Annotated in this window: 103 protein-coding genes (1 of these 103 running past the window's edge); 53 read left to right on the top strand and 50 right to left on the bottom strand. The window is 62.0% G+C overall.

Going from position 1 to position 113,681, the window contains the following annotated elements:
• The 12 genes from PPN31114_RS14805 to PPN31114_RS14750 all read right to left on the bottom strand — a co-directional run.
• Positions 1-492, bottom strand: the 5' portion of a protein-coding gene (locus PPN31114_RS14805; RefSeq protein ID WP_150680207.1) for a DUF502 domain-containing protein. 153 nt of this gene lie to the left of the window's left edge; only the first 492 of its 645 coding nucleotides appear in the window; its start codon is at positions 490-492; the stop codon falls past the left edge of the window.
• Between the two features lie 149 nt (positions 493-641).
• Complete coding sequence (locus tag PPN31114_RS14800) at positions 642-995, bottom strand: FmdB family zinc ribbon protein (protein WP_150680206.1); 354 nt, start codon at positions 993-995, stop codon at positions 642-644.
• Positions 996-1,199: 204 nt separating this feature from the next.
• Complete coding sequence (locus PPN31114_RS14795; protein WP_150680205.1) at positions 1,200-2,645, bottom strand: high affinity choline transporter 1; 1,446 nt, start codon at positions 2,643-2,645, stop codon at positions 1,200-1,202.
• A gap of 292 nt (positions 2,646-2,937) precedes the next feature.
• On the bottom strand, positions 2,938-3,612 hold the full coding sequence (locus PPN31114_RS14790) for a methyltransferase domain-containing protein (RefSeq protein ID WP_150680204.1): 675 nt from the start codon (positions 3,610-3,612) through the stop codon (positions 2,938-2,940).
• Positions 3,602-5,164 carry a ubiquinone biosynthesis regulatory protein kinase UbiB gene (gene ubiB / locus PPN31114_RS14785; protein WP_150680203.1) on the bottom strand — a complete coding sequence of 521 codons (1,563 nt, stop codon included), beginning with the start codon at positions 5,162-5,164 and terminating at the stop codon, positions 3,602-3,604. The genes PPN31114_RS14790 and ubiB overlap by 11 nt, the downstream gene beginning before the upstream one ends.
• 3 nt (positions 5,165-5,167) lie before the next feature.
• Positions 5,168-5,779 carry a ubiquinone biosynthesis accessory factor UbiJ gene (locus PPN31114_RS14780; protein WP_150680202.1) on the bottom strand — a complete coding sequence of 204 codons (612 nt, stop codon included), beginning with the start codon at positions 5,777-5,779 and terminating at the stop codon, positions 5,168-5,170.
• 149 nt (positions 5,780-5,928) lie between these two features.
• Complete coding sequence (locus PPN31114_RS14775) at positions 5,929-6,921, bottom strand: Tim44 domain-containing protein (RefSeq protein ID WP_150680201.1); 993 nt, start codon at positions 6,919-6,921, stop codon at positions 5,929-5,931.
• A 259-nt stretch (positions 6,922-7,180) separates the two neighbouring features.
• Positions 7,181-7,915, bottom strand: a complete 735-nt coding sequence (gene ubiE / locus PPN31114_RS14770; RefSeq protein WP_150680200.1) for a bifunctional demethylmenaquinone methyltransferase/2-methoxy-6-polyprenyl-1,4-benzoquinol methylase UbiE — start codon at positions 7,913-7,915, stop codon at positions 7,181-7,183.
• Between the two features lie 72 nt (positions 7,916-7,987).
• Positions 7,988-8,404 (bottom strand): gamma-butyrobetaine hydroxylase family protein, encoded by a 417-nt coding sequence (locus tag PPN31114_RS14765; protein WP_150680199.1) that lies wholly within the window; start codon positions 8,402-8,404, stop codon positions 7,988-7,990.
• A 121-nt stretch (positions 8,405-8,525) separates the two neighbouring features.
• Complete coding sequence (locus PPN31114_RS14760; RefSeq protein ID WP_150680198.1) at positions 8,526-8,969, bottom strand: HIT family protein; 444 nt, start codon at positions 8,967-8,969, stop codon at positions 8,526-8,528.
• Between the two features lie 27 nt (positions 8,970-8,996).
• The gene (locus tag PPN31114_RS14755; protein WP_150680197.1) at positions 8,997-10,685 is read right to left on the bottom strand and encodes a Na+/H+ antiporter; all 1,689 of its coding nucleotides are present in this window, start codon (positions 10,683-10,685) and stop codon (positions 8,997-8,999) included.
• 52 nt (positions 10,686-10,737) lie between these two features.
• Positions 10,738-14,733 (bottom strand): DUF3683 domain-containing protein, encoded by a 3,996-nt coding sequence (locus PPN31114_RS14750; protein WP_150680196.1) that lies wholly within the window; start codon positions 14,731-14,733, stop codon positions 10,738-10,740.
• Positions 14,734-15,225: 492 nt separating this feature from the next.
• On the opposite strand from PPN31114_RS14750, the gene PPN31114_RS14745 reads away from it, so the two are divergent.
• Both PPN31114_RS14745 and PPN31114_RS14740 read left to right on the top strand, forming a co-directional pair.
• Positions 15,226-15,684 carry a (2Fe-2S)-binding protein gene (locus PPN31114_RS14745; protein ID WP_150680195.1) on the top strand — a complete coding sequence of 153 codons (459 nt, stop codon included), beginning with the start codon at positions 15,226-15,228 and terminating at the stop codon, positions 15,682-15,684.
• A gap of 140 nt (positions 15,685-15,824) precedes the next feature.
• A complete protein-coding gene (locus tag PPN31114_RS14740; RefSeq protein ID WP_246182582.1) occupies positions 15,825-17,939 on the top strand; it encodes a xanthine dehydrogenase family protein molybdopterin-binding subunit in 2,115 nt (704 codons plus the stop codon).
• Between the two features lie 25 nt (positions 17,940-17,964).
• Here PPN31114_RS14740 and PPN31114_RS14735 read toward each other — a convergent pair whose 3' ends face one another.
• Entirely contained in the window at positions 17,965-18,582 is a 618-nt protein-coding gene (locus PPN31114_RS14735) for a YqaA family protein (RefSeq protein ID WP_150680194.1), read from the bottom strand.
• Positions 18,583-18,721: 139 nt separating this feature from the next.
• On the opposite strand from PPN31114_RS14735, the gene PPN31114_RS14730 reads away from it, so the two are divergent.
• The 4 genes from PPN31114_RS14730 to queF all read left to right on the top strand — a co-directional run bounded on the left by PPN31114_RS14730 (position 18,722) and on the right by queF (position 22,793).
• Entirely contained in the window at positions 18,722-19,342 is a 621-nt protein-coding gene (locus tag PPN31114_RS14730) for a nucleotidyltransferase family protein (protein ID WP_150680193.1), read from the top strand.
• Between the two features lie 120 nt (positions 19,343-19,462).
• Entirely contained in the window at positions 19,463-20,992 is a 1,530-nt protein-coding gene (gene ilvA / locus PPN31114_RS14725) for a threonine ammonia-lyase, biosynthetic (protein ID WP_150680192.1), read from the top strand.
• A gap of 63 nt (positions 20,993-21,055) precedes the next feature.
• Positions 21,056-21,979, top strand: coding sequence for a 5'-nucleotidase (locus tag PPN31114_RS14720; RefSeq protein WP_150680191.1), 924 nt, complete (start codon positions 21,056-21,058; stop codon positions 21,977-21,979).
• Entirely contained in the window at positions 21,966-22,793 is an 828-nt protein-coding gene (queF, locus tag PPN31114_RS14715) for an NADPH-dependent 7-cyano-7-deazaguanine reductase QueF (protein ID WP_150680190.1), read from the top strand. The genes PPN31114_RS14720 and queF overlap by 14 nt, the downstream gene beginning before the upstream one ends.
• Positions 22,794-22,819: 26 nt before the next feature.
• Here the strand turns inward: queF and PPN31114_RS14710 are convergent, their stop codons facing one another.
• The 5 genes from PPN31114_RS14710 to PPN31114_RS14690 all read right to left on the bottom strand — a co-directional run bounded on the left by PPN31114_RS14710 (position 22,820) and on the right by PPN31114_RS14690 (position 26,815).
• Positions 22,820-23,341 carry a CDC27 family protein gene (locus tag PPN31114_RS14710; RefSeq protein ID WP_150680189.1) on the bottom strand — a complete coding sequence of 174 codons (522 nt, stop codon included), beginning with the start codon at positions 23,339-23,341 and terminating at the stop codon, positions 22,820-22,822.
• On the bottom strand, positions 23,328-23,798 hold the full coding sequence (locus PPN31114_RS14705) for a hypothetical protein (protein ID WP_150680188.1): 471 nt from the start codon (positions 23,796-23,798) through the stop codon (positions 23,328-23,330). The genes PPN31114_RS14710 and PPN31114_RS14705 overlap by 14 nt, the downstream gene beginning before the upstream one ends.
• Before the next feature lie 212 nt (positions 23,799-24,010).
• On the bottom strand, positions 24,011-24,397 hold the full coding sequence (locus PPN31114_RS14700) for a RidA family protein (protein WP_044457733.1): 387 nt from the start codon (positions 24,395-24,397) through the stop codon (positions 24,011-24,013).
• Positions 24,398-24,438: 41 nt separating this feature from the next.
• Positions 24,439-25,932 (bottom strand): N-acyl-D-amino-acid deacylase family protein, encoded by a 1,494-nt coding sequence (locus PPN31114_RS14695; RefSeq protein ID WP_150680187.1) that lies wholly within the window; start codon positions 25,930-25,932, stop codon positions 24,439-24,441.
• Between the two features lies 1 nt (position 25,933).
• Positions 25,934-26,815: a MurR/RpiR family transcriptional regulator gene (locus tag PPN31114_RS14690; RefSeq protein WP_150680186.1), complete on the bottom strand. Its 882-nt coding sequence runs from the start codon at positions 26,813-26,815 to the stop codon at positions 25,934-25,936.
• A gap of 164 nt (positions 26,816-26,979) precedes the next feature.
• Between PPN31114_RS14690 and PPN31114_RS14685 the strand changes: the two genes are divergently transcribed.
• Positions 26,980-28,251, top strand: a complete 1,272-nt coding sequence (locus tag PPN31114_RS14685; protein ID WP_150680185.1) for an amino acid deaminase — start codon at positions 26,980-26,982, stop codon at positions 28,249-28,251.
• A 97-nt stretch (positions 28,252-28,348) separates the two neighbouring features.
• Here PPN31114_RS14685 and PPN31114_RS26575 read toward each other — a convergent pair whose 3' ends face one another.
• On the bottom strand, positions 28,349-28,933 hold the full coding sequence (locus tag PPN31114_RS26575; RefSeq protein ID WP_150680184.1) for a MarR family winged helix-turn-helix transcriptional regulator: 585 nt from the start codon (positions 28,931-28,933) through the stop codon (positions 28,349-28,351).
• A 4-nt stretch (positions 28,934-28,937) separates the two neighbouring features.
• Complete coding sequence (locus tag PPN31114_RS14675) at positions 28,938-30,533, bottom strand: MDR family MFS transporter (RefSeq protein WP_150680183.1); 1,596 nt, start codon at positions 30,531-30,533, stop codon at positions 28,938-28,940.
• A 269-nt stretch (positions 30,534-30,802) separates the two neighbouring features.
• Between PPN31114_RS14675 and PPN31114_RS14670 the strand changes: the two genes are divergently transcribed.
• The 3 genes from PPN31114_RS14670 (at position 30,803) to PPN31114_RS14660 (ending at position 33,532) form a co-directional block, all read left to right on the top strand.
• The gene (locus tag PPN31114_RS14670; protein ID WP_150680182.1) at positions 30,803-31,162 is read left to right on the top strand and encodes a hypothetical protein; all 360 of its coding nucleotides are present in this window, start codon (positions 30,803-30,805) and stop codon (positions 31,160-31,162) included.
• Between the two features lie 1,079 nt (positions 31,163-32,241).
• Positions 32,242-32,937, top strand: coding sequence for a DUF6984 family protein (locus PPN31114_RS14665; protein WP_150680181.1), 696 nt, complete (start codon positions 32,242-32,244; stop codon positions 32,935-32,937).
• A gap of 157 nt (positions 32,938-33,094) precedes the next feature.
• Positions 33,095-33,532 (top strand): hypothetical protein, encoded by a 438-nt coding sequence (locus tag PPN31114_RS14660; RefSeq protein ID WP_150680180.1) that lies wholly within the window; start codon positions 33,095-33,097, stop codon positions 33,530-33,532.
• Between the two features lie 137 nt (positions 33,533-33,669).
• On the opposite strand, the gene PPN31114_RS14655 is transcribed toward PPN31114_RS14660, so the two are convergent.
• Positions 33,670-34,080 (bottom strand): hypothetical protein, encoded by a 411-nt coding sequence (locus PPN31114_RS14655; RefSeq protein WP_150680179.1) that lies wholly within the window; start codon positions 34,078-34,080, stop codon positions 33,670-33,672.
• Between the two features lie 591 nt (positions 34,081-34,671).
• Here PPN31114_RS14655 and PPN31114_RS14650 point away from each other — a divergent pair.
• On the top strand, positions 34,672-35,223 hold the full coding sequence (locus PPN31114_RS14650) for a hypothetical protein (protein ID WP_150680178.1): 552 nt from the start codon (positions 34,672-34,674) through the stop codon (positions 35,221-35,223).
• Between the two features lie 123 nt (positions 35,224-35,346).
• Here the strand turns inward: PPN31114_RS14650 and ftrA are convergent, their stop codons facing one another.
• A complete protein-coding gene (gene ftrA, locus PPN31114_RS14645) occupies positions 35,347-36,321 on the bottom strand; it encodes a transcriptional regulator FtrA (RefSeq protein WP_150680177.1) in 975 nt (324 codons plus the stop codon).
• 126 nt (positions 36,322-36,447) lie between these two features.
• Between ftrA and PPN31114_RS14640 the strand changes: the two genes are divergently transcribed.
• From PPN31114_RS14640 to PPN31114_RS14630, 3 genes are all read left to right on the top strand, one after another.
• Positions 36,448-36,867 (top strand): rhodanese-like domain-containing protein, encoded by a 420-nt coding sequence (locus PPN31114_RS14640; protein ID WP_150680176.1) that lies wholly within the window; start codon positions 36,448-36,450, stop codon positions 36,865-36,867.
• A 157-nt stretch (positions 36,868-37,024) separates the two neighbouring features.
• Positions 37,025-37,948 (top strand): LysR family transcriptional regulator, encoded by a 924-nt coding sequence (locus tag PPN31114_RS14635; RefSeq protein WP_246182548.1) that lies wholly within the window; start codon positions 37,025-37,027, stop codon positions 37,946-37,948.
• A 160-nt stretch (positions 37,949-38,108) separates the two neighbouring features.
• The gene (locus PPN31114_RS14630) at positions 38,109-38,522 is read left to right on the top strand and encodes a VOC family protein (protein WP_150680174.1); all 414 of its coding nucleotides are present in this window, start codon (positions 38,109-38,111) and stop codon (positions 38,520-38,522) included.
• A 180-nt stretch (positions 38,523-38,702) separates the two neighbouring features.
• On the opposite strand, the gene PPN31114_RS14625 is transcribed toward PPN31114_RS14630, so the two are convergent.
• The 4 genes from PPN31114_RS14625 to PPN31114_RS14610 all read right to left on the bottom strand — a co-directional run bounded on the left by PPN31114_RS14625 (position 38,703) and on the right by PPN31114_RS14610 (position 43,074).
• Positions 38,703-39,578 carry an MBL fold metallo-hydrolase gene (locus PPN31114_RS14625; RefSeq protein ID WP_150680173.1) on the bottom strand — a complete coding sequence of 292 codons (876 nt, stop codon included), beginning with the start codon at positions 39,576-39,578 and terminating at the stop codon, positions 38,703-38,705.
• 31 nt (positions 39,579-39,609) lie between these two features.
• Positions 39,610-40,923 (bottom strand): MFS transporter, encoded by a 1,314-nt coding sequence (locus PPN31114_RS14620; protein WP_150680441.1) that lies wholly within the window; start codon positions 40,921-40,923, stop codon positions 39,610-39,612.
• Between the two features lie 21 nt (positions 40,924-40,944).
• Positions 40,945-41,958 carry a succinylglutamate desuccinylase/aspartoacylase family protein gene (locus PPN31114_RS14615; protein ID WP_150680172.1) on the bottom strand — a complete coding sequence of 338 codons (1,014 nt, stop codon included), beginning with the start codon at positions 41,956-41,958 and terminating at the stop codon, positions 40,945-40,947.
• A gap of 132 nt (positions 41,959-42,090) precedes the next feature.
• Positions 42,091-43,074: a LysR family transcriptional regulator gene (locus PPN31114_RS14610; protein ID WP_306439722.1), complete on the bottom strand. Its 984-nt coding sequence runs from the start codon at positions 43,072-43,074 to the stop codon at positions 42,091-42,093.
• Between the two features lie 28 nt (positions 43,075-43,102).
• Here PPN31114_RS14610 and PPN31114_RS14605 point away from each other — a divergent pair, with 28 nt between their 5' ends.
• Complete coding sequence (locus tag PPN31114_RS14605; RefSeq protein WP_246182547.1) at positions 43,103-43,771, top strand: TetR/AcrR family transcriptional regulator; 669 nt, start codon at positions 43,103-43,105, stop codon at positions 43,769-43,771.
• Positions 43,772-43,827: 56 nt separating this feature from the next.
• Positions 43,828-44,754: an alpha/beta fold hydrolase gene (locus PPN31114_RS14600; protein ID WP_150680171.1), complete on the top strand. Its 927-nt coding sequence runs from the start codon at positions 43,828-43,830 to the stop codon at positions 44,752-44,754.
• Between the two features lie 65 nt (positions 44,755-44,819).
• Here the strand turns inward: PPN31114_RS14600 and PPN31114_RS14595 are convergent, their stop codons facing one another.
• The 3 genes from PPN31114_RS14595 to PPN31114_RS14585 all read right to left on the bottom strand — a co-directional run bounded on the left by PPN31114_RS14595 (position 44,820) and on the right by PPN31114_RS14585 (position 47,921).
• On the bottom strand, positions 44,820-45,848 hold the full coding sequence (locus tag PPN31114_RS14595) for a methionine synthase (RefSeq protein ID WP_174988057.1): 1,029 nt from the start codon (positions 45,846-45,848) through the stop codon (positions 44,820-44,822).
• 28 nt (positions 45,849-45,876) lie between these two features.
• Entirely contained in the window at positions 45,877-46,860 is a 984-nt protein-coding gene (locus tag PPN31114_RS14590; RefSeq protein ID WP_150680170.1) for a DUF1852 domain-containing protein, read from the bottom strand.
• A 170-nt stretch (positions 46,861-47,030) separates the two neighbouring features.
• Positions 47,031-47,921 carry a LysR family transcriptional regulator gene (locus PPN31114_RS14585; RefSeq protein ID WP_150680169.1) on the bottom strand — a complete coding sequence of 297 codons (891 nt, stop codon included), beginning with the start codon at positions 47,919-47,921 and terminating at the stop codon, positions 47,031-47,033.
• Positions 47,922-48,113: 192 nt separating this feature from the next.
• Between PPN31114_RS14585 and PPN31114_RS14580 the strand changes: the two genes are divergently transcribed.
• Together PPN31114_RS14580 and PPN31114_RS14575 are read left to right on the top strand one after the other, a co-directional pair.
• A complete protein-coding gene (locus PPN31114_RS14580) occupies positions 48,114-49,001 on the top strand; it encodes a LysR substrate-binding domain-containing protein (RefSeq protein WP_150680168.1) in 888 nt (295 codons plus the stop codon).
• Positions 49,002-49,256: 255 nt separating this feature from the next.
• Positions 49,257-49,565, top strand: a complete 309-nt coding sequence (locus PPN31114_RS14575; RefSeq protein WP_246182546.1) for a hypothetical protein — start codon at positions 49,257-49,259, stop codon at positions 49,563-49,565.
• Between the two features lie 61 nt (positions 49,566-49,626).
• Here the strand turns inward: PPN31114_RS14575 and PPN31114_RS14570 are convergent, their stop codons facing one another.
• The 4 genes from PPN31114_RS14570 to sauS all read right to left on the bottom strand — a co-directional run bounded on the left by PPN31114_RS14570 (position 49,627) and on the right by sauS (position 54,869).
• Positions 49,627-50,196, bottom strand: coding sequence for a YdeI/OmpD-associated family protein (locus PPN31114_RS14570; RefSeq protein WP_150680167.1), 570 nt, complete (start codon positions 50,194-50,196; stop codon positions 49,627-49,629).
• A gap of 41 nt (positions 50,197-50,237) precedes the next feature.
• A complete protein-coding gene (locus PPN31114_RS14565; protein ID WP_150680166.1) occupies positions 50,238-51,614 on the bottom strand; it encodes an MFS transporter in 1,377 nt (458 codons plus the stop codon).
• Positions 51,615-51,741: 127 nt separating this feature from the next.
• Entirely contained in the window at positions 51,742-53,400 is a 1,659-nt protein-coding gene (locus PPN31114_RS14560; protein ID WP_150680436.1) for an AMP-binding protein, read from the bottom strand.
• 8 nt (positions 53,401-53,408) lie between these two features.
• On the bottom strand, positions 53,409-54,869 hold the full coding sequence (gene sauS, locus PPN31114_RS14555; RefSeq protein ID WP_150680165.1) for an acylating sulfoacetaldehyde dehydrogenase: 1,461 nt from the start codon (positions 54,867-54,869) through the stop codon (positions 53,409-53,411).
• Positions 54,870-55,106: 237 nt separating this feature from the next.
• Here sauS and PPN31114_RS14550 point away from each other — a divergent pair, with 237 nt between their 5' ends.
• The gene (locus PPN31114_RS14550; protein WP_150680164.1) at positions 55,107-55,871 is read left to right on the top strand and encodes an IclR family transcriptional regulator; all 765 of its coding nucleotides are present in this window, start codon (positions 55,107-55,109) and stop codon (positions 55,869-55,871) included.
• On the opposite strand, the gene PPN31114_RS14545 is transcribed toward PPN31114_RS14550, so the two are convergent.
• Positions 55,861-56,730, bottom strand: coding sequence for a hypothetical protein (locus PPN31114_RS14545; protein WP_150680163.1), 870 nt, complete (start codon positions 56,728-56,730; stop codon positions 55,861-55,863). The genes PPN31114_RS14550 and PPN31114_RS14545 overlap by 11 nt on opposite strands.
• Positions 56,731-56,971: 241 nt before the next feature.
• Here PPN31114_RS14545 and PPN31114_RS14540 point away from each other — a divergent pair, with 241 nt between their 5' ends.
• The 5 genes from PPN31114_RS14540 (at position 56,972) to PPN31114_RS14520 (ending at position 61,386) form a co-directional block, all read left to right on the top strand.
• A complete protein-coding gene (locus PPN31114_RS14540; protein ID WP_150680162.1) occupies positions 56,972-58,705 on the top strand; it encodes a sensor histidine kinase in 1,734 nt (577 codons plus the stop codon).
• 51 nt (positions 58,706-58,756) lie between these two features.
• Positions 58,757-59,407, top strand: a complete 651-nt coding sequence (locus PPN31114_RS14535) for a response regulator (protein ID WP_150680161.1) — start codon at positions 58,757-58,759, stop codon at positions 59,405-59,407.
• 208 nt (positions 59,408-59,615) lie between these two features.
• Positions 59,616-60,242, top strand: coding sequence for an outer membrane beta-barrel protein (locus PPN31114_RS14530; protein ID WP_150680160.1), 627 nt, complete (start codon positions 59,616-59,618; stop codon positions 60,240-60,242).
• 33 nt (positions 60,243-60,275) lie between these two features.
• The gene (locus PPN31114_RS14525; protein WP_150680159.1) at positions 60,276-60,749 is read left to right on the top strand and encodes a DUF4755 domain-containing protein; all 474 of its coding nucleotides are present in this window, start codon (positions 60,276-60,278) and stop codon (positions 60,747-60,749) included.
• 172 nt (positions 60,750-60,921) lie between these two features.
• On the top strand, positions 60,922-61,386 hold the full coding sequence (locus tag PPN31114_RS14520; protein WP_150680158.1) for a CreA family protein: 465 nt from the start codon (positions 60,922-60,924) through the stop codon (positions 61,384-61,386).
• A gap of 8 nt (positions 61,387-61,394) precedes the next feature.
• On the opposite strand, the gene PPN31114_RS26195 is transcribed toward PPN31114_RS14520, so the two are convergent.
• Positions 61,395-61,547, bottom strand: a complete 153-nt coding sequence (locus tag PPN31114_RS26195) for a hypothetical protein (protein ID WP_174988054.1) — start codon at positions 61,545-61,547, stop codon at positions 61,395-61,397.
• A gap of 50 nt (positions 61,548-61,597) precedes the next feature.
• On the bottom strand, positions 61,598-62,497 hold the full coding sequence (locus PPN31114_RS14515; protein WP_150680157.1) for an NmrA family NAD(P)-binding protein: 900 nt from the start codon (positions 62,495-62,497) through the stop codon (positions 61,598-61,600).
• Between the two features lie 191 nt (positions 62,498-62,688).
• On the opposite strand from PPN31114_RS14515, the gene PPN31114_RS14510 reads away from it, so the two are divergent.
• Positions 62,689-63,618, top strand: coding sequence for a helix-turn-helix domain-containing protein (locus tag PPN31114_RS14510; RefSeq protein ID WP_150680156.1), 930 nt, complete (start codon positions 62,689-62,691; stop codon positions 63,616-63,618).
• Here PPN31114_RS14510 and PPN31114_RS14505 read toward each other — a convergent pair.
• A complete protein-coding gene (locus PPN31114_RS14505) occupies positions 63,574-64,878 on the bottom strand; it encodes an MFS transporter (protein ID WP_150680155.1) in 1,305 nt (434 codons plus the stop codon). The two genes, PPN31114_RS14510 and PPN31114_RS14505, sit on opposite strands and share 45 nt — an antisense overlap.
• 94 nt (positions 64,879-64,972) lie before the next feature.
• Here PPN31114_RS14505 and PPN31114_RS14500 point away from each other — a divergent pair, with 94 nt between their 5' ends.
• The 8 genes from PPN31114_RS14500 (at position 64,973) to PPN31114_RS14465 (ending at position 71,893) form a co-directional block, all read left to right on the top strand.
• Positions 64,973-65,899 carry a LysR family transcriptional regulator gene (locus PPN31114_RS14500; protein ID WP_150680154.1) on the top strand — a complete coding sequence of 309 codons (927 nt, stop codon included), beginning with the start codon at positions 64,973-64,975 and terminating at the stop codon, positions 65,897-65,899.
• The gene (locus PPN31114_RS14495) at positions 65,896-67,122 is read left to right on the top strand and encodes a glycosyltransferase (protein WP_150680153.1); all 1,227 of its coding nucleotides are present in this window, start codon (positions 65,896-65,898) and stop codon (positions 67,120-67,122) included. Before PPN31114_RS14500 ends, PPN31114_RS14495 begins: the two co-directional genes overlap by 4 nt.
• 110 nt (positions 67,123-67,232) lie before the next feature.
• Positions 67,233-67,547: a DMT family transporter gene (locus PPN31114_RS14490; protein ID WP_150680152.1), complete on the top strand. Its 315-nt coding sequence runs from the start codon at positions 67,233-67,235 to the stop codon at positions 67,545-67,547.
• 130 nt (positions 67,548-67,677) lie between these two features.
• Positions 67,678-68,037, top strand: a complete 360-nt coding sequence (gene ndhC, locus PPN31114_RS14485) for an NADH-quinone oxidoreductase subunit A (protein WP_212677131.1) — start codon at positions 67,678-67,680, stop codon at positions 68,035-68,037.
• 88 nt (positions 68,038-68,125) lie between these two features.
• Positions 68,126-69,997, top strand: coding sequence for a DUF3857 domain-containing protein (locus PPN31114_RS14480; protein WP_150680151.1), 1,872 nt, complete (start codon positions 68,126-68,128; stop codon positions 69,995-69,997).
• A 107-nt stretch (positions 69,998-70,104) separates the two neighbouring features.
• Entirely contained in the window at positions 70,105-70,617 is a 513-nt protein-coding gene (locus tag PPN31114_RS14475) for a cupin domain-containing protein (protein ID WP_150680150.1), read from the top strand.
• Between the two features lie 37 nt (positions 70,618-70,654).
• Positions 70,655-71,284, top strand: a complete 630-nt coding sequence (locus PPN31114_RS14470) for a glutathione S-transferase family protein (RefSeq protein WP_150680149.1) — start codon at positions 70,655-70,657, stop codon at positions 71,282-71,284.
• A 123-nt stretch (positions 71,285-71,407) separates the two neighbouring features.
• Complete coding sequence (locus PPN31114_RS14465; RefSeq protein ID WP_150680148.1) at positions 71,408-71,893, top strand: hypothetical protein; 486 nt, start codon at positions 71,408-71,410, stop codon at positions 71,891-71,893.
• Positions 71,894-71,941: 48 nt separating this feature from the next.
• On the opposite strand, the gene pdxR is transcribed toward PPN31114_RS14465, so the two are convergent.
• A complete protein-coding gene (pdxR, locus tag PPN31114_RS14460) occupies positions 71,942-73,516 on the bottom strand; it encodes a MocR-like pyridoxine biosynthesis transcription factor PdxR (protein WP_150680147.1) in 1,575 nt (524 codons plus the stop codon).
• A gap of 299 nt (positions 73,517-73,815) precedes the next feature.
• On the opposite strand from pdxR, the gene tauA reads away from it, so the two are divergent.
• From tauA to PPN31114_RS14440, 4 genes are all read left to right on the top strand, one after another.
• On the top strand, positions 73,816-74,874 hold the full coding sequence (gene tauA / locus PPN31114_RS14455) for a taurine ABC transporter substrate-binding protein (RefSeq protein WP_150680146.1): 1,059 nt from the start codon (positions 73,816-73,818) through the stop codon (positions 74,872-74,874).
• Between the two features lie 73 nt (positions 74,875-74,947).
• Entirely contained in the window at positions 74,948-75,769 is an 822-nt protein-coding gene (locus tag PPN31114_RS14450) for a taurine ABC transporter ATP-binding protein (protein ID WP_150680145.1), read from the top strand.
• A 138-nt stretch (positions 75,770-75,907) separates the two neighbouring features.
• The gene (locus tag PPN31114_RS14445) at positions 75,908-76,723 is read left to right on the top strand and encodes an ABC transporter permease subunit (RefSeq protein WP_150680435.1); all 816 of its coding nucleotides are present in this window, start codon (positions 75,908-75,910) and stop codon (positions 76,721-76,723) included.
• A gap of 244 nt (positions 76,724-76,967) precedes the next feature.
• A complete protein-coding gene (locus PPN31114_RS14440) occupies positions 76,968-78,371 on the top strand; it encodes an amino acid permease (protein WP_150680144.1) in 1,404 nt (467 codons plus the stop codon).
• 94 nt (positions 78,372-78,465) lie between these two features.
• On the opposite strand, the gene PPN31114_RS14435 is transcribed toward PPN31114_RS14440, so the two are convergent.
• From PPN31114_RS14435 to PPN31114_RS14420, 4 genes are all read right to left on the bottom strand, one after another.
• Complete coding sequence (locus PPN31114_RS14435; protein ID WP_246182545.1) at positions 78,466-79,416, bottom strand: CobW family GTP-binding protein; 951 nt, start codon at positions 79,414-79,416, stop codon at positions 78,466-78,468.
• Between the two features lie 11 nt (positions 79,417-79,427).
• Complete coding sequence (locus tag PPN31114_RS14430) at positions 79,428-81,095, bottom strand: amidohydrolase (protein ID WP_150680143.1); 1,668 nt, start codon at positions 81,093-81,095, stop codon at positions 79,428-79,430.
• Entirely contained in the window at positions 81,095-82,516 is a 1,422-nt protein-coding gene (locus PPN31114_RS14425; protein WP_150680142.1) for a sodium:solute symporter family protein, read from the bottom strand. The genes PPN31114_RS14430 and PPN31114_RS14425 overlap by 1 nt, the downstream gene beginning before the upstream one ends.
• 64 nt (positions 82,517-82,580) lie before the next feature.
• A complete protein-coding gene (locus PPN31114_RS14420) occupies positions 82,581-82,781 on the bottom strand; it encodes a DUF3311 domain-containing protein (RefSeq protein ID WP_150680141.1) in 201 nt (66 codons plus the stop codon).
• Positions 82,782-83,332: 551 nt separating this feature from the next.
• Between PPN31114_RS14420 and PPN31114_RS14415 the strand changes: the two genes are divergently transcribed.
• From PPN31114_RS14415 to PPN31114_RS14395, 5 genes are all read left to right on the top strand, one after another.
• Positions 83,333-84,793 carry an NAD(P)/FAD-dependent oxidoreductase gene (locus tag PPN31114_RS14415; protein ID WP_370865873.1) on the top strand — a complete coding sequence of 487 codons (1,461 nt, stop codon included), beginning with the start codon at positions 83,333-83,335 and terminating at the stop codon, positions 84,791-84,793.
• A gap of 58 nt (positions 84,794-84,851) precedes the next feature.
• On the top strand, positions 84,852-85,241 hold the full coding sequence (locus PPN31114_RS14410; protein WP_150680140.1) for a nuclear transport factor 2 family protein: 390 nt from the start codon (positions 84,852-84,854) through the stop codon (positions 85,239-85,241).
• A 230-nt stretch (positions 85,242-85,471) separates the two neighbouring features.
• Entirely contained in the window at positions 85,472-87,304 is a 1,833-nt protein-coding gene (gene xsc / locus PPN31114_RS14405; RefSeq protein WP_174988049.1) for a sulfoacetaldehyde acetyltransferase, read from the top strand.
• Between the two features lie 78 nt (positions 87,305-87,382).
• The gene (pta, locus tag PPN31114_RS14400; RefSeq protein WP_150680139.1) at positions 87,383-88,423 is read left to right on the top strand and encodes a phosphate acetyltransferase; all 1,041 of its coding nucleotides are present in this window, start codon (positions 87,383-87,385) and stop codon (positions 88,421-88,423) included.
• A 4-nt stretch (positions 88,424-88,427) separates the two neighbouring features.
• The gene (locus PPN31114_RS14395; protein ID WP_150680138.1) at positions 88,428-89,195 is read left to right on the top strand and encodes a sulfite exporter TauE/SafE family protein; all 768 of its coding nucleotides are present in this window, start codon (positions 88,428-88,430) and stop codon (positions 89,193-89,195) included.
• Here the strand turns inward: PPN31114_RS14395 and PPN31114_RS14390 are convergent, their stop codons facing one another.
• Together PPN31114_RS14390 and PPN31114_RS14385 are read right to left on the bottom strand one after the other, a co-directional pair.
• Positions 89,196-90,935, bottom strand: a complete 1,740-nt coding sequence (locus PPN31114_RS14390) for a cobaltochelatase CobT-related protein (protein ID WP_150680137.1) — start codon at positions 90,933-90,935, stop codon at positions 89,196-89,198.
• The gene (locus PPN31114_RS14385; RefSeq protein ID WP_150680431.1) at positions 90,932-91,909 is read right to left on the bottom strand and encodes an AAA family ATPase; all 978 of its coding nucleotides are present in this window, start codon (positions 91,907-91,909) and stop codon (positions 90,932-90,934) included. The genes PPN31114_RS14390 and PPN31114_RS14385 overlap by 4 nt, the downstream gene beginning before the upstream one ends.
• 252 nt (positions 91,910-92,161) lie before the next feature.
• Here PPN31114_RS14385 and PPN31114_RS14380 point away from each other — a divergent pair, with 252 nt between their 5' ends.
• Positions 92,162-92,950: an IclR family transcriptional regulator gene (locus PPN31114_RS14380; protein WP_150680136.1), complete on the top strand. Its 789-nt coding sequence runs from the start codon at positions 92,162-92,164 to the stop codon at positions 92,948-92,950.
• A 45-nt stretch (positions 92,951-92,995) separates the two neighbouring features.
• On the opposite strand, the gene PPN31114_RS14375 is transcribed toward PPN31114_RS14380, so the two are convergent.
• Positions 92,996-93,856: an IclR family transcriptional regulator gene (locus PPN31114_RS14375; RefSeq protein ID WP_150680135.1), complete on the bottom strand. Its 861-nt coding sequence runs from the start codon at positions 93,854-93,856 to the stop codon at positions 92,996-92,998.
• A 350-nt stretch (positions 93,857-94,206) separates the two neighbouring features.
• Between PPN31114_RS14375 and PPN31114_RS14370 the strand changes: the two genes are divergently transcribed.
• From PPN31114_RS14370 to PPN31114_RS14355, 4 genes are all read left to right on the top strand, one after another.
• Positions 94,207-95,880, top strand: a complete 1,674-nt coding sequence (locus tag PPN31114_RS14370; RefSeq protein WP_150680134.1) for a GMC family oxidoreductase — start codon at positions 94,207-94,209, stop codon at positions 95,878-95,880.
• Between the two features lie 43 nt (positions 95,881-95,923).
• Entirely contained in the window at positions 95,924-97,252 is a 1,329-nt protein-coding gene (locus PPN31114_RS14365) for an MFS transporter (RefSeq protein ID WP_150680133.1), read from the top strand.
• A gap of 153 nt (positions 97,253-97,405) precedes the next feature.
• On the top strand, positions 97,406-98,701 hold the full coding sequence (locus PPN31114_RS14360) for an MFS transporter (RefSeq protein WP_150680132.1): 1,296 nt from the start codon (positions 97,406-97,408) through the stop codon (positions 98,699-98,701).
• 196 nt (positions 98,702-98,897) lie between these two features.
• A complete protein-coding gene (locus PPN31114_RS14355) occupies positions 98,898-100,148 on the top strand; it encodes a sensor domain-containing phosphodiesterase (RefSeq protein WP_150680131.1) in 1,251 nt (416 codons plus the stop codon).
• 1 nt (position 100,149) lies between these two features.
• On the opposite strand, the gene PPN31114_RS14350 is transcribed toward PPN31114_RS14355, so the two are convergent.
• Positions 100,150-101,082: a LysR family transcriptional regulator gene (locus PPN31114_RS14350; protein WP_150680130.1), complete on the bottom strand. Its 933-nt coding sequence runs from the start codon at positions 101,080-101,082 to the stop codon at positions 100,150-100,152.
• Between the two features lie 158 nt (positions 101,083-101,240).
• Between PPN31114_RS14350 and PPN31114_RS14345 the strand changes: the two genes are divergently transcribed.
• From PPN31114_RS14345 to PPN31114_RS14335, 3 genes are read left to right on the top strand one after another with little or no spacing between them, the layout of a single operon-like run.
• Positions 101,241-102,617, top strand: a complete 1,377-nt coding sequence (locus PPN31114_RS14345) for an MFS transporter (RefSeq protein ID WP_150680129.1) — start codon at positions 101,241-101,243, stop codon at positions 102,615-102,617.
• Between the two features lie 37 nt (positions 102,618-102,654).
• A complete protein-coding gene (locus PPN31114_RS14340) occupies positions 102,655-103,830 on the top strand; it encodes a porin (protein ID WP_150680128.1) in 1,176 nt (391 codons plus the stop codon).
• Between the two features lie 33 nt (positions 103,831-103,863).
• The gene (locus PPN31114_RS14335) at positions 103,864-105,291 is read left to right on the top strand and encodes a M20 family metallopeptidase (protein WP_150680127.1); all 1,428 of its coding nucleotides are present in this window, start codon (positions 103,864-103,866) and stop codon (positions 105,289-105,291) included.
• Between the two features lie 117 nt (positions 105,292-105,408).
• Here PPN31114_RS14335 and PPN31114_RS14330 read toward each other — a convergent pair whose 3' ends face one another.
• Positions 105,409-106,515: an NADH:flavin oxidoreductase/NADH oxidase gene (locus tag PPN31114_RS14330; protein ID WP_150680126.1), complete on the bottom strand. Its 1,107-nt coding sequence runs from the start codon at positions 106,513-106,515 to the stop codon at positions 105,409-105,411.
• A gap of 123 nt (positions 106,516-106,638) precedes the next feature.
• Between PPN31114_RS14330 and PPN31114_RS14325 the strand changes: the two genes are divergently transcribed.
• Positions 106,639-107,565, top strand: a complete 927-nt coding sequence (locus PPN31114_RS14325) for a LysR family transcriptional regulator (protein ID WP_150680125.1) — start codon at positions 106,639-106,641, stop codon at positions 107,563-107,565.
• A gap of 88 nt (positions 107,566-107,653) precedes the next feature.
• Complete coding sequence (locus tag PPN31114_RS14320; protein ID WP_150680124.1) at positions 107,654-108,766, top strand: DJ-1/PfpI family protein; 1,113 nt, start codon at positions 107,654-107,656, stop codon at positions 108,764-108,766.
• A gap of 9 nt (positions 108,767-108,775) precedes the next feature.
• Here the strand turns inward: PPN31114_RS14320 and PPN31114_RS14315 are convergent, their stop codons facing one another.
• Complete coding sequence (locus tag PPN31114_RS14315) at positions 108,776-109,795, bottom strand: GlxA family transcriptional regulator (RefSeq protein WP_246182544.1); 1,020 nt, start codon at positions 109,793-109,795, stop codon at positions 108,776-108,778.
• Between the two features lie 98 nt (positions 109,796-109,893).
• Positions 109,894-110,823: an ABC transporter substrate-binding protein gene (locus tag PPN31114_RS14310; RefSeq protein ID WP_217426949.1), complete on the bottom strand. Its 930-nt coding sequence runs from the start codon at positions 110,821-110,823 to the stop codon at positions 109,894-109,896.
• Between the two features lie 329 nt (positions 110,824-111,152).
• On the opposite strand from PPN31114_RS14310, the gene PPN31114_RS14305 reads away from it, so the two are divergent.
• Entirely contained in the window at positions 111,153-112,556 is a 1,404-nt protein-coding gene (locus PPN31114_RS14305; RefSeq protein ID WP_150680121.1) for an LLM class flavin-dependent oxidoreductase, read from the top strand.
• Here PPN31114_RS14305 and PPN31114_RS14300 read toward each other — a convergent pair.
• A complete protein-coding gene (locus PPN31114_RS14300) occupies positions 112,523-113,623 on the bottom strand; it encodes a tartrate dehydrogenase (RefSeq protein WP_150680120.1) in 1,101 nt (366 codons plus the stop codon). The genes PPN31114_RS14305 and PPN31114_RS14300 overlap by 34 nt on opposite strands.
• Positions 113,624-113,681 lie beyond the last annotated feature (58 nt).

Raw genomic sequence — 113,681 nt, 5'->3', positions numbered from 1 at the left:
CGGCGTCGTCGGGACATAAACGCTCACATACTCGCCCTGCAAGTGGTTGACCACGTCGCCGCCCGGCGCGCCGGTCAGGAAGGCGATGGTCCAGGAGTCCGCGTGCGGATAGCGCACGAGCAACGCCTTGCGAAACGCGTTGCCATTGCTCGAGAGCAATGTATCGGACACCTGCTTGACGCTGCCGTACAGCGGCCCGACCACGGGAATGCGGGTCAACACCGCTTCCCACCAGCCGACCAGCTTCTGGCCGATGAAATTATGCGCCAGAAGGCCGACGACGAACACGAAAGCCAACGTGACCACCACGCCGAAGCCCGGCACGCGCATGCCAATCAGTCGCGACGGCTGCCATTCGTCGGGCAGCAGCAACAGCGTCTGATCCATCGTGCCGATAATCAGGCCCAGCACCCACAACGTGATGGCGAGCGGCACCAGCACCAGCAGGCCGGTGAGGAAAATCGTCTTCAACGCGGGTTTTTTGACGCTCATGGCAGGACTCGCGAATGTCGGCGGCTACTGGGTCAGCGGGGTCAATCACACGCCAGGCCGCCGGGCCGGACGTGTCGTTCTGCTCTTCTGGGTAACGCGGGTAATGCTAATTCGGCTAATTCGGGTAATGCGGTCAATTCTGGCAATGCTTAGTGACAAGCGCAGCCGCCGCCGCAACTTGCCGCCGGGGCGCTCGACGATTCACCGCCCGAAGACGACGAGGCCGATGCCGATTCCGTCGACGACGAAGCGCTCTCACCCGACGAGGCAGCCACCGCCGTCGACGATGCGCCCGCTGCCGGTGCGCTCGCGCCGCCCGAGCCACCGCGGAAATCCGTGACATACCAACCCGATCCCTTGAGCTGGAAGCCCGCCGCAGTCACCTGCTTGCGGAACGTGTCCTTGCCGCATTCCGGGCATTGGGAGAGCGGGTCATCGCTCATTTTTTGCAGCACATCTTTCGCGAAACCGCATGTTTCGCAACGATAGGCGTAGATAGGCATGATTCTTTCCGACGGGAAAAGGCGCGCAAAGCCTTGAATTATAACCGCTTCACAAGGCTTTCGGGATTTGTCCGGAGATATATGGGCACGCGGTGACGCAAGATCAAGGTCTGGCGTCACCGTATTCGACGTTTCTGGCCGATGGCACCGTGTGACGGCACCCGGCAAAAGAGCGAGCGCTCACATAGCCGCCCTGCCCGGCACTTAGATCGTCGACACCTCTTGCCCCGGCGGCTGACCGCGCTCGGAGGCCGGTTGCAGCAGCGAGCCCACGACCATGCCGCCAATCGAGGCCAGCAGACCAGCCAGTTGCGGAGGCACCAGCCCCTCGGGGGCCATCACTTCGCAGCCGATCCAGACGATCAGCCCGGCAAACACGGCCAGCGTGCCGCCCAGCGAGCTGGCGCGCTTCCAATACAGGCCGAAGGCCAGCGGCACGAAGCAGCACACCAGCGTGACCTTGTAGGCGCTCTCGACCATCTGGAAGATCGACGCCTTCGAATTCAGCGCATACACCAGCACCAGCGCGGTGAAGCACAGCACAACGATGCGCATCAGGCGCAGCAGATGCTTGTCGTCGATCTGGCCGCTCAGCATCGGGCGAATGATGTTCTCGGCAAACGTGACCGACGGGGCCAGCAGCGTGGCCGATGCACAGCTCTTGATAGCCGAGAGCAACGCGCCGAAGAACATCACCTGCGCCACGATCGGCACGCTGGTGAGCACCAACTGCGGCAGAATCTGTTGCGGATCGGTGCCGATGTACTTCTGCACCATCGACGGCGCGATCAGCAGCGCCGAGTAAGCCAGGAAGATCGGGATGAACGTGAAGAAGAAGTACAGCACGCCGCCCGTCACCGAACCTGCCACGGCGATGTTTTCGGTCTTCGACGACATCACCCGCTGGAACACGTCCTGCTGGGGGATCGAGCCGAACATCATGGTCACGCCCGCCGCGATAAACGCCAGCACATCGGCCGGATTCATCTCAGGCAGGAACACGAACTTGCCCGCTTCTGCGGCGTGAGCGATCACTGCCGTCGCGCCGCCCGGCACCATGCCGGAGACTTCCACGGCGATGTAGACCAGACCGACCACGATGATGATCATCTGGATAAAGTCCGTCACTGCCACCGAGATCATGCCGCCGAGCAGCGTGTAGGCGAGTACGGAGACGGCACCGATGATCATGCCTGTCGGCTCGGACATCGCCCCGCCCGACACCGTATGGAACACGAGGCCCAGCGCCTTGATCTGCGCGCCCACCCAGCCGAGGTACGAGATCACGATGGCGATACTCGTCACCACTTCGACGGTGCGGTTGTATTTGAGCTTGTAGAAGTCGCCGATCGTCATGAGGTTCATGCGATACAGCTTGCGGGCGAAGAACACCCCGACGAGCACCAGACACATCGACGAGCCGAACGGGTCGGCCACGATGCCGCGCAGGCCGTCGCCGATGAACGTGGCCGGGATGCCGAGCACGGCTTCCGAGCCGAACCACGTGGCAAACACCACGGCGATGACCATGCCATACGGCAGGCGGCGTCCGGCGACGGTGAAATCTTTGGTATTGCGGACCTTGAGGGCGGCCAGCAGCCCGATGGCCACCGAAATGACCCAATACAAAATGACAAACCAGATCAGCATAACGCGGCCCCAGCCAAGCCCCAGGGCGACGGTAACGGCGGCGGCGTCAGTGTCAGGGGCGTGATCCGGCGCTAGGAGGCCGCACACGCGAACTAACGAAACCGTGCCGCGGGCCGCAGCCTTCCGGGCAACAGAAATTCAGGTCGAGCATGACGGGGCTGATGCTGTTCAGCGCTCGGGGGCGCCCGTTTTGCCACCTGGCGAAAAAATTTGGGCCGATTATAGCGGCGCGGGACACGCGCGGGGAAAAAATCACAAATCCCGGTGGCAGGCGTTGCAGATTTCGGGAAAGTTAGCGCCGCCGCCACACCATCCAGTGCTCGGCCCCGGCGAACACGGGGACCGAATCGGCGGCATCGACCGGCTGATTCACTTCGCAAATGAAGTCTTGAGTGAGCAGTGCATCCAGCGCATCGGGGGCGATACCGAACGGCGGCCCCTTGGGTGTCTCGCGCAGGAAGAAGAACCCCGCCAGTCGCGCACCGCTAGGCAGCAATTGCGCGACGCGGCGGGCGTAGTCCTGCCAGAGCGTGCGCGGCAGCGCGCAAAGAAACGCCCGTTCGTAGATCAGGTCGATCGCGAACGGCGGCGTGTAGGCAAAGAAATCGGCCTCTTCCACCAGCGCGGCACGATCGCCCAACTGGGCCTTCGCCTGTGCCACGGCCACCGGCGAGAAGTCGATGGCGCGGACCGGCCATTGCTGCGCGTCGAGCCAAGCGGCTTCGTACGCCGCGCCACAGCCGGGAATCAGCGTGGCCTGCGGTTTGGCCTCGCTCGCGACGAACTCACGCAGTGCACGCGGCACGCCGGCGGCGTCCCAAGGCATGAAGGCGCTCGCGAAGCGCTCGTTCCAGAACTCGGCACGTGACGAGTCGCGATGAGAGAACGCCGGAGCGGCGGGCGCGGCAGGGGCGGCAGACGCCGGAGAATTCACAGCGCCCGCCTCCGGTTGAGGTTTATCCACCATAGAGCCAGATAAAAGCAGCGAGTACACCGATGGCGATACCGCCGACCAGACAGAACGCGCCGGTCAGCAGCCGGTTAGTGCGGCGCTGCTCCTGAAGCAGCGCGAGCAACAGCGTGTCGTCTTGCGGGCGGGCGTGGGCAGCGAGCGCCTGATGAATGAGACGCGGCAGTTGTGGCAGCGTCTTGCTCCATTGCGGCGCTTCGGTCTTGAGCCGTTCCAGCCAGCCGCGCGGGCCAATCTGTTCGGCCATCCAGCGCTCGAGGAACGGCTTGGCCGTCTTCCACAGATCGAGATCCGGGTCGAGCTGACGCCCCAGCCCTTCAATATTGAGCAACGTCTTTTGCAGCAAAACCAATTGCGGCTGAATCTCGACATTGAAGCGGCGCGACGTCTGAAACAGACGCATCAGCACCAGCCCCAGCGAAATTTCCTTGAGCGGCCGGTCGAAATACGGCTCGCAAACCGCGCGAATCGCCCCTTCCAACTCTTCGACGCGGGTATCCGACGGCACCCAGCCCGACTCCAGATGCAGCGATGCCACCCGGTGATAATCGCGGCGGAAAAACGCGAGAAAGTTCTGCGCCAGATAATTCTTGTCGAACTCGGAGAGCGCGCCGACGATGCCGCAATCGAGCGCGATATAGCGCCCAAACGTGGCCGGATCGAGACTCACGAGAATGTTGCCCGGGTGCATGTCGGCGTGGAAGAACCCGTCGCGCAAAAACTGCGTGAAGAAGATCTCGACACCCTCGCGCGCCAGCTTCTTCAGATCGACACCGGCCTCTCGCAGTACCTCGATCTGGCTAATCGGCACGCCACGCATGCGCTCCATCACGAGCACCGTGCTGGAGCTCAAGTCCCAATACATCTCGGGCACCATCAACATGCCCGAATCGATGAAATTGCGGCGCAGTTGCGCGGCATTGGCCGCTTCGCGCATCAGATCGAGCTCGTCATGCAGATACTTGTCGAACTCGGCCACGACCTCGCGCGGCTTCAAGCGCTTGCCGTCCGGCCACAAGCGCTCCACCCAACCGGCCAAATCGCGCATGAGCGCCAGATCGCTGTCGATCACGCTCAGCATGTTCGGACGCAGCACCTTGACGGCGACTTCCTTGCCCGCATGCTGCCCTTCGCGAATGCGCGCGAAGTGCACCTGCGCGATCGACGCGCTGGCCACCGGCGTGCGCTCGAACTCTACGAACACTTCTTCGAGTGGGCGGCCCAGCGACTTCTCGATCGCAGCGCGTGCCAATTCCGGATCGAACGGCGGCACCTGATCCTGCAAGCGCGCCAGTTCCTGCGCGATATCGGGCGGCATCAGGTCGCGGCGCGTCGAGAGCACCTGCCCGAACTTCACGAAAATGGGGCCGAGCGCTTCGAGCGCCAGACGCAGACGCTCGCCCCGCGGTGCCTTCAAGCCACCGCGCCCGAACGACAACACGCGCATGAGACCGCGCGCAAACGGATGCGGAATGCTCGAGAGCACCAGTTCGTCGAGGCCGTAGCGGTAGCAGACGAAGAGAATCTTGATGAGGCGCAGAAGTCGCATTGGTTAGCGGCCTCCGGTCGAGCGCGGCACGCCGGGCTGACGTTCGAGCTTTTCAAGACGCTTTTCGAGCCGTGCCAAGTCGTCGCGCAAGGTGCCGATGTCGGCACGCATGGCATCGAGCCGTGGCCGCGCCACGAGCAGCGGATTTTCTTCGACGAAGTAATCGGTCAGCGAACGAGCGAACGTGGCGCCAGTCCGGCGAGCACCCGCCACAGCGGCCTTACCGGTTTCGGTCACGCGATGGGCAGCCGCGTCGCCAATGACCTTGCTCAGGTCTTCAGCGGCCTCCCAGCGCAGGTGCTGGGCAAGATAGGACACCGTATTCGCAAACTCGGCATCGCCTTCGATTTTCACGTGACGCATGACAGCGGCCTGACCGCCGCCCGCAAAGTCGGCCAAGGCCGAAGGCGGTACGGCGATGCTGACGTCGCAGGGGGTGTCGGCCTCGAAGGCGGCGAGATAGCCGTCGTCGCCCACCTGCAAGCGCAGGTCGAACGGCGACATCGCCAGCCGGGCGGATGCGCCGACATGATGGCGCAGGCGTTCGCGCGCCCACGGTTCGCGGGCGAGCAAGTGATTCACGGTGGCGGCAAAGGCTTTGGCGGCGACGGTCATGAGCTTGGCGGCCGGCCGGCGCAGAACACCGGTCGCACCGAAAGACGTCGCCCGCAGTACAACGGCCTGCGGGCGGCAAAAACAAAAGAGCCCGCGCTTCAAACGCGGGCTCTCATTGTAAGGCAGGTTACGGCAAAAACGGCGGGAGCTTAGTTCAGCTGCTGAATCCCGGCCAGCACCCAACCGGCGTTGCCGGTGACCGGCTTGGTCAGGTTCCAGACTTCGTTGAACGGCTCGGCCGCAGCGCCTTCGGCTTCACGGATCAGACCCGAGAAACGCACGCTGGCCATGTACTCGGCAGCGGTTTGCTCGATGCCGAGCAGTTCGGCGTCGAGTTGGACCACGTCGGTACGGTTGGTCGACTTGCCGCGCTCTTCCAAGTCCATCTTGATTTCCGCGAACATCTGCGGCGTGGTGAACTCGTTGATGTCGGCTTGATCGCCCTTATCCCAAGCGGCTTGCAGACGGTTGAAGTACACCTTCGCGCTGCGCAGGAAGCCTTCGACATCGAAGCCAGCCGGCACGCCGAACGGACCGGCCGCAGCGGCTGCGGCACCCGCGACACCGGCGGCAGCCGGCACTGCCGACAGCGTCGATTGCGTCGGTTGGGACGATGCAGCCGGTTGCGACGCGTTATCCCACGACTGACGCAGGGAGTTGTTCGACGCGTCGTTGCCTGCACCGGCACCAGCGTAGGCCGGGGTTTGCGACTGCGACTTATTGCCGCGGAAGCGACGGATGACCCACAGCACGGCGAAAGCGATCAACGCGATGATGATGACGTTGGCCATCATGCTGGCGAAGGCGCCACCCATGCCGAAGTGCGACAACAGGGCTGCGATACCCAGACCGGCGGCGAGACCGGCGATCGGGCCGAGCCAGCGGTTGGCGGGCTTGGCAGCGGCGGCCGCACCTGCGGCACCGGCACCAGCGGCTGCCGGGGCAGCTTGGTTCGGGGTCGCGCTCGGGCTTTGGGCCGGTTGTTGCGGCGTGGCTTGACGCTGCGTCACGGTGTTGGACTGCTTGCCGACGCTCCGGCCGCCGCCAACGCGCTTGGCATCAGCGTCCGCGATCGTCATGCCGACCGCCAATACGCCGGCCACCACGCCCAACAACAGCTTGTTTTTCAGGAACTGGAACATCGCTCTGGTCTCTCCGTGGAGTTATAAGGTGTTGTCTATCGACAGGCGTCTACTCGAATGGTTCACAAAACTTTTTTACGTAATGAAACCAAACCGCAAGTCGAGCGGCGATTCTGCCACAGAGAAAATGCCCTGCGCATGAAAAACGCCCCGCGTCGGAACGAAAGTCCGGCTATCGGGGCGTCTACAGCAGCAGACCGGCTTGTCACGCCCGGCTGCACTACTAAGTAATGACTAATTCGCTACTAATTAAGTAGCTTCAGAACTTGCGGCCGATGTGCAGCGCAACCACGCCAGCGGTCAGGTTGTGGTACTCCACGCGCTCCAGCCCGACGTCTTCCATCATCGACTTCAGCGTTTCCTGATCCGGGTGCATACGAATCGACTCGGCCAGATAGCGGTAGCTGTCGGCGTCGCCCGCGATGCGCGAACCCAGCCACGGCAGCACCTTGAACGAGTACGTGTCGTAGGCCTTCTCCAGCGGCTGCCACACCTTCGAGAACTCCAGCACCATGACCTTGCCGCCCGGCTTGATCACGCGGCGCATCTCGGCGAGTGCGGCGTCTTTGTGCGTCATGTTGCGCAGGCCGAAGGCCACGGTCACCACATCGAAGTAGTTCGACGGGAACGGCAGCTTCTCGGCGTCGCACAGCAAGGCGGGCGTCACGATGCCAGCGTCGAGCAGACGGTCGCGGCCCACGCGCAGCATCGACTCGTTGATGTCCGTGAGCCAGACTTCGCCGGTCGGGCCCGCTTGGCGGGCAAACGCCTTGGACAGATCGCCCGTGCCGCCCGCGATATCGAGCACCTTGAAGCCCGGTCGCACCGCTGCGCGCCCGATCGTGAACGCTTTCCAGATGCGGTGCAGACCGCCCGACATCAGGTCGTTCATGACGTCGTACTTGCTCGCTACCGAATGGAACACTTCGGCGACTTTGCCTGCCTTTTCCTTCTCGTCGACGGTCTCGTAACCGAAGTGGGTCTGTTCACCCATCGCAATCTCCCAATTCATCAAAGCGGCGCACACAGCGCCGCCGTTGCCCCAGTACGTCAATACGCCAACGCGTCAATGGTGGTGGCAGCCGTGGCCGCTGGCGGGCGACGGCATCGGCGTGTCGCGATCGACGCCTGCGGCGGCTAGCTTGTCGAGATACTCCTGCCAGAGCGCGTCCTGACGCACGCACAGCTCGTAGAGGTAATCCCAGGAATAGATGCCGGTGTCGTGGCCGTCCGAGAAGACGGGCCGCACGGCGTAGTTGCCGATCGGCTCGAGGCCGTTGAGCGTCACTTCGCGCTTGCCGGTCTGGAGCGTTTCCTGCCCCGGGCCGTGGCCGCGCACTTCGGCCGACGGCGAGAGCACGCGCAGGAGTTCGAACGGCAGCCGGTAGGTTTTGCCGTCTTCATATCCCAGCTCCAGCACACGCGAGGTGCGATGCAGCGTGAGGGAAACCGGAATCGGCGTGTCTTTCTCCAGCCCTGCCATGTGTGTGACTCCAGAAATTCGGTCGGTGTGCCGCGCACACCGGCCGGAAGTATAGCTGCTCAGGTCGCTGCCGACCACGCAAGCGCACGCGCCTGCCTGCCCCAGCGCCCGCTCAGTCGCGTCAGTTCGACGTCGGCCACGCCGGGATGCGGCTCAATTCTGCCACGATCGCTTCACGCAACGCCGGGAGCCACGCGGCCCGCTCCGCGAGCACGGCCTGCGGCAGCTCACGTTGCGGCGCGCTCCAGACCGAGCCCGGGAAATGGATATCGTCGCGGTAGCGCGGAATCACGTGCCAGTGCACGTGCGGCACCATGTTGCCGAGGCTCGCCACGTTCACCTTATGCGGCGACATCACCGTGCGCTGCGCCGTCTCGACGGCAAACACTACGCGCATCACATGCTCGCGCGCGGCTTCGGGCAAATCGCTCATCTCGGCCACGTGCGCGCCCCAGACCACGCGCGCAAAGCCCGGATACCCCGCCTCGTTGGCCAGCACCACACGCAGCACCGGGTCGCGCCACACGACGTCGCCGCCGTCACCTGCGCAAAACGGACAGTCCATGATCTTCTCCCTTGATCCCCGCACTTGTCAGTGCTTCTTGCCTTTCGTTCGCTTGCCCGTCGCCGGGTCGACCGGCCCGAGGGCGAGTTCGGCGAAATCGATTTCGCTCAGCATCTCGCGCAGCGTTTCGTCGTTGATGCGATGCGTGATGCGTAGTCTCGACAACTCCACCCGTTCGGCCTGAATCGCCGCCGCGCGCAATCGGCGCTCGACTTCCACCTCGCGCACGGCACGCTCGCGTGTCTCGTCGGTGGCGGTCGATGCATTGAGCGTGCGGCGGTAGCGCCCCATCACGCGTGCAGCCGCTTCGGCGCACACGGCGGTATCGAGTTCGTCGCCCGACTTCGCAATCACCTTTTGCAGCGACTCTACTGCACGAATGGCGGCTTCAGACGCTGCCACACGGGCCTCGCCCATTTCACGATTACGCGGGTCTTCGGCGGGCCAGCGCACGCCGCGCAACAGAATCGGCAAGCCGAGACTGCCCCCGATCAGCGAGAGCAGAATCACGCCCGCCGCCAGAAAAATCAGCAGATCGCGCCCGGGAAACGGTGCGCCGCCGGGCAGTGCCAGCGGCACCGAGAGCGCACCGGCCAGCGTCACCGCGCCGCGCACGCCCGAGAGGGCCGTCACACCGGTGAAGCGAATGCCCGGCTTGAGGGTGATTTCGCCGCGTCGCATGCCCATGAAATACATCACGCGCCACGCCACCCACACCCAGCAAAAGCGCAAGACGATCAGCACTGCCGAGATGGCGCCGACGTAGAACATCAGTTCAGAGAGCTTCGTGAGCGCCGCCCACAAGTGTTCGTTGGGGCCCAGTGCCGCGCGCACGATGTCGGGCAATTGCAGCCCGAGCAGCACGAACACGGCGCCGTTGAACACGAATTCGAGCATCGACCAGACACCGTTGCCGAGAATGCGCGTGACCGTACGCGTGTTGAGCAAATCGGTCGAACTCACCGTCATCCCGGCGGCCACCGCCGCGAGAATGCCCGAGAAGCCGAAGTGTTCCGCGAGCAGATAAGCGGCGAACGGCATGAGCAGCAGCAACAGCACGACCGTGGCGGGTTCCTCGGTCGAGGCGTCCATCACGCGGCGGTGAAACTGCGTAAAGAGCCACGTCACGGCCCAACCGGCGAGCAGCCCGCCGAGTGCGATGACGAAGAACGAGAACGTCGCGTTACCGATCGAGAAGATGCCCGTCGTGGCGGCCACGAGGGCGAACTTGAAGACGACGAGGCCCGAGGCGTCGTTCATCATCGCCTCGCCTTCGAGCACGTGCATCAGCCGCGTGGGCATGCGCATGCGCCCGGTGAGGGCGGAGACAGCAACGGCATCGGTCGGCGAGAGCACGCCGCCGAGCGCGAAGGCCACGGCGAGCGGAATCGACGGAATCATCCAATGGATGAAATAGCCCACGCCCAGCACCGTGAAGATCACGAGACCGAGCGCCATGGCGATGATCGGCACGCGCAGGTGCCAGAACTCGCGCTTGGGCATGCGCCAGCCGTCGGCGAAGAGCAGCGGCGGAATAAACAGGAGGAAAAAGATCTCGGGATCGAGATCGATGTGAACGCCAGCGCCCGGATAAGCGAGCGCGGCGCCCACCGCGATCTGGACGAGCGGAATCGGGAGAAACCGCACGAAACTGCCCAGCACACCGGTGAGCGCCACCACGAACAACAGGATGAGCGCTGTAAAGACTACTTCCATGCCACCTCCATGGTCCGTCGGTCAGGCATCGGCCGCGTCCACGAGAGAAGCATCAGACCAGCACGCGTTCGATACCGCCGTTGTTCGCATCCTTGACGTAGTCGGCCATCCACTGCTCACCGAGCACATGCTTCGCGATTTCCACGACGATGTAATCGGCGGTGACGTCAGCGTCTTCGTTATAGCGCGACAGGCCTTGCAGGCACGACGGGCAGCTGGTGAGAATCTTCACTTCCTCGACCTTGCCGTCGGCGCGCAGCTTGGCCGCGCCCTTGCGCATCTCTTCTTCCTTGCGGAAGCGGATTTGCGTCGAGATATCCGGGCGCGTGACCGCCAGCGTACCCGATTCGCCACAGCAGCGATCGTTCTTCTCGATCTTGTAGCCGTCGTTCTCGCTGCCCATCAACTGGTTCACGAGCTTGACCGGGTCCATCGTCTTGATCGGCGTGTGGCACGGGTCGTGATACATGTAGCGCGTGCCGCCCACGCCTTCGAGCTTCACGCCCTTCTCGAGCAGATACTCGTGGATGTCGACGATGCGGCAGCCCGGGAAAATCTTCTCGAATTCGTAGCCGGCGAGCTGATCGTAGCAAGTGCCGCACGACACCACGACGGTCTTGATATCGAGATAATTCAGCGTATTGGCCACGCGGTGGAACAGCACGCGGTTATCCGTGACGATCTTCTCGGCCTTCTCGCCCTGACCCGAGCCGCGTTGCGGATAACCGCAGCACAGATAGCCCGGCGGCAGCACCGTTTGCACGCCCACATGCCAGAGCATGGCTTGCGTGGCGAGGCCCACTTGCGAGAACAGGCGCTCCGAGCCGCAGCCCGGGAAGTAGAACACCGCTTCCGAATCGACCGAGGTCGCCTTCGGGTCGCGAATGATCGGCACCACCTTGTTGTCTTCGATATCGAGCAACGCGCGCGCCGTCTTCTTCGGCAAGTTGCCCGGCATCTTCTTGTTCACGAAGTGGATGACCTCTTCGCGCAGCGGCGGCTTGCCGACCGTGGCCGGCGGGTGCGCCATCTGCTTCTTCGCGAGTTTCTTGAAGATGTCCGCACCGAAGCGCTGTGCCTTGTAGCCCCAGTCGATCATCACCTTGCGGGTGATATTGATCGTCTCCGGGTTCGTCGCGTTCAGGAAGAACATGCCAGCTGCGGCGCCCGGGTTGAATTTCTTCTTCCCCATCTTGCGCAGCAGGTTGCGCATGTTCATCGTCACGTCGCCGAAGTCGATCTTCACCGGGCACGGCGTTGCGCACTTGTGGCAAACCGTGCAGTGATCGGCCACGTCGTTGAACTCGTCCCAGTGCTTGATCGACACACCACGGCGCGTCTGCTCTTCGTATAGGAAGGCTTCGATGAGCAGCGAGGTCGCGAGAATCTTGTTGCGCGGGCTGTACAGCAGGTTCGCGCGCGGCACGTGTGTCGCACACACCGGCTTGCACTTACCGCAGCGCAGGCAGTCTTTCACGCTATCGGCAATGGCGCCGATGTCCGACTGCTGCATGATCAGCGATTCGAAGCCCATCAGCCCGAAGCTGGGCGTATAGGCATTGCGCAGATCGGCAGGCAGCTCGGGCATGTTGAGCAGCTTGCCCTTGTTGAAGCGCCCTTCCGGATCGACGCGCAGCTTGTACGCGCGGAATTCACCGATCTCTTCTTCGGTCAGGAATTCGAGCTTCGTGATGCCGATACCGTGCTCGCCCGAGATCACGCCGTCGAGCGAACGGGCGATATCCATGATGCGCGCCACGGCCTTGTGCGCATCCTGGAGCATCTCGTAGTTATCCGAGTTCACCGGGATGTTCGTGTGCACGTTGCCGTCGCCCGCGTGCATGTGCAGCGCGACGAACACGCGGCCGTGCAGCACGCGCTTATGAATCGCCTGCGCTTCGTCGAGAATCGGCTTGAATTCCCCGCCCGAGAAAATCTGGCGCAGTTCGGCGCGAATCTCCTGCTTCCACGACACGCGCACCGTGCGGTCTTGCAGCAGGTCGATCAGGCGCGTATCCGGATGCTTGTTCAGGCGGTCGTTCAACGCCACATTCATATCGCGAATGCCGTGGCGATTGAGCAGCGGAATCGCGTCGTTCAGCGACAGTTCGAAGTTGTCGCGCAGGAATACCCAGCGTGCGCGCACATCGCGCAGCAGCGTGAGCGCGGTCTGCACGCGGTCCTCGAGCAGCTCGGCCGACGGAATCTCGTTCGCGTCGTCGGTCTTACCCAGCGGCAGATTGCCCGCTTCGAAGAACTGTTCGAGCGCGTCGACCAGTTGCAGTTTGTTCTTGAGCGAGAGCTCGATGTTGATGCGCTCGATGTGGTCCGTGTACTCGCCCATGCGCGGCAGCGGAATCACCACGTCTTCATTGATCTTGAAGGCGTTGGTGTGGCGCGCGATGGCGGCCGTGCGCGAACGGTCGAGCCAGAACTTCTTGCGGGCTTCGGCCGACACGGCGACAAAACCTTCGCCGCTCTTGCCGTTGGCCATGCGAATCACTTCCGAGGTGGCTTGCGCCACAGCGGTGTCGTCGTCGCCGACGATGTCGCCGATCAGCACCATCTTCGGGAAGGCATTGCGCTTCGACTTCGTGGCGTAGCCCACGGCGCGCAGATAGCGCTCGTCCAAATGCTCCAGACCGGCCAGAATGGCGCCGCCCGCAGCGGTCTGCGCGAACATGTAGTCCTTGATTTCGACAATGCTCGGAATCGCTTCCTTCGCTTGGCCGAAGAACTCCAGACACACCGTGCGCGTGTGCGCCGGCATCTTGTGGAGAATCCAGCGCGCGCTCGTGATCAGCCCGTCGCAGCCTTCCTTCTGAATGCCAGGCAGGCCTGCGAGGAACTTGTCCGTCACGTCCTTGCCGAGGCCTTCCTTACGGAAGCGCTTGCCTTCGATATCGAGCAATTCCGTCTTGAGCAGCACCGCGCCCGGGGCCTGATTGCCGTCGAACCATTTCAGTTCGAAGCGGGCGACCGGAATGTCGTGAATCTTGCCGAGGTTGTGATCGAGGCGCGTGACTTCGAGCCAGTTACCTTGCGGGTCGACCATGCGCCACCACGCGAGGTTGTCGAGCGCAGTGCCCCACAACACGGCTTTCTTGCCACCGGCGTTCATGGCGACGTTGCCGCCGATGCACGATGCGTCGATCGACGTCGGGTCCACCGCGAACACCAGACCAGCGCGCTCGGCGGCTTCTGCCACGCGGCGCGTGACCACACCGGCGCCCGAGAAAATCGTCGGCACCGGCTTGTCGACACCCGGCAGGTCCGAGTATTCGACTTCGTCGAGTTGTTCCAGCTTTTCGGTATTGATGACGGCCGAGAACGGCGTGAGCGGAATCGCGCCGCCCGTGTAGCCCGTGCCGCCCCCACGCGGAATGACGGTGAGCCCCAGTTCGAAGCAGCCCTTCACAAGCGATGCCATTTCGGCTTCGGTGTCGGGTGTGAGCACGACGAACGGGTATTCCACGCGCCAGTCGGTCGCGTCCGTCACGTGCGAGACGCGCGACAGACCGTCGAACTTGATGTTGTCGTGAGCCGTCGTGCGGCCCAGTACCTTCTTCGCGCGGCGGCGCAGTTCCGCCATCTTCTCGAACTCACCGGCGAAATCGGCAACGGCGCGGCGCGCGGCCACTTCCAGTTGCTCCACGCGGGCGGCGCGCTCACGGCCGTGCGTGTCGGCGTGCTCGGCCACGTCGGCGCGGCGACGCTTGTCGATTTCCGTCAGACGGTGATTGAGCGCGTCGATAAGCAGCTTGCGGCGCTTCGGGTTGTCGAGCAGGTCGTCCTGAAGATACGGATTGCGGCGAACCACCCAGATATCGCCCAGCACTTCGTAGAGCATGCGGGCCGAGCGACCGGTGCGGCGCTCTGCGCGGAGTTCGTCGAGAATGTCCCAGGCGTCGGCGCCCAGCAGACGGATGACGATCTCGCGGTCCGAGAACGAAGTGTAGTTGTAGGGAATTTCGCGCAGTCGCGGGGGTTGGGCGGCTACGGCATGTTTTGCGTCGTGCGGCTCGAAGGCAGGCAAGGGTGCGTTCATCTTGTCGGGCTCGTCAATGCGGCGGTGCATCCGCCGTCGGCGTTCGTCTCGCGGGACGCGCCGAAAGTCAAAATCGGGTATGCGCTTGGAATTACCGGCCGCTGGCGACGGGTGCGCGCGGGCCGGCAAGGACGATCAGCGAGATCGACGACTGCCGTGCGAAGACGTCAATGCCGAATTTTGTTCGGTCATCGAGCAGAAGCACTGAGGGGTGTGGCAGTAAATGCGCATGCCCAGATCTTTCTTCCGGCTTGGGAAAGTGTTGGTAGGGGAATGTAGGCCGAATTGTACTTCATTGCACCGCAACACGTCGGCTCCGCAACGAACTCGCCGCAAACGGCCCAAGCGGCGACCAAAACCCGATTTCCGCTAAAACGGACCGCTATATCCGTTTGAATACAACGACTTAGCCGCATTCGTGGGCTGAAAAATTCTTTGAACAGGAGTATGTTGGCGCGATCCCCCAATCGTTCACCCGCCAAGAGGTGTCTTATGGTCTCGTTTCAACTGAACGGCCGTCCCGTGCAGGTCGATGTCGACCCTGCCACTCCCCTGTTGTGGACCCTGCGCGATGCGCTCTCGATGACCGGCACCAAGTTCGGGTGCGGCATGGCGCTGTGCGGCGCCTGCACCGTGCATCTCGACGGCACGGCCATTCGTAGCTGCATCACACCTGTGTCCGCCGTCGCGGGCAAAAAAGTCACGACCATCGAAGCGGTCGGCACCGATGCCGTCGGCAAAGCGGTGCAAGACGCGTGGGTCAAGCACGACGTTCCCCAGTGCGGTTATTGCCAGAGCGGCCAGATCATGTCCGCCGCCGCACTACTGCGCGACAACAAACAGCCTAACGACGAGCAGATCGACGCGGCCATGGCGGGCAACATTTGCCGCTGCGGCACTTATGCGCGCATTCGCGCGGCGATCAAAGACGCTGCCGCGTCGCTGGCCTGAGGCGAGGAGACACTGCCATGCGTGAACTTCGTTTCAACGGATTGCGTTTGCCCTTACGTCCCGGCGTGAGCATCGGCGATTACGCCGGTGTATCCCGTCGCGCGTTTCTGAAAACCTCGGCGGTCGCAGCGGGCGGCCTGATGCTCGAGATGTCGTGGCCTGGGGCGGTGCGTTCGGCCCATGCCGAAGGTCCAGCGGCCACGCCGGTCGTGCCGTCGGCGTTCGTGCGTATCGCACCGGACGACACCGTCACCATTCAGGTCAACCGTCTCGACTTCGGGCAGGGCGTGCAGACGGCGCTGCCGATGCTGGTCGCTGAAGAACTCGACTGCGACTGGGCGAAAGTGCGCAGCGAACTGGCCCCGGCGGCTGACGTCTACAAAGACCCGCTGTTCGGCATTCAGATGACCGGTGGTTCCGGCTCAGTGGCGCATTCGTGGCTGCAATACCGCCGCATTGGGGCATCGGCCCGCGCGATGTTGATCGCCGCCGCCGCCCAGCAATGGAAAGTCTCGCCCGCCGACTTGCGCACTGAAAATGGCGCTGTCATCGGCCCCAAGGGCCAGCGCGCCACCTTCGGCAGCCTCGCGGCGAAAGCGCAAACGATGCCGGTACCCGCCGACGTCAAGCTCAAAGACCCGTCGACCTTCCGCTTGCTGGGCAAGCCGACGGGCCGACTCGATGCGCGGGCGAAATCCACCGGCACGCCGATGTACGGCATGGACTTCAAGCTGCCGAACCTCAAGGTGGCCGTGGTAGCGCGTCCTCCGGTATTCGGCGCGAAGGTAAAAACGTTCGACGCCAAGGCTGCCAAAGCGGTCAAAGGCGTGCGCGACGTGCTCGAAATTCCCGACGACCGTGGCGGCACCGCAGTCACCGTGATTGCCGATGGTTACTGGCAAGCCAAAACGGGCCGCGACGCGTTGAACGCCACGTGGGACACGACTGGCGTCGAACACGTCGACACGACGGCACAACTCGCCAAGTACAAAGAACTAGCGAAGACCCCGGGCGTCGTGGCGATCGATGCCGACGTCTCGAAGCTCAAGGGTGCGCCGAAAACGTTGGTGGCCGAATACAGCTTTCCGTATCTCGCGCACGCGCCCATGGAGCCGTTGAACTGCACCGTGCAGCTCAGCGACAAGGGTGCCGAAGTGTGGACCGGAACGCAGTTCCAGACTGTCGATCAGGCGGCCATCGCTCACACGCTCGATCTCAAGCCGGAGCAGGTCAAGCTGCACACATTGATGGCGGGCGGCGGTTTCGGCCGACGCGCGGTCCCGACCTCCGACTATGGCGTCGAAGCCGCACAGGTGGCCAAAGCGTGGAAGCGTGCGGGCCATCGCGAGCCGGTCAAGGTGATTTGGAGTCGCGAAGACGACATCCATGGCGGCTACTACCGCCCGATGTACGTGCACCGTGCCGAGATCGGCCTCGATGCAAAGGGCAACGTGCTGGCGTGGAATCACACCATCGTGGGCCAGTCGATTCTTCAGGGCACGCCGTTCGAAAAGATGATGGTGAAGAACGGTGTCGACAGCACGAGCGTGGAAGGCGTGGCGGGCACACCGTACGCGGTGCCGTTGCGTTTAACGCTGCATAGTCCGCAAGCCAATGTGCCGGTGTTGTGGTGGCGCTCGGTGGGCAACACGCACACCGCGTACGTGATGGAGACCTTGATCGACGAGTTGGCGAAGAATGCTGGCAAAGATCCGGTCGACTACCGATACGCCTTGATGGGCGACAAGCATCCCCGTCACCGTGCAGCGCTGGCGCTAGCAGTCGAGCGTTCGGGCTATGGCAAAACGAAGCTACCGGCAGGTCAGGCGTGGGGCGTGGCCGTTCACGAGTCGTTCGATTCCGTCGTCGCGTACGTGGTGGTAGCGGAAGTGAAGAACGGCACGCCGCGTTTGGTGAGTGCAACGGCGGGCGTGCATTGCAACTTCGCGGTCAATCCGTTGACGGTCGCGGCGCAGGTCGAGGGCGCGGCGTTGATGGGATTGGGCACGACGTTACCGGGCGCGGCCATCACGTTGAAAGATGGGCAGGTCGAGCAGAGCAACTTCCATCAGTACATGGTGGCGCGCCTGACCGACATGCCCGCGATCGGCGTGCACATCGTGAGTTCGGGCGATGCCCCGACGGGGATGGGCGAGCCGGGCTTGCCGCCGCTGGCACCGGCGTATGCCAATGCCATCTTTGCTGTCACGGGAAAGCGGTTGCGTGCGTTGCCGTTCGACCTAACGACAGCTTAACGACGACATAACCACCTTCGCGCCGTCAACCGATCAGCAAATGTTTGAACGGCGCGAAGATCCCCTGCCAGAACGATTCGGGCACCCGAAGCATCAGGTAGGTGATGAAGAGGTACCGCAGCGTCTTGCCGATGGCGATGTAGACGAGGCATTCGCGCCATGAAAGCCGGAGCCATCCGGCAAGCGTGCAAAGCGGGTCACCGACCACAGGCAGCCACGAGAGCAGGAGCAGCGGCGGCCCGAATCGGCGCATCCAGCGGTGATATCGCTCGTTCATCGGGGCCTTGTTGCCCGCTTGCTTGGTAGCGCCGGGATCGACCATGGCCTCGACGCCCGCCGCCCCAGCACCCGCCACGGCCGCGGCACGCGCATGCGCCCGCCGACGCGCCTTGATCCGCACATAGCCGCGCCGCGCGGCAAACCCCATCCACCAGTCGACCATGCCCCCGGCGGTATTGCCGATGCTCGCGACGATGATCGCGGGCCAGAACATGTGCGGATTCAACGCCACATAGCCGAACAGCGCGGGCTCCGAGCCCATCGGCAGCAAAGTCGCCGACAAAAACGCGATCAGAAAGACGGCGGGCAGGCCGACGCCGGGTAGCGCAAGTGCTCCCAGCAGCCACGAAATGAACGACTCCATGCAACTCCGGCGATAGCGAAAAACAAAACGAAACCAAAGAAAACCGACCGTCCGGTCGGTGTCTGTCGTACAACGGGCGGGGCCTGCGTGCGTGCCCGCGTTTGGCGTAAACAAAAAGTCTGGCGCATAATGCATGCCCATGACCCGACCTTCGACGCCGCCCGTGGCCATTTTACTGGCAGGCGGACTCGGTACCCGCTTCGATGCGGCAGGGCGCCGGAACAAGCTGCTCGCGCCGCTGCCCGGCGATCCCTTGAACCGACCCGTTGCCCTCGCCAGCGCCCATGCGCTGCTGGCGGTATTGCCGCGCGTGATCGCGGTAGTGCGACCGGACTCGGCCGAGTTGGAGAACGTGCTGTTGCAGGCGGGTTGCGAAGTCGTCATGAGCCACGCCACCAAGCGCGGCATGGGCGCGACACTCGCTGCCGGTATCCGCTCGGGTACCGACGAAGCGCCGCCGCCCGGGCTCGAAGACCTCGATGGCTGGCTGGTCGCCCTGGCCGACATGCCGTACATCAATCCGCATACCATTCGCGCTATCGCTAACGGGCTCACCTCGCCCGAGGCGATCGTCGCCCCGAGTTATCAGGGACAGCGCGGCCATCCGGTCGCCTTCGGTTCCGCTTATACCTCACGCCTGGCCGCCCTCGATGGCGACACCGGCGCGCGCGAGTTGTTGATTAGCGAGCACATTACGATCGTCGATGTCGACGACGCCGGAATCGTGCGCGACATCGACACCCCAGACGACCTTCGCTAGGGCGCGCACTCCCCTTTCCCGTTTTTTCCCGAGAGACCAAGCGCGACCGCCCCGGCGGAAGGGCTGGTCTATCATTGTCCTTTTGTTCCTGATGTGCCTAACCTGAAGAAGCCTTAAATCATGTCCGACGCAGCTCCCGAATATCTGAAGAAGATCCTCACCGCAAAAGTCTACGACGTCGCCAAGGAAAGCGAACTCGAATTGGCGCGCACGCTCTCCATGCGGCTGCACAATCGAATTTACTTGAAGCGCGAAGACAACCAATCGGTGTTCTCCTTCAAGATTCGGGGCGCGTACAACAAGATGGCGAGCCTGAGCGAGGCCGAGCGCGAGCGCGGCGTGCTGACCGCCTCGGCCGGTAACCACGCGCAAGGCGTGGCGTATTCTGCGGCGCGTCTGGGCTGCAAAGCCGTCATCGTCATGCCCGTGACCACGCCGCAAGTGAAGATCGACGCCGTACGCACCCACGGCGGACGTGCCGTCGAAGTCGTGCTCGCGGGCGACTCGTACAGCGACGCCTACGCACACGCCATGACCTTGCAGGAAGAACGCGGCCTGACCTTCGTGCCGCCGTTCGACGACCCCGAAGTCATCGCCGGTCAGGGCACCATCGGCATGGAAATTCTGCGCCAGCACCAAGGCCCGCTGCATGCCATCTTCGTGCCGATCGGCGGCGGCGGGCTGGCCGCTGGCGTGGCCGCCTATGTCAAAGCCGTGCGCCCCGATATCAAAGTGATCGGCGTGCAATCGGTCGACTCGGACGCCATGGCGCAGTCGATCCACGCAGGCGAGCGCGTGCTGCTCAACGACGTGGGCCTCTTCGCCGACGGTACCGCCGTGAAGTACGTCGGCGCGGAAACCTTCCGCCTGTGCCAGAAGTATCTCGATGAAGTCGTGCGCGTCGACACCGACCAGCTCTGCGCGGCCATCAAAGACGTGTTTCAGGACACCCGCAGCGTGCTCGAACCGTCGGGCGCGCTGTCCGTCGCCGGTGCCAAGCTCTACGCCGAGCGCGAAAAACTCAAAGCCGAGACGCTGGTCGCGATCACCTCCGGCGCCAATATGAACTTCGACCGCCTGCGCTTCGTCGCCGAGCGCGCCGAAGTCGGTGAAGCGCGCGAAGCCGTGTTCGCCGTGACCATTCCCGAGGCACGCGGCAGCTTCAAGCGTTTCACCGAAGTGGTGGGCAGCCGCAATGTGACCGAGTTCAACTACCGAATTAGCGAAGCGTCCAGCGCCCACATCTTCGTGGGTATTCAGATGCACAACCGCGACGAAGGGGCACGCATCAAGGCGGGTTTCGAGCGTCATGGCTTCCCGACGCTCGACTTGTCCAACGACGAACTCTCGAAGCAGCACATCCGGTACATGGTCGGCGGCCGTTCTGCGCTGGCCAGCCATGAAGTGCTGTACCGCTTTGAATTCCCCGAGCGTCCGGGCGCGTTGATGAAGTTCCTGTCGGCCATGAGCCCGAACTGGAACATCAGCCTGTTCCATTACCGGAATCAGGGGGCGGACTACAGCAACATCCTCGTGGGCATGCAGGTGCCGGACGAAGACAAGGGGGCGTTCCGCGACTTCCTCGCCACGCTCGGCTATCCTTACTGGGACGAAAGCGACAACCCCGTGTACAAGCTGTTCCTTGGGTAAGCCGCCGCCTCATACCGCAAACGAAAATCACCAACGAAAACCGACAGGAAACCGTCCGCCGCCATGCCGATCACGCTCGAAAACAAGCTCGTCGTTGCGATCTCTTCGCGCGCGCTGTTCGACTTCGAGGAGGAGAACCGCGTCTATGAGACCGGCGTGGCGAGCGGCGACGACCAGTCGTACATGCAGTACCAGCTCGACAGGCTCGACGTCCCGGCGCGTGTCGGCGTGGCCTTCCCGCTGGTGCAGAAGCTGCTCGCGTTCAACCGGGGCGACGAGCATCGCGTAGAAGTCGTGGTGCTCTCGCGCAACGATCCCGTGAGCGGTCTGCGCGTCTTCCGCTCGGCCAAGCAAGTCGAGTTGAAGATCGAGCGCGGCGTGTTCACGCGCGGGCGCGATCCGTTCGGGTATCTCAACGCACTGGGCGCGCACCTCTTCCTCTCGGCCAACGAGAACGACGTGCGCAGCGCGCTGACGGCGGGTTTCCCGGCGGCGCGCGTGTACCCCGACTCCGCCAAAAAAGCGGAACTGCATCCTGACGAGATTCGCATTGCATTCGATGGCGACGCGGTGCTCTTCTCCGACGAGGCCGAGCGCGTTTTCCAGCGCAACGGGCTCGATGCGTTTCAGCAGCACGAAACCGAGCGCGCCGCCACGCCGCTGCCGCCGGGTCCGTTCAAGCCGCTACTACTGGCACTGCACCGCTTGCAAGCGCTCGCCGGACAAGAAGTGCCGGTGAAGATTCGCACGGCACTCGTGACGGCGCGCTCGGCCCCGGCGCACGAGCGCGCCATTCGCACGTTGATGGATTGGAAAATCGACATCGACGAGGCCATGTTTCTGGGCGGGTTGGACAAGGGCGCATTCCTGCGCGAGTTCGAGCCCGATTTCTTTTTCGACGATCAGACACGCCACTGCGAGTCGGCCGCGCGGGTCACCCCGACCGGTCACGTCATCAGTGGCATCGCAAATCATGACAACGCCTGACCAATCTCCGCTGGGCAAAGAAGTTGCCTACACCGAGCAGTACGACCCGTCCCTGCTGTTTCCGATCGCCCGTGCCCCCGCGCGCGCGGCCATCGGTGTGCCGGACACCCTGCCCTTCTTCGGCGCCGACATCTGGAACGGCTACGAACTCTCGTGGCTCAACGAGAAAGGCAAGCCGCAGATCGCGCTGCTCACGGCCATCGTGCCGGCCGACTCGCCGAACATCATCGAGTCGAAGTCGTTCAAGCTTTATCTGGGTTCGTTCGCGCAAACCAAATTGGCGAACGCCGACGCGGCACGCGCACTGATCCAGCAAGATCTGTCGGAAGCGGCGGGCGTATCGGTGCAAGTGAAACTGGTCGAACCGGGCGGCTTCGGCAAGCTCGAGCTCGATGAACTCGACGGCCTGCTCGTCGACCGCCTCGACATCGACACCGATATCTATGCGCCCGATGCGACCCTGCTCAAAGCCGCCCAGGGCGAGCCGCATGTGGAAGAAACGCTGGTCTCGAACCTGCTCAAATCGAATTGCCCGGTGACCGGACAACCCGACTGGGGCAGCTTGCAGATCCGATACATCGGTGCGCCGATCGATCAGGAAGGCTTGCTCAAATACGTGATCTCGTATCGCCGCCACACCGGCTTTCACGAACAGTGCGTCGAGGGCATCTTTATGGACATCATGCGTCAGTGCAAACCGAGCCAATTGGCCGTGTACGCACGCTATACGCGGCGCGGCGGGTTAGACATCAACCCGTTCCGCACCAACTTCACGTTGCCGATGCCCGACAACGCGCGCACCGCCCGCCAGTAATTTTCGGCGGGCGATGGCGGCATCGCTCAAACGGAACAACCCATCGTTGTCAGATGTTTCCGCGTCTTATTGGCGACCTGTGCATGCTGCGGCCGCCCGTCGCAACGCACGAGGGTTTCCTTCAACGCGCGGATCGCCGGCTCCCAGCGACTGAGTCTGAGCAAGCACTCCCCCACGCGATACATCGGCTCGGGTGCCGTCTCGTCAATCATTGCGGCCGCGATGAACAGCGGTAATGCGATCTCGGCTTTCCCCGCGCGGCACAACGCCTGCCCAAGGGCGGCGGTGTAATCCGGGTCGCGCGGGCAAGACGCGAGCAGCGGCGCAAAGCACTCGATCGCGTGTGCGAAATCGCCACGCTCGAATGCGTCGTAACCGGATCGATACACCGCGTCGCACTGCGCGGCATCCCACTCGCCGGGCTTGGGAAGTGGCAGGTCCGCCAGTGGCGATTCCCCATCGCGTATCGTCTCCAGCGCGATCTCGATCTGGCTGGCGATGCTTGTCGAAGTCGGCCCGACCAGGCCCTCGAAGTTAGATGCAGTCATTAGTCGCGCTCCTCAGAACAGGGGGGATGTGAGGTGTTGGCCACTCCGGCATCCCGGTCGGCTCCCCACGTCGAGCTCGCACGCATCGGCAGGCATGCTTCAATCCAACCGCAATCAGAATCGCCGACACCCCGGCCACCGTCCCGCCCACGATGTAGCGAAGATGCTCGTTGGTGGTCGCGTTCGTTGTTTTCTCATCGAAGGTATCGCCGAAAGCCGTGATGTAGACGGCTCCCGCCAAGCTTGTCAAACCGAACGTGGTGAGCGCGACCGCGGCCCATCCGTCGACCCAAGCCGAACGATTGCACCCGCTGCTCGCGCGCCGGCCTGCGCGATTGTGCGAACGCATCTCATCCGGCGACGGTAGCCCTTCGATATTGAACAACTCGTCACCGCCCCCACCCGCGCCATTACGCAATGACAAGACGGTAACGCACGGCACCGTCCCCATTGCCATCGACTCTGTCCTCACAGGCCGCCTCCTTGTTGAATGGAAGGCGCCATCTTGCATCGCGAGAATTGCCATTTCCATCGAAGCTGGACCGCAGACTTTGCGGAACCGACACTGACGTGTCCGCGCTCGCCGGTACGCGGCGAACGCTTGGCGCAATGGGGCAATAAAAAAAGCCGACACAGTGGTCGGCCTTTTTACGCGTATTGCGGTGCTCGTCAGGCGGCAGGTTTCTTATACGCCACGCAGTCCACTTCGACCTTGCAGTCGATGACCATGCTCGACACCACGCAAGCGCGTGCCGGCGGATGATCGCCGAAGTATTCCTTGAAGACCTTGTTGAACGAGGCGAAATCGCGCGGGTCGTCCAGCCACACGCCGATGCGCATCACGTGTTCGGTGCCGTAACCGGCTTCCGTGAGAATCGCGATCATGTTCTGAATCGCCTGATGCGACTGCGCGACGATGCCGCCGTCGATCACTTCGCCGTCTTTCATCGGGGTCTGTCCCGAGACGAACAGGAAACCGTCGGCTTCGGTAGCCCGTGCAAAGGGCATGCGCTGGCCGCCCGTGCCCTGCCCGCCTTCTACGCCATATCGTTTGATGCTCATCGTCACTCCTTTCGACAAAACTGCCTGAACTGTCATTACAAAACCGGTTGCGGCGTACCGCGCCGCACGAAGCGGCCCGAGCGCGCCGCCGACGTGGGGGCGCGGTCTTGCCACGACAACACGCCATTTACCCACACCGCCGCAATACCGAACGCGGGCTGCATCGGGTCGGTAAACGTGGCCGCATCGGCCACCGTTGCCGGATCGAACAGCACCAGATCCGCCCAATATCCTTCGCGCACGAAACCGCGTTGTGTCAGCCCAAAACGCTCTGCCGACAAACCGGTCATCTTGTGCACGGCCTCGGCCAGCGGGAACAACTGTTGCTCGCGGCTGTAGCGGCCAAGCACGCGAGGGAATGCGCCCCAAAGGCGCGGATGCGGCAGCGGGTCGTTCGGCAAACCGTCCGAACCCACGACCGTGGCCGGGTGACGCAGAATGCGGCGCACGTCGTCTTCTTCCATGCAGTGATAGACGGCACCCGCCGGTTGCAGCCGCTTGGCCGCTTCCATCAGATCGACACCCCATTCTTCGGCAATCGTCGCGAGCAGCTTGCCGCCTTGCGCGGGATGCGGCTGCGACCAGGTCACGAGAATGTCGAAATCGTCGGTCACTTGCTTGAGATCGAGCGTGCTGGAACTGGCCGTGTACGGGTAGCAGTCGCAGCCCACCGGCTGAAAACGTTGCGCCTTGTCCAGCGCGTCGAGAATCTCAGCGCTGCGGCCCCAGTTATCGACACCAGCGCACTTCAAATGCGAGACGACGACCGGCACGCGTGCATGACGGCCGATGCGAAACGCCTCGTCGAGCGCTTCGAGAATCTCGGCGAATTCCGTGCGCAGGTGTGTTGCGTACAGCCCCCCTGCCTCCGCCAGCGGCTCCGCGAGCGCGAGGACTTCTTCCGTCGGCGCTGCGTTGGCGTTCGCGTAGGCGAGACCGGTCGACAGCCCCAACGCCCCATGATCGAGGGCCTCGCGAAGCTGCGCGCGCATGCCTTCGATTTCGGCGTCGGTGGCCGCGCGATCGAGCCGGTCCATGTGATTGCTGCGCAGCGCCGTGTGGCCGATCAGCGCCGCCACGTTAATGGCGGGTTGTGCCTTTTCGAGCGCCTCGACGTAAGCGGCGAACGTCGGGTACTGGAACGCATCGGCCTCGCCGAGCAGATTCATCGGATCGGGCGGATCGCCTTTGAGCGATACCGGCGACGCGCTGATCCCGCAATTGCCGACGACTACGGTCGTCACCCCTTGCGAGAGTTTCGGCGTCATTTCCGGCGCCCGGACGACGTTCGTGTCGTCATGCGTGTGCACGTCGATGAAGCCGGGGCTAAGCACCTGCCCCGCGCCGTCGATGCGCTGTGTTGTCTGCCAACTGGCGAGCGTGCCAGCTGGGGCGATGGTGTGAATGCGCCCGTCGTGCAGCGCAACGTCGAAACGTGCGTCGGACATCGGCGCGCCGGAGCCGTCCGCCACGCACACATTGGCAATGATCGTGTCCACGACGACCGGGTTTGCAGGGGTATCCGTCATATCAATCTCCCAGAGGCTGGCGATCGCCGCCGCCCCGATGCGTGTCGAGCACGTACTTGATCCGTCGCAGCAGCGCCTGACTCTGCGGCTTGGCCAGCAACGCCAATTCCGTGGCGAGCACATCCATGGCCAGCAGCATCGCGTAGCGCGACGACGACGGTTTAAAAATGAAATCGGTTTCCAGCGCACGAATCGGCAGCACTTCGTCGGCAAGCGCCGCCAGCGGCGAGCCGGTCGCCGTGACCGCGATCAGCTGCGCACCGTACTCGCGGGCGATCTCGCACGCCGAGAGCAACTCGGGCGTGTGACCACTCACGGAGAACGCGAGGACCACGTCCTCACGGTTGAGCGTGCCCGCCACCATGCGCGCGAGCACGGCGTCCTGATAGCTCGCCACCGGGCGGCCCAGACGCACCAGCCGGTAACGGGCCTCGTCGGCCATCAGCGACGAGCCGCCGCCCATGCCGAACGCGTAGATCATGCGCGCCGAGGCGAGGCGTCCGGCCGCACGCCGCACGGTATCCGGCTTGATGAGCGCGCGGTGCACCTGTAGCGTTGTCTGAATATCGTCGGCAATACGGTCGATCGTCTCGCCGGAGCCGTCTTGCGCGTTGGCGGCATTCGCACCGAAGAAGCGTTGCCCCACCACGGCGGCTTGCGCTAGACGCAGCTTGAGATCGCGCACGTCGCGACAGCCCATCGCCTTCGCAAAGCGCGTGACGCTGGCCTCGCTCACACCGGCGCGGTCCGCGAGCACGTTGATCGATGACGCCGCCGCCCCCGCCACGTCCTCGAGCACGACCTGCGCCACTTTGCGCTCGGCTTGACTCAGGGCGTCGCTACGTTCTGCCACGCGCGTCACGATATCGAAGGGCTCAGTCATGAATAGGGTCGGTGCGGCCCCGATCGGGTGCCGGTTTTTGGGTTCGGAACGAATTTTTGTTACTTTATAACAAAATTGTCAAACGCTGGTAATTCGACGCTATTATAGGAGCCATTCGGCAAATAGCGAGGCGTTGCCCGCGTGTTCTTCGTGGAGAATTCTCAATGACTGATACAAACTATCAACATGGCATGATCGATACCCTGAACAAGGGTCTCGGGGCATTGAATGCCGCGCTGACACCGTCGGCCACGACCGGGCTCGGCTGGAATTTGCTGAACGAAGACCTGAGTCTGCCCACGGCGGTGCTCTATGAAGACAAGATTCGTCACAACCTGGCGTGGATGCAGCGTTTCGTCCACGAGTACGGCGTGAAGCTTGCCCCGCATGGCAAGACGACGATGGCGCCGAAGCTGTTCCGCCGCCAACTCGATGGCGGTGCATGGGGCATTACGCTTGCCACGGCACAGCAGACCAATGCGGCGTATCACCACGGCGTGCGCCGCGTGCTGATGGCCAACCAGTTGGTCGGCAAGCGCAACATGACGATGATTGCCGACCTGCTGAACGACCCGAGCTTCGAGTTCTTCTGTCTGGTGGATTCCGCGGCGGCTGTCGCGCATCTGGGCGAGTTCTTCCGTGCGCGTAAGCAGCAGATTCAAGTGCTGATCGAACTGGGCGTGACGGGTGGGCGTACGGGCGTGCGCGACGCTGAACAACAACAAGCGGTGCTCGACGCGCTCGCGCAGTACCACGATGCGGTCAAACTGGCGGGCGTCGAAGTGTACGAGGGCGTGCTGAGCACCGAGGCCGACATTCGCGCGTTCCTGCAACGGGCGGTGGGCATCACGCGCGAGTTGATTGCTGCGGGCCGTGTCGAGCGCACACCGGCGGTGCTCTCCGGCGCGGGCTCGGCGTGGTACGACATCGTGGCCGAAGAGTTCGCTAACAAGGATGTGGGCGCACCGCTCGACGTGGTGCTGCGCCCCGGCTGCTATCTCACGCACGACGTGGGGATCTACAAGGCTGCGCAGGCACAAATCGCCACGCGCAACCCGATCGCGAAGCAGATGCGTTCGCAGCTTCAGCCGGCGTTGCAGTTGTGGGCGTATGTGCAGTCGATTCCGGAGCCTGAGCGCGCGATCATTGCGCTGGGCAAGCGCGACGCGGCGTTCGATGCGGGCATGCCGGAACCGGCGCAGCGCTTCCGTCCGGGCAAGGACAAAGCACCGGGTGCCACGCCCGAGCATTGGGAAGTCACCGGCATGATGGATCAGCACGCATATCTGCGGATCGCCCCGGGCGACGACATTCAAGTGGGCGACATGATCGCGTTCGACATCTCCCACCCCTGCCTGACGTTCGACAAGTGGCGTCATTTGCCGGTGGTCGATGGCGACTTCAACGTCGTCGAGATCGTACAGACGTTCTTCTGATCGCTGAATCCGCGTAACTGAAAACAAAGAAGCCGCCCCGAGGGGCGGCTTCTTGCATTGCGGCTAGCGCAGTTGCTGCGCGCGACGAACCGGAAAATTAGCGGGCTTTCGACGCCCGTTTGCGCGGCGCTGCGGCTGACGCCTCCGATGAGCCATCTTGCGCATCGCTCACCTTTGCGCGTTCCTTCTCGCCGCCCTTCTCGCTTCCTCTTTCGTTCATGGCCGCCTTCACCGCGCCCTCACCGCTGCGAGCCCGCGACGACACCGACTTGAAGCGCGCTTCGAGATGCACCAAAGCGTTTTCCAACGCGGCGATATCGGCTGCGCTCATGCCGTCGAGCGCGTCATCGAAGAAGGCCTGACGGCGCGGCGTCGCTTCGTCGTGTACCTGCTTACCTGCATCGGTGAGCGTGACGTTGGTCAGCCGGTTATCGTCGGGATCCGTCACGCGTGTGAGCCAACCGAGCGCTTCCATCGACTGCAACTGACGGGTGAGCTGCGCAGGGTCGAGACGGCAATGCTCCGCCAAGAATTTCTGCGAGCAAGTGCCGCGCTCGGCCAGCGCGTAGATGATTCGCCAGCGCGGCAGCGGATGCCCGACCTGCGCGTCGAACGCGCTCATCATGGCGCGGTACGTCAGGCTCAGTTGCTGGATGACATTACGTTTGAGTGGCGTCGGCATGCCCTTACTCCCCTGCGGGCGGTGCCGGTTTGGCACCACGGGTCAGACGAATGAGCGGCACGCGGCGCACGAACCAAAGCCCGGCGAGCGCAGCCGCGAGCGACACCATCTGCCCGTTGTGAATTGCCCCGACGAGCGCGGTACGTGACGCCTCGATCAGCAGTGCACCGTTCTGCCCCATATGGGCGACGGTCGCCAGAAAATCGTTCTGCGCTTGCGCATTCACGAGAATCTGCGGATCGGTGAGTTGCGCGGTCCATTGCTGACCACCGGTAGCGGCGAGCGATTCCTTTACGCGGGCCGTATAGCTATGGCCCACGAGCGTGCCGACGATTGCCGTCCCCAGCATCCCGCCGATCATACGCAGCGATTGCATGAGCGCGGTTGCAATACCAAGGTGCGCGCGACCGGCCACTTCCTGCGCAAATACCGTGAGGTTCGGCAGAACAAAGCCGAGGCCGAGACCAGCCAGCAGCATGTACGTGGCGATAAGGCCATGCGGCGTGCCGCGATGCGTGGTGATAACACCGGCGCAGGCAATAGCGAGCAGGAAAAACCCGCCGTACAGCATCATGTTCGGATTACGCAGGCGCGTGATGAGGCGGCCATTGGCGATACTGCCGACGGTGATGCAAACCACCATCGGCGTAATCAGCAACCCGGTTTCACGCGGCGACAAACCGAAGCCGCCTTGCAGCATCAGCGGCGCATAGAACAGCACGCCGAACATCGCAAAACCGCCGAAGACCGACAGCACGAAGAGCGCCGCCAGACTTGGGTTTCGGAACATTTCGAACGGCAGAATCGGATGCGACGTGCGTTGTTCCCACCAGTAGAGCGCGAGCGAGGCGATGACGAAGGCCACGAGCAGAATAAACACGCCGCGTGAGAAACCATCGGCCGGGAGCCATTCGACGAGCATTTGCAGGCTGCCGAGTGCGGCGGCGATCAGCAAAGCGCCGAGCCAGTCGAGGCTGGCTTTGCCGTGCTCGTCGGCGCGCATGTGGGGCAGATGGCGTGCAACGAACCAGAGCCCCAGCAAACCGACCGGCAGGTTCACATAAAAGACGGAGCGCCAGCCGTAGGCTTCGGTGAGAAAACCGCCGAGCGAGGGGCCGATGGCGTTGGCGATACCGAATGCCGAGCTGAGCATGACTTGCCAGCGCAGGCGGACGTGCGGATCGGGGAACAGTTCAGGAATGCAGGCGAAGGCAGTCCCCACGAGCATGCCGCCGCCGATCCCCTGCAGCGCGCGGGCGATGACGAGGAACGGCATGCTATTGGCGGCACCGCATAGGACCGAGGCCCCGGTGAAGACGACGATAGCGGCGATGACGAACGGCTTTCGCCCGTAGTAATCGCCGAGCCGTCCGAAGATCGGCACGGTAATGACGGAGGTGAGCAAATACGACGTGGCGACCCACGCGTAGTACTCGAACCCCTTGAGTTCAGCGACGATGGTCGGCAGCGCGGTCCCGACGACGGTCTGGTCGAGCGCGACCAACATCGTGCAGAAACAGAGGCCAAGCATGGCCACAATGGACTGCCGGAAAGGCAACACCTGCCCCGCCGAATGCGGGGTGGTCGGATTGGAAGGCATTTTTTGGACGGATCAATGTTTGATCAGTCAACGATTCTATCACGTAAGTTGCGTAGGGGTTTGGAGGGGGTGCTGATCGGGATGGAAACGGTAGCGGCGTAGCTGAGTCGGGGTGACTCGTAAGCCACGCTGCCGGGCGCGGGCCGTGTAGCGGCCAAAGTGTTACCACCGCTTTCGGCCAAGCGCTGACGCTCATGTATGCTGCGCAAAAAGCGCTCCAACGAGGACGATCAATGCTCAGGATATTCGGGAACAGGAAGGAAGAGGAAATGCCAGGGCTGTTTCGGATGACGCTGCACATCAAGCGTGGTGCAAATCAAGAAATGCCCAGCAACATGATCGGGGCATGTGTGCCGGTTTTTGTCGCGGGGGCAAATCACGAAACAGCAGCAAGGAGCGCGGTTTCGGAAATCACGCGGCGCGGCTTCGAGGTTGTTGACATCACGGACGGCAGGATTGACGAACTGGACCCAAAGATGTGGGACGAATATGTCAATCAAGCGTGGAGTGAGTTCGCGGAGTATTTTCCCAGCCAGAAAGAAGTCCGCAAAAAGCTGTCGAGGGGGTTCCTCTTTGTAGGGCCGTTCGCAGGCTATGAATCAAGTGAGTCCAAATCAGGCACCGACTGAACGGCTGCTCGGGGTCGGAAACGGTCCGCCGCGACCGGCGGAAATTGGCTAGAAGCGGTCGTTCAATTCGCATCCCAAAGTGTTGTCAAAAAACCATCGCCCCCGTTTTGTAGGTATATAGATGCCATCCACCAAAATCGCACTTAGACAACGCGAAGAGCCTCGCGCTTCCTGGGACCTGAGGAGTGAACTGCTGTTTTGCGGCCTGCCAACAGGAAAATGGATTCTCGGGTACGTCCTTGATGCGTGGTACCCATGCGCAGGCTCGCATCTCATTGTTACTTCTTGGGATTGCGGGGACGACTCCTTGAGCGTCACGCTTACCGATGGTGAGTTCAATACGTTGGACGAGAAGAGCATTGGAGCGATGTACGACACGACATTGCTTGAATCCCACGAAGCACTGTCCGATACCCAAGTCCTCTTGCGTTGCGACAACAATTTTTTGATCAGGGTGACGATTGATGGCAGGTCACTGAGGCTTCATCAGAGATGGGGGGAACTGACGGAGTTTGTCCCATACCCCTAGCAATGGTGAGGCAGACGTCTGCTTTCGGCCAAGAGCGGACCTAACCAACAGGCAAAAATACGTGGAAATAATCTCTAATTCACCAAGCGGACGCTTTCAAGTACAGGCTGAGGTCTGGGAGGCAAGGCATTCGCTTTGGGTGTACAGCCCAAGCATTTGGGATGCAGAGCGACATCTGTACATACTTTCGTTTGAAGACAAATCTTGGTCAATGGACAAGAGCGTTTGGCTTAGCGAGAACACGGTTTATCTGGTCGTCAGGAAGTTTCCGGGAAATCATCGGCCAGAACAACTGAGTGTCGATATCGACTGTGCCAAGCAACTTGCGACGATGAGTCCTACTACACAAATGCCACTTGTGGACCTTGAACCCGCCCTCAACCGCGCCATAACCTGGGGTTGAAGAAGGGGCAACCGCAGGCCTTACTGTAAGTCCGCAACAAGTCGCAAGCGAGCCGTTGCGACCGGCAGAGATCGGCCAGAAGCGGACCGTCGACGCGATGAACTGGATCATCGACGATCGGTGCGAGAGCGAAAATTGGAGGCAACCATGCGCATATGGGCAAAAGCCAACTCGCCGGAGTGGCCTGAAATTGAGTCAGTTCTGATCCTTGGGCTGACCGACGGTGTCCTTCTCATCCGGTATTTTTCTTTTTCAACTCGCGATGTTGAAGGGGACCACTGGCATCCAACATTGGATGACGCCAAGCTGGAGGCAGAGCAAACATATGGTGTCGAGCCGACTGCGTGGCAGGTTATGCCTGATGGGAAGGATGAACTTTACGAACTGAGCATGATGCCGATCACTGCAAACTCGTACGATAAAGAGAACGCCGATTGGGTCGTATCGAAATTCACCGATTACTCTCCAAAATCGGTACGCGCACCTCTCCTGACAGTTCACCACGGCAAGACGCTCAGAACTCTAAACGAAGCTGAGATTGCATTGATCAGACATATGCTTCGAGGAACAGCTCAGAAGCTTGAAGTGGGCGTTTCTCTCTCAACGTGCCTTGTCGAAGAATTGAACGATGGTGGGATGGGGAGCCTCCGCTTCGACTCCCAAAATCAAGAGCGCGTGCTCAGTCAGGATATCTACAGGGAGGAGTTTCCTGATTCTGATGGGGTCCCAATCTTTGTAGCGTTGTCGCTAGACAATTACGACGAGTTGTTCGAACTTGACATCTGGAAAGTGGATTTCTCTCCTCTCAAACGATTCCCGCAGGTTCGTTCAGAATCGGACTGAGGCGCACCGCCCTTCGCGATGAATGTCCGCTTTGGGTCGGGAACGGACGCCCACGACCGGCCGAAATCGGCCAAGAGCGGATCTACTATCATTTTGGTGGCCCTGTACGACGCAGAATGTCGGACTCAACCCCGTATTTATGGTTTCGGAGAGATCAATGTTTGGCAAATTGAATGAAATTGCTGTTGGCTCCGTCTTGTTTTTGATCGCCGTCGTGTCACATGCCCAAGTGGACATGGTGGGCGCTCTGAAATCGGAGAGCTGTAAGAAGGTTGGCTTGGCAGCTGCAACTGCCACTAACCTTCGCGACAACGGTGCAACTGAAGAAGTGGCGTTGGCAGTGATGAATGCTGGCATACCCGAGTCTGATGCAACGCGGGCGAAGCTGCCAGTAATCGTCAAAAGCGTGTACGAACACAACGAGCTATCGATGCACTCCCATCGCATGTATCGCTGGGTTGAATGTGCGAATCAAACGCTTGGGAAATCCATGAAGGGTCTCGAGGTCTTGGCACCTGAGCTAAAAAAATGTCAGGCGTTGAGCTCTCCCCAAACTCAGATTGACTGCATGGCCTCAGTGTCCAACGGATCGTAGCCCGACAAAACACGTATCTGGATCGCATCACTATCAGAGGAATACAAAACGGGCGGGCCTCGCAAGTCTTGTGTTTCTAATGTCCGCTCCGAGTCGAAAACCGCCTCTCGCATTTGCCTGCATCCGGCCATGAACAGTCATCCAGCCTCTTCGGCTAGATTGCGAACAATTTCCTCAATCATGGGGCGCGTGTAGACCTCAATCGGATCCATCCCCTCTCGCTCAACTTCGCCTGCATCGAACGCCAAATAGATTTTGTAAAACAAAGCGGGGAAGTCTTCTCCCCTCTGGAAAAAATCGTCATAAACGAAAGCGATAACCGCGTTTACGACTGCGTCACAGAACCAAAAAGGGTATCGGCGCTCATGAAACCCGACCGCTAGATGGCGAGCGATCACATCGTATGCGTGCCGTGTCGTCGATCCAACAATCTCGGTCCAGCGGTCAATGTCGTTTGTTGAAAGCTGCAATCCTCGGCCAGTCTGGTCGTAGCGAGATTGCAACTCGTTCATAAACGCTGTTTGTAGGTCCTGCAGAATCGGGTTCATCCTGCGTTCCCATTCTTGTTGGGAGGCAAAAAATTACAAGCGGTCCACGAGAAGCCATTTTGAACGTCTGCTTGTGGAAAATTCGTAAGGCTGCTTCGGGTCGGCTTCAGCCGACCGCGTCGGGCGGCTGTCGGAGCAGACGCGGTCTACCGAGAACGACGTCTGGATCGGCGACAATTTGAATGTCGTTCTCCTGTACAAGCTTTCAGGAACCACTACATGAGCCGTCCAATCCGACCACCCGACTTGCTGGTGATGTTCATGCTGACCGCGCTTACACACGAGGGCACTGTAAAGCACGTCCGGACGGGCTATCGTCCGATCTACGAAATCCTGCCAGACTATTGGTCGTCAGCCCATCACGAGTTCGCGGAGGGGCGTAGCTTGGCAACACGCGAGCAGTGCTTGGCCGAGGTCTGGCTGAGTACACCGGAGGCCTATCCACATACACTCTGGACCGGTCGCGTATTGGACGTTGCAGAGGGAGCGCGAGTAATCGGACAAGCCGAAATCATAGAGGTGGTTAACCCGTTGCTGGTGACGGATAGCAGCGCGTCGTAACGATCTCGCGCCAGCCTTAACCATAAATGCATGGCCGTGTCGTTCGGCAAGCACCTGCTTGCGGCCGGTTCCGGCCGTTCGGCATCAATTCAGGAATCGTCGAGAATAATGTCCTGCTCCTCGCCGCGTTTCGAGAAAACGGAAATGAGTATGTCCGAAAGAGCGATGCATTGGGAGGCGTTAGCGGAAGTGGACTTCCCTTGCCCCGATCTCGAATTTCAGTTCAATACACGCGATGAACTCCGAGTCGTGATGCGCTTTTCTCTTCTAAATACTGGCACCGAACCGCAGAAGCCGGACTTGGAGCTATGCTTTTCGGGCGTCATAGGTCTGCAATGGATAGAGGAGTTCCACGGCTCTGTCATTCAGTCATCGGCTCGATCAAGGCCCAAGTGCCAAGCGAGAGAATGGAGTCAATGGGTCCTCCCGGCAGTCATCGTCGAAAATTCTGCGTGGCTATCGCAGTATATGAACTTGCCTGGCACTGAGAATCGCCAACACTTTTCGATCGTCTGCATGAACGATCTGCTAGACGTTCTTGCTTTGCCCGATGTCCGAGTGCAGTGGATCGAAGTCGAGTAAAACGGGAGTGTACGAAGGACAGCTATGTGACATCCTGAGCGGCCACTTTGGGTCAAAAGCCGCCCTTAAAGAACGGCAGCCACCTCTCCAAATCGCCCGCCGGACACCGTACACCTTTCCCCCTCAACCCTTCCGCGTCCGAGCGTCATGACCAAACTTCTCCCGATAGGCGGCCGGACTCGTATGGGCGATGCGTCGAAAGTGTCTGCGCATCGATTCTTCAGACCCGAAACCTGCCAGCTCGGCGATGCGCAGCATCGGCATTGACGGTTGCGCTTCGAGCAGCTCTCGCGCCACCGCCACACGCTCGTGCGTCAGCCATTCATAGGGCGCCATGCCGGTAGCGTCCTGAAAATGCCGCTGTAAGGTGCGCGGACTCATCGCCGCGCGTTCGGCAAGCGAGCGTAGGGTGTGCGGTAAGGCCGGGTGTTGGCGTACCCAGTCGATCAACTTCGCCAGACGTCCGCTTTCGTCGCGCGGCATCGGTCGTGGCACAAACTGCGCCTGACCGCCCTCACGGTGCGGAGGCACCACAAGCCGCTGGGCAACCCGATTGGCCACTGCGCTTCCGTAATCGCGTCGTACCAGATGGAGGAGCATGTCGAGCCCCGCCGCCGATCCCGCCGACGTAATGATCTGACCTTCGTCGACATACAGCGCGTCCGACTGCACGCATAAATTCGGGTACCGCTGCTGTAGTTTCTCGGCGTAGCGCCAGTGAGTCGTCACCGTCTTGCCGTCGAGCACGCCGGCCGCCGCCAATACAAATACGCCGGAACAGATCGAGCAAAGACGCGCACCGCGCCGATGGGCCGCGCGAATCTTCTTCAGCAACGCCTCAGGCGGCAGTTCATCCGGATCGCGCCATCCGGGCACCACGATCGTGTCAGCGCTGTCGAGTCGCTTGAGTGCGTAAGGCGCGGCGACGGTGATGCCGCCAGCCGCGCGCAGCGGTCCGGGCTCGATAGCGCAAACGCTGAAGCGGTACCAGTCGACGCCGAGTTCGGGGCGCTCCAGTGCGAACAATTCCGTGACGCAGCCAAATTCAAACGTACAGAGCCGGTCATAAGCCAACGCAACGACGAGACGATTTTCCATGGCGCAATGTTACCGGACATTGTCATTTCCGACACTTATCGGCTTGACGGTGCAACGGCAAAATGAGGGCTCCCGAATCGCGCTACCCGGGCACCACGCGTACCGCATTTATCTTCGACCGAACCTATGTCCACGCTCAGCGAAAACAACGCCGTCACCGCCATCCCCGCCGCCGAGAGCACCGCGGCACTTGCCCACTTTCGCGCGTCGCTGCAATTTGAAACCGATTGCTCCGATGTTGCCAGTGCACTGGCCAGCGGGTCACCCGGCTTCGTGTTGCTCGATGTTCGAAGCCCGGCGCTGTTTGCTCGCGGCCACATTCCTGGCGCCGTGAACTTGATGCACGGCAAGATCATCGAGTCGAAGCTTGCCGACTATTCGCACGACACGCTCTTCGTCACCTACTGCGCGGGACCGCACTGCAATGGCGCAACGCGCGGCGCCATCCGACTGGCGCAGTTGGGACGGCCAGTGAAGGTGATGATCGGCGGTGTCACCGGATGGCTCGACGAAGGTTTCGAGCTTGCAGTGAGCGACCTTGAGTGATTGTTCCGAGTAGGCGTTGATAAGGGTGGATCACAACCTTCTCAGCCGTCCGTCGGGACGGTAGCATCTGTTTTTCCCGTAACCTCGCGGCCCCGCGCCTTTGCCCCCTATGCCAGGTCCCCTTGCGGCCTCCACCGTCTATAGAGAATCCGCCCTTGTGCTGCATAGCAGCGGCGCACATCTCGACGACTTGCTGCTCTTCACCCTCGTGGTCGATGCTGGCGGATTCAGCGCCGCTGAGCGGCAGACCGGCATCGCCAAGTCGCGGCTATCCCGCCGGGTGGCGACACTCGAGCGCGCGCTCGGCGTGCGACTGCTACACCGGTCGGGGCAAGTCTTCGGCCTCACGCCGGTTGGCGAGGAGGTGCTTGCGCACGCACGGGAGGCGGCCGTGCACGTTGACAAGATCGGCGCTCTCACGCGCAGCTCCGTGGCGGAGCCATCTGGCGTGATCCACCTTCATACCTCCGTGCTGATTGCCGAGACCATGCTCCCGCCGATCTTGGCCGAATTTGCGCGCGCGCACCCGGGCGTGCGGGTGCAGTTGACGCTCTCGAATCGCTTTGTCGACCTGGCCGAGGAGCGACTGGACCTGGTCATCCGCGCGGCCGTCGTGCCCCTCGCCTCAGAGGACGTCATCGCCATTCCGGTGGCGACGTCGGCGTCGATCGTCGTGGCCCATTCGTCGTTGCTGGAAGCCGACGGCCCGCCCGCGCGCCTCGACGAGTTGTCTGGCTACCCCTGCCTCGCGCAGGGCACACTGGCAAATCCCCGGCCATGGCAGTTCGTCGACAAAGACGATAAGCCAATCGATATCGCTCTCACGCCGGTCATTGCTGTAGACAACCTGCTGGCCATTCGCGAACTCGCGCTGCACGGCGCCGGCATGGCACAGTTGCCGGCCTACCTTTGCCAAGACGCTATCGATGACGGCCAACTGGTGCCTGTGCTGCAAGGCGTACGCTCGCGCCCGGCCACGCTTTACGTCATGTACCCCAGTCGGCGCGGCATGACGTCCGCCGTGCGTGTCTTCCTTGAGCTGATGCGCGCAAGGTGGCCATCCGATCCGTCCACCGCCTGATTCCCTGTGTCCGGCGACACCGTTCCAGTTTCGCAACGCCTCGTTGCAAACCGCGGACTTCCCGCCACTTGGGCGAGTCGATAAGGTGCTATGGCAATCTCTTCATGGCTCACATCAATAGACAAAGTTCGTATATTGCTCAAATTCAGGAAGCCGGATCATGAACAATCAGATTTTCATCAACTTGCCTGTAACAGACCTGAGGCGCTCCAAGGCCTTCTACGAGGCCATCGGCGCGGTCAACAACCCTGCGTTCACCGATGAAACCGCGGCGTGCATGGTGATCTCCGAGACGATCTACGTCATGTTGCTTACCCATGACAAATGGCGCCAGTTCACGCGGAAGCGAATCGTCGACGCGCACACAGATGCACAGGTATTACTGTGTCTGTCAGCAGGAGGGCGGGCAGAGGTGTCTGAACTCGTTGAGAAGGCGACCGACGCAGGCGGCAAGGCGGACCCCACGCCTGTCCAGGATTTCGGCGTCATGTACGGACGCAGTTTTGAGGATCCGGACGGCCATATCTGGGAGGTGATGTGGATGGACCCGGAAGCCGTTCCGCCCCACGGTTGAAGGCCTGACGACGCAAACCACGGCTTCGAGGTAATCCGACGGCCGCTCGGGGTCGGGAGCGGGCGCCGTTGGGCGCACGATGCATTGCGGTCTGTATCAAATGGCAGGTATGCCGGATCTTTTCGTCGATTGGTTTGTCACCCGAATTCAGTTGGAGACCACGCCCAATACAAGCGTCGCTTAGGCGAGATATCGCCATTCGAAGCCGTGGGAATTCGCCAGAATCCTGCCAGCGGATCCTTCCGGAAAGTGCGCCGGGAAGACGATCGATTCCGTCCTCGCCGCATGATCGAGCAGCCACGAGCGTGAGGCACGCGCCTCCTCCTGACTCCGGCAAAACGTCGAATTCCACGCCGGACGATAGACCTGTAAAGGACTGTGCATAACGTCTCCTGTGAACAGTGCCGTCTGCCCGTGAGAAACCATTTCGATCGCCATATGCCCGATGCTGTGCCCGGGCGTCGGAAGAAAGCGAATGCCCTCGGCGACTTCGCAAGCGACGTCTGGCACCACGCGCGCCTGCCCCGCGTCGATGATCGGCTTGACGCTGTCGTCGAACACCATGCGGCGAGGTTCACCCTCCTGCGTCGCAAAGAAATCTAGCTCACGCTGACCGAACACGTAGGTCGCATTCTCGAAGACTGGCTGCCAGCGGCCATCTTTCCTGTGCGTGTTCCACCCCACGTGGTCCACGTGCAAATGCGTCGTCAGCACGTAATCGACCTGCTCAGTGCTAAATCCCGCAGCGTTGAGGCGCTCGAGCACTGGGTTGTCGAGTCGATCGAAGAGCGCACTGAAAGGTCTCTCCTTGTCATTTCCGATGCCCGTGTCGACGACAACGGTCAGACCGTTGATCTCCACTACCCACAAATGAGTGCGCATGCATACCCGCCGTTGCTCAATATCGAGACTTGCTGACGACAGCTTTGCGCTCAGCAGGTTTTCGGATGCTACGTCCCAGTCCGTGAACAAGACTTCAGGCGGCAGCGAGAACGTCGTTTCGTCAATCCGAGTCACGGTTGCACTACCGACGCGATAAGTGAGGGGATTTTTCATATGGGATATTCGACCTTAGTCGTCAAAATTTTTAGCACCGCTCACTGACTGTTGCGTCAGGAAACCGATTCAACACCATAACGACTGCGCCGAGCAGCATCAGCCCGACCATCGGCAGCAGCCCCGATTCCAGACTGCCCGTCAGCGATTTGATCGCGCCGATCAGCACCGGACTGAAAAATCCGCCCAACACGCCGAGCACATTCACGAGCGCGATACCCCCGGGCGCCACGTTTCCTTTCATGTACTCGCCGGGAATCGCCCACAACACGGTGTACGCTGCCCACATCGACGCGGTAGCGACGGTCATTGCAGCCAATGCCACAGCAAACACGGACGAATACCGGCTTGCCACGAGTAGCGCAACCGCCCCCACCACGCTCGCCACCGCATAGTGCCATCGTCGTTCGCCGTGCCGATCCGATCGCACCGACAGCGCATACATCGCAACTAACGAAACCACGTACGGTAGCGCGGACCACCATCCGACCGCACGTGTGTCCGTCATTCCCGCGGCATTGAGAATCGTCGGCAGCCAGAAGCTGACGGCGTAGATGCCGCAAATAACGCAGAAATTGCTCAGTGCGAGGCCGAGCACACGACGGTCCTGTACCGCCTTAAGCAGTCCGCCAACGGTGCCGCCGTGTGCAATCCCCCCTGCGGTCGACACGCGAAGCAGCGACTTTTCGTCCGGCGTCAGCCAGTTCGCGTCGTCGGGCCGATCGGTCAGCCAGAACCAAGCAACAATACCCAACAACACGCACGGCAAGCCTTCGACGATAAACATCCATTGCCAACCGGCCAGCCCCTGCACCCCTGCGAGCGCTGTCATCACAATTGTCGATGCAGGCCCGCCCACCAATCCGCCAATCGGCCCCGCCGCCATCACGATCGCCATCGTCTTGCCCATGCGCGCCCCGGGAAACCAGTACGTCAGGTACAGAATCATGCCCGGAGCAAAGCCTGCTTCGAACGCGCCGAGCAGAAAACGCAGCACGTAAAAACTGAGCGGGTCGCGCACAAACATCATGCCCGCCGACGTGAGGCCCCACAGCACCATGATGCGTGCCATCGTCCGCCGGGCACCGACCTTCGGCAGCAGGAGGTTACTGGGAATCTCCAACAACACGTAGCCGATAAAAAAAATGCCAGCGCCAAACCCGTACGCCGCATCCGACAGATCGAGACTGGACTGCATCTGAAGTTTGGCAAACCCGACATTAATGCGGTCGAGAAACGCAAACATATAGCAGACCGTCAGAAACGGAAGCAGACGCAGCGAAATCCTACGGAACAGCGCGTCTTCGGCGTGTTTGGCGTTTTCGATAGGCAGCGAGGTGGTCATGGACACGATGATCTCTCCGTATCAGGCGACGTCGGTGCTGTCCGCGAGGACCACCAAACAATCACCGGCCTCAACGCCCGCAAACGAACGCAGACAGACCACGCGGCCGCGTCCTGCAAAATGCACGACGCGCGGTGCTTCCCAAGGGGCATGCGGATTGAAGACTCGTGCAGCAATATCGCCCTCGTTCACCCAGTCGCCCAACGAAACGGCTGGCTCGTAGATGCCGCCGAGCGAGGCGAACACATAATGTTGATGCCCCTCGACTTTCATGTACGCCGTGCGCGCCGGGGGAAGATCGAGACTGGTCGATGAGGTGATGCCAAGCGCAACCAGCAAACGATCGAGGCCGCCTTCGACGATGGGCAGATTTCTCGGGTTACACGTGCCGAATCCGCCAAATTCGCCGCACAGAAACAGCTTGCCTTGCCGCTCGACGGCGGCACCGTACGTGCGGTCCTCTCCGAGCAGGTCCATGACCATCGCATGGGGTGACCCAAATGCCTCGATCAACCCCATGTAGTAGGCCCGCGTGCCCCGATCTTTGGGAGGATAGACGAGCAGCGTCGGGAAGTGATCGAACGACTGCCCGCCGGAGTGAATATCGAAAATGAAGTCAGCGCGCGGGAACAGTTCGGTATCGACGTAGTGCGCGATCATTTCTGTGATCGTGCCGTCGCGCTTCCCGGGAAACACCCGGTTCATGTTGGCACCGTCGATAGGGCTCGTTCGCCTGCCAGCGAGATATGCCGGAAAATTCAGGCCGGGCATGACAATGATTCGGCCGTTGATCTGCATGGCGGGAAGCCGTTGCAACAGCTTCATCAACGCCACCGGCCCCTCGTACTCATCGCCGTGATTTCCGCCTGTCAGCAGTACCGTCGGCCCCTCGCCTTGCTTGCGCACGGCAATCGGAATCGGAATATGTCCGTAGGCGGATCGATCGACCGAGTGAGGCACTCGGAGCGTGCCTGTCTGAAATCCGTCCTGATCGAAGTCGATACTGGCGGTAATTCGGGATTGTTGCGGGCTCATTCGCTTGCGTCTCCATCATCAAATCGGAATCCATTCCATGAGCTTGATGATGAATAGCCACAATAAAGCGCGCCAATGCCGTTTTCTGCATTGGCGATGCCTTTCAGGCATCGCCCGGTGCGCGGGCGTTGACTAGTCTGGCGACGACTCGGACCGCAGCGCGTCTAGCAGCTTGAGAAATCGCGCTAATGCGGGATTCCGGTTCTCGGGTGCATACGCGAAGACAAGCGGCAGTCGAATCTCCAGATCGTCGATGTCGATAAATTCCACGCGGGCGGGAGGTCGATTTTTGTTGCTCGCGTTGACGATCGCGGCACCGATGCCTGCTGACACCAGCGAGAGAATCGCCGCTTCGGTCGTCACTTCCTGCACGATGTCGAGCGTCAATCCGGCACGCTGGCACTGCTGGATCAAATGATCGTAGTAGGCAGGGTACGTATGGCGGGGAAAGGCGACGAAGGGTGTGTCGTTCAATGCCGATGCTGCGACCGGTACGTCTGTCGGCCATGCCCATTGGCGTGGAATCGCCAACGCGGTGCGCCGGTTTTGCAGCGGCAGCACGCGCAACGACGGCGGCAACGGGTCGAACGAGTAGATGAATCCACCATCGAGCGTGTCCGACTCAATTTGCTGAATCTGCTCCGGCGAGTTTGACGGCACCAATTGCAGTTGGAGTTCGGGAGCTTGTTGTTGGAAAAGCGCAAAGGCATCGGGCACTAGACCATCCCAGCCCACGTTTTCGACAAATCCGACTCTGAGGCTGCCGGCCAGCCCCGCGCCGATCTTGCGGGCCGAACGCACCGTGTCCTCCAGCTTGTCCAGGATGCCGCGAACGTCTTTCAGCACATGCGCGCCGGCAGGCGTGAGCGTCACGCCCATCGAATTGCGTTCAAAGAGCGCGGCCCCGACCTCGGCTTCAAGATCCTGAATTTGCCGCGTAATGGCTGGCTGGGTGATGTGAATGCGCTCCGCCGCCACGCGGAAGCTCCTGGCCTCGGCCACAGCGACGAAGTATCTAAGGTGGCGCAGTTCCATGAGGAAGCGTTCGTAGAGTGAGTGGCTGCGCACGCATGCGATTCGGCGCAGCGGTACGCATAGAGCCGCCAATGATGCCATATCAAATATTTCGAATGGCGGCGGCTGAATGTCTCTGGCCGTGGCTCCACTTGATTATGGGAACGATGTGATCCATAATCCGCCCATGACTGCCATTATCAGCAAGCCGGGCCGCGGACGACCAAGGGAGTTTGACTACGACGAAGTCGTCGATCTCGCCATCGCGCTATTCAGGCAGCGCGGCTTTGGCGCAAGCTCAATTGCCGATCTGGTCGATGCGACCGGACTCACGCGGGGCAGCTTGTACAAAGCGTTCGCGGACAAGAAGTCTGTGTACGTTGCCGCGCTCGAACGCTACGTCAGTCTCGGGCACGAACGGATCCGGGTGATCGCAAGCGGCGAAGGGTCGGGGCGCGAGCGCGTGGCAAAGCTGCTTGCCCACTATCTTGAGCAATCGCGGGGAGAGCCGGGGCGACTCGGCTGCCTAGTGGTCGCGACAGGACTCGAAGCCACCGTGATCGACCCCGACATCGTGCACATGTTCGAACAGGCGCTGAAATACCTCGAGCGCACGTTATCGGAGCTCATACGGATCGGCATCAAAGACGGTTCTATCCGTGCCGACCTCAACACCAAGGCGGCGGCAGAAGCGTTGCTCTGCTTCTTGCAGGGGCTAAGAGTCGTCGGGAAAAGCGACGCGCATCGCGACCATCGCGACAAGGCCATTCTCGATATGGCAATGAAAATCATCGACTGAACATTTGACCGTGCCATGGGGATCCATGGCGTTCTTTTGTTTATTTTGGAACCGATATGACTACAAATAATTCGCCCGATCCTCGCGATAACAACATCGAGATACACCACAAGCTGATCAACATCGATGGCGTCCGGCTCCACTATGTTGAAGCTGGCGCCGGTGCGCCAATTCTGCTGATTCCTGGCTGGCCGGAAAGCTGGTATGCGTGGCGCGATGTCATTCCTAAGCTCGCGAGAGCGGGACGTAGAGTGATTGCCATCGACCCGCGCGGCATGGGCGATTCCGCGCATCCTTCGCAGGGGTTCACGCCCGGCGTGGTTGCCGCCGAAATCCACCGATTCGTGCAAGCGCTGGGGCTGACGAAAGACACCAGACTCGATGTGGCGTCGCACGATGTCGGCGCGTGGATCGCCTACGCCTATGCCGCAGACTTTCCTGACGACGTTCGCACGCTGTCGTTGTTCGACGCGGCGCTGCCGGGCATTTCACCGATGCCGGGGTCGGAGATTCCCTCTGACGAGCTCAACAATCGAACCTGGCATTTCGCCTTCAACCGCATTCCCGACCTACCCGAGATCCTCGTGCGCGGACACGAGCGTGAGTACTTGGCGTGGCTGTTTTCCCAGAAGGCAGCGCGGCCATGGGTCTTCACGCCCACCGTCATCGACGAATACACCCGCGCCTATGTACAGCCGGGAGGGACAAGAACGGCGTTCGCCTACTATCGCGAGTCGTTTTCGCAGGAGGCGCTTGCCGCGAATCGGGCGCGCGCAACGCGGATGCTTGAGATGCCGGTCATGGCGCTGGGCGGGCAATTCGGTGTGGGGTCAATGCTATTCGACACGATGAAACGCATCGCGGTAAACGTGCAAGGCCATGTGCTGGCCGACTGCGGACATTTCGTCATGGAGGAATGCCCGGACGAAGTGGCAGCGCATTTAATTGAGTTCACCGCCAATCCAGTCAAAACACTTCATTGACCTGGATGCCCCGCTGATATCGGCTGCACCGGCCCCCGGTGCAGCACTTCCAACGTCATCCCGAATTAATTCGAGAGTTCTCGGCGCACGATTTCCGCACCTGCACTTAGCGCATTCAACTTGCCTCGTGCGACGCTGCGGGGCAACGGGGCCATGCCGCAATTGGTGCACGGATAGAGCTTGTCTGCATCGACAAACTGGAGGGCTTTGCGCAACGTCGCGGCGACTTCCTCCGGCGTTTCAATGGTCTCGGATGCCACATCGATAGCCCCGACCATCACCTTCTTGCCTCGAATGAGTTCAATCAGGTCGATCGGCACATGCGAGTTGTGACATTCCAGCGAGACGATATCGATGTTCGACTTTTGCAGTTTGGGGAAGGCTTCCTCATACTGCCGCCACTCCGAGCCCAGTGTCTTTTTCCAATCGGTATTGGCTTTGATGCCATAGCCGTAGCAAATATGCACGGCCGTTTCGCACTTGAGCCCTTCGATGGCTCGTTCCAGCGTAGCGACGCCCCACTCATTCACTTCGTCGAAGAAGACGTTGAATGCGGGCTCGTCGAATTGAATGATGTCGACGCCAGCAGCCTCCAACTCTTTCGCTTCCTGATTGAGAATCTTGGCGAACTCCCAAGCCAGCTTTTCACGGCTCTTGTAGTGATCGTCGTAAAGCGTATCGATCATCGTCATGGGGCCCGGCAGCGCCCATTTAATGGGTTGCTTCGTTTGCGAGCGCAGGAACTTGGCGTCCTCGACAAACACCGGCTTACGCCGAGCCACCGCTCCCACCACCGTGGGCACGCTCGCATCGTATCGATCGCGAATCCGAACGGTCTGGCGGTTCTCAAAATCGACGCCGTCGAGGTGCTCGATAAACGTCGTCACAAAATGCTGACGCGTTTGCTCGCCGTCGCTGACGATATCGATACCGGCATGTTGTTGTTCTTGCAGCGACAAACGCAAAGCGTCGCGCTTGCCGTCGATCAACTCGTCACCCTGCAACTTCCAGGGCGACCAGAGCTTCTCCGGCTCGGCGAGCCAAGAGGGTTTCGGCAGACTGCCAGCAGTCGAGGTCGGCAACAATTTCTTCATGATGGATTTTCTTGGTGTTTTCGATGAATTAATGAGCGTAGTTAGCAGACCACTGCTCGAGAACGTTTTGGTACGGCTTGATGAAGTTCTCCTCGACAAACCGTCCCTGCTCAATCGCCAACCGGCTGCGTTCTTCCCGGTCGTACACAATGCGCGTCAGCGAAAAATCCTCGTGCTTCAAACTCGGCTGATAGGACTCCCCTGCCGCTGAATTCGCGTTGTAAATCTCGGGTCGGTAAATCTTCTGGAAGGTGTCCATCGTGCTGATGGTGCCGATCAACTCAAGGCTGTTGTAATCGGCAAGCAAATCGCCGGAGAAATAGAAAGCCAAAGGCGCCACGCTATTCGGCGGCATGAAATAACGCACCTTCAGCCCCATCTTCTGGAAGTACTCGTCGGTTAGCGAGTATTCGTCTTGCAGATACTCGACGCCCAGCACCGGATGTCGATTTGCCGTGCGGCGATAGGTGCGGCTGCTCGACACGCTCAGGCAAATCACAGGCGGCTTTTTGAAGTTGCCCCGGTAGGCGTCCGAATTCACGAAGGCCTTGAATAGCTTCCCGTGCAGATCGCCAAATTTCTCGGGGGTGCCGAACGCGGGCCGCCCCTTGTTGTGCTCGAGCAGCAGCACGCTGAAGTCGTAATCCCGCACGTAGGACGAGAAGTTGTTCCCCGCAATGCCCTCGATGCGCTCGCCAGTCTTACGGTCGACGATATTCGTTTTCAGAATCTCGATCAGCGGAAGCGAATTGCCACTGTTTTCGCCATCGATGCTCATCTCGACGGAAACGATTTCGAGATTGACGGTGTAACGATCGCCTTTCGGGTTATCCCAATGCGCCAATGCATTGAACCTGTTGTCGATCATCCGAAACGTGTTGCGCAGGTTCTCTTGGCGGCTGCTTCCGCGAGCCAAGTTAGCGAAGTTGGTCGTGATGCGCGTGTTGTCCGAGGGACGATAGTCCTCATCGAAACGAATGCGCTTGATGGCAAATGTGAAAGCTTGACTCATGGTAATCCGATGCCTGATTTTTGCGCCGACTCGCGAGTTCAGGATTCCGTTGCGGAATCGGCGTCGACGGCTAAGAGGCTCGAATTATCGTGTCCGACCGGGCGTCATGAAAATGGATAAGTTCTCATGGTCTTATGAGCTTCACTCATGGAGCCCGGTCCTGCGACATGTCAGGCCGTAGCAGGCCCTTTCGCTTGCTCGATAAAGGCACGCAGATAATCGATGTCCATGTCCGACTCGCGCGCGCCCAGATAGATGTTTTTGGCAATCCCGTGCTTGCCAAGCCGAACGGGCACCACATCCATCGTGTCCGCGTATTCCAGCACCAGCCAGCGCGGCAACGCCGCCACGCCGCGACCGCTCGCGACCATTTGCAACATGATGTCGGTCGTCTCGATCGCCTTATGCCGTTTGGGCGTGATGCCCGCCGGCGTGAGGAACATGCTGTAGATGTCCAGTCGGTCGATCGGCACCGGGTAGGCCACCAGTACCTCGTCGGTGAGTTGCTTGGGCTTGATGTATTCCTCTTTGGCCAGCTTGTGGTTGCCCGCCACGACCAAGACTTGTTCATAGTCGAAAACAGGTTCGAAGACGAGGCCGGGCTTATCCAGCGGATCGGGCGTGACCAACAGATCGATCTCGTAACCGAACAGCGCACCGATGCCGCCAAATTGGAATTTTTGTTTGACGTCGACATCCACATCCGGCCACGCCGCCAAATACGGCGACACGACTTTCAACAGCCACTGATAGCAAGGGTGGCACTCCATGCCGATGCGAAGCGCACCCCGCTCGCCTTGCGCGAACTGCCGCAAGCGGTCTTCGGCCAAACTCAGTTGGGGCAATACCCGATTGGCCACCGCCAGCAGATATTGCCCAGCCTGCGTCAGGCGCAGGCTGCGACCTTCGCGCAGCCAGATGTCGGTGCCCAACTGCTGCTCCAGTTTTTTCATGCTGTGGCTAAGCGCCGATTGCGTCACGTGCAGCACGCCTGCGGCCGCAGTCAGCGAACCCTGCTTTTCCACTTCCTGCACGATGGACAGATGAATACGATCGAGCATGATGAATGAAATTCATGTTTTATTGAGATAGCGATATTCTAGTTCATCATTCCTTCCCCTACCCGCCAGCCGAGCCGAGTCCCCACGGCATCACCATCGGTTGATGGTTACCCATTCACCGGTGCCTGATTTTTCGGCAAACCCATTCATACGCTCTATATAATCGCCGCAACCGAATTGAGGGTCTTCGTCATGCGACTGACACAACTGCGTTCCTTCCATGCCGTAGCGACAACGGGGAGCTTCACTGCGGCGGCGCAAAGTCTGCACGTGAGCCAGCCGACCGTGACCACTCAGGTCGGTCAACTGGAGGAGTTGTATAAGGTCGAGCTATTCCACCGGACCGGCCGACGCGTTTTGACGACGGAAGTCGGCCAGAGACTGCTGGCGATTTCGCGTCAGATGTTCAGTCTGGAAGGCGAGGCGCTCCAGTTACTGCGCGAGTCTGGCGAACTGCGTACCGGCCATCTGCGCGTGGCGGCGGTCGGCCCCGCGCAGGTGACGGCCATGCTCGCGGCGTTCCACCAACGCTATCCGGGCATCAAAGTCTCGGTGAGCACCGGCAACTCGCAGGACGTTCTCGACCGACTGGTGGACTACAGCGCCGATGTCGGCGTACTCGCGCAAGTTGCCAGCGACGACCGCTTCGTCTCGATTCCCTACACCGACCATCCTGTCGTGATCTTCTGCTCGACGAACCATCGCTTCGCGAAGCGCAAGTCGATCAAGATCGCCGAACTAGCAGGTGAGAAGCTAATTCTGCGCGAACAGGGGTCCACCACCCGAAAAGCGCTGGAAAACGCGCTCAAGCGCGCCAATGTCGAAGCCGACGTTGTGATGGAGGTGGCAAGCCGCGAGATCATCCGTGAGGCCGTCATCCAGAACCTTGGCATCGCCACCGTTTCCGAAGTCGAATTCGTCCCCGGACCCGGACTGCACGCGGTGCACATCAGCGACGCCGCGATTCGCACGCACGTGCACATGGTCTGCCTCGCGGAAAGACGCGAGACGCGCATGGTCCGGGCGTTTTTCGACATCGTTGGTCAGCACCCCAACGCTTTAGCGCCCCGACATCGCTGACCGCGGTCGTGCCGATCGCAAGGCGCATTACCCATAGGGGCAGTCCAAATTGCCCCTTTTCCCTATGGAATCTCGTCCCAACTGGCGTAAGACTCCCTGAGACCGGAGAGTTTTGCCGCCCGTGCAAACGGCTACCGATGCGCAGTCGCCACCGCCGCCGACCAACAGCACCCGGCGGATTCTGATGCCACGGCCGATGACCGCAGCAGGCGTTATCCACGCAGGTTCCCGACTCACAACTCTGGAGAATGCACTATGAAACAGGTCTTTTTCATCCCCGTCCTTCTCACTGCCGTGCTGGCGAGCGGTGCCGCTTGGTCGCAGACGCCTGCGGCCGCCCCGGCCCCAGCCCCCGCAGCACCGGCCGCCATGGCACCGGCTGCTGCCGGTCAGAGCAACGACGCGTTGGTGCAGATGCATAACCGGATCCGCGCAGCGAACAAGGCCTATGACCGTAAGGTCGCTGCCGCGAAGAAGGTTTATAACGACAAGGTCGCGCAGGCCAAGGCTGAGCGGGACAAGACCATCGCCGATGCGCGTGCCACCGCTGGCACCGGCGGCTAAGCAGGCGGGCCACCCACCCTGTGTGCAGTGTGTTTCGACACGGGGTGGGTGCGCTCCCGGATCACGGGTGAATGGTTTCGCCGCGACCCAGCATACCGACGAATTCTTCGATCTTGCGCAGGCGTGTTTCCGGCCGCTTAGCGTTTTGCAGCCGAAACAAGATGGCGTAGCGGTTGCGGCCGCTTAGCGTCGCAAAGAACGCGCTAGCCTTGGGGTTGGCATCGAGTGCCGCTTGCAGGTCATCGGGCACAACCGAATTGCTGGGCGATGTATAAGCCGCCGCCCATCGGCCATCGGCTTTGGCTCTCTCGATTTCTCGCATGCCCGAGGGAAGCATCCTGCCAGCGGCAATCAGCGCCTCGACCCGGTCGCAGTTGAGCTTCGACCAGATGCTTTTTGCGGTGCGCGGCGTAAAGCGTTGCAGCCAATAGTCGTCGCTTTCCGCCTTCTTCTGCCCATCGATCCAACCGTGACAAAGGGCACTCTCTACCGCTTGCCCGTAAGTCAACGACGGCGGTCCCTTCCCCTTCTTGGCAAGACGCAGCCATATTCCGGCCGACGTCTCACCGTGTTGCGTCAACCAGTGTTCCCACGCGTTCTGGTCAAGGAACTCATGAGGGCGTTCAGTCATGGGCGATCCGATAAGTGGCAGATTCCCCGAGAGCATACCCCTCACCGCCGCCAGCGCAACGGGCGACGCAACGGGTGCCGTTGCGGCCCGACGGCGACCCAAAGCGGCGCGGTGTCCATCACGCCAGTAGGCTCGTCGCGCGCGGCATCCGCCTCATCCCTCTCCACCGTTTTACTGGTGTCGATAAACAGTGCGGCAACGACGCCCACGCCAAGCAACGCCGCCGAAATGGCGAACGGCACGTTATAGCTGCCGGTCGTCTCGATCAAGTACCCGAAGGCCACCGGTGAGATCATCCCGGCCAAGCCGAAACCGGTGTTCATCATGCCGCCGGCCGTACCGGCATACTTGCCCGCGATATCGAGCGGCAACGTCCACAGCACCGGGTTGGTGATTTCGAGAAAGAAAAACGACGCCGAGAGCAGCAGCACGGCCGTCATCGGATTCGACACCATCGTCATTGGCAGCAGGAACGCCAACGATCCCCCCATGCCAACCACCAGCACCGAAACGCGGGCGAAACGTAGCCGTCCCGTCGCTTTATAGAGCTTGTCGGAGATCACCCCGCCGAGCGTGTCGCCTACCACGCCAGCGAGCAACGGCAGTGCGGTGAAGAGCGCCAGTTGCTTGAGATCGAACCCCTGCGACTCGCGCAAATACGACGGCATCCACGTCAGATACACCCACAACAGCCAGCCGTAGCAGAAATCGACGAACGTTACGAGCCACATCCGGCGCACAAGCTTGCGCCACGGCGTCGCGGCACGTTTCACCCGCTCGCACTCGCCTGCTTTGTAGCCGATCTCCGCCGTCTCTTCTGCCGTCATGCGGCGGTGCTGATCCGGCGTATTGGTGAACACCTTCATGTAGAGCACGGTCCATGCAAGGCTCACCACGCCCAGCACGATAAACGCTTCGCGCCATCCGAAGGCCACCACAATGGCGAGCACCACGGGCGGCGTAATCGCACCGCCCAGCCGCGCAAAGCTGTGCGTAATGCCCTGCGCGAATCCGCGCTCCGCTACGGGCATCCAGTAAGTAAAGGCGCGCGTCGCCGTCGGAAAGGCACCGCCTTCGCCAATACCCAGTAAGAAACGCAACGCGACCAACATCGCAATACTTCCGGCAAACCCGGTGGCAAGCGTTGCCGCGCCCCAGATCAACGACAGCACGGTCAGCACCAGTTTTGGTCCGTAACGATCCGCCAACCATCCGCCGAAAATTTGCATCGCGGCATACGGATACGCAAACGCCGAGAAGACCAAGCCCAACTGCACCGTGGTCAACCCCATCTCCTGTCGAATAAACGGGCCAGCGACGGCGATGTTCACACGATCGATGTACGAGATGAAATACATCAGGCACATGACCGCAAGAATGATGTGGCGCGTCTTCACGCGACCGGAACGCTTGTCCATGTTGTCTCCTATGTATTTACGTCGCACGTGTCGTGCACTTGCGATCGTGTCCTGCCGGGTAATTCTGGTAATGCGGGTAATGCGGGTAATGCGGGGCCACGCGGTGTTTCACCGCAATGGCAAGCCGTTAGCTTTGCAGCAACTTCAGCCGTTGCACCTTGCCCGACGGCCCACGCGGCAAGTCGGTGACAAAGCGAAACTCCTTCGGTGTTTTGTAGCGGCCGAGCGTCTTCAGACAGTGTTCGCGCAAAGCGTCGGCATCGGGCGGGATGAAGTGTGGCGAGTCGGTGCCGTCACTGCCGCTACCGCGCTCGCGCACCACGACGAACGCCACGATTTCCTGCCCGTAAGCCGCATCCGGCACACCGACTGCGGCGGCATCGAGCACGCCCGGGTGGCGTAGCAGCGCTTCGTCGATCTCGCGCGGCGCAATGTTTTCGCCGCCCTTGATGATCAATTCCTTTGCCCGCCCAGTGATGTAGAAGTACCCGTCGCCGTCGCAATAGCCCAGGTCACCGGTGCGTAACCAGCCGTCGGGCGTGAACGCAGCCGCTGTCTCGTCCGGGCGTTTGTAGTAGCCGCGCATGACTTGCGCGCCGAGCAATACCAACTCGCCCGTCTCACCGACTTCGGTTTGTGTGCCATCGCGTCTGACGACCTTCGCTTGTCCTCCTGACGGCAATCCGATGCTGCCCACGCGGCGTCGCCCTGCGTCGATCGGGTTGCTGAACACGGGCGCTGCCGTCTCCGTCATCCCCATCGTCTCGATGATGCCGATGCCAAAGCGCGCTTCGAACGCCCGATGATGATCGCCCGGCAACGCCGCCGACGCGCTGCGGCAAAAGCGGAGCGCGCTCAACGCTGACCGCTCGGGCACCTCGCCGTCGAGCAGATACGCGACGATGGTCGGCACGACGTTGATCCACGAGCACTGCGTTGCCGTGACATCGCGCCAGAAGGTGCTTGCAGAAAAGCGCGGGGCCATGACAACCGACCCGCCATGAAAGAGCGGCGTGAACAACGTCACCACCAGCCCGTTGATGTGATAGAGCGGCAGCGACGCGAGCACACGGTCGTCTGAAGTCAGGCAATGCTCCGCGCTGATGAAAGCCGCGTTGGCCAGCAGGTTTCGATGCGTGAGCAGCACGCCTTTGGGCACACCTGTCGTACCGGACGTGTACATCAGCAGTGCAACGTCGCTCATCGGGGGCTGCGGTGGCTGCGATGGTTGCGGCGCAGTCGCCTCTCCAAGGCGCGGGATGTTGGGGAGCGCCATCGCCTCCGGCGATGTGCAAGCCACACCGACTGGCCTTGTCATTCCCTGCACACGCGCAGCGTCGATGGCTTGCGATAGTGCTGGCAACATCGTGTCGGACACAAAGACCAGTCGCGTGTCCGAATGCTCCACGATGTATTGCAACTGCGCGGGCTGACACAGCAGATTGATCGGATTGACGATGAGTCCGCTGTACATGGCGGCAAGAATAATGCGCGCGGTCTGAGGGCCGTTGCCCATACAAACCGACACGATGTCGCCCGATTGCAATCCCGCTTCTGCGAACCGCTGCGCGAGCGCACGACAATCGTCACGCACGGAAGCAAACGTTAGCGTCGGCGTTTCGGTGCCGCGCATACCGGCAGATTCCGCTACGCCATCGCCGGTCGTCAGAAGAAATGGCTTGGCATCGAATACCTTCGCCTGCATTTCGATCAAATCTCGCACCGTACGCGGCGGCTCGAAAGCCAATTCGCGCGCCGTGACGTTGGCGGCCAACTGCTGGTTCATGGGCGCGTTCATCGTCCGAACCTCCCGAAGTAATCTCCCAGCAAGTCGTCGACTTCAGGGACGGTGGCCTCAATCGGGTACGCCACGCGCGTCACGTTCAGGTACTGGCGATAGTTCAGGTTGTCGGTGAAGTTGTTGCGCCCCCACGTGCCGCATCCCATCGACAGCGAGAACGGCAATCCATTGTCGAAATTCCCACCAGTGGCGAAGCAGTGCGCCTGATTGACGATCACGCGCGCGACCGGCAACGTCTCGCCCAATTGCACTGCCTGCGTTCGATCTGCGCCGTGTAAGCCGACGGAATGCCCCGCGCCCATATAGGCGTAGATGCGCTCGACCAGCGATATCGCATCGCTAAAGTCCTGTGCGCGATAGACGGTCAGCACCGGGGAGAGCTTTTCGCCCGAAAACGGATAATCCGTGCCCGCGCCCGACTCCTCCACCATCAAGAACGCCGGGTGCTGGGCCGCAACATCGTGGAGGCCAGCCAATTGCGCAATGACCTGCGCCGACTTCGCCGTGCAATTCCCCGAGAGCTTGCCCTCTACCCACATCACGTCCTGCAAGGCGCGCTTTTGGTTCGCATTGAGCACCGCACCGCCTGCGGCGCGAAGCGCGTCAATCATCGCGTCGTACACGCCGCCCTCAATCACGATGCTGTTCTCCGATGAGCAACTCGTCGCGTTATCGAACGTCTTCGAGCGGGCAATCTTGTTGGCAGCATCTTGCAGATCGGCGCTCGCCGTCACAATCGACGCCACATTCCCCGCCCCCACACCGAATGCGGGCGTGCCGCTGGTGTAAGCCATGCGCACGTTGGCTTGCGACCCGGTGGCGACAATCAGGTCGGCCTGTCGCATGAGCGCGGCGGTCGCCGCTTTCGTCACGGGATCGGGCAGCATTTGCACGAGGTCCGGCGAGAGGTTGGCTTTGGCAAGTTCTGCGTGAATGAACTTGAGCAACAGCGCGCAGGCCGAGTGGCCTTTCGGAGACGGGGCCACGATGACTGCATTGCCGCATTTGAGCGCGTTGACGATCTTGTTCGCGGGCGTTGCCGCCGGGTTCGTCGATGGCGTGATCGCCGCGACGACACCGACCGGGCGAGCAATTTCTACGATGCCTTTTTGCGTGTCCTCGGCGATCACGCCGTGCGTCTTGCGCCCGTGCAGATCGCGCAGCAGGCCCAGTGTCTTGCGGAAGTTCTTCTGGATCTTGTCCTCGACGTTGCCCAACCCGGTGTCGTGCACGGCAAGCTCTGCGAGTTGCCGGTTCCGTGTGGATTCCATGATCGCCCACGCTGCGGCGCACGCCGCGGTATCGAGCGCCTGCTGACCGCCGCGGACAAAATCGCGCTGTGCCGTTCTAGCACGGGCGACTAGCGCCGCCACCTGACGATCGACGTCTTGCGCTGTCGTCGCTGCTGCTGCGCCGGACGGATGGATATCGGCTCCGAAAGCCCGTGAATTCATGGGGTGTCTCCTGTTGCGCTGGGTGCCTGTCGTTGGTGTGTCTTGCTTGTCACCAATCTAGTCAGCGCGGTCGCGTCGCAGGTCTCAAATTCCCGGACAAACCGGACACAACGCGGGGGTGTACCGGTCGTCTCGATATTCGGGACCGAAGGAAGTCCGCAAAAATAATGAAACCGATGCAGAATCACCTTTAGCGACGCGTTGCCGCACGGACGGCTACGCGCAAAGGAGACGAACATGACGGCATCGAATCAATCGAACGCTGCGGCAGTGCGGGCGTTTCGGGTATTGGAGACGTTGGCTACGGCAGGCGGACCGCTGTCGATGATGGATCTGGTGAACGCGCTGGGGTTACCCAAGCAGACGGTGCATCGCATCCTGACGCAGCTCAAAGATGCGTGGCTCATCACCCGCAGCGCCGACGACCGGCGCTACGAGTGCTCGCCGCGCGTGCGGGCGCTGGCGATCAACGTGCTGATGCAAACCGGCCCGGCAGCGGCACGTCATGGGCTGTTACAACAGTTGGTCGTGCGCATCGGCGAGACGTGCAACCTCACGATGCTCTCGGGCAACGACGTGATTTATGTGGACCGCGTAGAGACGGAATGGCCGCTGCGCATGCATCTTCAACCGGGCTCGCACGTGCCGCTGCATTGCTCGGCGAGCGGAAAGCTGCTGATGAGCTTCTTGCCGAAAGAGCGACGCGAGCGCCTGATCGAGACGCTGCCTTTGCGGCGTTTCTCGGAGCGCACGTTCACAGACCGGAGCGAATTGCGCTCTGAACTTGCGCGCACCCGCCGCCGCAAGATGGGCATCAACAATCAGGAACATCTGCAAGGACTGATCGCGATTGCGGTGCCGGTGATGCTCAACCGCAATCGCGCCTGCGCGGCGATCGCCGTGCAGGCGCCGGTCGGACGCCTCACGCTCGACGACTTGCTCGCGTTCGAGCCCGAACTCAGGTTTGCTGCGGAAGAGACGGCGAAGACGTTTAGAGACTAGGAGATGGTTTTGCCTGAGATCTTCTCAACGCTCTTGAGCGCAGGAAATGCAAGAGGCCTGACAGAACAATCGCAATTACGCTGATTTCCACGGCGTACCAACTCATCGCGAGAATCGGCATCTCCCCGCGTGGAATCGATTCGGGCATGTATTTGTGCAGGGATGTGTTCGAAACAGTGTTCGAAATGAGGGCGACGGATAATGAGAAGGAAAACACCGTCAGTGACTTGCTCGCGCTCCAAAGACGGTTTCCTTTACGCGAGAACCCGACACCTGCAATGAAGAACATAGGGGCAAGCAGAAACAGATACCCCTGATATCCCAGCGGAGTCAGTTGCTCCCCAAAGAAATCGCGTGGCACGCTGATCATCACTGCCCAGAAATGGACCGCACACGAAAGCGACAGACAGATCACTGAAACCGTGTCACGCGAAGTCAGACTTACCTTGACCCCGGGTACATCACGCCGATTCGAGACCGCTTCGTTGTACAACAATGCGCTCACACATCCATATATGGGCAGATTCACGACAGCAATGATGAGGTAAAAGAGCCATGCCACCGCTAGCGTCCACACCACTACGGTCCATACGTAGAGCGGCATCGCCCAAGGCTTTCGACACAGCAATCCAACGCCCGCCAGTAACAACGCCGCGCGCGCCGTAGCGTCAACAACCAGCAGTCGCAATGCTCGCTTCGACATGCCATCTACGATATCCATCGCTTCGTGACCGTTGAGAAACCAGAAAACTACTATCTCAAGAAAGAACGTGACGGAAACCAAGATGGTGCCCAATGCGATGACGCTTGATATCGATGTATCAGTTGCTTGACCGTCGATAACATTTACATCCGGCATACTGTTCGTAGTCCATAGCATCTTTATGACAAATTACTTAGGCGTTAAAGCGCTGAAGCGTAGCACCTGCCTTCTCTAATTCCGCGACTTGTAAGATTTGCGTACCTAGATTTGGGCGATTTCTGCAACCCGCATCAACAGTTCACACTTGCCCGAGTCGAGCCGATTGTCATCCCCCACTTGCCCCAAAGCCCGCTCCCCGGCAAGATGGCGTCCAGTTTCCATCGCGCCTACTTGCATCGTGATCCGACGCCTCTCCCATTTGCCGTTGGCTATCGCCTTCACCGTCTTTCTTACGCTGCTTGGCGTGAGCCATCTGGTCGTGAGCGAGCTTGCCGCGCGCACTCAGGCGGCGGCGGATCTGCGCTTTAACGAGTTCGCGACGGACGCCAGCAATAAGGTGCAAGTGCAGTTGCTGCGATACACGGACATCCTGCTCGGTCTGCGTGGTCTCTGGTCGGTGACAGGCGCCCCGACGACGCGCCAGTTTCTCGCTTATCACGACGCCCTGCGCATTCACGATCGCTTCCCCGCGCTCGTCAACATCAATTTCAACGAGTTCATCGCTACTGCCGACACAGCGCGCTACGAGCGCCAGATTCGGCAAACCGAGCACCTGACCAACTTCACCATCTTCCCGAAGGCGACGACGTTGCCGCATCGTCTCGTCGTTCGGTTCGATTCGTCGCCACACACGGTTTATCTCGGCCGGGATATCTACATGAACTATCCCGAGTCGGTGACGCGACAGGTCGCGGAATCGGCCACTGCCGTCACGTCGGGACTTGCCATTCCCCAACTCGACGACAAGCCCGGTGCAGGGCTCGGCATTCGTCTGGCGATCTACCGCTCCGCCACCATCCCGCCACCGGGCGCCCGGATGCAGGCCTTTGCCGGTTCGGTGGGCATTTTTGTCGACTGCCCTACGCTGATCCATGAAGCGATTCCTGCCGCCGACCGGCAATATCTCGCGCTCACGTTCCGCTCACTGCCGCTGTCGGGCGAAGCCGAGCTCCCCACGCGGCGAACGCTCTATCGTCTCGGCGATAGCACCCTTGCCCCCGCCGCATCCGTGGCCAGAATAAAGCGCTCATTCTTCGTCGCCGACCGTGTCTTCGAACTGGATTTCACCGTCGCTAAGGATCGCTTCAAAGACCCCATCGGCGCCCACATTCAAGCCATCGGTTATTCCGTCGGCATCCTGCTAAGCGTTATCAGCGCAGCGGTCATCTACCTGCTGCTCGCTTCGCAGCGCCAATTGAGCACCACGGTCACGTCGCAATCGGCTTCACTCGCCAGCACGCGCGATCAGGTCGACCGGCTGCTGCGCGAACGCCTCCAAGCCGAGCAGGAACTCGCCCGGCAAGGCGAGCGAGAGCGCCAGCGCATCGGCCGTGAACTGCACGACGATCTGGGGCAGAAACTCACCGGTGCGTCGCTCATGCTCGAAACGCTCGCGCACTCTTCGCCAGCGGCTTCGGACGACGTCCATCGCCAGTCAATAGACAAGATCGCCAAAATCGTCGAAGGCAGCATCGCGACCATTCGCACGCTGTCGCGAGGGCTGACCCCATTCGACGGCTCGCCTCATGACCTCGGCGCAGCGCTGCGTGAGCTCTGCGACGAGATAGGACGACTACTCCCCGACGGCTGCCACCTCGACCTCTCCTACGACACCGAGCTGCTTTCGCAAGACGCCTCGTTGCACCTTTACCGCATCGTGCAGGAGTCGATCTCCAATGCTCTGCGCCATGGCCGGGCGCGCCGTATCGACGTGCAACTTCTGGATATCGACGGGCGCATTGCACTGACCGTGCGAGACGATGGCATCGGGCTGCCGGGCAATATCGACGTTTCCGATCTGCCAACGACTAGCGTAGGATTGCGCAGTATTCGCTCGCGAGCCCAATTGCTCGGCATGCGGGCAGACTTCCGCCGAGGGCCCGACGGCGGCGTCATTGTCGAAGTGAAGTAACCCCGGCCGTCGCGCCCTTGGCGCACGACCTCGATATGCAGCCAACCTGACATGTCCCACACCCTTGTCCTTATCGACGATCACCCCATCGTGCGCGATGGCCTCGTGACGCTGTTGCACGCGTCGCCCAACTACCGCGTGTTAGCGCAGGCGGGCGATGAGGCCGAGGGTTTGGCGGCGGTGCGTGCGCATCGTCCCGACGTGGCGCTGGTCGACCTGATGCTCGGCGACGCGCTCACGCTGCCGCTGATCGGCACGATTGCGCGAGAGTTTCCGCAAACCGCCGTCGTCTGTATCTCGATGCATTCCGACGCCGCCTATGCCGAACCCGCCGCGCTGGCCGGTGCCATGGGGTACGTCAACAAAGCCAACGCGGGACGCACGATTCTCGACGCGATTGCCTCGGTGCTGCGCGGCGTGCCGTACTTCCCGCCCGATGTCCAACAGCGACTGCTGCGCCGCGCGCGAGGCTTGGCACCGCAATCGACCTCGCCGCTGGGTATGTTGTCGACGCGTGAAATCGAAATTCTCGGCTTTATCGGTCAGGGGATGAAGAAGCAGCAAATCGCGGAACGAATCGGCCGCAGCGCGAATACCGTCGAGACCCACCGCACCAACATCAAACGCAAGCTCAACCTCGATACCAACGCCGAGTTGATTCGCTTCGCCGCGCTGAATCTGCCCCAATCTCCGGCCCAGTAAGGCCCGCCATGACGGTGCCGGTTGATCCGGCATCGCTCACGGGTTGAGTCGCGCACCGTCGCCTGAGCGATTGTCCGCGCGAGCGCCCCCTCCTACGATCTCCTCCAGCCCACACCCGTGCGCCCGCCGTCACGGGGCGGCCTGCGCATGTTCGTGCGCCGTCTGGTCGCCACACGATCCAGGGCCAATCATCCTTCGAACTACGACAATGAAAAAACAGACCATCGCCGCCCTGACCTGCTTGTTGACGACGCTGCCCGCCCTCGGTATTGCCGCCGAAACTCCGGACAACTCGCATGGCTTCTATCTGGGCGCTTCTGCCGGTTTGTCGAACATCACAGGCAGCGACAGCGATATCGCCATCCCGCCGCTGACCTACACGCAGAATCGCAATCGGTTTGGCTTCAAGGTGTACGCGGGTTATCAGTTCAACGACTACCTGGCGCTGGAGACCGGCTTCGTCGATCTCGGGGCCGATAAGGTCGAGTTCAGCAATGGTCGGCAGAACAAGCTGACCGCGCTTGGCGGCTTTGTCGATGCGATCGTCTCGTATCCGATCACCGATGCATTCAGTGTTTTCGGCAAGGTCGGTTACAGCGTCCTCGCCAATCGCTCGCAAGAAACCGGCGCGAGCATCGGCGGATTCAATTCAAAAGATTCGTACGACAACATGGGCGTCAAGGGACACGTCACTTTCGGTGCGGGCGTGAAGTACAAAGTGACGCCGCACCTGCACCTGCGCGCCGATTACGACCACTTCGCCGCAGGCTCGAACGGCGATAACGTCGGCATCAAAGCGGATATGTTCACACTCGGTGCCCAGTACCAGTTCTGATACCACGAAGAATGGAATACCGGAGAGATAACGATGAGTACCTTCGTAACGCTGCTCTTTCTCGTCTGCTTGGTCGGTCTGCCGGTATGGCACGTGCTGCGCAAACGGAATTTGAAAACGGACATGCTGGCCGCTGCGGGCTTGCAGGACGGTCAGGGATATACGTTTTTCTTCGGTGACAGCGGTATCGTGCTGAACCCGGCCACGAAATGCGTCACCGTCGCCGAGAAGTGGCGCATGAAGACGTATCCCTTCAGCGATATCCGCAGTTGGAAGGCCAGCAAGGTACACGCCGGGCCGACGCACGTCACGGCATTCGGTGGCGCGTCGGGTGCGGCGCAGAACGTGGGTAACGCGCTACGTGCGAAGGCACACGCCGATTCGCTGAGCCATTTCGTTTTGGTCGTGAAGGATATCGACGCGCCTGAATGGAAGATCCGAATGATCCGCGAGAAGGATCAGGCGCGTTGGATGGAGATTCTGCAACAAGAGATCAACGAGGCTTGAGTCCCGCCAGTGATCGCAAGCAAGCGATCGCGCGGGCATCTGCTTCGACATGCGCCACCGTCCACGTCACACAGGCCACATCCGACGCGAGTAGAATCCGCGTGTCGTAGCGCATGGCTCGCGATGATCGCGGCCGCTGGCGACGGCGAACCGACACGAAACGGATACGAACATGAAGATTGCAATCGCGCTGGCGCTAACCGTTGCCGCGACTTGGGCTCACGCGGAAAAGATTGGCGATGTGAGCACCGCGTTCCAGTGGCTTGGCCCGGATCACAAGATTGTCGTCGACGCCTACGACGACCCGAAAGTGCGCGGCATCACCTGCTACGTATCCCGCGCAAAGACGGGCGGCGTGAAGGGCATGGTCGGACTGGCTGAGGATAAGGCCGAAGCGTCGATCGCCTGCCGCCCGGTCGGCCCCATCTCGTTCACCGGCCCGCTGCCGAAGGAAGAAGAAGTCTTCTCGGAAAGCCTCTCGCCGCTATTCAAAAAGCTGCGAATCGTGCGCATGGTGGATAAAGCCCGCAACACGCTCGTCTACCTGACCTACTCCGACAAACTGATCGACGGCTCACCGCAAAACGCCGTGACCGCAGTGGAAGTCGACCGTGCGACGCTTATTCCGCTGAAATAGCCGACGTGCTACGAGATGCCGAAGTCGTCGTTGCTATCGGGAATCGCGCTCAGCAATTCCTCCAGCGCCGCCCAACGTAGCGTCTTAGCGGTCGCCTCAAGCACACGGTAAAGAGGCGGTGCCGAAGCGGTTTGCTTCGCGGCAGTGCGGGATTTCGCCATGTATTGTCGTGTGGCGCACGTGATGGGACAGGACTGCATTCGAAACTCCTTTAAGGCGATGGCGCCGCCCGCGTGGCGCTCGCGGACCAGTAGCCGTTCAACACATCGCGCAACTCGGTGGTGCCGAAGCGCCGCTCGCTCCCCGCTTCCACGTCGATGCGGCCAGCATTCTGCGCGTCGTAGGTGCCGATCACGAGCCGCGCCAGATTGGCGTTCAGCCCTGCGCGCGCGAGCACGGCGTTCCACTCGGTGCGCGGCAGCGCGACGGCGGTGATCTCTCTGCCGCTGAGTTCGCTCAACGCTTGCGCCACCTCGCCCGCGTGATACCGGCGCGGGCCTTCGATACTCACCACGCGAACGCCGTTTTCGTCATGCCCTTCGCGCAGAAGCTGCGCCGCGACGACGCCGACATCACTGGCCGACACCGTCGGAAATGGCCTGTCGATCGGATGATGAAAGCTCGGCAACCGCCCGGAAGCGAGTGCCGCGGGCATCACACGTACCCAGTTCTGCATGTGTTCCGCCGAGCGCAGAAGCGTCAGGCGCGGCACAACCTCGCGATACGCCGCTTCCAGTTCGCGGAACAACCTCGTGATCCCCGAGTCGCCCGGCAACTCCGCGCCGTAATCGGACAACGCCACGACATGGAGATGCGGATGCCCTCGCAACGCACGCGCAGTCGTGTTCACGGTGTGCCGCATCGCAGTTTCCGGGTCCGAGGCGTGGTGCGCGACCGGGCAAAGCAGTTGCACCGAGTGCGCACCGTCGAGCGCCTTTCGCACCGACGCCTCGTCGTCGAGATCTGCTCGCACCACCTCGCAGCCAAGACGCCTCAATGCGTCGTGTTGCGCCGGATCACGCACCGCGGCACGCACCGCCTGCCCAACGTTCCGCAGCGCCGCGACCGTCGCGCGGCCCACTTTTCCCGATGCACCAAAGATGACGTACATAGTCCATCGCCTCTCATTCATGGATCTTGAGTCTACGAAGCCTCACGACGAAAAACTCACACGGACGGATGTTCCCCATCACATTCGGATGACAACCTAAGCCCGCCCATCGCCCTGCCCGCATCACCACCAGCACGCGCGAGGAATTTGCAGCAAAATGCGGCATCACATCGAGAAGCACGGGGCAGGCAATGAAGGCATCTCACACAACGTTGATTCCGCACTCCGGGCAGCGCAAAAGCCTGCTTTCGAGCTCGTCGCTCGGGTGGTCGGGCTTCGGTGCCGAGTTGTTCCGCGTCGCCGCCGGTGAACATCGCATTCCGGCGTTCTCGCATCATCGGGTCGGGGTCCACGTGGGCAAGCCTGTCAACGCGGTCTGTCGATGCGAAGGAGCGCCGAAGGCACGCATTCAGTCCCACGGCGACGCCGACGTCGTTCCTGCGGGCATGGCGGGCGTTTGGTCCGACGACGCCGATTGCACCATCCTCAGCATCTGGTTTGCTGCCGACTTCGTTCGTAACACCTACGATCAACTCGGCCTGAAGTCGTCAGACGCGCTGATTCGCCCGCACTTCCAATGGCGCGACGCACGCTTTCAGCAAATGGCGTGGGCCTTGCAGGCAGAACTCGAAGCCGACGACGCCTCCGATCCCCTCTACGCCGAGAGCCTTTGCACTGCGATGATCGTACGGCTGGCCAGTACCGGCGGGGCAGCCAATGCAGAACCCCAGTCCGATCGCAAGCGCCGCACCCTGTCGGCACGCGCCGCCGCACGCGTCATCGACTACGTCGAAGCCCATCTCGACGAGCGCCTTTCGCTCACAGAACTCGCGGCCCTCGTCGATCTGAGCGTCCCCCATTTCAAAGTGCTGTTTCGCGAAACGATGGGCTTGCCCGTGCACCGGTACGTCGTGCAGCGCCGTCTGGAACGGGCGAAGGCCCTGCTGATCGAGGGCCGGTTGAGCGTGAGCCAAATCGCGCTCGACACCGGCTTCTCGCATCAGAGCCATATGGCCACGTGGATGAAGCGCGTGCTCGGCGCTACGCCGCGCGATATCGCAGCGAGCGCCGTCACCTCACACACGACGCCCTTGCGAGGCGCGATCCAGCCAGCCGACTAACAACAGCGCAACGGCAAACCCCAGCACGACCACACACACGCCGCTCCATCCGGCCCATGCCCAAGCGGCTCCCGAGAGCGCCGCACCGATCGCGCCGCCCACGAAGAAGATGCCGACGAAGAGCGCGTTCAACCGGCCGCGCGCCGCAGGGTTCAGCAGGTTGACCGCGCGGCGTCCGAGCGTCTGGTCGGTGATGACGCCCGCGTCGAGCGCTGCGGCCCCGGCGACGAGCATCGCCAATGCCAGCACGGGATGCGACACCGGCGAGAAACCGCCCCACCCCGCGCCCGCCGCGCCGAGCATCAGCACGGCGACAATCATCACAATGTGCGAAACAATCTGCGTCGCGTGGCCCGCGCCACGGTCGCCGAGATACCCGGCAAGCGGCGTCACAATGGCCCCCGAGGCGCCCGCTAGCGCGAACACGGCAATCCCCTGCATACCGAGCGAGAACGGCGGCTGCGCGAGTCGCAACGCAATGGCTGTCCAGAACGCGCTGAACGCGCCGAGTGCCAGCGCCGCCTGCAAAGAGCGACGTTGCAATACGGGCTCCGTGCGCAGCAGCGTCCACAGCGAGCGCAGCAAGGCCGGATAACTCGCGCCAGCATGCGGCGCGTGATTCGGCAACCGGAGATACAGCACCACCGCGAGCAAGGCGTCGGCGACCGCCTCGATGCCGAAGAACACCCGCCATCCAAACGTGCCCGTAATCAAACTCGCAAGCGGACGCGAGAGCAGAATCCCAAGCATCAACCCGCTCATCACGTTGCCAATCGCTTGGCCGCGCCGTTGCTCCGGTGCCATCGATGCCGCCATCGGGACGAGCATCTGAATCACGCTCGACGTAGCACCCGCGAGAAATACCGAGGCCAGAAACACCCATCCCGAATGCGAGAGCGCAGACACCGCCAAAAATGCCGCACAGCACGTCAGCGTCACCACGATGAGGCGGCGATTCTCAAGCAAATCGCATAACGGCACGAGCAGCAGCAAGCCCGCCGCATACCCCAGTTGCGGCAGCATCGCGATCAGGCCCGACAGCCCGACCGGCAAATTCAGCGCGTGGCTCACGGGGCCGGTCAGTGGCTGCGCAGCGGACAAATTCAAAATGATGATGCCGACGGCCGCCGCGAAGAAAAGCGTCATTTGTCGGCTAAGGCCTGCCCCCTCAGGCGCGGCCGAAGGCGGTGGCGACACAGTTGACGGTAGTGGCGAGGGCGTGGCGAAGTTGCGCGTACAAACGGTAGGTGGCTGCGTCATTTTTCCGGATCCATTGAGTCGGTCCGGCTGATTGTAGAAACGCCAACGTTATGCCACAATTGAATTATGTTCATATTGATTATGCGAGTTTGTTTTGAACACACATGACTTGCAGGCTTTCGTGGCAGTGGTCGAGAGCGAATCGATGGTGCGGGCGTCGGAGAAGCTTTTCCTGACGCAACCGGGTTTGACGCGTCGCGTACAGAATCTGGAAAAAATGCTGGGCGTCGAACTGCTCGACCGCCAGAGCAAACCGCTCAAGCCGACCGCCGCCGGCAACGAGGTCTACGCCCTCGCGCGTACGGTGCTGCGTGCCGTCGACGACTTGATGGCTGTGGCCTCCCCCGATAACGAACCCACCGGTGAATTCAACATCGGCGTGCCGCCGTTTCTGTCGGAACTGGCGCTTGAGCAGCCGATCGACCGCTTGCGTGCCGCCTTTCCCAAGCTGACGCTTCGCGTGACGGCAGGCTGGTCGCCGGGCCTGTTGCAGAACGTCGAGCGCGGCAAGGTGGACGCCGCCATCGTGCTGCTGCCCGACGCTGCCGTGATACCCGAAGGCCTGACATCGACGCTGCTCGCGCACAAGCCCACGGTGGTGGTGGCGCCGCGCGCGTTAGGTCTTGCCGATAAGTCCGCCACGCTCGCCGAATTGTCCGAGCATCCGTGGGTGCTCAATCAGGACGGCTGCGGCATGCGCTCGGCGCTAAGCCGCGCGATGGTGACAGCAGGGTTGCCGTTCCATGTGGCCGTCGAAGCGTTCGGCTCCGAGTTGCAACTGTCGCTCGTTGCGCGGGGTTTGGGCGTCGGGCTCGCAGCACCCGAAGTGCTGGCCCGCAGCCCCCATCATGAGGCACTGCAAATCGTCGACGTGCCAGAGTTCCGCAGCGGCCTCAACGTCTGGCTCGTCCACGGCGCGCTGCCCTCACGACTTGTTCGCCCGGTGGCGCTGATTCAGGACGCATTGACCGACGAACTCAAGAAAGATGCTGCCGCCCGCCCCGGAGACAGAACCTCATGAAATTCGCCGTCGCAACGTATGGCACGGAAGGCGACACCCGACCGCTGGCGATGCTGTGCCGGGCCTTGATGGATGCCGGTCACGAAGCATGTTTGCTGGCCGATCGCGCCACGCTCGGTGCCGCTCACGGTCTTGGCGTTCCCACCATTGCACTGGCGGGCGATATCAAGGGCACGCTGCAACCTGAGCTTGCGATCTCGAACGTTGTCGCAGGCAAGCGCGGCGTATCGAACATCGCGGGCGCGCTCGCCCGCATCGCCAACACGCACGCACAGGCTTGGCTCAACGCCATCGTCCGTGCAGGCGAAGGCTGCGATGCCATCATCGTGTCGGGCCTTGCTGCCTTTGTCGGGCTTTCTGCGGCGGAACATCTCGGCATCAAAGCAATCGGCACAGGCCTGATCCCCATCTCCCCCACAAGCGCATTCGCGTCGCCCTTCTTACCGCCCAAATGGGTGCCGGGGTTCCTCAACCGCGCGAGTCAGCAGTTCGTGAACCAGATGCTGTGGCGCGCCTTCCGCGAAAAAACCAACGCCGCGCGCGCTGCCATTTGTGGACTTCCGCCGCGACGCGAGCTCTGGACGCAACACCCGATGCTGTACGGCATCTCCCCGAGTCTGGTCCCCCGGCCAGACGATTGGCCCGAAAACGCACAAATCTGCGGGCAATGGGTGTCGCCGTCGGTCGACTGGGTCGCGCCACCAGCACTCACCGAATTTCTCGCCGCAGGTGAAGCGCCGATGTACATCGGCTTCGGCAGCATGACGGGGTTCGATGCGGACAAGTCGCTTGCCGAAATCGTCACGGCCGTGGCAGGCCGCCGTGCGCTGTTCTACCCGGGTTGGAGCGGTGCGAACAGTTCAGCACTGCCATCCAATTTCCATGTGATTGGCGACACGCCACACGACTGGTTGTTTCCGCAGACTTCGCTCGTCGTTCACCACGGCGGCTCGGGAACGTCGCATTCGGCCACGCGTGCGGGCGTGCCATCCGTTGCCGTGCCATTTACCGGCGATCAGTTTTTCTGGGCCGACAGACTGCGCCGCGCGGGTGTCGCAGTCGACGCATTGAACGGCCGTGCGTTGCGCGCCACCTCACTGGCCCGAAGTATCGAATTCGCCGAACGTGCCACCACACGCACGCGTGCGCAGGCACTCGGCGCGCAAATGTGCGCGGAAAATGGCCTGCGCAACGCGGTCGACGCCATAGAACGCATGCTCTAAGTGCACGCACTTTAGTGACCAACTTTGCTATAGTTCAGGGCTGAGGACGACCTCAGCCTGCTGGCAACACAATCCGGGACGGCCCGGCTCTACCCAAATAGGAGAGCCGTATGGCTTGGATATATTTGCTGTTTGCGGGCCTGCTCGAGATCGTCTGGGCCTTTACGATGAAGCAGTCTGCGGGCTTCACGAAGTGGGTCCCCTCCGTCATCACCCTCGTCACCATGGCCGCCAGCTTCGGTTTGCTGTCGGTCTCCATGAAGACGCTTCCCCTCGGCACGGCATACACCATCTGGACCGGCATCGGTGCCATCGGCGCATTTACCGTCGGCGTTCTCGTGCTCGGTGAATCCGCCAGTGCCTTACGACTTCTCGCCGCCGTGCTCATCGTGAGCGGGCTCGTGCTGATGAAGCTCGCCTCTTAGGATTTTTCCCAAAAACACGGCGTTGGCGGAACCCTCGCGCCAACGCGCGTGTCGGTGGCACGGGTGTCATTCGAATGACACCGAAAGTGCGCCACATCCCCTTCCCGCAATCTTCCTTTTAGGAGGCCCGGTGGACCTCTCCGAGTACTTCCCTGCCCTGCTGTTTCTGCTAGTGGCCTTGCTGATGGGCACGGCGCTGTTGTTTGTCGCGAAGCCCATCCGTCCGCACCGGCCGGACGCCGAAAAGAACTCGGCATACGAATGCGGCTTCAATGCGTTTGGCGATGCGCGCAAACAATTCGATGTTCGCTTTTATCGCGTGGCGATCTTCTTCATCGTCTTCGATATCGAGTTGGCCTTCACGATTCCGTGGGCCGTCTCCATGCGGGAAGTGGGCTGGCCGGGCTTCATCGCGATGATGTTCTTCCTCTTTATTCTCGCGTTGGGTTTTGCGTACGAATGGGGCAAGAAGGCGCTTGAGTGGGAATAGGATCTGACTCGGTCCGACGCCGAGTCATCGCTTGTTCATGTGAATCGGGTAGCGTCACGGCGGCATCCCATTTCCACACACAAAGAACATGCGCCAATTCATTTACGGGGTAGTTGCAATATTGGGGACGATCGGCACGTGCGCCCTTGCACACGCCGCCGCCTTCGAGCCGGACGTCACCGTGCTTGCCGACGAGGTCATCTACGACATCAACGCCGACGGCACCTTCACCCGCGAAGAGACACGACACTTCCGTCTGGAGACCGACCGCGCGGTCAAGGCGAATAGCCAAGTCGCGATGCGGTATAGCACGTCGTTGCAAGATCTCGCTGTCGAGGACGCCTATACCACCACGAAGGACGGCAAGCGTATCGACGTGGCTGCCGACAAGATCATCGTGCAACAAAGCCGCGAAAGCGCCGGCGCACCGATGTTCGATGACGGCAAGGTCAAGACTGTCATCTTCCCGGCCACCGAAATCGGCGCCACGCTGACCTTGAAAACGCGCTATACGCAGCGTCAAGCGCTCTTCCCCGGCCAATTCTCCGCCATCGAGTATTTCGGCGTAGACAAGCCTTATCAGTCGGTTCGCCTCGTCGTGCGCGCGCCTGCCACGCTGAAACTGAATGTCGATGCGATCGACATGCAAGGCGGCCTGCAAACGTCTACCAATCCCGACACGCAGCAATGGCAGTGGACGCTCGCCAACACCCCAGCCCACGCGCCGGAACCCGGCTCGGTCGCGCTGGTGGATCACAGCCCGCGTGTCGCGATCACGACGTTCCCCGACTTCGCGTCTGTCGCGGCTGCTTATAACGAACGCGCACTTCCCAAGGCTGCAGTGACACCGGCCATTCAGACGTTGGCCGATAGCCTCACCCAAGGGGTGACCGACCGTCGCAAGCAAGCGCAGATCCTGTACGAATGGGTCACCAAGAACGTGCGCTATGTCGGCGTTTATCTGGCCTTTGGGGGTGTCGTGCCGCACGAGGCGTCTGCCATCCTCGACGCAAAATACGGCGACTGCAAAGACCACGTCACGCTGCTCGAATCCCTGCTCGCCGCCAAGGGCATCAAGAGCAGCCCGGTGCTCGTGAACGCCGGCACCGGATACTGGCTGCCGAAGGTAGCGGCGCCGCTGGGCGTCTTCAATCACGCGATCACCTATCTGCCGGAATTCAATCTCTTCGTGGATTCGACCGCGAGCGTCGCTCGCTTCGGCACATTGCCCGTCACCGAGGCCGGCAAGTTGGCACTCGTCGCCGACGACGGCACTGGGCGCGCCAAGATGGTGACCTTGCCCGCCAATACCCCCGAGAACGCTCGCATCGACATCACCACGCGCGTGGTGCTCGACGACGACGGCAATCTGAAGGGCACCGGAGAGATTGCGACGAGCGGCATGTTCGACTGGGTGTCGCGCCAAATCTTCGCGTCGGTTCCCGCAGGCACGACGTCCACGCTGGCCAGTCAGATGCTGAGCGCGGGCGGTCGCAGCGGTCAGGGCGACTTCACGCATGGCGACCCGCGCGATTTCGCCAAACCCTTCGCGTATCAGACTGCGTTTGAACAGCCCGGCTACGTGCAACTTCCCGGCCCCGGTGCGATGCAAGTGCCACGCGGGCTGTCCGGGTTCGTCAACATCGCCTCCACCTTCACCGCGATGAGCGTGGAATCGCGCGATTTCGCGATGCCGCTTGCTGGCCGCCAGGTGACAGAAACGACCATCATCACGCTGCCCAAGCAGGTCAAGCTGGCGAATTTGCCGAAGCCCGTAAGTATCGATTCGCCGCTTGGCAGCTATCGGTCGAGCTACAAGGCCAACGGCCGCGTGCTCACGGTGACGCGAACGCTGCGTCTCACGCCCACCGGCATGACAATCGCACCCGAGCAATATCCCGCCTTTAGAAAGCTGGGCCTGGCCGTGCTGCGCGACATCAACGCGCAACTCGTCTACTAGGATCTGATTTACATTGCTGAAATGGGCGCGCCGCTTGCCGTTCATACCTGCGAACGATAAGCGGCGCCCTCGTCTCAACGATCTCAATGCCAAGTCAGGAGCCCCCCATGCCATCTGCCGCCGAACTCGTTACGTCTCTAGGGTTATTGCCGCATCCAGAAGGCGGGCACTATCGCGAAACGTATCGCGCCTCTGACACGATTGTCGCGCAGGCGCTGCCGGACGGATTCTCCGGCGCCCGCAGTATCTCCACGGCGATTCTCTACTTACTGGAAGCGGACGATTTCTCCGCGTTCCACCGCATTCGCAGCGACGAGATTTGGCACTTCCATCTCGGTGGCACGCTCTGGATTCACGAGATCGACCCTGCTGGCAAGTTGACGACGACATGCCTCGGCGCCGACATCGCGAACGGCGAGCACTTGCAATATGTCGTTCGCGCCGGACACTGGTTCGCGGCACAACCGGCACCGTCCACGAGCTACTCGCTGGTCGGGTGTACGGTCGCCCCCGGATTCGCATTCGAAGACTTCGAGATGGCCGACCCGGCCGCACTCGCGGCGCAATGGCCTGCACATCAGGCGCTGATCGAACGGCTCGGACGCGTCGAACGCCGCTAGAATCGAACGCATCCGCTATCCAACACAAGGGGTTCTCATGCTTCGCGTACTCGGCCGGGCGTCGTCCATCAACGTGCGAAAAGTGTATTGGCTTTGCCACGAACTCGACACGCCGTTCGTTCCCGAGCCATGGGGCGATGCCACGAGTACGTTGCCGCTCGACACCCCGGCGTTCGTCGCGATGAACCCGAACCGCATGGTGCCGGTCATCGACGACGGCGGCTTCGTGATGTGGGAATCGAACAGCATCCTGCGCTACCTTGCCGCGACGCGCGGCGACAACGCGCTCTATCCCACAGCCCCCCGTGAGCGCGCCCGCGCCGATCAGTGGATCGACTGGCAAGCCGCCGATCTGAACCCCGCGTGGCGCTACCCCTTTATGTCGCTGGTTCGGCAGGCACCGGGCTACGACAACCCGGCGACGCGCGACGCGAGCATCAAGCGCTGGTGCGAGTTGATGACCGTGCTCGATCAACAACTGCAAACCACGCAAGCGTTCGTGTGCGGCGACACGTTCACGCTAGCGGACATCCCTATCGGCTTGTCGGTCCATCGCTGGTTCAGCACGCCTATCGATCATCCGCCACTGGCAGCCGTGACGGCGTACTACGAACGGCTCTCGCAGCGCGAAGGCTTTCGTCTCTATGGCCGCAATGGCGCGCCTTGAAAGGGTGTGAAAGCGAGCCCTTGTGACGCTGGCACATCCGCATCACTTGTTGTAGATTTCGTTTCAGCAGACAGAACGAATGCGGTTCTGCATCGGATCATTAGGATTGCTGAAAGGACGGCTATGAAAATTGATAGTGGTGTGAGCTACCTCGGCGCGAACAACACGTACTCCGCAACGGCCAAGCGCAACGAAAGCGCCAGCGCGTCGTTCGCTGCCGCGCTGGCCGCCTCAGCAAAGACGCAGACGGCATCGCAAACGGGTAGCACGACCTCAGCGCAGAACACCGACGCTGCGCAAATCGACTTCACGAACATGACCCGGCAGCAATTGCGCGACTGGACCAACGCACAGATTCGCAGCGGCAAGATGACGCTCGACGACAGCGCGCCGTTGATGGCCATGACCATGAAGATTTCGGTCGACACGGGCATCGAAGTGCCTGCCGAGACCGACACCCAGCGCATCGACTTCACTGACCGTGCCCGCCAAGGGATCGCTGCGGCCCAGTCGCGCAACGAACCCGAGAATGCCAAGCGCTTGCAAACAGCGCTCGACATTCTGCTCAAGCATCAGGGCGAGACGTTCGGCGTGAATACCCGCGCGTAATCCTCCGGCGTTAAAACGCCAACGCCGACGCCGAATCACCCGGCGTCGTCACGCCGCCTCGGCCATCGTCTCGCGCATCACCTGCGCGAGGGCGATGATGCCAGCCTCGATGTGTTCCGAACGAATCGACGAAAAGCCGAGCCGGAACATGTTGCGCGGTGGCGTCTCGCCCATGAAGAACACGTCCCCCGGCTCGATCAGGATGCCGCGCGCCTTGGCCCGCAGCGCGAGCAAATTCGCGTTGAGTCCCTCCGGGCCGCGCACCCAACACGATGCCCCGCCCTTCACGCGCACGAATGACGCCTCCGGCATGTGCGTGCTAAGCGCAGCGGTCAGTACCTCGGCCCGTTTGGCGTAGGTATCGGCCAGACGCCGCAACAGCGCATCGTGGTGCCCCAGCGCGAGAAACAACGAGAACGAGCGCTGAATAAACGCCGACGGGTGACGAATCATCAACCGGCGCAGCGCACGCAATTCCGCCACAAGCGTCGCGGGCGCCACGATATAGCCAAGCCGCAGCCCCGGCGCGAACGACTTCGATAAGCTGCCGATGTAAATCACGCGATCGCTGCGATCCAGACTCTTCAACGCCGGTATCGGAATGTCCGAATAGCTGTTCTCGCTCTCGTAATCGTCCTCGATCAACACGAAATCTTCGGTTTCTGCACGCCGCAGCAATGCCTCGCGATGCGCCAGCGGCATCGTCGTCGTGGTCGGACACTGATGCGAAGGCGTCACGTACACGTAGTCGCATTGCGACAGGTTGTCGTCGACCGGCACGCCGAATTCGTCGACCGGCAAGCCAATCAGCTTCGGGGTACGTATCGCGAAAATATTGCGTGCGTCGGGATACCCGGGGTCTTCGATGCCCACGGTCGTGCGCGCGCCGACAAGCAAATCCGCCAGCAGGTACAGCGCCTGCTGTGCGCCATTGGTCAGCACGATCTCATCGGCATCGGCCCATACGCCACGGCGCGGCAGCACACGCGTTCGAATCTGCTGAATCAGCGTCTCGTCGTCGCGCGCAATCATGTCGGGCGCCCAGTCGCGAATCTCCATGACCGTGAGCGCCTTCTGGCAGCATTCGCGCCAGTCGGCCGTGGGGAACATCGTGGGATCGAACTGCCCGTAAATGAACGGGTACTGGTACTGCTGCCAGTCGATGGGTTTGACGATGTTGCGCTGGCCCGACGGCCGCACCACGTAGCGCCCCTCCCAGTCGGGCGTCAGCGGTGCGAGCGGTGCGATGGTGCCAGCGTCCACGCCCGCTGGTAGATCGCCTGACGCCCCCGCACTCCCGTGCGCCGCGTCGCGTGATTCGACACTTTGCGTGCCCACCCGAGGCGCGAGGATGTCGCCATTGACGAAGTAACCGCGCCGTTCGCGCGCGATCAAATACCCCTCGTCGACCAATTGCTGATACGCCAACACCACCGTGTTGCGCGCCACGCCCAGCCCTTCGGCCAGTTCGCGCGACGACGGCACCGCAGCACCTCGCATCAGTCGCTCGTCGAGAATCGCCGACACCAGCATCTGGCGAATCTGACTCTGCAAACCCATGCCCGCGCGCGCCGACATCAAAAACAACTGGTTCCACATTGCCGCAGAAATCCGGCTCGACATCGCGTCCCCTCTCTTCTTGTTACTTCAAGAGCGTCAATTATTACTCATGGGACGGTGACGTTAATTCCGAATGCGGGTTTATCCCCAGTCTGGCTCCATTGACCCCGATTCCAGCATTCATGCGGCTTTGCGGGGGATTTCGGTGAAATTGGTTCAGTTGGCATCATCAAATGCGGCCAACTGGCTCTAACGAACAAAAATACGCGCGGCAATGATGCACTCACCTGACGCCGATTCGTAACGCTTACAGCGTCAACCCGAAAGTGTTCCACCGACAACCTATCGATTAGAGGTGAACCATGAAAGGACTTCCGAACCGGCTGCGACGGGTGTTCGCTGCCACGGCGTTGGCGGCAGCCGCGTTGCCTGGGGTATTGGCACTCGGCCTGGCGGCACCGGCCACTGCGCAAGCGCAGGACAAGGAGGTGACGATCGCGTATCAGCAGATCGTCGATCCGTGGCTGGTGGCAATGGCCAGCGGCGAATTCGAAAAGGCCACGGGGTACAAGATTCACTGGCGCCAATTCGAATCGGGGGCCAAGGTCGCCACCGCACTCGCCTCGGGCGACATCAAGATCGGCGTGCTGGGCTCCAGCCCGATGGCTGCGGCAGTTTCGCAGGGGCTGGATCTGCAACTGTTCTGGATCCTCGACGACATCAATCAGGCCGAGGCCATGGTGGTGCGCAACGCGTCGAACATCAAGACGCCGGCCGACCTCAAGGGCAAGAAGATCGGCGTGCCGTTCGTCTCGACCACCCACTACCACACGATGTTTGCCTTGCAGCAATGGGGCATCAAGCCGACGGAAGTCCAGGTGCTCAACATGCAGCCGAATCAGATCGTGGCGGCGTGGGAGCGCGGCGACATCGATGCGGCTTACGTGTGGGACCCGGCGCTCGCCCAGATCAAGCAGACCGGCCATGTACTCATCACGTCCGGCGAGTTGTCGAAGCAAGGCAAGCCGACGTTCGACGGCATTGCGGTAGATCGCAAGTGGGGTGAGGCCAACGCCGACTTCATGGCGAAGTTTGTGAAGGTGATCGCCGATGCCGACGCCGCCTATCGCCAGCATCAGGCTGCTTGGACGGCCACCTCACCGCAAGTCAAAGCCATCGTGAAGACGATCGGCGGCAAACCGGAAGACGTGCCCGGTGCGCTCTCGCTCTATGCCTACCCGTCGGCGCAGCAGCAAGCGTCGGCCGAATGGCTGGGCGGCGGCAAAGACAGCCGCGCTGCCAAGGCCCTCAAGGACACGGCCGACTTCCTCAAGAGCCAGCAGAAGATCAACGAGGTCAAGGCCGATTACACGCCGTACGTCACGTCGCGCTACGTCGACGCCGCACTCAAGCTGAAGTAAGCCGTGCCGGGGCCGCCACGCACAGCGCGCGGCAGCCCCTCCCCGATCGATGGATCGACAGGAGAAGGGCTTCATGGAACAACTCATCGTCAACGACGTCAGCGTCGTGTATCCCGGCCGGCGTGCTGGCGAGCAAGTACAGGCACTCGCCCACGTCGATCTGACCATCGCGCCCGGCGACTTCGTCGTGGCGCTCGGCGCGTCGGGCTGCGGCAAGACCACGCTGCTTAGCTTGATGGCAGGCTTTATCGCGCCGACTTCGGGCGAACTGCTGCTCGGCGACGCGCCGATCGAAGGCCCCGGTGCCGACCGTGGCGTGGTGTTCCAGAAACATGCGCTGCTGCCATGGCTCAGCGTCATGGAGAACACCGAATTCGGCCTGAAACTGCAAGGCGTGTCCAAGCAAGAGCGGCGTGCGCGCGCCGCACGCAACCTCGCTCTCGTGGGCTTGCAAGACTTCCACAACCACATGATTTACCAGCTCTCGGGCGGCATGCAGCAGCGCGTGGGGATTGCACGGGCGCTGACTTGCAACCCGTCGATGCTGCTCATGGACGAGCCGATGGCCGCGCTCGATGCCCTCACGCGCGAAACGATTCAGGAACTGCTGCTCGACGTGTGGCGCGAGACCGGCAAGATGATTTTCTTCATCACGCACAGCGTGGAAGAAGCGCTCTTCCTCGCCAGCCGCCTGATCGTCATGTCGCCGCGCCCCGGGCGCATCACGCATACCTACGAACTCGACTTCAATAAGCGCTATCTCGAAAGCCGTGACGCGCGCGCCATCAAGTCGAGCCCGGACTTCATCGCCATGCGCGAAACCGTACTCAGCATCATTTATGGCGACGAACGTGCCGGCCAGACCTCTGCGTCCGCCGACACGGTCGCTGCCTGATTCCGCGCAGGAGCCGTTGCCATCATGATGACCAAACCCGTTGCTACCAGCCCCGCGCATCCGCCGGTCTCCGCACCCACCACCGCTGCGGCCACGCCCAGCCCGCGTGTACGCCGCCAGCGCGGCCCGATTGCGCGCATGTTTGCACCGCGTCCCGTCAAGGCGGGCGAATCGTTCGGCGCGCCCGGTCAGGGCCCCAGCCTGCTCATCAGCGTCGTGACGGTGATTGTGTTGCTGCTGATCTGGATCGGCATTACGTCGTCCGGCATGATCAAGCCGCTGTTTCTGCCGGGACCGCGCGCCATCGTCGAGAAATTCATTCAGGTTTCGACCGAAGGTTTCGCTGGCTCTACGCTCTGGCAGCACACGCTCGCAAGCCTCTATCGCGTCTTCGGCGCATTCGCATTGGCGTGTGTCACTGCCATTCCGGTGGGCATTTTGATGGGGGTGTCGCGCATCGGGCGCGGCGTGTTCGATCCGCCTATCGAGTTCTACCGTCCGTTGCCGCCGCTGGCATACCTGCCGCTCGTGATCATCTGGTTCGGCATCGGCGAGTTTTCCAAAGTGTTCCTCATTTATCTGGCCATCTTCGCCCCGCTCGCCATTGCGGCGCGTGCTGGCGTGCGCTCGGTATCGATGGAACAGATTCACGCGGCGTATTCGATGGGCGCAACCCCGCGTCAGATCGTGATGCACGTGATTGTGAAGTCTGCGTTGCCGGAAATCTTTACCGGCATGCGCATCGGCATCGGCGTGGGCTGGACCACGCTGGTGGCCGCCGAAATGGTGGCGGCATCCAGCGGCCTCGGTTTCATGGTGCTTAACGCGGCGGAGTTTCTCGCGTCGGACATCGTGATCATGGGGATCATCGTGATCGGTTTCTTCGCCTTCGGCTTCGATCTGATCATGCGTTATCTCGAGCGTGTGCTCGTGCCCTGGAAAGGCAAGGTGTAAGCGGTCAGTCGGTCATTAAAGAAGGCGCAGGGCGGCTCCCCCAGCCGCACCTGACGCCCAACAATGTATTCAGGAGGTTGTGTGGCAGTCGAGACATTGCAACGCGGGCAGCTTGCCCGCGAGCGGCATTTTGCTGCGTCCCCCCGTAGTTTCCATTCCCCCGAACTCTCCCCGTCTTCCCTCAGCGACGTTCGTCTTCTCATCATCGATGGCGGTTTCGTCGTACACCCCATGGGAGGTCACCATGGCCGGTCATGACAACGGTGCAAAGCTGCATTCGAGCCTGAAGCAGCGCCACATGAGCATGATTGCGCTCGGTGGCGTGATCGGTGCCGGGCTCTTTGTCGGCAGTGGTGTAGTCGTGCATGCGGCCGGTCCGGCCGCTGTGCTCTCGTTTCTGATTACCGGTGCGCTCGTCGTGCTGGTCATGCGCATGCTGGGCGAAATGGCGTGCGCGCTGCCTGCCGTGGGTTCGTTCTACGAGTACGCCCGCATGGCATTTAGCGACAAGCCGGTGGGCGGCGAACTCGCCGGTTTTCTGACCGGCTGGATGTATTGGTACTTCTGGGTGATCGTGGTCGCCGTCGAAGCGGTGGCAGGGGCGAACCTGATCCAGTTCTGGCTGCCGGATATTCCTGCATGGGCCATCAGCCTCGTGCTGCTCGTCGTGCTGACGCTAACCAATCTCGTGTCCGTCGCGTCGTACGGTGAATTCGAATTCTGGTTCGCGTCGATCAAGGTCGCAGCGATCGTAGTATTCCTGTTCCTCGGCGGCCTGTTCGTGTTCGGCATGTGGCCGGGCGCGGTCGCGAGCACAGGCCATCTGCTCTCGCACGGCGGCTTCATGCCGAACGGCATCGGGCCGGTGATGGCCGGGGCCGTCGCGGCGACAGGCTTCTACTTCGGCGCTGAAATTGTCACGATTGCCGCTGCCGAAGCCGCAGAACCGCAACAAGCCGTTGCACGCGCCACCAACTCGGTGATCGGCCGCGTGCTGTTCTTCTACATCGGCTCGATCCTGCTGGTGGTGATGCTGGTGCCTTGGAACTCGGCAGGCATGGCCACGCCGTACGTGAGCGCGCTCGAAGCGATGCGCATTCCGGCCGCGGCGCACATCATGAATGCCGTGGTACTCACGGCCGTGCTTTCGGCGCTGAACTCGGGCTTGTACGCATCGTCGCGCATGCTGTTTGCACTCACGCGCCGTGGCGACGCGCCCCGCTCGCTGGCCAAACTCAACTCGCGCGGCGTGCCGGTGCGTGCGATTCTCGTCGGCACGTTGTTCGGTTATGCGGCCGTGGTGATGTCGTATGTGTCGCCCGATACGGTCTTCGCGTTTCTCGTGAACTCGTATGGCACCGTGGCGATCTTCGTCTACGTGCTGATCGCGTTCTCGCAGTTGCGTTTGCGCAAACGCCTGGAGCGTGAAGCCCCGGGCAAGCTCAAAGTGCGCATGTGGTGCTTTCCGTATCTCACGTGGGTCGCCATCTTCGGCATGCTCTCGATCGTCGGCGCGATGGCGTTCATTCCCGATCAACGCACGCCGCTCGCGCTAGGCATCGTCAGCCTGACCGTGCTGCTGGTCGCGTTCACGGTACGTTCGATCTGGCGCAAGCTGCGTTCGCCGGACCCGGGTTACGAGATGTGATGCGGCGCGGTTGATGTCAATAAGGGCGGCAGATTCTGCCGCCCTTATTGTTTTCAGTGAAGCGAAAGGGAAAAGCGAAAACGGATGGGTGAGATCAGCCGCAAGCGTTGTGAAGGGCTTGCGTCAAATGCTGTTGCTCTTGGTCGGTGAAGATGCCGATGATGACGATCACCGACGTTTGCGAAGGAAGATCCGGTCGCCGGGTCAGCATCGAACGACGCCCCACAACATGCAACTCTGTCATCGCGCCGGATTGCAGCGAGACGAAGCCTTTGGCGCGCCAAAGTTGGCCGGGATACATCGCAAGCGCGGCTTTCAAACGCGTGCGGTCGAAGACCCGTGAGGTTTCCACGTTGAAGCTGCGCAGCCCTGCTGGCAACGCTTGGGCGGTAGGACGGATGGCACGGGAAGCAAAATTTCCCGTCGCTGCGGGCATCACCATCTCGTCATCGGGCAACAGAACGGCGGCAGGAACGACACCGTTGTGTGCCGTCACTACAACCTGCGTCGCGCCCAGCGATGCCAAGCGATCTCGCACCGCGCGAAGCTTCTCCTCGCTCACGAGGTCGGTCTTCGTCAGTACGAGGGTGCTAGCCGCTTCGATTTGCTTGCGCGCGATATCGCCGACGTAGCGATCGTCGAGCACATCGTCGATGCCATCGGCATCCACGGCCACCACGATGCCATGCAATCGAAACGCCCGATCGAGCAGACCGACTTGCGCAATGCGCACCGGGTCGGACACACCACTCGCTTCGATCACGAGCAAGTCTGGCCGTTCTGCGCGCTCACCAAGCGCCAGCAGCGTCTCGACAAGTCGCCCGCCGATGGTGCAGCACACGCAGCCGTTCTCCAGCCCGATCACGTCGTCGCCGCGCTCACGAATGAGCGCAGCGTCGACGTTGATCGAACCGAAGTCGTTGACGAGGACGGTGACACGCAAGCCGTCGGCATTGCGCAGCAGCGCGTTGACCAACGTCGTCTTACCCGCGCCCAGATAGCCGCCCAGCACGATCATCGGAATGGGCGGACGGGTTTCGTTCATCGCAATGGCCATTACGCGGGTGAGCGAAACACCTCGCCGCCCAGCACCGTGCCCCAGACCGGCATTTGCCGCAAGTCGTCGAGCGGCACCTCGTACGGGTCGGCGTCGAGGACGGCGAAGTCCGCATACTTACCGACTTCGATACTGCCGATCAGATGATCCATACCGAGCGAGAACGCGGCACCCAGCGTCACGGCACGCAGGGCATCGGCGACCGGCAGACGCAGCGACTCGCCGAGAATGCGCCCCGACGACGTCTCCCGTTTGGCCGCACACCATGCCGTGAACAGCGGGTTGAGTTGCGTGATCGGCGCGTCCGAATGCAAGGCGAACGGCAGCCCGATTTGCCGGGCCAGCTCGGCGGCGTCCATGCGATTCGCGCGGTCTGGCCCCATCGTCTGGTGATAATGCGCATCGCCCCAGTAGTACACGTGGTTGGCGAAGAAATTCACGCACATGCCCAGCCGCTGCGCCCGAGTGAGTTGCGCCACATCGGCCATCTGGCAGTGTTGCAACGTATGACGGTGGTCCACGCGCGGATGGCGTTCAAGCAGTGCTTCGATCGCGTCGAGCACGACTTCCGTCGCTTCATCGCCATTCGTGTGGATATGCATCTGCAAACCCGCCGCGTGAAACGGCATGAACGTCTCGACCAGTTGCGAGGGCGGGATCAACCAAAGGCCGTTGGGCTTGCCATTGAAATACCCCGGCCAGCGCACCCGCGCGGTAAAGCCCTGAATCGAGCCGTCGACGATGAACTTCACCGGTCCGTAATGCAGCTTGTCGGTGTTGCCGTCGCGTGCATTCAGCACACGTTGCGGACCGCCTTCCGGGCAGCGTTGCGGCGCGAAGGCGGGCACGATGCGAATCGGATACGCCGGATCGGCAGTGATCTCATGCAGGTTGGCGTTGCCGGTCTCGGTCAGGTCATTGACGAGGTCGGTGGCCGTGGTCACGCCAGCAAGCTGCGCCACGCGTCCAAAGTTCCAGATCGCGCGCGGACTTTCGCTGGCGGCAATCGACAGACCTTCGCCAATCACGCGATACACGGGGAACATCGCCGCGAACTCCTGCAACTCGCCCGTCGGCTCGCCATCCGCGCCCATCACCACGCCTTCGACGTCGGTGTCGCCATCGATGCCCGCCAGTTCGAGCATGGCCGTGTTCACGTTCATCAGATGCACGCTGGCATGCAAAATCGCGATGGGACGCGTGATCGAAATCGTATCGATGTCGCGCGCCACCAGTGGCGTGCCCTCGAAGAAGATCGGGTCGTAGCCCCAGGCGAGCAGCGGTTTATGGTCGTCTGTAAGCTTGCGTTCGGCCTCTCGCAAGCGCTCGATAACGGCGGCGGGCGTTTTCAGTCCCGCCCAAAGATGGCCGTCAGGCCCGCGCCGGTCGTAGTAGCCCACATATACGGCGTCCCACATCGCACCTTCCATCAGGTGACAATGCCCTTCGACCAGACCGGGCATTAGCACCTTGTCGCGTAGCGACTCGTCGGGTGTTGCGTCGGTCCAGCGGCGCATGTCGTCCAAGCTACCGACCGCGAGAATCCGGCCGTCACGCACGGCGACGTGCGTAGCGACCGGCTGCGCCGGGTTCATCGTCAGAATCTTGCGTGCGGCGAAAATCCGCACGTCGCTCCTCGTTACTGCCTTGCTGTCTCTGTCTGTCATTACGACTTCTTGTAAGTGGAAAGCGTCCCCACGGCCGGGCCCATCGCGCGCTCGCGACTGCCGCCGAGAATCAGGTGAAGCACCGCCATGACGACGACGTTGACGATCAGGCAAATCAGCCCGAGGTTCACGCCGCCAAGGTCGGGATTCTTGTAGTAAAGCACGAGCGCGAGCCCTTGTCCGGCGAGCACCCCCGCGGCAACTGCCGATGCGCGCACACGCAGACGAAACACCACCGCGATCACGCCCGGCAAGAATTGCGTCACGCCGTAGTACGCCATATTGATGAGCGTGAGCATCAGGTTCGGCGTGAGCAGCGTCAGCACGATGGAGCCAAGCAGATACAGCACGATCACTACCTTCGAGCTGGTCTTCTGGCGATGCTCAGGCATGCCCGAGAGAATGTTGCGCGTGACGATCGGCCCCAATGCAAGGCAGATACCGGCGAGCACCAGCAACCCCGAGAGCGCCGCCCCCGCTGCGACCAAACCCACGAGCCACGACGGCAGCAACTGCGTCACGGCAGCGAAGAAGGCTTCGTTGGGCGAACTCAGCGTGATGCTCTGGCTAATGGCGTAGTACGACGCGAGCACCAAAAACGGATACATCAGCATGTACAGCGGCATGGCGACTTGCGTGCGGCGAATCGTGCTGGCGCTCTTTGCCGTGAAGAAGTTCTGCACGCCAAACGGCATCACGTACATGCCTAGCGACTGGAACACGATGGTCGTCATCGCGAACGTGAGTTGCTGCGTGGTCATCGCGTTGCTCACATGCTGGCTCGCAGCTTGGAACACCGGTGTTACCCCTGCCTCCCACGCCACGGCCACGCCGGTGATGACAATCGCAGCCACCATCAGGATGTCTTTCAGCACAGCGATGTACGCCGAGGCGCGCACGCCTGCGATCGCAATGTAGATAAAGGCGAGCAACGCCGAGAACGAAATCAGCCACAGCGGTTGGAAGTTCCAGCCCAGCCCCTTGAGCGCCGCGACCAGTCCGGTGAATTGCAACTGGCCCCAGGGCAGCAGGAACACGATGGCGGTGACCGCCACCACTAGTTCGAGAAAGCGGCTGTTGAAGTGCCCCTTGAACAGATCGGGCAGCGTGATCGCGTTGTAGCGCTTGCCCGCGTCCCAGATTTTCGGTCCAAGGAAATACCCGACCGGGTAGGCCAGCAAGATGTAGCCGAGGAACCATACGCCGTACGTCGGCCCTTTGGCGTAGATGCCGCCGGGAAACCCGACCATCGTGCCGATGCTGTAAATCTCGCCCGCAGCGAGAAAGAACACGAGCCACGCGCCGAACTGACGCGAGGCGACAAAAAAGTCGTGCACGCTTTGCGGCCCACGGCCGCCGCGCGCTCGCAATGCGAGATAGACCGACAACAGAATGAAGCCGGCAAAAATGAGAGTAGCCATCGACGCAATCTCCGAAAGGCTCGTAGCGAACTAAAGGGGGTGACGGGTGAGCCGAGATAGCTCGTCAGGCGGGGTCTTCGACTTGATGGCGATCGAAGAGCATCCAGCACAGATACAGGCAGCCCGAGGTCAGCACGAACCACAGGAAGATCCAGCCGTAGATAAACGGCACGCCAAGCACATACCGGTCGAGGGATGCCGCCCATGGCAACAGCCCGACGACCCCGAGATACGGCAAACCAAGTCCAATCAACAATCTGAGCATGTCCTGTCTCCGGCACGCGACACGTTGTTCGGCAGCGGTGCGCCAGTGTGGCTGGCGACGCCTTGGCCACGTCATGAATTGACGCTTCTAGGCCATTTGTCTGGCCTGGGGCCAGTTCACCCTAATTCCGGGCTCGCGTTGCCCGGCCAAAGGGGCGAGCGCAAGGAATGAGCCGAAGTGAATATCGGGAATATTCGCGAGGGTCATGACGCAGCGATCGCCCCTTTGGGTGGGCAACCCGAAGGGAACGTGCCCTACCGGCCGTCTGGCGGCGTTGCCCGCAGCTTGCTTGGAGCGACCAAGCGGCGCTGCGAGCGCCTTGCCAGCCAGCCGGTAGAACACGTTCGCGAGCCCGGAATTAGGGTGAGCTGGCCCCAGTATCTACAGCCAAAAATCGTGACGTTTAGAGCCACATCGGAAGAACGTGTGGTGCCAGTGATGGGATTTGGGTGGACCAGCGACGGCGCGTAGCGGTTGTGCCGACGGTGCTTTTCGCTGGCACCATCACAAAGCGCCGGTGGTACTAATGCGCGGAAATTGTTCTTGGCAGTATGGGCTCATTTCCTCAGGAGCCTACCGTGGGTACGATTGATTCCTTCGCGCTGGATCGTCGCTCCGAAGCTGCGCCATACGATCCGCTTTACGATCCGCTCGTCTCGGCAAACCCGGGACTCGGCATGGATTACGCACCGACCTACTGGGTCGCCACCGCAGGTGATCCGCCCGAAGACGATGGCCCGCTACCCGGCGACGCCGACGTCGATGTGGTGATCGTCGGTGCTGGCTTCACGGGCTTGTCCACGGCACTCTTTCTCGCTCGCGAACACGGCATCCGCGCGACCGTGCTCGAAGCGAACCGCACGTGCTGGGGCTGCACCAGCCGCAACGGCGGTCAAGGCCAGAACGCGAGCGGGCGTCTCTATCGTTCCCAATGGATCGAGCGCTGGGGCAAAGAAACCGCGCTGAAGCTCGACGCCGAAATTCGCGAAGGCTTCGACACCTTCAAGTCGCTGATCGCAGAAGTGCCTTCGTGCGATCCGCAACCGGGCGGCCATCTCTACATCGCCCACCGCGAGCGCAAGATGGACTTCCTGCGCAACGAAGCCAAAGTGATGCGCGACGTGTTCGGTTACGACACGCGCATTCTTTCGCGCGCGGAAGTGAGCGAGCAATATGTCGACGATCAAGAGAATTGCGGTGCACTGCACGAGCCGGACGGCATCGGCGTGCACCCGCTCAAGCTCGCGTTCGGATATCTGCGCATGGCGCGTGCGCTCGGTGCCCGCGTGCATCCGTCCACGCCTGTGCTGAGCGTCGAGACCATCAACGGTGTGCATCACGTGCGCACGCCGCGCGGTGTGGTGCGCGCCAAAGCGGTGGCCTTCGCCACGGGCGGCTATACCCGCAACGATGTGACGAAAGCGCTGCGCTCGAAGATCATGCCGATCCTCTCGAACTCGCTTGTCACGCGCGTGCTCACGCCGGAAGAGCTCGCCGCGACCAACTTCCGCACGCACGAAGTCATCACCGACACGCGCACGCTGCGCTATTACTACCGCCTACTGCCCGACAACCGGTTGCAGATCGGTAGCCGCAGTTCGATCACCGGGGCCGATGCGCAGAATCCGAAACATATGGCGGTGCTGGTCGAAGGGTTGCATCGCAAATTCCCCGCACTGCGCGGTATTCGCGTGGACTACTCGTGGTGGGGCTGGGTCGATGTAAGCCACGACATGATGCCGCGCGTCACGCAACCCGATCCGCGCCAAAGCCTGTTCTACGCGGTGGGTTACGGCGGCAACGGCGTGTCGTTCTCGGCCCATGCCGGACGGCGACTCGCACAACGCATCGCCGGTGAGCGCGATCCGTCGTGGAGTCTGCCGATCTACGACTCGGCACTGCAATACCCCAACGTGTTCGGCACGGTGCAGTGGCAAGGCTTCGCGCCGTTCCGCCGTATCGGCCAGCGCTTCTTGTATCAGCGATACCACGCGCAAGACGAAGCGCGTTGATCCGTCACGCGCTCCGATGCATCCGCCTCATCCGTTTCATTTGTTTTTGGACTTATCAATGACGACACCGAATGCTTCCGCCGACATCCAGTTGCTCGCGACCTTCAACGACGCGTGGAACCGGCACGATATCGAAGCCCTCATGGCCTGCATGACCGACACCTGCGTGTTTCACGCGGTGGCCGGGCCCGACATGATGGGCCGCACGTTCGAAGGCCGCGAGGCCGTACGCGCCGCCTTCCAATCGGCATGGGAAAACTTCCCCGATGCGTCGTGGACCGAAGGCGAACACTTCGTGAGCGGCAATCGCGGCGTCTCCGAATCGACGTTTCGCGGCACCAAAGCCGACGGCACGCGCGTCGAGGCGCGCATGGTCGACGTGTTCACGCTGCGCGACGGCAAGATCGAAGTGAAAAACGCGTTCCGCAAAGATCGCCCGGCGTTCTGACAGGCCCTAAACGCCGGATTTTTTGCCCCGCCTGCCGGGGCATTTTTTCTTTCGGTGTGCAGTGAGCCCTGGCTCGACACTATCGCTCAAGATTTTTCGTTGCATTTTTCAATACAAAACATACCAAAAAATAAAAATACCGATTGACCGAGGCGAGTGAATCACCTAGATTTCCACTTACGCAACGAAATCGGAATTATTTGTTCCGTTTATTTTTCACTGGAGACACCATGAACGCCAAAGACCCGGCTACGGCCACCCAGCAACTCACGGCCACCGACGCCGGCCCGCAGACCATGACGCCGTCTGAGGCGTTTGTCGAAACGATGGTCGCCAACGGCGTGAGCGAGATGTTCGGCATCATGGGCTCGGCCTTTATGGATGCAATGGATATCTTCGCGCCTGCCGGCATCCGCCTGATTCCGGTCGTGCACGAGCAAGGCGCAGGTCACATGGCTGACGGCTACGCTCGCGTGTCGGGCCGCCATGGTGTCGTGATCGGCCAGAATGGCCCCGGCATCAGTAACTGCGTGACGGCCATTGCCGCCGCTTACTGGGCGCACAGCCCGGTCGTGATCGTGACGCCGGAAGCGGGCACGATGGGTATCGGCCTCGGCGGCTTCCAAGAAGCGAAGCAACTGCCGATGTTCCAGGAATTCACGAAGTATCAAGGCCACGTGACGCACCCGGCGCGCATGGCCGAATTCACGGGCCGTTGCTTCGACCGCGCCATGGCCGAAATGGGCCCGACGCAACTCAATATTCCGCGCGACTATTTCTACGGTCAGATCAAGGCCGAGATTCCGCAACCGCAACGCCTTGACCGCGGTGCCGGTGGCGAAGAGCGCCTGAACGAAGCGGCCGAACTGCTGGCACAAGCCAAGTTCCCGGTCATCATCTCGGGCGGCGGCGTGGTCATGGCCGACGCGATCGAGGAATGCAAAGCACTCGCCGAACGTCTCGGCGCACCGGTCGTCAACAGCTACCTGCACAACGACTCGTTCCCGGCCAACCATCCGCTGTGGTGCGGCCCGCTCGGCTATCAAGGCTCGAAGGCCGCCATGAAGCTGCTCGCACAAGCCGACGTGGTCGTCGCCCTCGGCTCGCGCCTCGGACCGTTCGGCACGCTGCCGCAACACGGTCTCGACTACTGGCCGAAGAACGCCAAGATCATTCAGATCGATGCCGATCACAAGATGCTCGGCCTCGTGAAGAAGATCTCGGTAGGGATTTGCGGCGACGCGAAAGCCGCCGCCGTTGCCCTCTCGCAGCGTCTGGCAGAACGCACGCTCGCCTGCGACGCGACGCGTGGCGCACGTGCCGACCAAATCGCCACGGAAAAGGCGGCTTGGGAAAAGGAACTGGACGAGTGGACCCACGAGCGCGATCCGTACAGCCTCGACATGATCGAAGAGCAGTCGAAGGAGCGCACGTTCAACGGCGGCACCTATCTGCACCCGCGTCAGGTCCTGCGCGAGCTCGAAAAGGCCATGCCTGAAGACGTGATGGTCTCGACCGACATCGGCAACATCAACTCGGTGGCCAACAGCTACTTGCGCTTTAACAAGCCGCGCAGCTTCTTCGCCGCGATGAGCTGGGGCAACTGCGGTTATGCCTTCCCGACGATCATCGGCGCGAAGGTGGCCGCACCGCACCGTCCGGCCATCTCGTACGCCGGTGACGGCGCATGGGGCATGAGCCTGATGGAAACGCTGACGTGCGTGCGCCACAACATTCCGGTCACGGCAGTGGTGTTCCACAACCGTCAATGGGGTGCGGAAAAGAAGAACCAAGTGGACTTCTACAACCGCCGCTTCGTGGCAGGCGAACTGGAGACCGCCAGCTTTGCCGGTATCGCGAAAGCGATGGGCGCAGAAGGCATCGTGGTCGATCGTCTGGAAGATGTCGGCCCGGCGCTCAAGAAGGCCATCGATCTGCAAATGAATCACGGCAAGACGACCATTATCGAAATCATGTGTACCCGCGAGCTGGGCGATCCGTTCCGCCGCGACGCGCTCTCGAAGCCGGTGCGCATGCTCGACAAGTACAAGGACTACGTCTGATTTATTAGCAGTCAGCGGTGTGATAGCGCTCCCGGCTCTGTGGGTGTCGGGGGCGCTTTTTTTTCTGGATTCGACATCATGAAAGCCATCAACCGCATTCTCGACACAGCGCGCAGCGCCCCCCAGCGCATCGTGCTGTGCGAGTCGGAAGACGTCCGAGTGCTTGCGGCAGCCGAGCGCGCCACGCGCGAGGGCATCGCCCGCATCGTGCTCGTTGGCGACATCAACAAGACACTGCAAGCGGCGGATAACGCCGGTATCGACCTTGCCGGTATGCAAGTGATCGATCCGGTGACGTCGCCGTTATCCGAAGAGTTTTCACGCACGTGGTTCGCCATGCGCGAGAAAAAAGGCCTCACGCGAGAGCAGGCTGCGGCGGAGATGCGCACGCCGTTGGGCTTCGCGAACATGATGCTGCGCTGCGGGCATGCCGACGGATCGGTTGCCGGGGCGGTCAACACGACCGCCGACGTGGTTCGCATGGCGATTCAACTGGTCGGTGTGCAACCGTCGTTTCAACTCGTGTCGAGCTTCTTCCTGATGATGCTCTGCGAGCCGTTCCATACGATGAAGGGCGGTCTGATCTTTTCCGACTGCGCACTCGTGGTCGATCCGGACGCCGCGCAACTGGCCCAGATCGCGATGGCTGCCGCCGACAGTGCGCAAGCGTTGCTGATGGAACCGCCCCGCGTGGCAATGTTGTCGTTCTCCACCAGCGGTAGCGCCAAGCATGCGGCGGTCGACAAAGTGGTGGAAGCCACACGCCTCGTGAAAGACGCGCGCCCGCACCTCGCGATCGACGGCGACGTGCAACTCGACGCCGCCATCGTCTCCGAAATTGCACAGCGCAAAGTGCCCCACTCGCAGGTTGAAGGCCATGCGAATACGTTGATCTTCCCGAGTCTCGATGCAGGCAATATCGGCTACAAGCTCGCGGAACGCATCGGCGGCGCCAAGGCCATCGGGCCTTTGCTGCAAGGGCTGAATCGCCCTGCCAATGACCTTTCGCGCGGCTGTAGCTCGGACGATATCTATTACGTGATCGGCGTCACGTGCGTGCAGGCGCAAGCTGCGCAGGCGCGCCTCGATAGCATGGCGGCGCCCGTGGCCGTCGCATGACGGCATGACGTTTTCGTCAGTATTCTCGGCGCTGCCGTTGCTGTTGCTTCTCGGCTTCGCCACGTATTTTCAAACGGTGACCGGCTTCGGTCTCGGCATGATCGTGCTGGGCGGCGCCAGCGGCTTTGGTCTGGCGCCCGTTGCGAGCGTGGCGATTCTCGTGAGTCTGGTCACGCTCATCAATAGCGCGCTCGCGCTGCCCGGCACGTGGCACCACATCGACTGGCGCGCCGTGCGAGCGGCTACGCTCGGCATCATTCCGTCAGTCGTCGTCGGCGTGCTGCTGTTCGACTATCTCAACGGCATGGCGTCGAACGTGCTGCACCTGCTGCTGGGGGCCGTCGTGCTTTACGGCGGCATCGGATCTGCGTTGCGACCGGCACCGAAAACCGAACGCTCGGGCGATAAGGGCTTTTTCTACAGCGGTATTTTCGGCGGGCTGCTTAGCGGGATGTTCGGCATCTCGGGGCCGCCGCTGATCTTCTATTTCTATCGGCAGCCGCTCACGCTGGTACAGATTCGTTGTGCGTTGATTCTGTTGTTTGCCGTGACCGCTTCGATCCGTACGATCTACAGCGCCTTTGCGGGACAACTCCCCGCACCCGTGTGGTGGCAGGCGGCAATGGCGCTGCCTATCGTGGCGCTGGCGACTGTGCTCGGACGTCGATATCCGCCACCGCTCTCCGGGGTCACAACGCGGCGCATCGCCTTCATCACGCTGATGCTGCTGGGCGCGCATTTGATGATCAGCGCCCTGCTCCACATGCTGTGATCAATGCCCGCGTCGGCCGCCGCTGCCGATCCAGTCGACCAGCTTGGCGAACATCGTCATGTCGGGGGGTGCCGTGAGATCGAGCGCCAGTGAATTTCGGTAGTACGGGCTGAGATCGAGCCCGACGCCTAGGCCAAGCACTTCCACATCGCCACGCGCCTGCTGCTGTGCCACGACCTCGCGCAAATGGTGATCGAGATAGTGTTCGTCGTTGACCTGATTCGTCGCGGCGTCCATCGGACTGCCGTCGGAGATCACGATCAGCAAGCGCCGGTTCGCCACCCGCGAGCGCAGCCGCTCGCAAGCCCACGTCACTGCTTCGCCATCGACGCCCTCGCGAAACAAGTCCGCTTTGAACAACGAGGCGATGTCGGTGCGGGCACGCCGCCAACTGGTCACTGCGTCTTTGAAGATCAGATGCGAGACTTCGTTCAGCCGCCCGGGAAACGGCGGCTTACCGCGCGCCAGCCAGTCGGTGCGCGCACGTCCGCCGTTCCACGCGCCTGTGGTGAAGCCAAGGATTTCGTTGGTCACGCCAGCGGCATCGAGTGCACGAGACAGCACGTCGACGATCATGCCAACCGACTCGATCTGCGCTTTCATCGAACCCGAGCAATCGATCAGGAAACTCACCATCGACTCGGCAATGAGCGTGTGCTTCTCCAGCCGGAAGAGACGGCGCTCTGCGGGCGAGCTCACCAATTGCGCAAGCCGCCGCCCATCGATACGCCCCTGCTCTTCGCCGAACGACCAACCGTCGCGCTGCGGGACGGCCAATGCGGCTTTGAGCGCACGTGCAAGACGCGGCACGTTGATCGCCTGCGCGACGATGCGCTCGTCCAGCCGTTCACGAAACTCCGTGAGCAGCGCGCGGCGCACGAGCGCTCCCGCATACACTTCGCGGTCGTAGCGCGTCGTAAAGACGCGGTAGCCCTGTTCCGACGCCTTCAGTACGCGGCTGTCGCCCGAGTGCGCGAGTGTGATGCCGTCCTCTTCTTTTTCGTCGAAATCGAGAAACAGCGAGAACGCGTTGCGCACGCCCTTCTGGTCTTCTTCATCTTTGGTGTCGGCATCGGCCGCCTCGCCGCTCGCCGAGCGGATCATGGCAGCGATCTCGGCGGCCAGTTCGCGCGCGTACACGGCAAACGCGGCCTGATCGGCTCGCGTGCGGCGCATGCCCGCCAACGCGCCGCCGACGCGCGGCGCGATCGCCATGCGCGTGGCTTCGATGAGCCCTTCCGTCTCTTCGATCACCGGATACGTCGTCAACCGCGACCAACTCATTTGCGCAACGGTGTAGAGCAACAGCCCCACGTGACTGTCGGCCACGCCCGTCTCGTGCACGGCACGCGACCAGGCCTCGAAACGCTCGCGTAGATTCTTGGCGATGCCCGGCATGCCCGGCGGCACGAAGGTTTCGCAGCGCAGTTGTTCGAGTAGTTCGAAGATCAACCGCTCCAGTGGCGAATCGGGCAGCAGGCTGCGATGCAGTGCCGCGTCGCTGTGGCGCAGCCGCAGTGCTGCACCGTCGGCCGCACCGCGCAGCGAGCGAAACGGGTCGTGCGGTGTCGGCAGCGTTTGCAGATGCGGCGCATGCAACGGCAGCGGGCGCATGTTCCGGCAGAGTCGCGAGCCGCTGTAGTGCAAAGCCGCGTCGCCGGTGAGCGCCCGCACGGTGGCCGCGCACAGCGCTTCGCCGCGCGCGGCGCGACGAGCTGCTTCGCGATCGGAGATCGTCATGACGCATCGGCCAGCAGCGAGCGCGCGCCGTCGTCGAACGGCAACTCGTGGCCAAACGCCCGCTGGTAATACTCGGCGACGATGGGCCGCTCGGCCTCGTCGCACTTGTTCAGGAACGTCAACCGGAACGCCAGCCCCGGGTCGCGGAAGATGCCCACGTTCTCCGCCCAGTTGATGACGGTGCGAGGCGACATCAGCGTCGACAGATCGCCAGTGGCGAAGCCCTTGCGGGTGAGTTCCGCCACGCTGACCATCGAGTCGATCAGCGCGCGCCCAGCGTCGGTGCCGAGCTCCGGCACGCGCGCCAGCACGATGCCCGCTTCGTCTTCGCGCGAGAGATAGTTGAGCGTGGCGACCACATTCCAGCGATCGATCTGTGCGTGATTGAGCACCTGCGTGCCGTGATACAGACCGTTCAGGTTGCCCAGCCCCACAGTGTTCGTCGTCGCGAACATGCGGAAACCCGGATGGGGGTGGATCACCCGGTTCTGATCAAGCAACGTGAATTTGCCTTCGCGCTCGAGAATGCGTTGAATCACGAACATCACGTCGGGGCGGCCCGCATCGTATTCGTCGAAGATAAGCGCCACGGGGCGTTGCAGCGCCCACGGCACGATACCTTCTTGAAACTCGGTGACCTGATGACCGTCGCGCACGACGATGGCGTCTTTGCCGACGAGATCGAGGCGGCTGATATGGCCGTCGAGATTGACGCGCACGCACGGCCAGTTCAAGCGTGCCGCCACCTGTTCGATATGCGTCGACTTGCCGGTGCCATGCATGCCCTGCACCATCACGCGCCGGTTATTCATGAACCCCGCGAGAATCGCCAGCGTCACGTCCGCATTGAAGCGATAGGCCTCGTCGATTCCGGGCACATGGTCGTCCCGCTCGCGATAGGCGGGTACCTTCAGATCGACATCGATGCCGAACACGCTGCGCGCATCGACCCAATGGTCCGGATGCTCAGGCATCTGCTGGCTGGGGGTTTGATTCTGGCTTTGCATCGCGTTCGTCTCCTGTACCGCGCCACCGGGCTTTCATTTTCGGCATCATATCGCTAAATATTTTTAGAAACAATTTGTTCCGAAAAATAAAATTAGCAATTGACGCCCGCGATAGCGTCGTCTACATTCGAGCGAACTGAAACGCATCGGAACCCGCCAATGCCGTTCGATCACCCGTTTGGGTACAATACCGCTGATCCATTTTCCGGAACGGCGCATATGAACGACGCAGCGACCAAGAGCGACACCTCGTCGGACGGCAAGGCAGACACCCCGACCCTGCGGGCGTTCGCCTTACTGGAGTATCTGGTGGCCGCCGACGCCCCGGTCTCGCTCGCCGACATGGCGCACGACATCCAGATGCCCAAGGCATCGCTGCATCGCATGCTCGGTTCGCTCGAAGCCGGCGGCCTCGTGATTCGCGAGCCCGGTCAGAAGAACGCCTATGTGATCGGCCCGCGTCTCGCGCAGTTGAGTCTGGGCGTGATGATGCAAGCGGGGGCGCGCCGCATGCGCCACGCGATTCTCGGCCGCTTGGTAGCCGATCTTGGCGAGACCTGCAACCTCACGATGCTCCACGAGACGGAAGTGCTCTATCTCGACCGCATGGAAGCTCCGTGGCCGCTGCGGCTCGATCTCAAACCCGGTTCGCACGTCCCCGCGCATAGCAGCGCGAGCGGCAAGTTGTTGCTCGCCATGATGCCGCGCGAACAACGCGCCGCCTTGCTGCGCGCGATGAAGCTGCAACGCTTCACGCCCAACACGCTGACCGATCCCGAATTGCTCGAGAGCGAACTCGACCGCATCGCCCATAAGGGCATTGCCGTCGACAACGAGGAGTTTGTGCTGGGCATCGCCTGCGTCGCCGCGCCGGTGATGAAAGAAGACGGTCAGTGCATCGCCGCCATCGCGGTGCATGCGCCGGTGTCGCGCACGTCGCTGTCAAAAGCAATGGAGTTCGTGCCGCGCTTGCAGGAAGCTGCCAAGGAACTCGCCAACACCTTCTGAGCGCAATGTGGCGATGTGCCCCCGGCACATCGGCCGATCACCCGCTCAGACCTTCTCCGTGTCGGCCCGCTTGGCCAACGCCTCTGTCTTGCTCGTGCGCTGCCAATCGAGTAGCGGCACGAGCGCCGTCGCCGTCTCGCGCAGCGTCGGCACCAACCCCAACAGTTCTTCCAGCGTCACGCGTGCGGTCGGGCCATGCACGGCCAGCACGGCGCGCACGTGGCCGTCGTCGGGCGCGCGCACGGGCACTCCCACCGCCACCATGCCGCGCACGAATTCCTCGTTGTCGATACCGATGCCGCGCGCGGCCAGCCGATCGAGCTCGGCGTCGAGCAAGCTGGGGTCAGTGATCGTGCGCGGCGTCATCCGCTTGAGCGTCAAGCGCGAGAGCACCGCACGCCGCTCGGCCAGCGGCATCTGCGACAGAAACAGCTTGCCGCTCGCCGTGCAATGCAGCGGGACACGCATGCCGGGGTGCATCTGCATGCGCAGCGGCTCGTTGGTTTCCACGCGCTCGATATAAAGCACCTCGTCGCCATCGAGCGCCGTCAGGTTGACGGTCTCGCCCACGCGATCGACCAGCGCGCGCAGTAGCGAGCGTGCGGCGCGCGTGAAGTTGTTATTCGCTAGCGTGACGAGCGCCAGCCGCGCCGCACGCGGCCCCAGCGATAGCCCGCGCTCCGAGCCGCGCGAGTCGGGCACATGCGCCACGTATCCGCACAACTCCAGCGCCTCGATCAGCCGCATGAGCGTAGCTTTGGGGATCGACAAACGCGTCGCCAGTTGCGACAGCGTATAGGGCTGTCCGGCGATGGCAAGACGTTCGATGATCGCCAGTGCCCGCAGGTTTCGCGCCTCCTCGCTCGCGCGAATATCCAATTCGTCTAGCGTGCCCGTCTCGCGCATTGCGCCTCCTCGCACCCGACCATCGAAATAAAAGAAACAAAATATACCAATTATTTGACGATCATCAGCCCCGGGATTACCCCGGTTTGAGTGACATTCGGCAAACAACGATCACCTAAGTCCGCTCAGACCAGCGCCGCCACTGCCCCTAGTGAAACCCCGCAGATGCGCCGCAGCAATTGCCGCGTTCTGAACCGCCATCGGCGAATTCCGTTTCAGTTTCCCTTCGCACGCTTCTTTTCGCTTGGCATTTGCCGGGCGCTCGCCGACATTGAATCGAAACAATCCGAAACGAATCGTTTCACCCCGGCAGCTCGGGGAGGGCGAACAAAAGCAGGAGACAAGGCGGTATGGAACATGAGGTCGACTATCTGATCGTTGGCGCAGGCTCGGCAGGCTGCGTGCTCGCAAACCGTCTGAGCGCGGACCCCGCGAACAAGGTGTTGCTGCTCGAAGCCGGCGGTCCCGATAGCAATCCGTGGATTCACATCCCGGTCGGTTATTTCAAAACGATGCACGATCCGGAACTCGATTGGTGCTATCACACGGAGGCCGACGAGAACGTCGCCAATCGCCGAATCGACTGGCCGCGTGGCAAGGTGCTTGGCGGCTCCAGTTCGCTCAACGGCCTGCTTTACGTGCGCGGCCAACGTCAGGATTACGACCGCTGGGCCACGCTCGGCAATCGCGGCTGGCGCTATGCCGACGTGCTGCCGTACTTCAAGAAATCGGAAGATCAAGAACACGGCGCAAGCGAGTATCACGGCGTGGGCGGCCCGCTCAAGGTGTCTGACCTGCGGCTGCGCCGCCCCATTGCCGATCACTTCATCGCTGCCGCACAAGACATCGGTATTCCGTTCAACGCCGATTACAACGGCGCCACGCAAGAAGGCGTGGGCTACTTTCAGCAAACGGCATTTCGCGGCTTTCGCTGGAGTACCGCGAAGGGCTTTCTGAAGCCCGCACGCGAGCGCCGCAATCTCATCGTCGAGACCCGTGCGCAGACTTGCCGCGTGCTCTTCGAAGGCAAGCGCGCCGTCGGCGTCGAATACTTGCAGAACGGCGAGCGCAAGAAAGCCCGCGCGCGTGTCGAAGTCATCCTCGCCGCCGGGGCGATCGGTTCGCCGCAGTTGTTACAGAACTCCGGCGTGGGGCCGACGACGGTGCTTGCCAAAGCGGGCGTGGCGCTGCGGCATGCGCTGCCAGGTGTCGGGCAGAACCTGCAAGATCACTTGCAAGTCCGGCTCGTCTTCAAGACACGCGAGCGCACACTGAACGACGAGGTGAATAACCCGTTGCGCAAGGCGCTGATCGGCCTGCAATACGCGTTTGCACGCACGGGCCCGCTCACGCTCGCCGCCAGTCAGGTGACGATCTTCACGCGCTCGCGTCCAGAAGTGGAGCGCCCCGACATCCAGTTCCACATGCAGCCGCTCTCGGCAGACAAACCGGGACAGGGTGCGCATCCGTTCTCGGCCTTCACGTCGTCTGTCTGTCAGTTGCGGCCGTTCAGCCGGGGCAGCGTCGAGATCGTGTCGAACGATCCGCTGCAATACCCGGCGATCCACGCCAACTATCTCTCGGACGCGCGCGACCATCAGGTCGTCATCGACGGCATCAAGGTGGCGCGCCGCATCGCCGCCGCGCCATCGCTCGCGCCGCACATCATCAGCGAGTTCATCCCCGGCGCTCAGTACCAGAGCGACGACGAGTTGCTGCAAGCCGCGCGCCAATACAGTCAGTCGATCTATCACCCGGCGGGCACCTGCAAGATGGGACACGACCCCATGGCGGTGGTCGACGACCGGTTGCGCGTGCACGGCCTCGCCGGGCTGCGCGTGGTGGACGCCTCGATCATGCCCGAGCTGGTTTCAGGCAACACGAATGCCCCGACGATCATGATCGCGGAGAAAGCGGCGGACATGATTCTCGAAGACAAACAGCAAGCGTCGGATATCGAAAAGATCCGCGCCGGGCACAGCATCAAAGAAGCAGCAGACGCATCGACAGCGGTCGCAGTCTAGTCATTGGTAACGGCACACATCATTAAAAGATTCGGAGACAACCATGAATGCATCGACTCAGACCGACGCCCGGCAGATGCGCCGTGTCGTCGTCGCCAGCCTGATCGGCGCCACGATCGAGTGGTACGACTTTTTTCTATACGGCGTCGTCGCCGGCATCGTCTTCAACAAGCTGTATTTCCCAAGCGGCGACCCGCTGGTCTCCACCATGCTCGCTTACGGCACGTTCGCCGTGGGCTTTCTGAGCCGTCCGCTCGGCGGCGTGATCTTCGGCCACTTCGGCGATAAGCTCGGGCGCAAGAGCATGCTCGTGATGACGCTCTCGATCATGGGCGTGGCCACGATGCTCATCGGCATGGTGCCGACCTTCGCGCAAATTGGCCTGTGGGCACCGTGTCTGCTGCTTTTCCTGCGCGTGCTGCAAGGCATCGGGCTGGGTGGCGAATGGGGCGGCGCCGTGTTGATGGCGTTCGAATATGCGCCGAAAGAAAAGCGCGGCTACTACGCGAGCATTCCGCAAGTTGGGCTGGCGCTGGGCCTGTGTCTCGCCTCGGGGGTGGTCGCGCTTTTGTCGTACACGCTGACTAGTGCGCAGTTTCTCGCGTGGGGCTGGCGTGTCGCGTTCTTCCTCTCGGTCGGTCTGGTCGCTATCGGCATGTACATTCGCCTGAACGTGATGGAGACGCCCGAGTTCACGAAGATCAAGAAGGCGGGCACCGAGATCAAGATGCCGATTGCCGAAGTGCTCACCAAGAATCCCGGCAATGTGCTCGCCGGAATGGGCGCGCGCTTCATCGACGGGGTGTTCTTCAACATCTTCGGTGTGTTCTCCATCGCCTACCTGACGCAGACGCTGAAGCTCTCGCAGACCGAAGCATTGATGGGCGTGATGGCGGCCGCCTTCGTGATGATCTTCACGATCCCGTTCTTCGGCAAGCTGTCAGACCGCGTCGGCCGCACGCGCATCTACTTCTGGGGTTCGCTGCTCACTGGGCTGTCGTCGTTCGGCGGGTTCTGGCTGATGAAGGCCAGCGGCGGCAATGTGTTCCTCGTGTGGCTCGCTATCGTGATTCCGCTCGGCGTGATCTACGCCTCGATTTATGGCCCGGAAGCCGCGCTGTTCTCCGAGCTCTTCGACGCGAAGGTTCGCTACACCGGTATCTCGTTCGTCTACCAGTTCTCGGGCATCTTCGCGAGCGGCCTGAGCCCGATCATCGCCACCTACTTGCTGCAAAAGAACGGCGGCGAGCCGTGGATGATCTGTATCTACGTGCTGTGTGCCGGGTTGATCAGCGCGCTGTCTGCGGCGTGGATTGCAAGTAAGAAGCGCCGCCAGCATGTGTGGCACGGTGCGGGGGTCGCAGAACACTAAGCCACACGACGGCATCGCCGGGAGACCGGCAACAACAGCAGGCGTGCCTCTCACGGGGCACGCCTTTTTGCAGCGTGTTTGACGCTGGGCAGGGCAGGCTTCGGCGATCTCGTGCGATGATTCAGGGTATCGCTCACCTGCCCACGAGACACGATGCAGCGAGATCCGTCGCTCGAAACCCCGCTCCCGGAGGACGAACCCGACCGCCCCGGCCCGCTCTCGGAAGGCGCGCTGCTCAGCGCACCGTCGCCTGCCCCCGGACCGGCACCGGCCGATGCCGTGCCCCTGCCCATCAGCGTCTATCCCGCGCTCATGGGCATTTTGCTTGCCTACGGCGTGCTGGTCGTCGGCAACGGTCTGTTCGCCACCGCGATTCCTTTTCACGCGCTGCAATACGGCGCGTCGACGTTTACCGTCGGTGTGATTCAGTCGTGCTACTACGGCGGCTTTCTGCTCGGCGCGTTCTACAACCGCTCGCTCATCGAGCGCATCGGACAGCATCGCGCGTTCGTCGCCTTCGCAGCACTCGCCGCGTTGTTCGTTATGGGCTTCGCTGTAAGCGAGACCACGCTCGTGCTCTGCCTGCTACGTCTAGGGACAGGTCTCGCGTTGATGGGCGTGTACACCACCGTCGAAAGCTGGCTCAACGGGTCGGTGCCCAACACGATGCGCGGGCGCGTATTCGGCTCGTATCTCACGATCAACTACCTCGCCGTGGGTGCCGGGCAGTTTCTTCTCAACGTCGGCGAAGCGGGCAGCGAAGGCCAATTGCTGCTGGTCGCCGGTTTGTTCGTCGCCGCCATTCTGCCCATCACGCTCATGCAAGGCTGGCCCACGCGCGTGGCCGACGACCGGCTCGTGAAGCAACCCGCGATGAGCCTGTTCGACGGCATTGCCGAAATGGCGCGCGCAACGCCGATTGCGATTCCGGGCTGCATTCTCGCGGGCTTTCTCTACAGCGCGTTCTACGCCATCGTGCCGATCTACCTGACGCGCATCGGGCTCTCGATCGGCAGTCTCTCCACGCTCATGGGCGTAGCGCTCTTCGGCGCCCTGCTCATGCAGTGGCCCATCGGACGGCTTTCCGACCGCATGGACCGGCGTACGCTCTCGCGCCGACTGGCGTTCGCGTCTGCGGCGTTCTGCGCGCCACTCATCGTCATTCAGGCGCATTGGCTCGTCTTCCTGCTGATGTTCCTATTCTCAGCCGCCAATTTCACGCAGTACGGTCTGATCGTCTCGCATGTGAACGACCGGACCGCGCCCGAGCAACGCGTCGTGGTCAGCGCCACGCTGCTCATCCTCTTCTCAGTGGGTGGGATTCTCGGACCGGTGATTGCGTCGCTATTCATGACGCTGGTCGGGCCCGGTGGACTGCACATCTTCAATGTGATCTGCGCGCTGCTGCTCGCGCGTGTGGCGCTGCGGGCGCAGCGGCTTCAGCCTTGAGGGCTTCGGGGCGGACACGGCATCCGCCCCAACTTGGTGCCGCCGCGCCACACGCTGGTGCGGTGCGGCACATCGCGGGCCGAAAATCACGGACAATAGCGCCGGCCCGGCGAGGCAATGCGCGGGCGGCCTTTGAGCACGGTTCTTGCTCACCTATTCTGTAAATAACATTGCCGCTCCCGCGACTGTCCACACCATGAGCATGATCGACCTCGACGCCCCCGGGTTGTTGCCACCCCGCCTGACTGCGGCCGAAGACGGCCGCCGTATCGTCATTTACGGCGACTTCACCATTTGCAGCGTCTTTCAGCCGGTCTTCTCCGTGTCGCACCGTCGCGCCATCGGGTATCACGCATCGCTGCGTGCACACGATGCCGAAGGCCGCCACGTGCCCTCGCACGAAGTCTTCACGCTCGCCGCCCGTCACGGCGACATGCTCGAACTCGGCCGCCTCGCCGAATCGCTGCATCTGGGCAACTTCCATGAATTCGACAGCCGCGACGCCTGGCTCTTCCTGAACCTGCATCCGGCTGCGCTGATGGACACCGTCTACGGCGACGCGCTCATTGCCACGCTCAAAGCCATCGGCCTCTCGCCCCAACGCGTGGTGCTCGAAGTGCCCGAACAAGCGGGCGGCGACACGCCGCGCTTCGGTGCCATCGTCGGCAGCCTGCGTAAAGCGGGCTTCCTGATCGCACTGGGCGGCTTCGGCGCCAAGCACTCGAACATCGACCGCGTGTGGGATCTGCGTCCCGATATCGTGGTGCTCGATCGCGGCATTCTTGCGCAGGCCACTGAACAATCGCACCTAGCGCGGGTGCTGCCCGGACTGGTGTCGTTGCTGCACGAATCCGGCCAGTTGGTGATGATGGGCGGCCTCACGGCGGATCGCGAAGCGCTCATCGCACTGGAGTGCAATGTCGACTTCGTGCAGGGGCAATACTTCGCGGCCCCCGACGTGGACCCGGTGCCGCCGAAGGTCGCCGCCGAGCGCATGGACGCGCTCTCAGGCGCGCTACGCACCCAGTTGGTCGAGCGCGAGCGCGCAGAGCATGCGCGTCTTGCCCCGTATGTCGCTGGCATCGAAGCGGCGGCGGCTCGCATTGCTCAAGGGATGGATATCAAGGAAGCGGCGCACGACTTGTTGGCGTTGCCCGACGCCGCACGTTGCTTCTTGCTGGACGCTGCGGGCCGTCAGATCGGCGACAACGTGCTGCCGAACAATCATTCGTCGCAACGCGCCAAGCGTTTCCGGCCGCTTTTGCATTCGCAAGGCGCGAACTGGGCGCGGCGTCCGTACTTCATCGAAGCGATGCGCGAGCCGGGTGAAGTGCATTTCACCCCGCCGTATCTGTCGATCAACGAAGCGCACTTGTGCGTCACCGCGTCCATCGCCACCCCGGCGAAGCAGGGGCTGCAAGTGCTCTGTGTCGACATCAACTGGTAAGTTACCGGTCGGCCTTCGACGCCTTGCCCGCGCGCGTGCCTTGCTCGGCCTTCACTGAGTCTTCGATACATCGCACGAAATACTCGGCAGGCGCGGTGAGAATCGCGCTGTCGCGAAACAGCAGGAAGAGTTTTCGTGCGGGCGGCTGCTCCAGCAAATCTAACGTCTTGAGTTCTTCCGCTGCGCCTTCGGTGCGCAGCGCAAGGTGGGTCCACGACGTCACGACGTTGCTGTTCACCGCCAGACTGTAGAAGAGCGTTTGCGATGCACATCGCGTGATACGACGCGGCGGCGCCAGCCCTTGTCGCGCAAACAACTCCGTGAGAAACGCCTGAAATTCGCTGGAAGGCCCGGTGTGCAGCCATTCGGCGTCTTGCAAATCGGCAAGCGATGTCGCGTTGGCCAACTGCCCGCGCCGCGCGACGGAAAACCACATCGGGAACGTCGCCAGATGCACGGCGCGCACCGAGGCAAATTCCCGGCCATCGACACCCGAGCCCAATGCGAAATCGAGCGCCCCGCTCTTTAGCTGCTCGACGAGCTGCGACGCGCTGAACTCCGAGAATTCGAGCGTCACATCGGGCATCGTCTGCCGAAAGCGGTTGTACGCCTTGGGCAGCACGGTGATCGCCGAGAGCGGCGTCACGCCAATCGACACACGTCCCTGCCGGGTATCGCGCAGCCGCGTCATTTCCGCCTCGGTGCGCGTCATCTCGTTGACGATCAATTCGGCACGCTGGAGCAGCGCACGCCCCTCGTGCGTGAGCGACACCCCGGTCGAGCTGCGCACGATCAGCATCAGCCCCACTTCCGTTTCGAGATCTCGCAACGCGCGTGTGACCGCGGGCTGCGTCACGTGCAGCGTGCGCGCCGCTTCGTGAATGCTGCCGGTGTTCGCCACCGCCACGAGCGCGCGCAATTGGTGAAGTTTCATGGCTACATACCGAGGGTTATCACTGATAAATGGATGTTATCAGGATAAGAATTTATGCGTATCGGGATTATTACGGCTTGATTACTATCGGCCCGAATCGTCGCATGCGTGCGTGCGCATGGACAGAACGACACCCCCTATGCATGGAGACAACCCGTATGACGCCTAACGCCGCCCCGCCCTTGAACGGCGCGCTCGCCAGTTCGTCCCCGCCGTCGGCACCTTCGGCGAGCCAGCCGCCGTCTGCGGCCAGCGCCGCCAGCACTCGCGCGGCCCGTCGCCGAACCATCGTCGCCACGTCGGTCGGCAATGGTCTGGAGATGTTCGACTTCACGGTGTTCAGCTTCTTTGCCGGCATCATCGGCAAGAACTTCTTCCCGGTGGATTCGGGAGCCGGGCCGCTGTTGCTGGCTATGGCGACGTTCGGCGTCGGGTTTGTCATGCGCCCGCTCGGCGGCATTCTCATCGGCAACTACGCCGATCGTGCTGGCCGTCGCGCGGCGCTCTCGCTCACCATCGCGTTAATGATGGTCGGCACGGCGCTCATCGCCCTCACCCCCAGCTACGCGAGCATCGGCGTAATCGCGCCGGTGTTGATCGTGTTCGGCCGACTGTTGCAAGGCTTGTCGGCCGGTGGGGAAATCGGCGCATCGACGACGTTCCTGATGGAATCGGGGCCGACGTCGCGGCGCGGCTTCATGGTTTGCTGGCAAATGGTCAGCCAAGGGGCCGCAGCATTGCTCGGCGCGCTCTCGGGCGCACTGCTGTCGTCGCTGCTCACACCCGCCTCGCTCGAGAGCTGGGGCTGGCGTGTGCCGTTCGTACTTGGGCTGATGGTAGGCCCGGTCGGCATGTACATCCGCCGCAATCTCGACGAGACCTTCGAAGCGCCGGAGCGCGAAGAGAGCGCGCTGGGCGAAATCATGCGCAACTACCTCGGGCGCGTGTTGCTTGGCACGCTGCTGCTCGTGGGCGGCACGACCATGCTCTACATCATCGTGTTCTTCATGCCCGCTTACGGCGTGCGCACGCTGCATCTGCCGGTGGCCACCTCGTTTCTGGCGGGCTGCGCATCGGGCGCGATCATCATGGTGTCGTCGCTCGTCTCGGGCCTTTGGATCACCGACCGCGTGAAGCGCCGCAAGCCGGTGGTGATCGTCACATCGCTCATCACGCTGCTGTGTGTGTACCCCGCGTTCAAGTGGTTGACGACTGCGCCTTCCGTGCCGCTCATGATCGGCATCGTGACGGTGGTGATGGGGATCGCATCGCTGGGCACCGGCTCGTACTTTCTGCTGATCATGGAAGCGTTTCCGCGCCGCGTGCGGGCCACCGCACTGGCGATGATCTACAGCTTCGGCGTGACGATCTTCGGCGGCTTCGCGCAATTCAACGTGACGTGGCTGCTGCATCGCACCGGCGACGCCATGTCGCCCGCGTGGTACCTGCTCGCCTGCGGTGTGGTGAGCCAGATCGCCCTGTGGTGCTTCCCCGAGCGCCCTGCGGATAGCGCGCCGTCCGAACGTACGGCGTAGCCGCTCAACCAGCTTCTCGCATCCAACGCAGTTCTCGATGGCCGCCGCTCCGGCGCGCGGCCCGGCCCTTTGCACGCCCGAATTCCTGTGCGAAGGCCGTCGCGAGGGTCACGCGTTCCAGCAAAAACATACCAACTACAAGATTCAGAGAGACATGAAATTACGATATTCGCTGGCACTGGCTGCGGCCAGTGCCGGGCTCACCGCGGTGACACCGGCCAACGCCGCCGTCCAGATCTACGGCGCTGTCGACAGCTTCCTCATGTATTCGCGCAATAGCGGGCAGCAAAACCTGCAATTGCTCTCGGGTGGTGCATCGACGTCGCGCTGGGGTATTACTGGCACGGAAGACCTCGGCGGCGGCATGCGTGCAGCGTTCCGGCTCGAGAGCGGCTTCGATCTGATGAGCGGCAAGGCGCAGAGCAGCAGTGCGTTCTACAACCGCGAAGCCAACGTCTCGCTGTCGTCTGCCGAATGGGGCACGGTCAAGTTCGGCAAGCAGTATCCGGCCATCGGCCCGGAAGGCATCGATCCGTTCGTGTCGGTCGGGCAACTCTCGCCATATGCAACGAGTGCGCTCGTGGTGTCCGATCTCGGGCCCGGCGCTGCGGCAATTCAAGCGCGCGTCGACAACGCCATGAGCTACGAGACGCCGGACATCGCTGGCCTCACCGCCACCGTGCTTTACGCAGCACGCAACGTGGCAGGGTCCAGCCCTAACGCGAGCAACATCGGCACGGTGGTGAACTACGGACGCGGCCCGCTCATGCTCTCAGGTTCGTACAACGCCGTGTGGGCCAACACGAGCACTACACCCGGCGCGCCGCCCAATGGCCCACGCACCGACGCCTACATGCTCAGCGCCACGTATCAGTTCGGCGAAACGATGGGCTCGGCGAGTTATGTGCTCACGCGTCCGAACGGCCCGGGCACGTTCACCGCACAGGTCTATTCGTTGGGCATGGTCTGGCAGCGCGGGCCACATGTAGTACGCGCGGGCGTCATCTACCGGAACGTGTCCGGCAAGGTCGACCACGCCGTCGGTGCGCTGCTCGGCTACGACTATCAATTCTCGAAGCTCACGGGCCTCTATGCGCGCGTGGGCGGTTTTCGCAATTACGGGCAATCGTCCCTTTCCTTCGGTGCCGACCCGCTCAGTACGCCCGGCATCAATCCCGTCGTCTTCGCGCTCGGCTTTCGTCAGAAGTTCTGACGCGTGCCTCGCTTAACCCTTCAGGAGGACTCCATGTCTGACATCGCTTCCCCGCTCGATTACATCGAGCAGCACACCCCGCAGTTCACCGAACTCGCCGACAAGATTTGGAATCTCGCAGAACTGCGCTACGAAGAATTCGCATCGAGCGAACTGCATATCGAAGTGCTGGAAGCCGCAGGCTTTCACGTCACGCGCGGCGTTGCCGGTATTCCCACCGCATTCGTCGCGGAAGCAGGCGACAGCGGTCCGATCATCGGCATTCTCGGTGAATACGACGCGCTGTCCGGCTTGAGTCAGGAAGCGGGCGCATTTCAGTGCCAGCCGTCGGCAGAAATCGGCAACGGTAACGGACATGGCTGCGGCCACCATTTGCTGGGCACCGCAGCGCACCTTGCCGCCGCTGCCGTCAAAGCCCATCTCGACGCGACCGGACAACCGGGCCGGGTGCGGTTCTACGGCTGCCCCGCCGAAGAAGGCGGCTCGGGCAAGACGTTCATGGCGCGCGCCGGTCTGTTCGACGATCTCGATGCAGCGCTGTCGTGGCACCCTGCCGTGCACAACGGCGTGTTCAACGGGCGCTCGCTGGCGAACGTGCAGGCGTACTTCCGCTTTCACGGTAAAGCCTCGCACGCTGCCGCCTCGCCGCATCTGGGCCGCAGCGCGCTCGACGCCGTGGAACTGATGAACGTCGGCGTGAACTACATGCGCGAGCACATGCTGCCCGATGCGCGCGTGCACTACGCTGTGACCAACACCGGCGGCACGTCACCGAACGTCGTGCAGGCCAATGCCGAAGTGCTCTATCTCGTGCGCGCACCGCGCAACGATCAGGCATCGGAGCTTTACGAGCGCGTGAAGAATATCGCCAAGGGCGCTGCGCTAATGACGGGGTGCACGGTCGACGTCGTGTTCGACAAGGCCTGCTCGAATCTCGTGCAGAACAGCGTGCTCAACGAAGTGGTCTATCGCAATCTGGAAACGTTCGGCGCGCCGCAATACGACGACGAGGAAATCGCGTACGCACGCCGTGTGCAAGACGCGTCGCTCTCGCCGGAAGACATCGAAGGCGCCACGCGCACGCTCGGTCAGGCATGGCGCGATCCGAAGCCGTTGTTCGATCACGTCGCGCTGTTTCAGGCAGGCAACGAACCGACGCTGCATGGCTCGACCGACGTGGGCGACGTGAGTTGGATCACGCCGACCGCGCAGTGCTTCACGACCTGCTATGCGTTCGGTACGCCGTTCCATTCGTGGCAGTTGGTGGCCCAGGGCAAGAGCACGCTGGCGCACAAGGGCATGCTATTGGCGGCGAAGACGCTCGCGGCATCGGCACTCGACCTGTTCCGCTCACCCGAATTGCTTGCCAAGGCGAAGGCGGAACTGCTTGAACGCCGTCAGGGCCGTCCGTATGTCTGCCCGATTCCGGCAGAAGTCGAACTGCCGTTCGCACGCGGCTAATCGCCACAGCATCGGAAATGAAAACGCCCCCGCGTCGAACGACGAGCGGGGGCGTTTTTTTGCGATTCACCGAATGCGGCGATCACCTGCGACGCACGAAAGCGCTTTTGCAGCCAATTAGGCGGCGCGCTGCACTTGATAACGTTCGAGCCAATGCGCATACGGTGCAGGCAGCACCCACGACGGACGCGACACATCGAGTTCGCGCGCAGCGTAGTACGGCCAGTGCGGGTTGGCGAGCAACGCGCGGCCAATCATCACCAGATCCATCTGCCCACCGGCCACCACGCGCTCTGCTGCGTGCGGGTCGTCGATGCCCCACGACGATGCCACGGCAATGCCAGCTTCCTGCTTCACGCGCTCGGCGATCGGCGCGAGGAACGCCGAACCCCAAGGAATCTTCGCCTTCGGCGTCGAGAAGCCGACGCTCACGTTCAACAGATCGAGACCGCCCTCGCGCATCTGACGCGTGAGCGTAATTGACTCGGCCAGCGTCTCTTCGTCGCGGCCGTCGTACTCGAGCACGCCGAAGCGGGCAGTGAGCGGCAGATGCTCCGGCCACACTTCACGCACGGCAGCGAGCGTCTCCAGCAGGAAACGGCTACGTCCCGCGAGGTCGCCGCCGTAGGCATCTTCACGATGATTGGCGTGCAGCGAGAAGAAACTTTGCGCCAGATAGCCGTGAGCGAAGTGCAATTCGAGCCATTCGAAGCCAGCGGCCAGCGCGCGGCGTGCGGCGGCCACGAAATCGGCCTTCACGCGAGCGATGTCGTCGAGCGTCATCGCTTTCGGCACCTTGCCGAGATGACCACCGAACGCGACGGCGGACGGCGAGATCGTCGGCCAGCCACGCGGATCGTCTTCACCGATGTGGTCGTCGCCTTCCCACGGGCGGTTTGCACTGGCCTTGCGACCGGCGTGCGCAATCTGGATACCCGGCACAGCGCCATGCGCCTTGATGGCCGACGCGATACGCGCCATGCCTTGTGCCTGCTCGTCGTTCCACAAACCCGTGCATCCCGGGCTGATACGGCCTTCCGGCGACACGGCCGTGGCTTCGACGATCACTAACCCGGCACCGCCGCGCGCCAATCCGGCGTAGTGGGCAAGGTGCCAATCGTTGATCAGGCCGTCGACGGCGCTGTACTGGCACATCGGGGGAATGGCTACGCGATTGCGCAGCTTGACGCTCTTCAATTCAAACGGGGAAAACAAGGCAGACATGGTGTTCTCTACGGTATAGGGGGTATGTGCTTCTAGCGGCGACTTGGCCGACGGAAGCAATAGTAGTCCGGCACCGCTATAATGAAAACCATCTGCACATTATCAAATCGATAACAGTTCATTATGGTGAACCCTCAATGGCTCAAATCCTTCGCGACCCTCGCGGAGCTGGGCAACTTCACGCGCACCGCCGACCGGCTAGGTCTCACGCAGGCGGCGGTTAGCCAGCATGTGAAGCATCTGGAAGAAGAATTCGGGCCGCTGCTGGTGCGGCGTCCACGCGCGATCGAGCTCACGCCAGCGGGACACGCGGTGCTGGCTTACTGCGCGGAAGTCGAATGCGCGAGCCGCCATCTGCGCTCGCGGCTGGACGATGCCGACGACGATTGCGGCGAAATCACGCTCATCACCCCCGGCAGCATCGGGCTGTATTTGTGCCCCATCCTGCTCGACATGCAGCAGGCAAATCCCTCGATGGTGGTTCGGCACCGCTTCGCCCCCGATCCGGAAGTGCTCGAAGGGGTGCTGCAAAGCCACTACGAATTGGGACTGGTCACGCTGCGACCGGACGACCCGCGTCTGGCCGCCACACCGTTCACGCAAGAGCCGCTCGAACTCGTCGTGCCTGCCGGGGACGATGTGTACAAGTGGGAAGACCTCAAGCGCATCGGGTATATCGATCACCCCGATGGTGAGGCGATGTCGACGCGCCTGCTTAGCCGACGCTTTCCGGGCAACCCGGGCGTGCGCAGCTTGCCGAGCCACGGGTGTACGAATCAGATCAGCCTGATTCTGGAATACGTGGCGCGGGGGCTGGGCTTCACGGTCATTCCGCAGTACGCGCGCCAAGCGTTTGCATCGCAGGACGCTATTCGTGTGGTCGATTGCGGCCCGCCTGTGGTCGACACGTTGTGGCTGATTCATCGCTCGGAATGGGCGCTGTCGGCGCGCGCGCAACGCGCCGTCGCCCTGCTGCGCGAAAAGGTCGATGCGCCGCGCCCGCGCGCGTTCGGCGGCGGGCTGAATACCGCGAAGCGCGCTACCGCGTAGCCGTTGGCAGAATCTGCGGCATCGCTGTCATTGCGAGAGGCATCGGGGCTTCGCTACGCTAGGCCTCTTTGCCTCGCACGACGCTTCGATGCCCAGCCTGCTTTCTTTACTCTTCGCTTTTGTCGCTCTGATCAGCCCCTCAGCCGTGTTCGCAGGCCCCGAAACTTCGGGCAGCGATGTCAGCGGCACCGCGCAACAGGGGCTGCGCGACGCACTAGCCAAACGGCCTCATTCGCCGGTCATTGCCGTCATCGCGTTGAACGACGGCACCGAAACCACGGATTTTCTTGTGCCCTACGCCGTGCTCAAACGAGCCGGCATCGGCACCGTGCAGGCAGTAGCAGTTGAAGCTGGCGAGGTCACGTTGATGCCCGCATTGCGCATCGTGCCCGACACCACCCTCGCGGCCTTCGATGCCCAGCATCCGCACGGGGCCGATATCGTGATCGTGCCCGCCATGCACACCGATGACGACCCGCGTGTGCTGCGCTGGCTGCAACAGCAAGCCGCTCACGGTGCGATGATCGTCGGCATTTGTTCCGGGGCACGCGTACTGAGTCAGGCGGGGCTGCTCAACGGGCGTCGCTTCACCGGCCACTGGTACGATCGCGGCGACCTGCGAAAGGCCAATCCCACGGCCAGCTATGTGCCGAATGTTCGCTACCTGCATGACGATGGCGTGGTCACGACGACTGGCGTGAGCGCGTCGATACCCGTGTCGCTCGCGCTCGTTGAAGGCATTGCAGGCCGCGACCGAGCGCTGGAGGTCGCGCGATGGCTTGGTGCCAACGACTGGTCGGCGCGGCACGTGAGTGCGGGCTTCGAACTCAACGCACGACGATTGTGGACGATTGCAAGCAACGCCATCGCCATATGGCGTCACGAAACGCTCGCCATTCCGGCTGTCGACGGCATCGACGACACTTCGCTCGCACTCACCGCAGACGCATGGTCGCGCACCTGGCGCACGACGGTGGTCGCAACGTCAACCGCCACATCTGGGCGTGTGCGAATGGCCAGCGGTCTGATGCTCGTCACGACGCCCCCTGTGCCCAGCGCCGCACGTCCCCTGACGTTGGCACCTAAGCGCAATGCGATGACCCAGTTCGTGCAGTCGCTCGCAGATATCGAACAGCGCTACGGCCCTGCCGAACGCGACATCGTTTCACTCGCCATGGAGTATGTTCCGGCGCCGAATTAAAGGCGTCGGTTATGCGTCGCGTCGATAGTCCGCCATCGACTGCCCGAACGTCGCACGAAATGCCCGTTGCAATGCGTCGACGCTTTGAAAGCCGCTTCGTTGCGCGACGCGCTCCTGTGTCCATGGGGTCTGACGCAGCAACGACGCAGCGAAGTCGAGCCGTGAGCGGGTCACGTAGCGCGCAGGCGAGGTACCCGTCTCTCTGGAAAACGCCCGCGAAAAGTTGCGCGGGCTCATGCGGGCAACCGCCGCGAGCGCATCGACGGATAGATCGCCATCGAGATGACTTTCGATCCAGGCAATCACGTCGCGCACCGGCGACGACGCGCCGCTTTGCAGCGTCAACGACCGGCTGACTTGCGACTCTGCCCCGCCGCGCACGACGAATAGCGCGAGGTCCCGCGCAATATCCATCGCCACAGCTCGGCCAAGATCGGCTTCGATCATGCCCAGTGCCATATCGATGCCTGTGGTCACACCGCCCGATGTCCAAACATTGCCGTCGCGCACGAACACGCGGCCGCGCTGCACCTGCGTATCGGCACACATCGATTCGAGACGGTCGCAGGCGCGCCAATGTGTCGTCGATTGCCGTTTGTCGAGCAGACCGGCGGCCATCAACACGAACGCCCCCGTGCAGACACTTGCCACACGGCGTGCCTGCTGGGCGGCCTGCGATAGCCACAGCGCCGCCCCGTCGTCGAGAATTGCCCGGCGCAGTGCAGCCTCTTCGCCACCGGCCACGATGATGGTGTCGAATGCAGGGTCGGCTGCGTTTTCGGACCCGAGCACCGATAACGATTGAGTATCGGCCAGCGACAACCCCGCGCTCGTATGCACGCTGCCGCCGTACGGCGACGCAATGGTGACGCGGTAGGCGCCCGGGACCGCAAGCGATGCCTTGGCGAAGGCGCTGGCTGGTCCGGCAACGTCGATCGCCTCCACGCCCTCAAAGGCAACAATGACAACGTGCCGACTGAGGCCGGTCGGGTGAGTTCCGGCGATAGTGGAATGAACCTTGGCTGTCACGCATTTCCCCATGAACACACGGGCGACAATGCCCGCACGCAGGCAAGCATTGTAGCGACCACACGTGAACGACACGGGGCATTGTGACGAGCCGCAGCCTAGCGCGCCGCCTGCGTGAACTTGTTGAACGACGTGTCGAAAAGCCCCTTCACATCGAAGCCTTTGGTCAGCGTGCCTGTCTTCACGAAATCGTCGACGCTCTTCTGCGCTTCGGCGATGGCCGCGTCGGTGAGCGGCTCGTAGCGCACGCGCGAGGTGCTGAACCACTGGTGCGCCAGTTTCGGATCGACACGCGATTTGGCTGCCCACACGTCGGCATAGCGGTCGATATGCCGTGCATCGGCCAGCGACCAGTCACGCGCGCGTTGATAACGCTGCACGAAGTCACCCAATAACTCGCGCTTGGTATCGATGACCTTTTGTGTCGTCGACAGATAACTTTGCGCCGCAATCAATCCGCGTGCCGTCACCACCGTGCGCGCCCCCGCCTGACGCAGGCGCGACACATACGGCTCCCACGTGGCCGTGGCATCCACTTTGCCCGCCTGCAACGCCGCCGCCGAATCGACCGACGCCAGATACGAATACTTCACGGCGTCGAGCGGCAGCCCTGCCGACGTGAGCGCCGCCTGCACCAGTTGCTGCGACCACCCGCCGCGCGTAATCGCGACCGTCTTGCCCTTCAGGTCTTCCACTGTCTTGATCTGCGTGTGCGGCCCAGCGAGCAGCACGACACTGTCGGGGCTGTCGCGATAGATGCCAATGACCTTGATAGGCGCGCCCTGCGCGGCCAGAAACAACACCGGGCCATCGCCTTGCAGGCCGATGTCGAGCGCCCCCGCGTTGACGGCCTCGATCACGGGCGTGCCTGCCGGAAATTGTTTCCACGCGATTGTGTACGGCGCATCGCGCAGCACGCCCGATGCCTCGAACAAGCTCTGCGCATTGAACGCCTGATCGCCGACGACAAGCACAGGCTTGTCCTGCGCCTTCACCGACGCGAAGGGAAGAATCGCGGCGACGCTCAACCCAATGACCAGCGCACGGCGCAGGCGTGAACGCCACGTCGGCCAACGCTGGCTTATTTGGCCCTTAACAAGAGGTGCAAGAGGTGCGGCACGAGATAGCAAATACGTCATGGCATGGCACCACGCGCTAGCGCAGCGATGAGAGTGGTCGGACGGGCCAGTCTATGTAGCGGGCCACGCACGCCCAACCATCGATTGTTGCGATGGTTATCGCCGCCGAAGCGCGTTTGCTTATGCAGGTTTGCTTATCGCATTTCGTTGTTTGTGCGCGCGCATAGCGCTCGGTATGGTGATCGTTTCCAATGCCTGACGACGAGGCGCTGAGAGTCATGAGTCAACCTGCCCGCAAGCTCCGGCTGGGCGCCTACATGTCGGGTTCCGGCGTGCAAGGCGATAGCTGGCGCCACCCCGATACCGACACCGACGCGCATCTGAAATTCGAGCGCTACCGGCACTACGCACAAGAACTGGAGCGCGGTTGCTTCGACGCGTTGTTCTTCTTCGATAACCTCTTCATGTCGACCGATCCGGTCGCGCTCGCGCACAGCCCGGGCGCGCCACGCTGGGACCCCGTCGTGTTGCTCGCCGGTCTGGCGGGGGCGACGCAACACATCGGTCTCGTGGCGTCGGTCAGCACCACGTACAGCGAGCCTTACAACGTGGCGCGCGCCTTTGCGTCGCTCGATCATTTGTCGGGCGGGCGCGCTGGTTGGAATCTGGTGACGTCGACAGGGGGCGGCGAAAACTTCAATCGCGACGATCACGTCGACCATGCGTTGCGCTACGAACGCGCCAACGAGTTCTACGACGTCGTGACGGGTCTCTGGGATAGTCACGCCGACGACGCATTCCCCCGCAACAAGGCCACCGGACAATGGGCTGACCCTGCGCGCGTGCGCAAACTGGATCATCGCGGCAAGCACTTCCGCGTGCGCGGGCCGCTAAGCGCACCGCGCCCGGTGCAAGGCTGGCCCGTGATTGCGCAAGCAGGCTCCAGCGAAGCGGGTCGCGAACTGGCCGCACGCGCAGGTGAATTGCTGTACACGGCCGCGCAGGATATCGAGGACGCTCGCGCCTTCTACACCGATGTGAAAACGCGCGCGTTGAAGTACGGGCGCCGCCCGGAACATATTTTTATTCTGCCGGGCGTCGCGCCCATCGTCGGTCGAACGCAGGCCGAAGCCGAAGCCCGCTACGACGCGCTGCTCGAACATCGCGACCCTGCCGTCGCTTTGCATGCACTCGCGAACTACGCGAGCCTTGGCATCGATCTCGGCAGTTTGCCGTTCGATGCGAAGGTGCCGTTGCCCGAGCATGTGCCGGAGACCAACTCGCACAAGAGCCGTCAGAAGCTATTGGTGGACTGGATTCGGCGCGAGCAGCCGACCGTGCGTCAGCTTTACACGCGCTTTACCGCAGGCGGGCATCGCGTGCTCGTCGGCACGCCCGAGTCGATTGCCGACGACTTCCAGCACTGGTTCGAGACGGGGGCTGCCGACGGCTTCAACATCATGTTTCCAAGCGCGCCAGCAGACATCACATCGTTCGTCGATCTCGTGGTGCCCGAGCTCCAGCGACGCGGCCTATTCCGCACGCATTACGAAGGCCGGACGTTCCGCGAGAATCTCGGCGTGCCAGCCGTGCCGAACCGGCACTTTGCGCCACGCGACGCCGAGACACCTGCGGGTGAAGCCGCGCCTCAGCCTGCGGAGACGACGGCCGCAATCGCCTGACCAACTTCGGTCGTGTTGGCTTTGCCACCCATGTCGCCGGTGCGCGGGCCTTCTTTGATGACCTTGGCAACGGCGGCAAGAATCGCGTCGTGCGCTTCGCGGGCGCGGCCTTCGCTCTTGCCAAGGAAGTCGAGCATCATCGCGGCCGTCCAGATCATGCCGATCGGGTTGGCGATGTTCTTGCCCGCGATGTCCGGCGCGGAGCCGTGCACCGGTTCGAACAGCGACGGGAACTTGCCTTCCGGATTCAAGTTGCCCGACGGCGCGATGCCGATGGTGCCCGTGCATGCGGGGCCCAGATCCGACAAGATGTCGCCGAACAGGTTGGACGCCACCACCACGTCGAAGCGATCCGGGTTCAACACGAAGCGCGCGCACAGAATGTCGATGTGCTGCTTGTCCCACGTCACGTCCGGATAGTTCGCGGCAGCTTCGGCGGCACGCTTGTCCCACCACGGCATCGAGATCGAGATGCCGTTGCTCTTGGTGGCGACGGTCACGTGCTTGCGCTTGCGCTGCTGCGCCAGATCGAACGCGAACTTGAGCACACGCTCGGTGCCATGACGCGTGAAGACCGACTCCTGCACCACGAACTCGCGCTCGGTGCCCTCGAACATCACGCCGCCGATCGACGAGTACTCGCCTTCGGTGTTCTCGCGCACGATCATGAAATCGATGTCGCCCGCCTGACGTCCGGCTAGCGGCGACGGCACGCCGTCGAACAAGCGCGCCGGGCGCAGATTGATGTACTGATCGAACTCGCGACGGAATTTCAGCAGCGAGCCCCACAGCGAAATATGGTCGGGCACCGTGTCGGGCCAACCCACTGCGCCGAACAGAATCGCGTCCGCGCCTTCGAGTTGCTGCTTCCAGTCGTCCGGCATCATCTGGCCGTGCTCGACGTAGTAGTCGCAACTCGCCCATTCGATGTGCTGATACTCGAGCGCGATGCCAAACCGCTTGGCCGCCGCATCGAGCACGCGCAGCCCTTCGGGCATCACTTCCTTGCCGATGCCGTCGCCGGGAATCACGGCGATGCGCAGGGGGCGTTGGGCTTGGTCGGTCATGGGGGTGTCTCCTGTTAGACGAGTTAGGATAAACAGGCCCTAGAGTATTCCATTCCGA

The organism is Pandoraea pneumonica (genome assembly GCF_902459645.1).
Classification (GTDB): domain Bacteria; phylum Pseudomonadota; class Gammaproteobacteria; order Burkholderiales; family Burkholderiaceae; genus Pandoraea; species Pandoraea pneumonica.
This window is presented reverse-complemented; position numbering and strand designations above follow the sequence as displayed.

What these genes read in the sequence shown, in the direction of transcription:
- PPN31114_RS14655 (WP_150680179.1), bottom strand. Translation starts at nt 34,080, where the DNA reads ATGAACCCGATTCTGCAGGACCTACAAACAGCGTTTATGAACGAGTTG.
- PPN31114_RS14325 (WP_150680125.1), top strand. Translation starts at nt 106,639, where the DNA reads ATGGTGAACCCTCAATGGCTCAAATCCTTCGCGACCCTCGCGGAGCTG.
- PPN31114_RS14740 (WP_246182582.1), top strand. Translation starts at nt 15,825, where the DNA reads ATGCTCGAGATGTCGTGGCCTGGGGCGGTGCGTTCGGCCCATGCCGAA.
- PPN31114_RS14465 (WP_150680148.1), top strand. Translation starts at nt 71,408, where the DNA reads ATGAAAATTGATAGTGGTGTGAGCTACCTCGGCGCGAACAACACGTAC.
- PPN31114_RS14675 (WP_150680183.1), bottom strand. Translation starts at nt 30,533, where the DNA reads ATGCCTTCCAATCCGACCACCCCGCATTCGGCGGGGCAGGTGTTGCCT.
- PPN31114_RS14735 (WP_150680194.1), bottom strand. Translation starts at nt 18,582, where the DNA reads ATGGAGTCGTTCATTTCGTGGCTGCTGGGAGCACTTGCGCTACCCGGC.
- PPN31114_RS26195 (WP_174988054.1), bottom strand. Translation starts at nt 61,547, where the DNA reads ATGGCGAAATCCCGCACTGCCGCGAAGCAAACCGCTTCGGCACCGCCT.
- PPN31114_RS14650 (WP_150680178.1), top strand. Translation starts at nt 34,672, where the DNA reads ATGGCCGTGTCGTTCGGCAAGCACCTGCTTGCGGCCGGTTCCGGCCGT.
- PPN31114_RS14630 (WP_150680174.1), top strand. Translation starts at nt 38,109, where the DNA reads ATGAACAATCAGATTTTCATCAACTTGCCTGTAACAGACCTGAGGCGC.
- ubiB (WP_150680203.1), bottom strand. Translation starts at nt 5,164, where the DNA reads ATGCGACTTCTGCGCCTCATCAAGATTCTCTTCGTCTGCTACCGCTAC.
- PPN31114_RS14660 (WP_150680180.1), top strand. Translation starts at nt 33,095, where the DNA reads ATGTTTGGCAAATTGAATGAAATTGCTGTTGGCTCCGTCTTGTTTTTG.
- PPN31114_RS14685 (WP_150680185.1), top strand. Translation starts at nt 26,980, where the DNA reads ATGACTGATACAAACTATCAACATGGCATGATCGATACCCTGAACAAG.
- PPN31114_RS14510 (WP_150680156.1), top strand. Translation starts at nt 62,689, where the DNA reads ATGAAGGCATCTCACACAACGTTGATTCCGCACTCCGGGCAGCGCAAA.
- PPN31114_RS14520 (WP_150680158.1), top strand. Translation starts at nt 60,922, where the DNA reads ATGAAGATTGCAATCGCGCTGGCGCTAACCGTTGCCGCGACTTGGGCT.
- tauA (WP_150680146.1), top strand. Translation starts at nt 73,816, where the DNA reads ATGAAAGGACTTCCGAACCGGCTGCGACGGGTGTTCGCTGCCACGGCG.
- PPN31114_RS14375 (WP_150680135.1), bottom strand. Translation starts at nt 93,856, where the DNA reads ATGCGCGAGACGGGCACGCTAGACGAATTGGATATTCGCGCGAGCGAG.
- PPN31114_RS14755 (WP_150680197.1), bottom strand. Translation starts at nt 10,685, where the DNA reads ATGGAAGTAGTCTTTACAGCGCTCATCCTGTTGTTCGTGGTGGCGCTC.
- PPN31114_RS14795 (WP_150680205.1), bottom strand. Translation starts at nt 2,645, where the DNA reads ATGCTGATCTGGTTTGTCATTTTGTATTGGGTCATTTCGGTGGCCATC.
- PPN31114_RS14595 (WP_174988057.1), bottom strand. Translation starts at nt 45,848, where the DNA reads ATGAAGAAATTGTTGCCGACCTCGACTGCTGGCAGTCTGCCGAAACCC.
- PPN31114_RS14340 (WP_150680128.1), top strand. Translation starts at nt 102,655, where the DNA reads ATGGCCGCCGCTCCGGCGCGCGGCCCGGCCCTTTGCACGCCCGAATTC.
- PPN31114_RS14620 (WP_150680441.1), bottom strand. Translation starts at nt 40,923, where the DNA reads ATGACCACCTCGCTGCCTATCGAAAACGCCAAACACGCCGAAGACGCG.
- PPN31114_RS14450 (WP_150680145.1), top strand. Translation starts at nt 74,948, where the DNA reads ATGGAACAACTCATCGTCAACGACGTCAGCGTCGTGTATCCCGGCCGG.
- PPN31114_RS14390 (WP_150680137.1), bottom strand. Translation starts at nt 90,935, where the DNA reads ATGACGATCTCCGATCGCGAAGCAGCTCGTCGCGCCGCGCGCGGCGAA.
- PPN31114_RS14790 (WP_150680204.1), bottom strand. Translation starts at nt 3,612, where the DNA reads ATGGTGGATAAACCTCAACCGGAGGCGGGCGCTGTGAATTCTCCGGCG.
- PPN31114_RS14565 (WP_150680166.1), bottom strand. Translation starts at nt 51,614, where the DNA reads ATGGACAAGCGTTCCGGTCGCGTGAAGACGCGCCACATCATTCTTGCG.
- PPN31114_RS14525 (WP_150680159.1), top strand. Translation starts at nt 60,276, where the DNA reads ATGAGTACCTTCGTAACGCTGCTCTTTCTCGTCTGCTTGGTCGGTCTG.
- PPN31114_RS14415 (WP_370865873.1), top strand. Translation starts at nt 83,333, where the DNA reads ATGGGCTCATTTCCTCAGGAGCCTACCGTGGGTACGATTGATTCCTTC.
- PPN31114_RS14580 (WP_150680168.1), top strand. Translation starts at nt 48,114, where the DNA reads ATGCGACTGACACAACTGCGTTCCTTCCATGCCGTAGCGACAACGGGG.
- PPN31114_RS14365 (WP_150680133.1), top strand. Translation starts at nt 95,924, where the DNA reads ATGAATGCATCGACTCAGACCGACGCCCGGCAGATGCGCCGTGTCGTC.
- ftrA (WP_150680177.1), bottom strand. Translation starts at nt 36,321, where the DNA reads ATGGAAAATCGTCTCGTCGTTGCGTTGGCTTATGACCGGCTCTGTACG.
- PPN31114_RS14705 (WP_150680188.1), bottom strand. Translation starts at nt 23,798, where the DNA reads ATGGCAATGGGGACGGTGCCGTGCGTTACCGTCTTGTCATTGCGTAAT.
- PPN31114_RS14665 (WP_150680181.1), top strand. Translation starts at nt 32,242, where the DNA reads ATGCGCATATGGGCAAAAGCCAACTCGCCGGAGTGGCCTGAAATTGAG.
- PPN31114_RS14440 (WP_150680144.1), top strand. Translation starts at nt 76,968, where the DNA reads ATGGCCGGTCATGACAACGGTGCAAAGCTGCATTCGAGCCTGAAGCAG.
- PPN31114_RS14505 (WP_150680155.1), bottom strand. Translation starts at nt 64,878, where the DNA reads ATGACGCAGCCACCTACCGTTTGTACGCGCAACTTCGCCACGCCCTCG.
- PPN31114_RS26575 (WP_150680184.1), bottom strand. Translation starts at nt 28,933, where the DNA reads ATGCCGACGCCACTCAAACGTAATGTCATCCAGCAACTGAGCCTGACG.
- PPN31114_RS14615 (WP_150680172.1), bottom strand. Translation starts at nt 41,958, where the DNA reads ATGAGCCCGCAACAATCCCGAATTACCGCCAGTATCGACTTCGATCAG.
- PPN31114_RS14670 (WP_150680182.1), top strand. Translation starts at nt 30,803, where the DNA reads ATGCCAGGGCTGTTTCGGATGACGCTGCACATCAAGCGTGGTGCAAAT.
- PPN31114_RS14490 (WP_150680152.1), top strand. Translation starts at nt 67,233, where the DNA reads ATGGCTTGGATATATTTGCTGTTTGCGGGCCTGCTCGAGATCGTCTGG.
- PPN31114_RS14370 (WP_150680134.1), top strand. Translation starts at nt 94,207, where the DNA reads ATGGAACATGAGGTCGACTATCTGATCGTTGGCGCAGGCTCGGCAGGC.
- pta (WP_150680139.1), top strand. Translation starts at nt 87,383, where the DNA reads ATGAAAGCCATCAACCGCATTCTCGACACAGCGCGCAGCGCCCCCCAG.
- PPN31114_RS14625 (WP_150680173.1), bottom strand. Translation starts at nt 39,578, where the DNA reads ATGAAAAATCCCCTCACTTATCGCGTCGGTAGTGCAACCGTGACTCGG.
- PPN31114_RS14300 (WP_150680120.1), bottom strand. Translation starts at nt 113,623, where the DNA reads ATGACCGACCAAGCCCAACGCCCCCTGCGCATCGCCGTGATTCCCGGC.
- PPN31114_RS14305 (WP_150680121.1), top strand. Translation starts at nt 111,153, where the DNA reads ATGAGTCAACCTGCCCGCAAGCTCCGGCTGGGCGCCTACATGTCGGGT.
- PPN31114_RS14560 (WP_150680436.1), bottom strand. Translation starts at nt 53,400, where the DNA reads ATGAACCAGCAGTTGGCCGCCAACGTCACGGCGCGCGAATTGGCTTTC.
- PPN31114_RS14780 (WP_150680202.1), bottom strand. Translation starts at nt 5,779, where the DNA reads ATGACCGTCGCCGCCAAAGCCTTTGCCGCCACCGTGAATCACTTGCTC.
- PPN31114_RS14730 (WP_150680193.1), top strand. Translation starts at nt 18,722, where the DNA reads ATGACCCGACCTTCGACGCCGCCCGTGGCCATTTTACTGGCAGGCGGA.
- PPN31114_RS14585 (WP_150680169.1), bottom strand. Translation starts at nt 47,921, where the DNA reads ATGCTCGATCGTATTCATCTGTCCATCGTGCAGGAAGTGGAAAAGCAG.
- xsc (WP_174988049.1), top strand. Translation starts at nt 85,472, where the DNA reads ATGAACGCCAAAGACCCGGCTACGGCCACCCAGCAACTCACGGCCACC.
- PPN31114_RS14745 (WP_150680195.1), top strand. Translation starts at nt 15,226, where the DNA reads ATGGTCTCGTTTCAACTGAACGGCCGTCCCGTGCAGGTCGATGTCGAC.
- PPN31114_RS14410 (WP_150680140.1), top strand. Translation starts at nt 84,852, where the DNA reads ATGACGACACCGAATGCTTCCGCCGACATCCAGTTGCTCGCGACCTTC.
- PPN31114_RS14380 (WP_150680136.1), top strand. Translation starts at nt 92,162, where the DNA reads ATGAACGACGCAGCGACCAAGAGCGACACCTCGTCGGACGGCAAGGCA.
- PPN31114_RS14750 (WP_150680196.1), bottom strand. Translation starts at nt 14,733, where the DNA reads ATGAACGCACCCTTGCCTGCCTTCGAGCCGCACGACGCAAAACATGCC.
- PPN31114_RS14420 (WP_150680141.1), bottom strand. Translation starts at nt 82,781, where the DNA reads ATGCTCAGATTGTTGATTGGACTTGGTTTGCCGTATCTCGGGGTCGTC.
- PPN31114_RS14775 (WP_150680201.1), bottom strand. Translation starts at nt 6,921, where the DNA reads ATGTTCCAGTTCCTGAAAAACAAGCTGTTGTTGGGCGTGGTGGCCGGC.
- PPN31114_RS14610 (WP_306439722.1), bottom strand. Translation starts at nt 43,074, where the DNA reads ATGGCATCATTGGCGGCTCTATGCGTACCGCTGCGCCGAATCGCATGC.
- PPN31114_RS14435 (WP_246182545.1), bottom strand. Translation starts at nt 79,416, where the DNA reads ATGAACGAAACCCGTCCGCCCATTCCGATGATCGTGCTGGGCGGCTAT.
- PPN31114_RS14320 (WP_150680124.1), top strand. Translation starts at nt 107,654, where the DNA reads ATGCCCAGCCTGCTTTCTTTACTCTTCGCTTTTGTCGCTCTGATCAGC.
- PPN31114_RS14475 (WP_150680150.1), top strand. Translation starts at nt 70,105, where the DNA reads ATGCCATCTGCCGCCGAACTCGTTACGTCTCTAGGGTTATTGCCGCAT.
- PPN31114_RS14640 (WP_150680176.1), top strand. Translation starts at nt 36,448, where the DNA reads ATGTCCACGCTCAGCGAAAACAACGCCGTCACCGCCATCCCCGCCGCC.
- PPN31114_RS14445 (WP_150680435.1), top strand. Translation starts at nt 75,908, where the DNA reads ATGTTTGCACCGCGTCCCGTCAAGGCGGGCGAATCGTTCGGCGCGCCC.
- PPN31114_RS14690 (WP_150680186.1), bottom strand. Translation starts at nt 26,815, where the DNA reads ATGACTGAGCCCTTCGATATCGTGACGCGCGTGGCAGAACGTAGCGAC.
- pdxR (WP_150680147.1), bottom strand. Translation starts at nt 73,516, where the DNA reads ATGTCGAGCCGGATTTCTGCGGCAATGTGGAACCAGTTGTTTTTGATG.
- PPN31114_RS14395 (WP_150680138.1), top strand. Translation starts at nt 88,428, where the DNA reads ATGACGTTTTCGTCAGTATTCTCGGCGCTGCCGTTGCTGTTGCTTCTC.
- PPN31114_RS14570 (WP_150680167.1), bottom strand. Translation starts at nt 50,196, where the DNA reads ATGACTGAACGCCCTCATGAGTTCCTTGACCAGAACGCGTGGGAACAC.
- PPN31114_RS14515 (WP_150680157.1), bottom strand. Translation starts at nt 62,497, where the DNA reads ATGTACGTCATCTTTGGTGCATCGGGAAAAGTGGGCCGCGCGACGGTC.
- PPN31114_RS14355 (WP_150680131.1), top strand. Translation starts at nt 98,898, where the DNA reads ATGAGCATGATCGACCTCGACGCCCCCGGGTTGTTGCCACCCCGCCTG.
- PPN31114_RS14760 (WP_150680198.1), bottom strand. Translation starts at nt 8,969, where the DNA reads ATGGACTGTCCGTTTTGCGCAGGTGACGGCGGCGACGTCGTGTGGCGC.
- ilvA (WP_150680192.1), top strand. Translation starts at nt 19,463, where the DNA reads ATGTCCGACGCAGCTCCCGAATATCTGAAGAAGATCCTCACCGCAAAA.
- PPN31114_RS14495 (WP_150680153.1), top strand. Translation starts at nt 65,896, where the DNA reads ATGAAATTCGCCGTCGCAACGTATGGCACGGAAGGCGACACCCGACCG.
- PPN31114_RS14710 (WP_150680189.1), bottom strand. Translation starts at nt 23,341, where the DNA reads ATGACTGCATCTAACTTCGAGGGCCTGGTCGGGCCGACTTCGACAAGC.
- sauS (WP_150680165.1), bottom strand. Translation starts at nt 54,869, where the DNA reads ATGAATTCACGGGCTTTCGGAGCCGATATCCATCCGTCCGGCGCAGCA.
- PPN31114_RS14425 (WP_150680142.1), bottom strand. Translation starts at nt 82,516, where the DNA reads ATGGCTACTCTCATTTTTGCCGGCTTCATTCTGTTGTCGGTCTATCTC.
- PPN31114_RS14360 (WP_150680132.1), top strand. Translation starts at nt 97,406, where the DNA reads ATGCAGCGAGATCCGTCGCTCGAAACCCCGCTCCCGGAGGACGAACCC.
- PPN31114_RS14535 (WP_150680161.1), top strand. Translation starts at nt 58,757, where the DNA reads ATGTCCCACACCCTTGTCCTTATCGACGATCACCCCATCGTGCGCGAT.
- PPN31114_RS14550 (WP_150680164.1), top strand. Translation starts at nt 55,107, where the DNA reads ATGACGGCATCGAATCAATCGAACGCTGCGGCAGTGCGGGCGTTTCGG.
- PPN31114_RS14350 (WP_150680130.1), bottom strand. Translation starts at nt 101,082, where the DNA reads ATGAAACTTCACCAATTGCGCGCGCTCGTGGCGGTGGCGAACACCGGC.
- PPN31114_RS14480 (WP_150680151.1), top strand. Translation starts at nt 68,126, where the DNA reads ATGCGCCAATTCATTTACGGGGTAGTTGCAATATTGGGGACGATCGGC.
- PPN31114_RS14470 (WP_150680149.1), top strand. Translation starts at nt 70,655, where the DNA reads ATGCTTCGCGTACTCGGCCGGGCGTCGTCCATCAACGTGCGAAAAGTG.
- queF (WP_150680190.1), top strand. Translation starts at nt 21,966, where the DNA reads ATGACAACGCCTGACCAATCTCCGCTGGGCAAAGAAGTTGCCTACACC.
- PPN31114_RS14765 (WP_150680199.1), bottom strand. Translation starts at nt 8,404, where the DNA reads ATGGCAGGGCTGGAGAAAGACACGCCGATTCCGGTTTCCCTCACGCTG.
- PPN31114_RS14695 (WP_150680187.1), bottom strand. Translation starts at nt 25,932, where the DNA reads ATGACGGATACCCCTGCAAACCCGGTCGTCGTGGACACGATCATTGCC.
- PPN31114_RS14600 (WP_150680171.1), top strand. Translation starts at nt 43,828, where the DNA reads ATGACTACAAATAATTCGCCCGATCCTCGCGATAACAACATCGAGATA.
- PPN31114_RS14430 (WP_150680143.1), bottom strand. Translation starts at nt 81,095, where the DNA reads ATGACAGACAGAGACAGCAAGGCAGTAACGAGGAGCGACGTGCGGATT.
- PPN31114_RS14720 (WP_150680191.1), top strand. Translation starts at nt 21,056, where the DNA reads ATGCCGATCACGCTCGAAAACAAGCTCGTCGTTGCGATCTCTTCGCGC.
- PPN31114_RS14575 (WP_246182546.1), top strand. Translation starts at nt 49,257, where the DNA reads ATGAAACAGGTCTTTTTCATCCCCGTCCTTCTCACTGCCGTGCTGGCG.
- PPN31114_RS14605 (WP_246182547.1), top strand. Translation starts at nt 43,103, where the DNA reads ATGTCTCTGGCCGTGGCTCCACTTGATTATGGGAACGATGTGATCCAT.
- PPN31114_RS14530 (WP_150680160.1), top strand. Translation starts at nt 59,616, where the DNA reads ATGAAAAAACAGACCATCGCCGCCCTGACCTGCTTGTTGACGACGCTG.
- PPN31114_RS14590 (WP_150680170.1), bottom strand. Translation starts at nt 46,860, where the DNA reads ATGAGTCAAGCTTTCACATTTGCCATCAAGCGCATTCGTTTCGATGAG.
- PPN31114_RS14385 (WP_150680431.1), bottom strand. Translation starts at nt 91,909, where the DNA reads ATGCCTGAGCATCCGGACCATTGGGTCGATGCGCGCAGCGTGTTCGGC.
- PPN31114_RS14335 (WP_150680127.1), top strand. Translation starts at nt 103,864, where the DNA reads ATGTCTGACATCGCTTCCCCGCTCGATTACATCGAGCAGCACACCCCG.
- PPN31114_RS14800 (WP_150680206.1), bottom strand. Translation starts at nt 995, where the DNA reads ATGCCTATCTACGCCTATCGTTGCGAAACATGCGGTTTCGCGAAAGAT.
- PPN31114_RS14330 (WP_150680126.1), bottom strand. Translation starts at nt 106,515, where the DNA reads ATGTCTGCCTTGTTTTCCCCGTTTGAATTGAAGAGCGTCAAGCTGCGC.
- ubiE (WP_150680200.1), bottom strand. Translation starts at nt 7,915, where the DNA reads ATGGGTGAACAGACCCACTTCGGTTACGAGACCGTCGACGAGAAGGAA.
- PPN31114_RS14545 (WP_150680163.1), bottom strand. Translation starts at nt 56,730, where the DNA reads ATGCCGGATGTAAATGTTATCGACGGTCAAGCAACTGATACATCGATA.
- PPN31114_RS14345 (WP_150680129.1), top strand. Translation starts at nt 101,241, where the DNA reads ATGACGCCTAACGCCGCCCCGCCCTTGAACGGCGCGCTCGCCAGTTCG.